Annotated in this window: 95 protein-coding genes; 31 read left to right on the forward strand and 64 right to left on the reverse strand. The window is 62.6% G+C overall.

Translation table 11 applies throughout. The features are described 5' to 3' along the window. The first annotated feature begins 36 nt into the window (after nucleotides 1-36). Nucleotides 37-1548: a PDZ domain-containing protein gene (locus tag ACILSQ_RS15375; RefSeq protein WP_395744535.1), complete on the forward strand. Its 1512-nt coding sequence runs from the start codon at nucleotides 37-39 to the stop codon at nucleotides 1546-1548. Between the two features lie 221 nt (nucleotides 1549-1769). Here ACILSQ_RS15375 and ACILSQ_RS15380 read toward each other — a convergent pair whose 3' ends face one another. Further along, nucleotides 1770-3188, reverse strand: a complete 1419-nt coding sequence (locus ACILSQ_RS15380) for a serine/threonine-protein kinase (protein WP_395744536.1) — start codon at nucleotides 3186-3188, stop codon at nucleotides 1770-1772. Nucleotides 3189-3553: 365 nt separating this feature from the next. On the opposite strand from ACILSQ_RS15380, the gene ACILSQ_RS15385 reads away from it, so the two are divergent. Both ACILSQ_RS15385 and cysC read left to right on the forward strand, forming a co-directional pair. Then, a complete protein-coding gene (locus ACILSQ_RS15385) occupies nucleotides 3554-4108 on the forward strand; it encodes a hypothetical protein (RefSeq protein ID WP_395744537.1) in 555 nt (184 codons plus the stop codon). Nucleotides 4109-4325: 217 nt separating this feature from the next. Further along, nucleotides 4326-4937 carry an adenylyl-sulfate kinase gene (cysC, locus tag ACILSQ_RS15390; RefSeq protein WP_395744538.1) on the forward strand — a complete coding sequence of 204 codons (612 nt, stop codon included), beginning with the start codon at nucleotides 4326-4328 and terminating at the stop codon, nucleotides 4935-4937. A gap of 11 nt (nucleotides 4938-4948) precedes the next feature. Here cysC and ACILSQ_RS15395 read toward each other — a convergent pair whose 3' ends face one another. The 5 genes from ACILSQ_RS15395 to ACILSQ_RS15415 all read right to left on the reverse strand — a co-directional run bounded on the left by ACILSQ_RS15395 (nucleotide 4949) and on the right by ACILSQ_RS15415 (nucleotide 7689). Further along, a complete protein-coding gene (locus tag ACILSQ_RS15395; RefSeq protein ID WP_395744539.1) occupies nucleotides 4949-5383 on the reverse strand; it encodes a hypothetical protein in 435 nt (144 codons plus the stop codon). After that, nucleotides 5380-5862: a hypothetical protein gene (locus tag ACILSQ_RS15400; RefSeq protein WP_395744540.1), complete on the reverse strand. Its 483-nt coding sequence runs from the start codon at nucleotides 5860-5862 to the stop codon at nucleotides 5380-5382. Before ACILSQ_RS15400 ends, ACILSQ_RS15395 begins: the two co-directional genes overlap by 4 nt. Next, the gene (locus ACILSQ_RS15405) at nucleotides 5859-6257 is read right to left on the reverse strand and encodes a hypothetical protein (RefSeq protein ID WP_395744541.1); all 399 of its coding nucleotides are present in this window, start codon (nucleotides 6255-6257) and stop codon (nucleotides 5859-5861) included. The genes ACILSQ_RS15400 and ACILSQ_RS15405 overlap by 4 nt, the downstream gene beginning before the upstream one ends. A 60-nt stretch (nucleotides 6258-6317) precedes the next feature. Further along, complete coding sequence (locus ACILSQ_RS15410; RefSeq protein ID WP_395744542.1) at nucleotides 6318-6845, reverse strand: hypothetical protein; 528 nt, start codon at nucleotides 6843-6845, stop codon at nucleotides 6318-6320. 112 nt (nucleotides 6846-6957) lie between these two features. After that, nucleotides 6958-7689 (reverse strand): MauE/DoxX family redox-associated membrane protein, encoded by a 732-nt coding sequence (locus ACILSQ_RS15415; protein WP_395744543.1) that lies wholly within the window; start codon nucleotides 7687-7689, stop codon nucleotides 6958-6960. Nucleotides 7690-8020: 331 nt separating this feature from the next. Here ACILSQ_RS15415 and ACILSQ_RS15420 point away from each other — a divergent pair, with 331 nt between their 5' ends. Both ACILSQ_RS15420 and ACILSQ_RS15425 read left to right on the forward strand, forming a co-directional pair. After that, on the forward strand, nucleotides 8021-9433 hold the full coding sequence (locus ACILSQ_RS15420; RefSeq protein WP_395744544.1) for a DUF1501 domain-containing protein: 1413 nt from the start codon (nucleotides 8021-8023) through the stop codon (nucleotides 9431-9433). Between the two features lie 107 nt (nucleotides 9434-9540). Next, the gene (locus tag ACILSQ_RS15425) at nucleotides 9541-9987 is read left to right on the forward strand and encodes a hypothetical protein (protein ID WP_395744545.1); all 447 of its coding nucleotides are present in this window, start codon (nucleotides 9541-9543) and stop codon (nucleotides 9985-9987) included. Nucleotides 9988-10067: 80 nt separating this feature from the next. Here the strand turns inward: ACILSQ_RS15425 and ACILSQ_RS15430 are convergent, their stop codons facing one another. The 6 genes from ACILSQ_RS15430 to ACILSQ_RS15455 form a co-directional block, all read right to left on the reverse strand. Then, nucleotides 10068-11057: a hypothetical protein gene (locus ACILSQ_RS15430; protein WP_395744546.1), complete on the reverse strand. Its 990-nt coding sequence runs from the start codon at nucleotides 11055-11057 to the stop codon at nucleotides 10068-10070. 235 nt (nucleotides 11058-11292) lie between these two features. Then, nucleotides 11293-12171: a hypothetical protein gene (locus tag ACILSQ_RS15435; RefSeq protein WP_395744547.1), complete on the reverse strand. Its 879-nt coding sequence runs from the start codon at nucleotides 12169-12171 to the stop codon at nucleotides 11293-11295. A gap of 208 nt (nucleotides 12172-12379) precedes the next feature. Then, a complete protein-coding gene (locus tag ACILSQ_RS15440) occupies nucleotides 12380-14983 on the reverse strand; it encodes a tol-pal system YbgF family protein (RefSeq protein ID WP_395744548.1) in 2604 nt (867 codons plus the stop codon). A gap of 205 nt (nucleotides 14984-15188) precedes the next feature. Beyond that, the gene (locus tag ACILSQ_RS15445) at nucleotides 15189-15608 is read right to left on the reverse strand and encodes a CBS domain-containing protein (RefSeq protein WP_395744549.1); all 420 of its coding nucleotides are present in this window, start codon (nucleotides 15606-15608) and stop codon (nucleotides 15189-15191) included. A 243-nt stretch (nucleotides 15609-15851) separates the two neighbouring features. Beyond that, nucleotides 15852-16673 carry a PP2C family protein-serine/threonine phosphatase gene (locus ACILSQ_RS15450; RefSeq protein ID WP_395744550.1) on the reverse strand — a complete coding sequence of 274 codons (822 nt, stop codon included), beginning with the start codon at nucleotides 16671-16673 and terminating at the stop codon, nucleotides 15852-15854. Beyond that, nucleotides 16670-17068: a serine/threonine protein phosphatase gene (locus ACILSQ_RS15455; RefSeq protein WP_395744551.1), complete on the reverse strand. Its 399-nt coding sequence runs from the start codon at nucleotides 17066-17068 to the stop codon at nucleotides 16670-16672. The genes ACILSQ_RS15450 and ACILSQ_RS15455 overlap by 4 nt, the downstream gene beginning before the upstream one ends. A gap of 289 nt (nucleotides 17069-17357) precedes the next feature. Here ACILSQ_RS15455 and ACILSQ_RS15460 point away from each other — a divergent pair, with 289 nt between their 5' ends. From ACILSQ_RS15460 to ACILSQ_RS15475, 4 genes are all read left to right on the forward strand, one after another. Next, the gene (locus ACILSQ_RS15460; protein ID WP_395744552.1) at nucleotides 17358-18374 is read left to right on the forward strand and encodes a glutamine synthetase beta-grasp domain-containing protein; all 1017 of its coding nucleotides are present in this window, start codon (nucleotides 17358-17360) and stop codon (nucleotides 18372-18374) included. Between the two features lie 275 nt (nucleotides 18375-18649). After that, nucleotides 18650-19687 (forward strand): P-loop NTPase, encoded by a 1038-nt coding sequence (locus tag ACILSQ_RS15465; RefSeq protein ID WP_395744553.1) that lies wholly within the window; start codon nucleotides 18650-18652, stop codon nucleotides 19685-19687. A gap of 186 nt (nucleotides 19688-19873) precedes the next feature. Continuing rightward, a complete protein-coding gene (locus ACILSQ_RS15470) occupies nucleotides 19874-20416 on the forward strand; it encodes an RNA polymerase sigma factor (protein WP_395744554.1) in 543 nt (180 codons plus the stop codon). Nucleotides 20417-20466: 50 nt separating this feature from the next. Next, a complete protein-coding gene (locus tag ACILSQ_RS15475; RefSeq protein WP_395744555.1) occupies nucleotides 20467-25065 on the forward strand; it encodes a von Willebrand factor type A domain-containing protein in 4599 nt (1532 codons plus the stop codon). A 172-nt stretch (nucleotides 25066-25237) separates the two neighbouring features. Here the strand turns inward: ACILSQ_RS15475 and ACILSQ_RS15480 are convergent, their stop codons facing one another. After that, the gene (locus tag ACILSQ_RS15480; RefSeq protein ID WP_395744556.1) at nucleotides 25238-26557 is read right to left on the reverse strand and encodes a Gfo/Idh/MocA family protein; all 1320 of its coding nucleotides are present in this window, start codon (nucleotides 26555-26557) and stop codon (nucleotides 25238-25240) included. A 70-nt stretch (nucleotides 26558-26627) separates the two neighbouring features. On the opposite strand from ACILSQ_RS15480, the gene ACILSQ_RS15485 reads away from it, so the two are divergent. Next, nucleotides 26628-27329 carry a YggS family pyridoxal phosphate-dependent enzyme gene (locus tag ACILSQ_RS15485; protein ID WP_395744557.1) on the forward strand — a complete coding sequence of 234 codons (702 nt, stop codon included), beginning with the start codon at nucleotides 26628-26630 and terminating at the stop codon, nucleotides 27327-27329. Further along, nucleotides 27326-27721, forward strand: a complete 396-nt coding sequence (locus ACILSQ_RS15490; RefSeq protein ID WP_395744558.1) for an RNA-binding S4 domain-containing protein — start codon at nucleotides 27326-27328, stop codon at nucleotides 27719-27721. The genes ACILSQ_RS15485 and ACILSQ_RS15490 overlap by 4 nt, the downstream gene beginning before the upstream one ends. 58 nt (nucleotides 27722-27779) lie before the next feature. Here ACILSQ_RS15490 and ACILSQ_RS15495 read toward each other — a convergent pair whose 3' ends face one another. Continuing rightward, the gene (locus ACILSQ_RS15495; protein WP_395744559.1) at nucleotides 27780-28349 is read right to left on the reverse strand and encodes a hypothetical protein; all 570 of its coding nucleotides are present in this window, start codon (nucleotides 28347-28349) and stop codon (nucleotides 27780-27782) included. Between the two features lie 488 nt (nucleotides 28350-28837). After that, nucleotides 28838-30469 carry a sulfatase gene (locus ACILSQ_RS15500; protein WP_395744560.1) on the reverse strand — a complete coding sequence of 544 codons (1632 nt, stop codon included), beginning with the start codon at nucleotides 30467-30469 and terminating at the stop codon, nucleotides 28838-28840. Nucleotides 30470-30495: 26 nt separating this feature from the next. Here ACILSQ_RS15500 and ACILSQ_RS15505 point away from each other — a divergent pair, with 26 nt between their 5' ends. Continuing rightward, nucleotides 30496-30630, forward strand: a complete 135-nt coding sequence (locus tag ACILSQ_RS15505; RefSeq protein WP_395744561.1) for a hypothetical protein — start codon at nucleotides 30496-30498, stop codon at nucleotides 30628-30630. Beyond that, the gene (locus ACILSQ_RS15510) at nucleotides 30627-32033 is read left to right on the forward strand and encodes an efflux transporter outer membrane subunit (protein ID WP_395744562.1); all 1407 of its coding nucleotides are present in this window, start codon (nucleotides 30627-30629) and stop codon (nucleotides 32031-32033) included. The genes ACILSQ_RS15505 and ACILSQ_RS15510 overlap by 4 nt, the downstream gene beginning before the upstream one ends. 145 nt (nucleotides 32034-32178) lie before the next feature. On the opposite strand, the gene ACILSQ_RS15515 is transcribed toward ACILSQ_RS15510, so the two are convergent. Then, nucleotides 32179-34782, reverse strand: coding sequence for a hypothetical protein (locus tag ACILSQ_RS15515; RefSeq protein ID WP_395744563.1), 2604 nt, complete (start codon nucleotides 34780-34782; stop codon nucleotides 32179-32181). An 88-nt stretch (nucleotides 34783-34870) separates the two neighbouring features. Here ACILSQ_RS15515 and ACILSQ_RS15520 point away from each other — a divergent pair, with 88 nt between their 5' ends. Genes ACILSQ_RS15520 through ACILSQ_RS15540 form a run of 5 tightly spaced genes read left to right on the forward strand, consistent with a single transcriptional unit; the run spans nucleotide 34871 to nucleotide 41181 of the window. Then, a complete protein-coding gene (locus ACILSQ_RS15520) occupies nucleotides 34871-36952 on the forward strand; it encodes an FAD-dependent oxidoreductase (RefSeq protein ID WP_395744564.1) in 2082 nt (693 codons plus the stop codon). A gap of 26 nt (nucleotides 36953-36978) precedes the next feature. Next, entirely contained in the window at nucleotides 36979-37818 is an 840-nt protein-coding gene (locus tag ACILSQ_RS15525; RefSeq protein WP_395744565.1) for a rhomboid family intramembrane serine protease, read from the forward strand. 28 nt (nucleotides 37819-37846) lie between these two features. Beyond that, nucleotides 37847-38152 carry a hypothetical protein gene (locus tag ACILSQ_RS15530; protein ID WP_395744566.1) on the forward strand — a complete coding sequence of 102 codons (306 nt, stop codon included), beginning with the start codon at nucleotides 37847-37849 and terminating at the stop codon, nucleotides 38150-38152. A gap of 30 nt (nucleotides 38153-38182) precedes the next feature. Beyond that, nucleotides 38183-38689 (forward strand): hypothetical protein, encoded by a 507-nt coding sequence (locus tag ACILSQ_RS15535; protein WP_395744567.1) that lies wholly within the window; start codon nucleotides 38183-38185, stop codon nucleotides 38687-38689. A gap of 47 nt (nucleotides 38690-38736) precedes the next feature. Continuing rightward, the gene (locus tag ACILSQ_RS15540) at nucleotides 38737-41181 is read left to right on the forward strand and encodes a PPC domain-containing protein (protein ID WP_395744568.1); all 2445 of its coding nucleotides are present in this window, start codon (nucleotides 38737-38739) and stop codon (nucleotides 41179-41181) included. A 410-nt stretch (nucleotides 41182-41591) separates the two neighbouring features. On the opposite strand, the gene ACILSQ_RS15545 is transcribed toward ACILSQ_RS15540, so the two are convergent. The 3 genes from ACILSQ_RS15545 to ACILSQ_RS15555 form a co-directional block, all read right to left on the reverse strand. After that, nucleotides 41592-42449, reverse strand: coding sequence for a hypothetical protein (locus tag ACILSQ_RS15545; RefSeq protein WP_395744569.1), 858 nt, complete (start codon nucleotides 42447-42449; stop codon nucleotides 41592-41594). Between the two features lie 35 nt (nucleotides 42450-42484). Continuing rightward, entirely contained in the window at nucleotides 42485-43276 is a 792-nt protein-coding gene (locus tag ACILSQ_RS15550; RefSeq protein ID WP_395744570.1) for a dienelactone hydrolase family protein, read from the reverse strand. A 72-nt stretch (nucleotides 43277-43348) separates the two neighbouring features. Next, on the reverse strand, nucleotides 43349-44026 hold the full coding sequence (locus tag ACILSQ_RS15555) for a DUF1080 domain-containing protein (RefSeq protein WP_395744571.1): 678 nt from the start codon (nucleotides 44024-44026) through the stop codon (nucleotides 43349-43351). A 233-nt stretch (nucleotides 44027-44259) separates the two neighbouring features. Here ACILSQ_RS15555 and ACILSQ_RS15560 point away from each other — a divergent pair, with 233 nt between their 5' ends. The 8 genes from ACILSQ_RS15560 to ACILSQ_RS15595 all read left to right on the forward strand — a co-directional run bounded on the left by ACILSQ_RS15560 (nucleotide 44260) and on the right by ACILSQ_RS15595 (nucleotide 55053). After that, nucleotides 44260-48546, forward strand: coding sequence for a PAS domain S-box protein (locus ACILSQ_RS15560; RefSeq protein WP_395744572.1), 4287 nt, complete (start codon nucleotides 44260-44262; stop codon nucleotides 48544-48546). A 130-nt stretch (nucleotides 48547-48676) separates the two neighbouring features. After that, entirely contained in the window at nucleotides 48677-50356 is a 1680-nt protein-coding gene (locus ACILSQ_RS15565; protein ID WP_395744573.1) for a ribulokinase, read from the forward strand. Nucleotides 50357-50399: 43 nt separating this feature from the next. Then, nucleotides 50400-50942, forward strand: coding sequence for a hypothetical protein (locus tag ACILSQ_RS15570; RefSeq protein WP_395744574.1), 543 nt, complete (start codon nucleotides 50400-50402; stop codon nucleotides 50940-50942). Continuing rightward, nucleotides 50939-51511, forward strand: coding sequence for a hypothetical protein (locus ACILSQ_RS15575; RefSeq protein ID WP_395744575.1), 573 nt, complete (start codon nucleotides 50939-50941; stop codon nucleotides 51509-51511). The genes ACILSQ_RS15570 and ACILSQ_RS15575 overlap by 4 nt, the downstream gene beginning before the upstream one ends. Nucleotides 51512-51526: 15 nt before the next feature. Next, nucleotides 51527-51898: a hypothetical protein gene (locus tag ACILSQ_RS15580; RefSeq protein WP_395744576.1), complete on the forward strand. Its 372-nt coding sequence runs from the start codon at nucleotides 51527-51529 to the stop codon at nucleotides 51896-51898. A 357-nt stretch (nucleotides 51899-52255) separates the two neighbouring features. Beyond that, entirely contained in the window at nucleotides 52256-53509 is a 1254-nt protein-coding gene (locus tag ACILSQ_RS15585) for a PQQ-binding-like beta-propeller repeat protein (protein ID WP_395744577.1), read from the forward strand. Nucleotides 53510-53522: 13 nt separating this feature from the next. Continuing rightward, nucleotides 53523-53984 carry a hypothetical protein gene (locus ACILSQ_RS15590; protein WP_395744578.1) on the forward strand — a complete coding sequence of 154 codons (462 nt, stop codon included), beginning with the start codon at nucleotides 53523-53525 and terminating at the stop codon, nucleotides 53982-53984. A gap of 91 nt (nucleotides 53985-54075) precedes the next feature. Continuing rightward, on the forward strand, nucleotides 54076-55053 hold the full coding sequence (locus ACILSQ_RS15595; protein WP_395744579.1) for an SMP-30/gluconolactonase/LRE family protein: 978 nt from the start codon (nucleotides 54076-54078) through the stop codon (nucleotides 55051-55053). A gap of 21 nt (nucleotides 55054-55074) precedes the next feature. On the opposite strand, the gene ACILSQ_RS15600 is transcribed toward ACILSQ_RS15595, so the two are convergent. From ACILSQ_RS15600 to ACILSQ_RS15675, 16 genes are all read right to left on the reverse strand, one after another. Then, nucleotides 55075-56295, reverse strand: coding sequence for a M20/M25/M40 family metallo-hydrolase (locus ACILSQ_RS15600; RefSeq protein WP_395744580.1), 1221 nt, complete (start codon nucleotides 56293-56295; stop codon nucleotides 55075-55077). Then, a complete protein-coding gene (locus tag ACILSQ_RS15605) occupies nucleotides 56292-57275 on the reverse strand; it encodes an enolase C-terminal domain-like protein (RefSeq protein ID WP_395744581.1) in 984 nt (327 codons plus the stop codon). Before ACILSQ_RS15605 ends, ACILSQ_RS15600 begins: the two co-directional genes overlap by 4 nt. A 78-nt stretch (nucleotides 57276-57353) precedes the next feature. Further along, a complete protein-coding gene (locus tag ACILSQ_RS15610; protein WP_395744582.1) occupies nucleotides 57354-60077 on the reverse strand; it encodes a secretin N-terminal domain-containing protein in 2724 nt (907 codons plus the stop codon). A gap of 50 nt (nucleotides 60078-60127) precedes the next feature. After that, nucleotides 60128-60913: a hypothetical protein gene (locus tag ACILSQ_RS15615; RefSeq protein WP_395744583.1), complete on the reverse strand. Its 786-nt coding sequence runs from the start codon at nucleotides 60911-60913 to the stop codon at nucleotides 60128-60130. After that, on the reverse strand, nucleotides 60910-61479 hold the full coding sequence (locus ACILSQ_RS15620) for a GspMb/PilO family protein (protein WP_395744584.1): 570 nt from the start codon (nucleotides 61477-61479) through the stop codon (nucleotides 60910-60912). Before ACILSQ_RS15620 ends, ACILSQ_RS15615 begins: the two co-directional genes overlap by 4 nt. A gap of 11 nt (nucleotides 61480-61490) precedes the next feature. Continuing rightward, complete coding sequence (locus ACILSQ_RS15625; RefSeq protein ID WP_395744585.1) at nucleotides 61491-62567, reverse strand: serine protease; 1077 nt, start codon at nucleotides 62565-62567, stop codon at nucleotides 61491-61493. 13 nt (nucleotides 62568-62580) lie between these two features. Next, complete coding sequence (locus ACILSQ_RS15630) at nucleotides 62581-63798, reverse strand: hypothetical protein (protein ID WP_395744586.1); 1218 nt, start codon at nucleotides 63796-63798, stop codon at nucleotides 62581-62583. A 98-nt stretch (nucleotides 63799-63896) separates the two neighbouring features. Next, the gene (locus ACILSQ_RS15635; RefSeq protein ID WP_395744587.1) at nucleotides 63897-64781 is read right to left on the reverse strand and encodes a hypothetical protein; all 885 of its coding nucleotides are present in this window, start codon (nucleotides 64779-64781) and stop codon (nucleotides 63897-63899) included. Nucleotides 64782-64843: 62 nt separating this feature from the next. Next, nucleotides 64844-65800 carry a type II secretion system protein J gene (locus ACILSQ_RS15640; RefSeq protein WP_395744588.1) on the reverse strand — a complete coding sequence of 319 codons (957 nt, stop codon included), beginning with the start codon at nucleotides 65798-65800 and terminating at the stop codon, nucleotides 64844-64846. Beyond that, a complete protein-coding gene (locus tag ACILSQ_RS15645) occupies nucleotides 65775-66188 on the reverse strand; it encodes a hypothetical protein (RefSeq protein WP_395744589.1) in 414 nt (137 codons plus the stop codon). Before ACILSQ_RS15645 ends, ACILSQ_RS15640 begins: the two co-directional genes overlap by 26 nt. Continuing rightward, nucleotides 66185-66913 (reverse strand): Tfp pilus assembly protein FimT/FimU, encoded by a 729-nt coding sequence (locus tag ACILSQ_RS15650; protein WP_395744590.1) that lies wholly within the window; start codon nucleotides 66911-66913, stop codon nucleotides 66185-66187. The genes ACILSQ_RS15645 and ACILSQ_RS15650 overlap by 4 nt, the downstream gene beginning before the upstream one ends. Nucleotides 66914-66916: 3 nt before the next feature. Further along, nucleotides 66917-67372, reverse strand: a complete 456-nt coding sequence (gene gspG, locus ACILSQ_RS15655) for a type II secretion system major pseudopilin GspG (protein ID WP_395744591.1) — start codon at nucleotides 67370-67372, stop codon at nucleotides 66917-66919. A 65-nt stretch (nucleotides 67373-67437) separates the two neighbouring features. Beyond that, a complete protein-coding gene (locus tag ACILSQ_RS15660; protein ID WP_395744592.1) occupies nucleotides 67438-68667 on the reverse strand; it encodes a type II secretion system F family protein in 1230 nt (409 codons plus the stop codon). Nucleotides 68668-68672: 5 nt separating this feature from the next. Beyond that, nucleotides 68673-68969: a type II toxin-antitoxin system RelE/ParE family toxin gene (locus ACILSQ_RS15665; protein WP_395744593.1), complete on the reverse strand. Its 297-nt coding sequence runs from the start codon at nucleotides 68967-68969 to the stop codon at nucleotides 68673-68675. Then, nucleotides 68966-69205 carry an addiction module protein gene (locus ACILSQ_RS15670; RefSeq protein WP_395744594.1) on the reverse strand — a complete coding sequence of 80 codons (240 nt, stop codon included), beginning with the start codon at nucleotides 69203-69205 and terminating at the stop codon, nucleotides 68966-68968. Before ACILSQ_RS15670 ends, ACILSQ_RS15665 begins: the two co-directional genes overlap by 4 nt. A gap of 37 nt (nucleotides 69206-69242) precedes the next feature. Then, entirely contained in the window at nucleotides 69243-70940 is a 1698-nt protein-coding gene (locus tag ACILSQ_RS15675; RefSeq protein WP_395744595.1) for a GspE/PulE family protein, read from the reverse strand. Nucleotides 70941-71055: 115 nt separating this feature from the next. On the opposite strand from ACILSQ_RS15675, the gene ACILSQ_RS15680 reads away from it, so the two are divergent. The 4 genes from ACILSQ_RS15680 (at nucleotide 71056) to ACILSQ_RS15695 (ending at nucleotide 74327) form a co-directional block, all read left to right on the forward strand. Beyond that, complete coding sequence (locus ACILSQ_RS15680; RefSeq protein ID WP_395744596.1) at nucleotides 71056-71682, forward strand: L,D-transpeptidase; 627 nt, start codon at nucleotides 71056-71058, stop codon at nucleotides 71680-71682. Nucleotides 71683-71708: 26 nt separating this feature from the next. Further along, on the forward strand, nucleotides 71709-72947 hold the full coding sequence (locus tag ACILSQ_RS15685) for a 4-hydroxy-3-methylbut-2-enyl diphosphate reductase (RefSeq protein WP_395744597.1): 1239 nt from the start codon (nucleotides 71709-71711) through the stop codon (nucleotides 72945-72947). Between the two features lies 1 nt (nucleotide 72948). After that, entirely contained in the window at nucleotides 72949-73374 is a 426-nt protein-coding gene (locus tag ACILSQ_RS15690) for an acyl-CoA thioesterase (protein ID WP_395744598.1), read from the forward strand. Between the two features lie 215 nt (nucleotides 73375-73589). Beyond that, nucleotides 73590-74327: a DUF998 domain-containing protein gene (locus ACILSQ_RS15695; RefSeq protein WP_395744599.1), complete on the forward strand. Its 738-nt coding sequence runs from the start codon at nucleotides 73590-73592 to the stop codon at nucleotides 74325-74327. A gap of 84 nt (nucleotides 74328-74411) precedes the next feature. Here ACILSQ_RS15695 and ACILSQ_RS15700 read toward each other — a convergent pair whose 3' ends face one another. From ACILSQ_RS15700 to ACILSQ_RS15725, 6 genes are all read right to left on the reverse strand, one after another. Next, nucleotides 74412-75017, reverse strand: coding sequence for a nitroreductase family protein (locus ACILSQ_RS15700; protein ID WP_395744600.1), 606 nt, complete (start codon nucleotides 75015-75017; stop codon nucleotides 74412-74414). Nucleotides 75018-75246: 229 nt separating this feature from the next. Further along, nucleotides 75247-77832, reverse strand: coding sequence for a DNA topoisomerase III (locus ACILSQ_RS15705; protein WP_395744601.1), 2586 nt, complete (start codon nucleotides 77830-77832; stop codon nucleotides 75247-75249). Nucleotides 77833-78051: 219 nt separating this feature from the next. Beyond that, nucleotides 78052-79530 carry a tetratricopeptide repeat protein gene (locus ACILSQ_RS15710; protein WP_395744602.1) on the reverse strand — a complete coding sequence of 493 codons (1479 nt, stop codon included), beginning with the start codon at nucleotides 79528-79530 and terminating at the stop codon, nucleotides 78052-78054. Next, complete coding sequence (xrtU, locus tag ACILSQ_RS15715; protein ID WP_395744603.1) at nucleotides 79527-81071, reverse strand: exosortase U; 1545 nt, start codon at nucleotides 81069-81071, stop codon at nucleotides 79527-79529. Before xrtU ends, ACILSQ_RS15710 begins: the two co-directional genes overlap by 4 nt. Nucleotides 81072-81139: 68 nt before the next feature. Next, nucleotides 81140-81868 carry a choice-of-anchor E domain-containing protein gene (locus ACILSQ_RS15720; protein ID WP_395744604.1) on the reverse strand — a complete coding sequence of 243 codons (729 nt, stop codon included), beginning with the start codon at nucleotides 81866-81868 and terminating at the stop codon, nucleotides 81140-81142. 818 nt (nucleotides 81869-82686) lie between these two features. Further along, nucleotides 82687-83325: a LuxR C-terminal-related transcriptional regulator gene (locus ACILSQ_RS15725; RefSeq protein WP_395744605.1), complete on the reverse strand. Its 639-nt coding sequence runs from the start codon at nucleotides 83323-83325 to the stop codon at nucleotides 82687-82689. A 527-nt stretch (nucleotides 83326-83852) separates the two neighbouring features. Between ACILSQ_RS15725 and ACILSQ_RS15730 the strand changes: the two genes are divergently transcribed. Continuing rightward, nucleotides 83853-84530, forward strand: coding sequence for a response regulator (locus ACILSQ_RS15730; protein WP_395744606.1), 678 nt, complete (start codon nucleotides 83853-83855; stop codon nucleotides 84528-84530). A 602-nt stretch (nucleotides 84531-85132) separates the two neighbouring features. Here the strand turns inward: ACILSQ_RS15730 and ACILSQ_RS15735 are convergent. The 23 genes from ACILSQ_RS15735 to ACILSQ_RS15845 form a co-directional block, all read right to left on the reverse strand. After that, entirely contained in the window at nucleotides 85133-87373 is a 2241-nt protein-coding gene (locus ACILSQ_RS15735; protein ID WP_395744607.1) for a GumC family protein, read from the reverse strand. 4 nt (nucleotides 87374-87377) lie between these two features. After that, nucleotides 87378-88046, reverse strand: coding sequence for a polysaccharide biosynthesis/export family protein (locus ACILSQ_RS15740; RefSeq protein ID WP_395744608.1), 669 nt, complete (start codon nucleotides 88044-88046; stop codon nucleotides 87378-87380). A 23-nt stretch (nucleotides 88047-88069) separates the two neighbouring features. Beyond that, complete coding sequence (locus ACILSQ_RS15745; protein WP_395744609.1) at nucleotides 88070-89353, reverse strand: hypothetical protein; 1284 nt, start codon at nucleotides 89351-89353, stop codon at nucleotides 88070-88072. Between the two features lie 9 nt (nucleotides 89354-89362). Further along, nucleotides 89363-90187 carry a hypothetical protein gene (locus ACILSQ_RS15750; RefSeq protein ID WP_395744610.1) on the reverse strand — a complete coding sequence of 275 codons (825 nt, stop codon included), beginning with the start codon at nucleotides 90185-90187 and terminating at the stop codon, nucleotides 89363-89365. 584 nt (nucleotides 90188-90771) lie between these two features. Then, entirely contained in the window at nucleotides 90772-91974 is a 1203-nt protein-coding gene (locus ACILSQ_RS15755; protein WP_395744611.1) for a glycosyltransferase family 4 protein, read from the reverse strand. Then, nucleotides 91971-93575 carry a VanZ family protein gene (locus ACILSQ_RS15760; RefSeq protein WP_395744612.1) on the reverse strand — a complete coding sequence of 535 codons (1605 nt, stop codon included), beginning with the start codon at nucleotides 93573-93575 and terminating at the stop codon, nucleotides 91971-91973. The genes ACILSQ_RS15755 and ACILSQ_RS15760 overlap by 4 nt, the downstream gene beginning before the upstream one ends. Nucleotides 93576-93580: 5 nt before the next feature. Continuing rightward, nucleotides 93581-94681 (reverse strand): glycosyltransferase family 4 protein, encoded by a 1101-nt coding sequence (locus ACILSQ_RS15765; RefSeq protein ID WP_395744613.1) that lies wholly within the window; start codon nucleotides 94679-94681, stop codon nucleotides 93581-93583. Then, the gene (locus tag ACILSQ_RS15770; protein ID WP_395744614.1) at nucleotides 94678-95136 is read right to left on the reverse strand and encodes a DapH/DapD/GlmU-related protein; all 459 of its coding nucleotides are present in this window, start codon (nucleotides 95134-95136) and stop codon (nucleotides 94678-94680) included. The genes ACILSQ_RS15765 and ACILSQ_RS15770 overlap by 4 nt, the downstream gene beginning before the upstream one ends. Next, the gene (locus ACILSQ_RS15775; RefSeq protein ID WP_395744615.1) at nucleotides 95117-96316 is read right to left on the reverse strand and encodes a glycosyltransferase family 4 protein; all 1200 of its coding nucleotides are present in this window, start codon (nucleotides 96314-96316) and stop codon (nucleotides 95117-95119) included. Before ACILSQ_RS15775 ends, ACILSQ_RS15770 begins: the two co-directional genes overlap by 20 nt. A gap of 11 nt (nucleotides 96317-96327) precedes the next feature. Then, nucleotides 96328-97482 (reverse strand): glycosyltransferase family 4 protein, encoded by a 1155-nt coding sequence (locus tag ACILSQ_RS15780; protein ID WP_395744616.1) that lies wholly within the window; start codon nucleotides 97480-97482, stop codon nucleotides 96328-96330. A 1-nt stretch (nucleotide 97483) separates the two neighbouring features. Beyond that, nucleotides 97484-98590, reverse strand: a complete 1107-nt coding sequence (locus ACILSQ_RS15785; protein ID WP_395744617.1) for an acyltransferase family protein — start codon at nucleotides 98588-98590, stop codon at nucleotides 97484-97486. A 67-nt stretch (nucleotides 98591-98657) separates the two neighbouring features. Further along, nucleotides 98658-100133, reverse strand: coding sequence for an O-antigen ligase family protein (locus ACILSQ_RS15790; RefSeq protein WP_395744618.1), 1476 nt, complete (start codon nucleotides 100131-100133; stop codon nucleotides 98658-98660). A 1-nt stretch (nucleotide 100134) separates the two neighbouring features. Beyond that, a complete protein-coding gene (locus ACILSQ_RS15795; protein ID WP_395744619.1) occupies nucleotides 100135-100797 on the reverse strand; it encodes an acyltransferase in 663 nt (220 codons plus the stop codon). A gap of 49 nt (nucleotides 100798-100846) precedes the next feature. Next, nucleotides 100847-101845, reverse strand: a complete 999-nt coding sequence (locus tag ACILSQ_RS15800; protein ID WP_395744620.1) for a glycosyltransferase family 2 protein — start codon at nucleotides 101843-101845, stop codon at nucleotides 100847-100849. Nucleotides 101846-102070: 225 nt separating this feature from the next. After that, the gene (locus ACILSQ_RS15805; protein WP_395744621.1) at nucleotides 102071-103282 is read right to left on the reverse strand and encodes a hypothetical protein; all 1212 of its coding nucleotides are present in this window, start codon (nucleotides 103280-103282) and stop codon (nucleotides 102071-102073) included. Continuing rightward, nucleotides 103279-104580 (reverse strand): glycosyltransferase family 4 protein, encoded by a 1302-nt coding sequence (locus ACILSQ_RS15810; protein WP_395744622.1) that lies wholly within the window; start codon nucleotides 104578-104580, stop codon nucleotides 103279-103281. Before ACILSQ_RS15810 ends, ACILSQ_RS15805 begins: the two co-directional genes overlap by 4 nt. After that, nucleotides 104577-105530, reverse strand: coding sequence for an ATP-grasp fold amidoligase family protein (locus tag ACILSQ_RS15815; RefSeq protein WP_395744623.1), 954 nt, complete (start codon nucleotides 105528-105530; stop codon nucleotides 104577-104579). The genes ACILSQ_RS15810 and ACILSQ_RS15815 overlap by 4 nt, the downstream gene beginning before the upstream one ends. Nucleotides 105531-105572: 42 nt before the next feature. Further along, nucleotides 105573-106490, reverse strand: a complete 918-nt coding sequence (locus tag ACILSQ_RS15820; RefSeq protein WP_395744624.1) for a hypothetical protein — start codon at nucleotides 106488-106490, stop codon at nucleotides 105573-105575. After that, a complete protein-coding gene (locus ACILSQ_RS15825) occupies nucleotides 106477-107457 on the reverse strand; it encodes a glycosyltransferase family 2 protein (RefSeq protein WP_395744625.1) in 981 nt (326 codons plus the stop codon). The genes ACILSQ_RS15820 and ACILSQ_RS15825 overlap by 14 nt, the downstream gene beginning before the upstream one ends. Nucleotides 107458-107481: 24 nt before the next feature. Next, entirely contained in the window at nucleotides 107482-108657 is a 1176-nt protein-coding gene (locus ACILSQ_RS15830; RefSeq protein ID WP_395744626.1) for an acyltransferase family protein, read from the reverse strand. 30 nt (nucleotides 108658-108687) lie between these two features. Next, nucleotides 108688-109896: a glycosyltransferase family 4 protein gene (locus tag ACILSQ_RS15835; RefSeq protein WP_395744627.1), complete on the reverse strand. Its 1209-nt coding sequence runs from the start codon at nucleotides 109894-109896 to the stop codon at nucleotides 108688-108690. A gap of 116 nt (nucleotides 109897-110012) precedes the next feature. Then, nucleotides 110013-111209 (reverse strand): glycosyltransferase family 4 protein, encoded by a 1197-nt coding sequence (locus ACILSQ_RS15840; RefSeq protein WP_395744628.1) that lies wholly within the window; start codon nucleotides 111207-111209, stop codon nucleotides 110013-110015. A gap of 564 nt (nucleotides 111210-111773) precedes the next feature. Further along, nucleotides 111774-113093, reverse strand: a complete 1320-nt coding sequence (locus tag ACILSQ_RS15845; RefSeq protein WP_395744629.1) for a lipopolysaccharide biosynthesis protein — start codon at nucleotides 113091-113093, stop codon at nucleotides 111774-111776. Nucleotides 113094-113360 lie beyond the last annotated feature (267 nt).

A 113360-nucleotide genomic window follows, 5' to 3' on the forward strand; every position in this document is an offset into this window, starting at 1 on the left:
ACACATCAACAAACAGAGACACAACACACCACTCCTATGTTCCACTCCACACTCATTCGTCCCCTCCTCCTGGCCGGGGTGCTCGCGGGCGCCTCACTTCTCCCATGCGCCGCCGCAGACACCGCCGCGGCCATGCCCACCGCGCTCCTGCAAATGGTGCGCCGCGCGGCCGAGCCCGCCTACGCCACCAGCGACTCCATGCTCGGCGACTCGCGCGATCTCGACAGCGAGGTCACCCGCATTCGTCATCTTCTGGATGCCCTGCAGCAGCCACCCTCCCAGCCCGCAGTCGCCGCCGCCTGGCGGGAGGTGCAGCCCGCTGCTGAAAAATGCGGCCACCTGCTGCAGCGCATGATGCAGATCGAGCAGTCGAAGCCCGGCAACCTCAAGACCTTCTCAGACGGCGTGGGGCTGGTGCAGGGGCTCAATCACGACTCCGAGCATTCCACCAGCGCCCAGAATCTGGACAATGCCCTCAACACCATCACCGCCGCCAAGGGACTCTGGGACCGCATCGCCGCGGAGTCAGACCTCTCCGGCCTGCGCCGTGAATACCGGGCAGCCCAGGGGCAGCTCCGCCAGGCGGCCGTGCACCTGCACACCGCCTATGATCAAAGCATGGCCGGCAGCGTCAGCCATCGCGGCTTTGTGGGCATGGTGCTGGAAAATACCACGATCAAACAGATCGTCCCCGGCTCCCCGGCGCAGGCCGCCGGCATCAGCGCGGGAGACACCATCCTCGAAGTCAACGGCCGCAGCGTCGCCGGCATGAAGACGGAGCAGGTGCGCGCCCTGCTCACCGGAGACGCCGGCACGCGTGCCCGCGTCTCCCTGGCCCGGGGCGGGCTCAAGGAGCTGGAGCGCCGCCGCAGCAAGGAATATTCCTTTCTGGGGCACAACTACCACTGCTCCATGAACGGCACCTTCTTTGGCGACCACCTCACCCTGACCAACGACACTACGACCACCCTCACCAACTGCCTCCTTCGCGTCAGCCGCCTGGATGCCGAGCGCAAGCACATCACCCGCGTGCACTACTGCGCCTCCTGGGCTCCGGGAGCCACCCTCCACTTCGGCTACCGGCCGCAGAGCGACTACCAGCCTGGCGAAAACTTTGACGACATCGAAACCATCCAGGTCTCCCTCATCAGCGAGCAGATGCGCGACGACGCCACCATCGACTACAGCGCCACCATCCGCGCCGCCGACTACGCGGCCAACCTCGGCAAGGCCACCCTTTCCCTCTCCGAGAAAGACTACGTGAAAGGCATCCTCTGGGACGATCACCGCGGCGTGCGCCTCACCCTCGGCGGAGTCAACCACATCAGCCCCAGCCGGGTCATCGTCACCCTGCACCAGAGCGGCAGCACCTACCGCCGCGAGCTCACCAAGGCCATCCGCTGGGAAGGCTCCGGCTGGAACTCAGGCGGCTCCAAAAACTTCACCGACACCGGCTTTGACCACATCATTCCCGACGGCTGGAAGGTGGAGCTGGAGTTTCCGCACACCACCTACCGCCCCACCTTCACCTGGGGCACCTGCCGCTGACCTCCGCGGAAAAGCCAGCCCTCACGCATCATGAAAAAGCGGCCTGAAAAGGCCGCTTTTTTTGCGGGTGCATGGGGTGGGCGAGCAAAGTACCCAGATCAGTCCTCTGAGCTGAACTAAGGTACACTTGTTCCTTTTGCTCGATTGAAATCAATCTGGCATTCGAACGCTATGTCTTGATTGGATCACGGAACAATACTCAGTTTCCTGAAGGGAGGAGTTTAATCCTTGGTGCGTGAGAAATAGCGCACGATCCAAACTGCAAGGCTGGCGACACCAGCGCCGATGCTTGAAAAACAAATTGGACCTGCCAATGCAGCCGAAGGCGTTTCCAAATTTTGCAGAGCGAAAACGAGTGTCACCAAAAAGCCCGTTGCGGCAGTCGCATAAATTGCACGTGTCGCGTAGCGCCAGCGCCCGCCCCATTGCTTGCAACGAGAAACGGTCATATATCCCAATGTTAAGCCTGCACTGATCCATGCGCATGTAATCAACGAAACGGCTACAACATCCGCTCCTGCTTTTGGATTTGAATTTAATGAAATGACTGCCACCGCGTTCGCACCTGTTATGAGTGCTGCAGGGAGCGGTGAGATTCTTTTGAAAAAAGACGGTGATCTCTTCGAGATCGAAGATGGGGAAGAGTTTGGGGTATTCTGATCAGGCAAGCTGATGGTTGTAGAATGGTTCAATGTACCTGCTTGGTGAGGAGCGCAGTTTGAACCCGTCCAATCCTTCATTGCTGCCAATTCTTTTCTATGGCAGGGCAATTTCTCCAAAAGTAAGGATACATAGCTGCAAACGGCGGCAGAGACTTCCTCCCCAATCCCTGCATTCAGCCCCTCCTTCGCATTCTGCCGGCGCCGTTCCATGATGGACTCCGGCACCTTGGTGCGGATCTGGTCGTCCAGCTTGCCGCGGAAAAAGGGCGGGGTGCCGGTGAGGAGTTCATAGACGGTGGCGCCCAGGCCGTACACATCGTCCGCGGCGGCGGGGGCTTCACCGTCGAGCTGCTGCGGGCTCATGTAGGGCAGGGTGCCGCTGCTCACCTGGCCTGTCAGCCGCGTGATGGTGTCCTTCGCGGAGCGGGAGATGCCGAAGTCCAGCAGCTTCGCGCGGCCGGTGGCAGTCTCCACGATGATGTTTCCTGGCTTGAGGTCCAGGTGAAAGCGCTGCTTCTCCTCATGCGCGTAGCGCAGGCCTTCCACCACATCGCGCACCCAGGATTCGATCTCCTCCGGCTCGAAAAAACCCGACTCTTTTTCCGCCAGCAGGTCGGAGAGCGTGCGCCCCTCCACGCACTCCATCACCACTGCGGCCAGCGGCTCGCCGCCTGCCTCCTCCACAAAGTCAAACACGCGCACGATGCGCGGGTGCGCCAGCTCCGTGCCCAGCCGGGCCTCATTGCGCAGGCGCTTGCGCGCGCTGGCGTCCGTGAGCAGGGCGGGGAGCACAAACTTCAGCGCCCGTGGCTGTTCCAGCGCCGTGTCATGCGCCAGCCACACCTGGCCCATGCCGCCCTGGCCCAGATGCCGCTGCAGCACAAAGCGTCCGCCAAACACCTTCTGCTCTGCTTGAAGCGCCCGGGACTGAGACTGTCCATGATCGCGGGAGTGTTCGTCAAAAAGATTGTGTGTCATGGGGATGCGGTCACTGAAAATCCTGCAAGCCCGCCGCCAGATCGGCTTCTTTGCCGCGATCGGCACAGGGGTTTATAGGGAGGGGGCGTAGCAGGGACATTGTGATCGAAAGGTCATGATGGAAGGAGATGCCCGGGAATCAAGCATGATGGGGCCTGCTCGTGGGGAGATGCTGATTAAAGAAAACGGCCACGGAATTTTCTGGAGAAATCGCGAAGTCAAAAGGCCGGTCACCGTACTGCCGTCATTCGCAAAAGAGCTGGCGCGGCTCCCGGGAGTACAGCGCGCCGGGGGGGCAGGGGGCAAATGCGTCCATTTCCTTTTCACACCGGAAAAACACGCCGGCGTCTTCTTCTCTTTGCGCCATGATTGCTTCACTACACACACTCGTCGAGCCCGCACCTGTGCGGGGTGGAATCGTTTTTCTGGGTCAAAATCTCCTTCTGCCTTCTTCGGACGGTGGCAGGCAGCGCTTCGCCGCCGTCATCTATGCCGCGCGGGGTTCAGAGAGCGGCGCTTCCGCGGTGGCGCTGCTCATCACGAGCACATTTGCCACTCCCATGATGCCTCTCCTGCGTCCTGGGCACGTCCTGTGGCCTGAGCTGGTGAAGCCGCACCTCCACCGTTTGCAAACCACGCTTCTCAAGCACGAAGTGTACGGCCAGCCGCACACCCTGGGCGCCGTCTCCACCCAGATCGCCAGCCTCGTGCGCCACCAGTCTCCGCTGCTAAAGGAAGGGGGTGCGCTGCTGCTTCCCGCTGCACCGCCCGCGCCCGCCGCGGCTCCGGCTGGCGCGCCCCGGCGGGAGCGGCTCGTGCTTGCCAGTCCGGAAGATCAGGTGGAGGAGCATGAAAGGCTGCCTCCGGCCAGAATCCTCACGTCACTTACGCACCATCTGTTTTTCAGCCGCGCCGCATGATCTCTGATCTGGGTGCAGGCCACGGGCTGTTCCACAGTCGGTTGCCCGCGGCTTCGGAGCCATGCTGGAACTCTTCGGGGAGAGCTGGGTGGTCGCGGATTCTCATCCAGTGCAGCACACCGTGCGTCCCAAGCGCTCACATAAGCGTGGCTGGCGGGTCTTGTTTTCCGGTTGCCAGGCGGTATGGATCCGCTGGTAAGCTCCCTCATCAAAGTCTATGCAAACGCAACTTCTGGCGGTTAATGGCAGGCGCAGGCGTACCGCGCAGGTATTCTGGCTTTACGGACTCTCCGGTGCAGGCAAGTCAACCATCGCCGAAGCAACTGCGAAAGCTTTGAAAGACGAAGGCCGCGCGGCTTTCGTGATCGATGGCGACGATCTTCGACGGGGGCTGTGCCGCGATCTGGGCTTTTCAGCGGCAGACAGGATCGAAAACGTTCGTCGTGCCGCGGAATTCGCAAAATGGCTTTGCGAAAGGGGGGGCGAAGATCTTGTCGTTCTCGTGGCCCTGATGACTCCCCATGACAACATGCGCCGTCTGGCGCGCGAGATCGCAGGAGGGCGCGGTTTCAAGGAGATCTACGTCCAATGCGACTTCACCACCTGCGCGTCCCGAGACCCGAAGGGATTGTATGCACGGGCTGCGTCGGGGGAGATCACACATTTTGCCGGCCGGGATCTAGCCTTTGAAGAACCCCCGGCACCTGACCTGCTGCTGAACACCACACACCGGTCCGTGGAAGATTGCATGCGGCTGGTGCTCAAAGAGATTGAACCGCATGACACGCTCTATTCCTGCGTCCCGTCGAGGATCGAGGGCGGAGAATAGGGCTTGCAGATTTATCTTTTGGATTGCATCAGCGCGGCAACGAAGGACGGGCCAAAATCAGCGTGGAGCGGCGGGTCGGCGGCGGAAATGCGGAGGGTCCAGACGGGGTGCTGGCAGAGGTGGATTTGTTTTCGCGGCAGGCGCCAGAAGGTAGGCACAAAGGGGAGGAGGGACTGACGCAGGTATATCCAGTCGGAGCCGGAGTCGATGGCGAAGGAGAGGGTGTAGCGATACCACGTCCTGGTGGAAGGGCTGTCTCCCAGAGCGGCGTAGGGGAGGCGGTGGAAGCGGATGCCGGGTGCTGCCGGCACGCGAAAGCGTGCGAGCCTGCGGAGCGGGCTGAGCCGCTGGTGAAGAAGATGAACGAAGCCGATGAAAAGAAGGGCGAGCAGTGCCAGCACGACCGCTCCTGGGCTGGAGCCGGATGCAACGAGGGGAGCGTTCACGGCTTGAACCGTGCGGTTAACGTGTCAAAGCTGAGGGCATCCGGCTTCTCCCGCAGAGCAGCGCCTCCCGATGCATCATCCAAGTGTTCGACTTTGATGAGCCTGCCGCCTTCATAATATTCCACCCGCAGCAAATCGTAGGTGGTGGAGCCTATCGATTTCTTGCCGCGATAATACCTGAGAAGCTCATCGAGACCGGTAATGTCACTTTGAGTGAGATTCAGTTTTCCGATGGCCTTTTTTTCGACCATCTTTGCCGGCACACTGTGGTCCCAGGTGATGGCATATTGGGTGAAAAAGCAGGTGTCCTCACTTTTTTTGATTTCATACCATAAGGTGATGTTGTGAAAGCAGCCCGTTGAATGAAGAGTGATTTCCACCCGGTCGCCATTTTCCATGCTGGAGAAATCGAGCTCTCCCGCAAAGGCGGAGATGGCTGAGGCGACTGTGAGGAAACACAGGATGAGGAGCGTCTTCATGGCGGGTCAGGTTCCTGGCGGAGTTCTCTTTGCTCAGGCGTCTTCCCCCGCCAGCGTCGATAGCCAAGATACAAGAAACAAAGCCATAACGGGGCAGCGAACGCCGGGCTTCTGAAGACAGCGGAGAATGAACGCTCCCATGCTTCTCTCTCCGGGCTGGGATGCGTGACAAGCCACGCGATCAATGCCGCAGCAAGGCCCAGAAGGGCCAGCGCAACGAGCAGGTGCCTGAGCGTGACAGGCTGCCTGGGGATCGGGCGCGGCATGATGACGAAGTTGGCTGCATAGATCGGAAGGATGAACAGAGGCGGAACGACCAGGAGCAACGCGAACGCGAGGGAGATCAACGCCGACCAGATCGCGAACTGTCTCGTGGTGATGGGGTGCTTTGTCATGACTGGAAGAGTTTCCCTGCTGCATCTCGCATGCGGACGTTGAGAGATGAGAGTGGCACCTCACATGCGTGGTAGACCGCGTGCTTTCTGGAGGGTGTCGTCATCAGGAGGAGTGGCAATCGGAAAGCCGTCGGGATCTCGCGGCAGGTGGGAGGTCATAGCTGCGAACTCCTCGGGAGTGATGCGGCGGAAATACTCCCGGTAGCCACGAAGAGGATCGTCAGAGGCGATCCAGTAACCGCGGTCTGAATGATCGCGGATGATGGTGGTGCGCTTCTTGCGCTGCCAGACGGCCGAATGGAAGACCGAGGTGATGAAGTCCTTCCCCCGCCTGACGACCTGGCTGCCCGTAATTTCCTCGACATAGTTTTGTGAAACCATGAAGATGCGTCCCCGAAGGGTGGCCACCATCGTGAATCCCAAAGCCTTGCTGAGAATCTCGACGGCGTAAGGAGGGAACCGTTTCTGCAAATAGGCGCATGTTGCCTCCTTGTCTGAAATGAAGCAGTCTCCCGCGGGGCCGCCCCACGGTTCGGGGTGGTCGGCAAGGCCAAGCCAGTGGAGAAGCAGGCGGATGAAGCGAGGCATGTCAGGCAGTCAGGCGGACTCTCCTGATGAAAAACAATCCCGCCGGGGGAGTCAATGCCAATCCTGGACTAAGCCGCGCTGGAGCGGGACCGCTACCGGCACTCCACCAACGCTACCTGAAAAGCATCCAGAGGGCCATGGCCATCATCATGAGGTTTTCGGTGAGGGAGATGAAGCCCAGGGGGACCTTGCTGCCACCGCCGACGCAGGCGCAGTTGAGATCGCGCTTTTCGAGGTACACGGCCTTGAAGACGGAGATGGCTCCGATGGTGCTGGCCAGCAGCACGGTGGGGGCCACGAGCCAGGTGAGCGCGTGGGCCAGCATGAAGACGCCGCCGAGGGTCTCGATGAAGGCATAGACGGAGGCATAGGGCACGTAGCGGCGGGCCAGGAGGTCATACTGCACAAAGCCGGTGGCGAAGGACTGGAGATCCCGCAGCTTCAAAATGCCGAGGACGCACATGCTGAAGGCCACGAACTGCCCTGCCACGCGCAGGGAGATGAGCGGGCTGTGGGCCGCCCAGCTCTCCGCCAGGGCCATGAGCAGGGTGATGGAAAAAACCGCGATGACCGGCTGGTAGGTCTTCCCTTCCTTGGGGTCGGGCGGGAGTCCGAGGTGCTTGCGCAGCGCATCATAGCCGCCGGTGAATTCTGACCCGATGGAGATCTGCGGCGTTTCATCCACGTGCTGCTCCTTTTTGTAGCGCTCGTTTTCGTCTTCGCTGGTGAGGTGGTGGTCTTCCACCTCGTAGCCGTTCCGCTTCAAGAGATCGAGCGCCTTCACCCCCCAGGGGCACAGGTGCTTCGGGGTGACCATGCGGTGGATGACTGCTTTGGGTTTCATAAGGTTTTGGGCAGGAGCGGCCGTGGCCCGCGCAGGGCGGCGCACGTCTTCTTCACTTCAGGCGGATGGGAATCTCATCAGGCGTGGGAAAGGACAGCGCGATGCGCGGAGGCGGTTTGGGTGAAATGCGCTCCGCGGCACAAAGTGACCGAGCGCGCGTGGCGTGAATGACGACGCTGGTGGATCGGCGGTGACAAGCCCGCCGGACGCACCGAATGCCACGCCTGAAAACACCGCCGGGGGATGCCGCTGGCGCGCGGGAGAATGACGAATGACGGATGGTGGGGAATGGGGAGACAGGATTGAGGGGATGGGTGCGTATGTGTGTGGCATGAGTCTGGTCTCCACGCGCCGTCAGGTGCTCAGCGCTTCGAGCGCGGGGTTTGGCATGCTGGCGCTGCGCGGTTTGTTTGGTGCGAATGCGCCGGGGGCGGATGCGGGCGTGGCGAATGCGCTGGTGCCAAGGGGGACGCATTTTCCGGCGCGGGCGAAGCGGGTGATCTTTCTGTTTATGCAGGGCGGGCCCTCCCAGGTGGACACGTTTGATTTCAAGCCGGCGCTGACAAAGCAGCACGGGGTGCCGACGGCGAAGGGGAGCACGACGGTGTATTACCAGTCGCCATGGGAGTTCCGGGCGCGGGGGCAGAGCGGGATGCTGATTTCGGATCTGCTGCCGAACATCGCGCGGCATGCGGATGATCTTTGCGTGATCAATTCGATGCACACGGACCACAATGCGCATCCGCAGGCGATTTTGCAGATGAACACGGGGAGCTTTGCCTTCACGCGGCCGAGCGTGGGCTCATGGTGCGTGTATGGGCTGGGGACGGAGAACCAGAACCTGCCGGGGTTTGTGACGATCAATCCGTCGTTTTCAGGCGGCGGGCCGCTGAAGCATGGCTGCGCGTTTCTGCCGGCGGTGTGCGGGGGGACGCCAATCGGCCAGGACAGCGGGAATGGCGCGAGCCCGGAGTTTCCGGCGACGCCGCTGAAGGACATTCAGCTTCCGTTTATGAAGAATGCGCGGCTGGATGTGAAGGCGCAGCGGCGGCAGCTCGATCTGGTGCAGGGGCTGAACCGGCAGAAGCTGGCGCAGGACGGGAGCAATGAGGCGCTGGAGGGGCTGATCACGTCTGCGGAGCTGGCCTTCAACATGCAGCGGGAGATGCCGGAGGTGATGAATTTGAACAAAGAAAGCCTGGCGACGCAGGAGATGTATGGGATCGGCGACGGGAAGGTGACGGACCAGATCGGCCGGGCGTGCCTGATGGCGCGGCGGTTTGCGGAGGCGGGGGTGCGCTTCATCCAGGTGAACCATGAGTTCTGGGATGATCACACGGACATTTTCAAAGGGCATGCGCAGCATGCGCGGGAGACGGACCAGCCAGTGGCGGCGCTGCTGACGGACCTGAAACAGCGCGGGCTGCTGGAGGACACACTGGTGCTGTGGGGCGGCGAGTTTGGCCGGCCGCCGATGCTGAACAAGAACAACGGCCGCGATCATGATCACCTGGGCTTCACGATGTGGATGGCGGGCGGTGGTGCGAAGCCGGGGATCCGGTATGGCAGCACGGATGAGACGGGCTTCAAGGCGGAGCAGGACAAGGTGCATCTGCATGATCTGCATGCGACGATGCTGCACCTGCTGGGGATGGATCACGAAAGGCTGACGTATCGGTATGCGGGGAGGGATTTCCGGCTGACGGATGTGTTTGGGGAGGTGAAGAGGGGGCTGATGAGTTGACGGTGGTTTACAGTTGCTTTGGGGAGCCGGAGGCGATGGGCGGTGGGTAAGTTCTTGTGCGGTGAAGGTGGTTTCTGATAGGGTGGCGGTGGAGTATGAAAAAGTTGATGCCGCTGTTTTTTGTTCTTGGTCTGGCGCTGGCTTTCGTGGCTGGTTATAAGTTTCGGGAGGGGCGGAAGATGGCGCGTCTGCCGGTGCTCTACATGGGGGATGAGGGCCTGGCCGTGGCTTCGGCGGAGGAGCAGGTGCTGGCGCTGATCTATGCCGAGCCTTCCGAGGATGCCCTGGTCTCGTTTCTGGCGAAGGATTTTAGAAAGGCGAGCAGCACGGGGATGTGGGGTCGGGACCGCGGTGCTGAGGAGGAATTTAAAGTGGTGCCGCTCGGCACTGACTATGTCCGAAATTTCGGGCAGTCGCAGGTGAACGGCCTCGTCGCGAGATATGTGGAGGCCTACAACAAGAGTTTGGCGGACCTTATAAAAGGAGCCGCCGGTGGAGTTTCGCGTGCGGCCGTGAAAGAAGGAGGCGCGGACGGACTGAAAACTGGGAACTGAAAACTGAGAACTGAAAATTGGGGAGGGCTCAGCGGGCTTTTTTCTTGGTGTCTTTGAGTGGGGGCACCAGTTCTCCCGGTTCAAGGAGCAAGGAGGGTGACGCCAAAGCGGGTGGTGGCGCGGTGGGCGAAGCAGGCGAAGGTGTTGGGGCTGGGGGAGTCAATGGGGCCGTCTCCGGCCATGTGAATGCCGTAGGCCTTGCCGAGCGGGCCGGTCCAGACGAGGCCGGAGTCGCCCACGGTGGTGAGACCCTGGCCGTCGAGGGCGCTGATCATGAGATCAAAAAAGTGGCCTTCGAAAGTGACCATGACGCCGATGATCTGGCCAAGGAGCACTCTGTTGGAGGCGGCACCCCAGCCCTGGACGGTGGTGAAGTTGAGGAGGTCAGCCAGTTCCTCTGGGGTGCGTCCGGGCGGGGGCTCATAGACGGGGAGATCGGCGCAGTTGCGGACGTGGTCGAGGAGGGCGGGTGCGGTGATGTCGGGGCTTCCGGTGAGTTCGGCGATGGCGGCGTCAAATTCGCCAAACTCGGGCTGGAGGCCGGTGCCATCGGAGATTTCGGCGTCGGCACTGATGCCCAGCGGCACGATGGCGCCGAAGCGGTCGGGGAATTCGACGCGAAGACTGGCGGGGGTGTGGATGTCGCCATCGCCACCGGGAATGCAATGGGCGCAGGTGAGGGCGAAGAGCGAGCCGTCCGCACGACGCGCGAAGGCGCCGATGGTGCCGAGCTGAGTGCCATCATCGATGGCAAAGCCGGATTCACGGCGCAGGGTGCCGATGACGCGCACATCCGTGGGCATGCGCCTGCCGAGGCGTGTGACGGTGGCGGGGATGCGGTGTGCGGGAGCCAGACCGTGATCGGGCACCTTCTGGCTGACGAGGAGCGTGTAACTGAGCCGCCCGGTGCTGACGCCGGCGGTGTGCTTGATGCCGAAGCAGGAGCCGACCACGTTGGGCAGGCGATGAAGGCGGCGGTCGGCACTTTTGCGCGCAGCCTGATGACGCCGGGCGCGTGTGACCGCCCGGCTGCGGGACTGGGCGGCGTGCCGCGGTGCAGGTTTCGTCATGCGGCGCTTTGATTTCGCCACCGGCGCCTGCCTGGTTTTTGAAGATCGTTTTGCCTTTGGCTCATGCTTTGAGGCTGGTTTTGCACGGGGGCCACGTTTTGCCGGCGGCAGGGGTTTTGACTTCGGCTTCACCCGGCGCGGTGTGGCGGCGGTACGACCTCGGCGCCCGCGCGCCCCGCTCCTGGAGGGCGGGGGTGGCGCTGGCGTGGTGCGGCGCGGAGGTCCGGATTTTTTGCTATTTGCCATTGAAGGGCGGAGGGAGAATTTTCAGCGCAGCCGCCGTGCTGACCTCACGCAGCACGGTGGTGTCATTTTCGATGATGAACTCGTAGAGTTTGAAGTCAGGCTTGGCGGGCGGCTCGGCATCCGCCTTCTTCAAGGTGTCGATCGCGCTGCCGATAAGGGCCATGGCGCGTGCCACGTCCGACTTGAGGGAGTTTGCTTTGTCGGAAGTCGCGGAGTCGGGGACCTGCGCCGCGGCGAGGGCGGCCTTGGCACCCTCCAGGGGGGCTATCTGGCCTTTGGGGTTGGAGGGGATGGCGGCGGCCACCTTGCCGAGGGTCTGGACTGTGGTGGCGGCCACGGCCTGCAGGGATGTGAAGGGCTGAATATCGGCAGAAGATTTATTGGCGATGCCCGAGAGAATGGCGTTGGCATCACGCACGGCCTGGGTCGCGGCATCGTGGGCGGCGGATTGTTTGTTCAGCGTGCCGAGGCCGGTGGCGAAGTTGCTGAAGCCGCTGCCGGCGGAGCTGAGGAGATTGCCCAGTGCGGTGAGGGTTTCAGGGCCCTTGGAGTCAGCGGTCTGGCCGTAGGTGCTGAGGGTGCCGTTGGGGTTCACGCCGACATTGAAAACGTGGCTGCCCCAGCCGGTGTGATACACGGCATAAGTGGGGTGTTTCAGATCGGGGAGATTGATGGTTTCGATCTTGATGGGGTTGTCCTTGCTGCCAGTGTAGGAGACCAGGAGGTAAGGCTTGGACGTGTAAAATTTGAGTCCCGTCTTCTTCTTGAGCGTGGAGTCCGTGTGGAAGGTGACTTTGGCGCAGGAAGAAAGAAGCAGGGCTGCCGCGGCTGCAATGAAGAGGAAAGAAGTGCGGAAGATGAGGTGCATGCGCTGAGGGAAAAGAATTAGAGGGATATAATTTTCGTTTTAGTGATTTCATGGCGAAAAGACAATCTTTTATTCGATGCGGTGCGTGTGACCGACTAATATAAAGTATTAAATATGTGCATGGATTGCCATGGACGGCCTGGTGCAAGCTGGCCCTATTCCTGCCGAAAGGTTCCGCACGCTCAATGCCGTGCCTGAAATCAGAGCCTTACTTCGCCTTCTTTTTCGTACTCTTGGGGGAGGACTTGGGCTCGGGGGTGTCGTCGAGTTTGAGGACTTTGGGCGGGGTGGGGGCGGGGCCGTCCCAGAGGAAGTGTTCGAGGCGGATCTTGGTGGCGCGGTCGCGGGCTTCGGTGGCGCGGTCGCCGGGGCGCTGGGCGATCTGCTCGGCGAGCCGGGCGGCGGCCTCCCACTGGCGGGAGGCTTCGAGGAGATCGACGCCAAAGAAGCCGGCCTTGGAAAACCAGATGTAGTCGGCGGGGCTGGCGGGCGGGGTCATGTCCGCGGCGCGGAGGACGTTGTAGCAGGCTTCGAGGGCTTCGGTGTCGCGTTTGGCGTCGTGATGGACGGAGGCGAGGGTGAAGCCGGCGCGGGCTTTCCACATGAAGGGGAGGGAGCGGTCCTTGAGGAGTTCGTCGAGGAGATCCGCGGCGGCGTCGAGGCGCGCGGGCTCGGTTTTGCCGAGGAGGAGGAGGATTTCGGCTTTGTCGCACAGGGTGCTGAGGCGCTGCTCGGGGTCGAGCGACTTCATGGCGAGGACTTTGTCGAGCACGGCGAGGGCGGCGGCGTGGTTGCCCTGGAGGCGCTCTGAGAGGGCCTGCTGGCGGCGTGCGGCGACGGCGAGGGGGCTTTTCTTTTGCGCGAGCTCCTCCCAGATTTCCACGGCGCGGGCGCGGCCTTCGGGGCTCATGACGGAGGTGGCGGACATGGCGGCGAAGTAGAGGGCGGTGTCTGCGTTCTCGGTGTCGGGGTAGTCGCGGGCGATGATCTCGAATTCGGTGCGGGCATTGGCGAAGTCCTCGGTGCGGTAGTAGGCGCTGGCGATCTTCATGTGGACATCCGGCAGGAGGGGGCTTTTGGGCCAGGTCTTGATGAAGTCCGCGCCGGTGGCGAGGAGGGACTTGAGATCGCCGGCGGCATCTGCGAGCCAGAGGCGGGTGTACTGGATGCGCTGCTGCTGCGCGGTGGTGGGAGGCCTGGCAGTGGTGGTGGCATTGTCCAGGGCGGTGCGGGCGTCCTGGATGCGGGGCGGGGTGGCGAGGAGGAACCACTCTGTGAGGGCGATGCAGGCATCTGCAAAGCGGGGGTGGGAGGGATAGGTGCGGATGAAGGCGCGGAGGGCGGCCTCTGCCTCCGGCTTGCGACCGGCGGCTAGGAAGAGGGCTTTTTCGAGCTCCAGCGTGGCGGCGGAGTCGGCGGCCTCCGGGCCGGTGGCGGCGGCATTGGTGATGAGCTCGAGCTGGCCGAGGAGGGTGTGGTAGAGGGAGAAGTCGCTGGCGGAGATGGCGGCCACGGCGGCATTGAAGAGGGCGCGGCGGCGGTCTGTGAGGGTGGTGGCGATGCTGGCGGCGTTTTGAAACATCTGCAGGGACTGCCGCGCCTCCCCACGGCGGAAGAGGATGCCGCCGACGGCGAAGTCCAGGGGGACGGAGGAGCCCTGAAACTGCTGGCGCCAGGCGTCTGCGAGAGTGAGCACGCGCTCGTCATGGTGGAGGGAGGCGTGGAGCTCCATGGCGAGCTGCATGGCATCGCTGCGGCGGGAGTGGGAAGGGTAGAGCTGAATGAGGACCTCCAGGAGGCTGACGGCCTCCTCCCCGCGCTTCTGCGCGGCGAGCCACTGGGCGGTGAGGTAGATGGCATGGCCGCGAAACTCCGCGGTGGCGGCGGCGAGGGCGGGCGGGGGATCTGGCTGCTGCTGGGCGGTATTGCCCACGGAGATCCAGCGCAGCACGCCTTCTGAGAGGGAGGCGGGGGCGGGGATTTCCTGGTGCACGCGGTTGAGGAGGTCAAAGGCCTCCGGCCAGAGGCGGCTGTCTGGAGTGGTGTCTAGAAACTGCAGGAGCTGCTCCTGCGCCTGGACGGGCTGATGACCTAGAAGCAGGGCCTCCACCTGGAGGAGCTGCGCGGCATGGTGCATGCGCTCGCCACCCTGGGGAGAGGAGAGGACGGACTGAAGCAACTGCTGAGCGGGCTGGAGCTGCCCGCTGTGGAGCAGGGCGCGGGCGCGAAGGAAGAGGGTGGCGACATCCTGGGCTGTGGTGGAGAGGCCGGTGGCGGGCTTGTGCTCATTGATGTCGATCTCGCTCTGGAGGAGGCGGGCGTGGGTTTGCAGGGTGGCATCACCCCCCTGGAGCAGGGGAGAAAGGACGCGGCGGGCCCCGGCATTTTCGCCGAGGGAGGAGAGGACCTGTGCAAGGAGGAGGCGGCAGCGCGGGTGCTCCTGCGCGGGGGGCTCGTGCTCGAGCACGCGGCGCGCGCCTGCGAGGTCTCCGGTGAGGGCGAGCGCCTGGCCCCGCCAGAAGGTTTCGTCATCGAGATCGTAAGTGTCCGCGAGGGCGAGGACGCGGGGGCCTTCGGCGGCGCGGGTCCAGGCTTCTGCGGCAAAGGTGGCGAGGGTGCGCGTCTCCACACGGGTCCAGCCCTTGCGCTTGAGCAGGCGCTCGGCCTTTACCGCGGCGACGCCGGGGATGCCGTCTGCGAGGGCCTGGCGCGCGGAGGTGTACTCAGCCGAGTCTTCCAGGCCGGCTGCGGGGAGGGCGGCGGGAAGGAGGAGAAGGGTGGCGGCGAATGAGAAACTCCGGAGCGTGGGCATGCTGCGGCGAGAGTATCGCAGCATTTGGTGGGGGGCAAAGGAGTTCTGGGGTGGCTGTTCTCAGTTCTCGGTTGGCTGTTCTCGGTTGGCGGTGGGAGAGGGCGAGGGGTGGTGTGGGGGCTGAGAGACGTGCGAGAGCGGCGCTGACGCGCCGCAGTCCGGAGACGCTGGCGCGTGAGAAGGGGGCACCGGCGCGTGTGGTCAGTTAGAATTGGGCGAGGAGGTATTTGCTGATGTCGGTGGAGGTGACCATGCCGACGAGCTTGGTGCCGGAGACGACAGGGACGGCGTGGAAGCGGCCCGTGGCGAGGAGTTCGGCGGCGTCACGGACGGTGGCGGTTTCCGGGAGGGTGACGGGATCACGCTGCATGACCTCTTCCAGGGTGAGGGTGTGGTCGAGGGTGGCGTCCACGGTGCGCTCGTCGGTGTGGAAGGCATCGCCGAAGCTGACGCGGAGGATGTCGCTCCAGGAAACGATGCCGATGAGCTGGTCGCCATTGACCACGGGGATGTGATGGACGCCGTGCTCACGCATCAGGCCGCGCACTTTGGAGATGGGGTCGCCGTGGTGGGCGGTGATGACCTGACGGGACATGAGGCGGGAGACGGGATCGTGGTGTTTCATGGTTGGATGGTGATGAAACATGGCGCTGTCTTCCACGGGATGCTGTGCGTGGGTTGGGGATGGGTGGGTGGATTTGGCGGTGGGCGGTTCTCGGTTCCCGGTTCCCGGTTCTCGGTTCTCGGTTCTCGGTTCTCGGTTCTCGGTTCTCGGTTCTCGGTTTTTGAGGGGATGGGGGTGGGAGATTATTATACCATTAGGTGGTATTAGATGGTGGTCGAAAGGAGGGTGGGGAGGGGGGCAGGATCAGGTGACTTCGACGACGACGGCGCTGGCGTTGTCGCGGCCGGATTCGGTGACGGCGTGTTCGACGATGGTCTTGGCATCGTCTTTGGCGAGCATGTCGGCGAGGCGGTGGTCCCAGATGCCGTCGATGACGCCGTCGGTGCAGAAGAGGAAGCGGTCGCCGGGCTCGCAGCCGACGGAGCCGACGTGGGGCTCCAGGAACTGGCGTCCGGCGCCGAGGACCTGCATGAGGACGCTTTTGCGCGGGTGGGTGCGGGCCTGGCGCTCATTGATCTCCCCTTTGCGCTGGAGCCAGCCGACGTAGCTGTGGTCATGGGTGAGCTGCTTCATGGAGCCGCCTTTGGGCAGGTAGTAGATGCGGCTGTCTCCGATGTGGGCAAAGTGGAGCCAGCCGGGGGTGAACCAGCCGAGGCTGAGGGTGGCGCCCATGCCGCGGCATTCGTCATAGTAGCGGCCCAGCTTGAGGAGCTCCGCGTGGATCCGGCTGAAGAGCTCCTGGAGGATGTCCTCATGACCGATGGCGATGTGCTGGGCGGACTGCTTGAAGCTTTTGGGCAGGAGCTGGGTGATTTTTTCAGCGGCGATCTTGCTGGCGAACTCGCCGGACTTCGCGCCGCCCATGCCATCGCTCACGGCAAAGACGAAGTCGCCGGCGTCGAGGGTGGCGTCTCCGAGTTTGCCCAGATAGCGGACCTCATGGGCGTTAAAGGTGAGGCAGAGGAAGGTGTCCTCGTTGTTCTGCCGCACGCGGCCGGGGTGGGTCATGCCGGACCAGCGGATGTGGGCGGGTGGCGGTGGTTGGGAGGGGTGGATGTCGCTCATGCAGCAGGCTTCGGCGGCTCGTCTAGGATGGTTGCGAGCTCGAAATCGATGAGGCAGAACCTGCCGTCGGTCGCACGGTAGGTGATGTTGCGGGCGAAGGCGTCCTCATGGCGGACGCCGTAGTCGCGCTCGAGCTCGTCGAAGAGCTCCTTGACGCGTTTTTCGCTGATGTGGGTGACGATGGAGCCGCAGTTGGTGGTGACGATCTTGAGGGCGGCGGGGTCGGACTCCAGCAGGCGGGGGACGTAGCCGCAGCCGCGCTCCTCGAGAACCTTGAGGACGTGGACCTCGTTGGCGAAGCGCTCCTGGGCGTTGTGCCCCTTGAACTGTTTGTACACCTTGCCGTCATAGCCGATGTGCACGATGGCGCGGGCGGTGTTTTTGGCTTCGTTCATGGCGGGGTTTTTGGAGGGGTGGGAAACATCCGTGGGGGAGGGCGGATGCGCAAGGGGGGAGGGGGGGAGTTTACGATGGTTTACGGTTGTGGACGGTGGTTTACGGGTTGTTTTCCGGCGGGGGGGGATGGGTTTGCGGAGGGGATGGGAGGGGTGGCCGGGCTGGGAGGGAGTAAAAAACTGAAAAAAGACCTCGCGCGTGGCATGGGACGTGCTCCTTTCGACGCGTGCTGCGGCTGGAGGAAAGGTTTCCGAAGGCTCAGGCAAGACTCAATCCACACATTCAACCATGGCCAAATACAAACTCGAATACATCTGGCTGGACGGTTATCAGCCGGTCCGCAACCTCCGCAGCAAGACCCAGCTCAAGGACTTCGCCAGCTTCCCCAAGCTGGAAGAGCTGCCCGACTGGGGCTTTGACGGTTCTTCCACGCAACAGGCCCCCGGCGGCAGCTCTGACTGCGTGCTGAAGCCTGTGGCCGTGTATCCAGACAGCAGCCGCAAGAACGGCGTGCTGGTCATGTGCGAAGTTTACAACGCTGACGGCACCCCGCATGCCTCCAACGACCGTGCGACGATCCTGGACGACTCCGACGCCTGGTTTGGCTTTGAGCAGGAGTATTTCCTCTATCAGGACGGGCGCCCGCTGGGCTTCCCCGAAAACGGCTACCCTGCGCCGCAGGGCCCCTACTACACGGGCGTGGGCTACAAGAACGTGGGCGACATCGCCCGCCAGATCGTGGAAGAGCACCTGGACCTGTGCCTTGACGCCGGCATCAACCACGAAGGCATCAACGCCGAAGTGGCGAAAGGCCAGTGGGAGTTCCAGATCTTCGGCAAGGGCTCCAAGACCTGCGCCGACCAGGTGTGGGTGGCCCGCTACATCCTGAACCGCCTGTGCGAAAAGTACTGCGTGGACGTGGAGTACCACTGCAAGCCGCTGGGCGCCACGGACTGGAACGGCTCCGGCATGCACGCCAACTTCTCCACGAAGTACATGCGTGAAACCGGCGGCGAGCCCTACTTCCTCGCCCTCATGGCCCAGTTTGACAAGAACTGCGCCGAGCACATCGCGGTGTATGGTCCGGACAATCACATGCGCCTTACCGGCCTGCACGAAACGCAGAGCATCGACAAGTTCTCCTGGGGCATCGCCGACCGTGGTGCGTCCATCCGCGTGCCGCACAGCTTCAAGAAGAACGGCTGGAAGGGCTACCTGGAAGACCGCCGTCCGAACAGCCAGGGCAATCCTTACCAGATCGCCTCCCGTATTCTGAAGACGATCTCGGAAGTGCCGAAGCCCTGATCCGGCTGCTGAGCATTGAATCCCACGGACGCCGCCTGGAGACAGGCGGCGTTCTTTTTTTTGGGGTGGGGAGTGATGGAGTTGGCGGTGGGCGGTGGGCGGTGCGGGGCTTCCGGAACGGGCTGAAGCCCGAACTACAAACGAAGAGGCGCATTCAGAGAGGAAGAGTAAGAGGAGGAGGAAGAGGAGGATAAGGAGGCGGGCGCGATTTTTGGGATGCCCGATTGTTTGCAAAGCTGGCTCATCGCGCTACGTCAGGCGTATCCCCCAACCCCATGCTTACCGAACAAGACATCCGCAACGCCCTTGGCAACGTCCGCTACCCTGGTTTCAGCCGTGACATTCTGTCGTTTGGGCTGGTGAAGGGGATTTTTATTGAGGGGAAGAATGTAACCATCGACATCTCGGTGGCCACGCGGGATCCGAACATTCCGCGGCTGATCCATGAGCAGGCGACGGAGGTGCTGAAGAAGGTGGCGGGCATCGGCGAGGTGAAGCTGAACTTTGACATCAAGGACCCGCCTGGCGCCGGGGCGACGGCGTCTGACAAGCTGGGGAAGAGCAGCATCCCCGGCGTGAAGAAAATCATCGCGGTGGCCTCTGGCAAAGGGGGCGTGGGGAAGAGCACGGTGGCCTCCAACCTGGCGGTGGCGCTGGGGCAGAGCGGCCTGCGCGTGGGCCTGTGCGACTGCGATTTGTACGGCCCCAGCATCGCGCACATGTTTGGCACGGACGAGCGGCCGTACCAGAATGATGAGCAGCAGATCGTGCCGATTGAGAAGTATGGGATTCAGCTCATCTCCATGGGCTTCCTGCTGGATGACAACTCGCCGGTGATCGTGCGCGGACCCATTGCAACACGATACACCCAGCAGTTTCTGCGGCAGGTGGCGTGGGATGATCTGGACGTGCTGGTGCTGGACCTGCCGCCGGGTACGGGGGACATCCAGCTCACGATCGTGCAGACCGTCTCGCTGGATGGCGCGGTGATCGTCACCACGCCGCAGGAGGTGGCGCTGATCGACGCGCGCAAGGCGGTGGGCATGTTTCAGAAGGTGAATGTGCCGATCCTGGGCATCATTGAAAATATGAGCTACTTCCTCTGCCCCAGCGACGGGCAGGTGTACCACATCTTTGGCAAAGGCGGCGGGGAGCATGAGGCGAAACGCCTGGGCGTGCCGCTGCTGGGGCAGATCCCCATCGAGATGCATGTGCGCGAATGCGGCGACGAGGGGCACCCGATCGCGCTGGAGGCACCGGAGAAATCCGCGTCTTCGAAGGTGTTTCGGGAGATCGCCGGGAAGGTGAGGTAGGGCCGGGGGCGGGGCCCGGATTTTGGCTTTGGGGCGGCTCGGATAGGTCTTATAATACGTTGTATAGGACCTATTGGGCCTATCTCTGGCGCTCTGCGGGGGCTTTTTACGATCATTCTCGCCATCGGTGAAAATTTCTCCCAAGATGGGGGCGGCTGAGGCGTGATGCCCGCCGAACACACCCACATGAGCGATTCGCACGATCTCTTCCTCGAAACTCTGCAGCGCTACGAGCGGCCCCTCATCCGCTACGCGCACGGTTACACGGGCGACCTGGAAGACGCGCGGGACATCGTGCAGGACGTGTTTGTGAAGCTCAGCCAGCACCTGCCCACCCTGGATCAGGAGAGGCTGGCCCCGTGGCTCTTCACCGTGTGCCGAAACCGTGCCCTGGACCATCAACGCAAACATCAACGCCTCGTCGTTATGGAAACCGAAACTCTTGATCAGGAAACCTCCGCGGACCCCGCGCCAAATGAGGCGATGGAAAAACGCGAGACCGCCACCGCGCTGCGCGAGCTGATAGAAACGCTGCCGGTGAGGCAGCGCGAGGCCGTGCGGCTGAAGTTCATCGCGGGGCTGGACTACCAGCAGATCAGCGCGGCGATGCAGACGAGCATCGGCAACGTGGGCTACCTGATCCACCACGGCGTGGCAGCCCTGAAAACGAAATGGCAGGCCCATGAGCAGCCGCCCGCGACGGTGAAACTGAAACACGCGCTGGCCTGAAACCCACCCGACCCGAACGACCCCACCCCCCCAACCCTTTTTCTGAGATCATGAAACCGGAACATATCACCGCCTGGGCTCTGGATGAAGCCAGCGCCGAAGAACGCCAGCAGATGGAGGCGGCGCTGCTGGAGAATCCCCAGGACAAACAGAAGGCGGATGAAACCAAAGCCTTCTGCGACTTTCTGCTGAGCGAGCTGCGAGATGACTCCCTGGCGCTGACGGACAAGCAGCGCGCGCGGCTGGTGGAGCATGCGGCCGGCGGGCCGGCGGCGGCAGCAGCGGCGAAGCAGCAGCAGCCTCCGGCTTCTTCGTCTCGTGCAGGCGGGACGCCTGCACCACGGGAAACGCGGTGGCGCTTTGGCGTCATCGTGCGTCTTTCCCTGGCGGCGTGCGCGGTGCTGGGCGGGTTTTGGACGTGGCACGCCTTCTCCGGGAAGAAAACGGAGACTGCCGTGGCGGCGGTGCAGGAGAAGCCGGGGATCAAGGTGCGCCTGGCTCCGAAGCCGGAGCCGAAGAAGAAGCCGGGGCAGGGGCCGGAGGCGCGGCTGATGGCGGAGGCCACCAAGAAGACGCTGGATAAAATGGAGTCCCAGGCCACCAAACCGAGGACCGGGGTGCCCGCCCCGGCACCTGCAGCCGCGCCCGCGCCCAGCCCGGCGAGCGCCCCACCCGCGCTGGCTTTGAAGAAAGGCCAGAACCCCATGACGCCTGGCGATGTGGAGAAGCTGAAGCGGATGCAGGACCAAAACACCTATGCACTGAACTCCGGCAGCAAGATGGAACAGGTGGCTGTGCCCCCGGCTGCGGCTGCGCCCGTGCCCGCTGCGGCTGCCGCGCCCGTGCCAGCGACCAAGCCTGCTGCCCCTGCCGCACCGGTGTCTGTGGCGGTGGCCACTGGTGCTCTGACTCCGGTTCCGGCTCCTGCCTCGGCACCCGTGCCGCAGGGGGTGGCTGCGGCCCCGCTTCCGACCCTGGGAACGACTGCGCCCGGCATCCTTTTTGCTGGGGGCTGGGATCGACCCAATGGCTACGTCGTCAACAACGCGGGCACCGTGGCCGCGATCTCGACACTGATGCCAGTTCCGCAACCCTGGGACCAGGACATTCCGATCAACCTGGACGATGACGCCCGCGCAGCTCGCCAACTGGCGCGGATTGATGGCTTCATCAATCCCCCGGTGCGGATCGAGATTGTGGTGGACAGGTTGAGAGCGTGGGCAACGGTGACCCATTTCAATAGCGGTCCTTCCGGCATCGTATGGGGGCTTGTTTCACCACCAGCGGCCGGAATGGCTGGCGGCGACTTTTCTGGGATGCTGGCGGTTGGGAACGGAAGCAGCTATGCCTTGCCTCCGAGGTATCCCGCGTTTTCCAATCTGACCCTCACCTCCGGAGAGATCATCAAGGAAAACGCGCTGGCGGATTATCAGCAGGGGCTGGACATCGGCGACCCGCAGCCTTTAGCGGGGAGATCGTATTCTGATGCCGGGTGGGCCGATGGTAGCGTCTCGCTGAACTTGGTTCGCAAAGTCGCTGAGAGCAGCACTGGAAGCGTCGTTCTTCAGAAAGGCGCGTCTGTGAATCTGATCTTACTGCTGCGGACGCATCTGCTATACGGTGTGTTGTTGGGTCGCGGAGGCATGGTGTTCGCTTGGGACGCCCTCTATGAGCCCGTTGGATATAGGGGGGGCATCTCACGATGCTCGCCTTTTGCAGGAGAAACCTCTCCAGGCACCCTTTCCTTCGCCACGGTGCCGAGCTTCTATTTTGTGGGTGAGTCCAAGATCGGCGGCATGTCCGCAGAGGAACTGCCGTGGGAGGGGACGCTCGTGAAAGGGGCGCTGGCGCAGGCCGGGCGGCCGGTGAACTCCACGCAAGGGCTGGCGGTGACAACGAAGTCCGGGACGAAGGCGGTGGTGCCGGTGACGCGGGAGTTTCTGCTGGGGAACGTGGCGGATGTGAAGGTGAGTTCGCCTGCGGTTCTGGCGGCGTCCAGCGTGGGGCAGACGGTCAGCCCCGGGATTTTGGGCGGCTGGGCCACTGCGGCCTCAGGCTTGTCCCCGGAGGTGACGGAGTTTGATGGCTTTCTGGTTCTGGGGGGCAAGGTAAGCGCGGGATCTGGCGCGCCCGCGTCCGCTGCGGCAGGCGGGACCTCCTCTTCGAGCTTTGATGATCTCGGAATCACGGCCTCCGTCGGCTACGACTCCAATTATGTCTGGCGGGGCGCTGGCTTACGCGAGCCTGTGCCAATGGACAGTCTGGCGGCCACGAGTTCCACGGCATCATCCTCCACAGCCACGGGCCCCACTACCACAGGCACCTTCACCAACACTTACTCGGGCGGGGTGGTCGTCAATGGCGGGCGGACCATGAATGAAGCCCGGACGTCCGTGCTGCGCTCAGATCAAACCCCCGGTCTTGTGGCAGCGGGCGGGATTCTGAGCGCCACGGTGCCGGCGGATGCGGCGCAGACGAATTTGACGGCGGACACCACGAGTTTTGGCAGTTCTTTCTACCGCAACATGGGCAGTCTTGGAGGCAAGGAGATCCAAGAAATCGAGTCTCTTCGGAAGACCAACGGCCCGTCCTCCCCCTTGGCGGGAAGTGCCGGTGCGTATATCGAGGGCACCGGGGGTTATATCGCGAGCACTACGGTCACTGCAGGTGCGGGTACGGTCGTTGTGAGCACCGCGACCCTCAACCCAGCACCTTCGACGGGGAAGCCTGCGGCATTGGTTATCGCTGGAGGGAGGGCGCTGGACGTGAGCGGTACGACCACCGCCTTCACCCCTGCCGCGCCCGCTACGACGACTTTCGCGGGGACGCTTACCACCGCAGCACCAGTGGCCCCCCCGCAGTCCTCAACGGGATTAACCTTTGGCACCACAGCGTCCGCGATCAAAACGGAGGCCGCCGCGACGACGCCCCCCCGTGGCTCGGTGACTGCAAACACGATCGCCGCCGTGCCAGCGGCACCCGCCACGCCGCCGGTGATGAATCCCGTGCCGGCTGCTGCTGCGGCACCGGCGGGCACGCCTGCGGAGTTCAACAGCTACGACTCTACCCTTATAGTGAAGGACGGGAAGGCAGATGCCTATTACTTTGGAGATGCTTCGAACGGCGTGCGGGGTTACATGGGAGCCTCAAGGGCTGTGGTTGTGGATGAGAGCAAGGACGTTCGCAAAGCCGCTGCGGTGGGCGGGGAGTCCTACACGCGCATCATTGAAAACGAGATGAAGGAGGTGATGCGGGAGCCGCTGTCCACGCTGTCGATCGATGTGGACACGGCCTCGTATGCGAATGTGCGGCGCTTTTTGAACCAGAACATGATCCCGCCGCCGGATGCGGTGCGAATTGAGGAGCTGATCAATTACTTCCCCACGGCGGAGGAAGGACCGGCGCATGAGGCGAAGGAGCCGTTTGCGGTGCGGATCGAAATGGCGCCGTGCCCGTGGCAGCCGGTGCACCGCCTGGCGCGCATCGCGATCAAAGGACGTGAGATGGACAAGAACCGCAAGGCGAGCAACCTCGTCTTCCTGGTGGATGTGTCCGGCTCGATGAATGAACCGGCAAAGCTGCCGCTGGTGCAGCAGTCCCTGCGCATGCTCACGGAGCAGCTCGGGGAAGGGGACCATGTGACGATGGTGGTGTACGCCGGAAGCAGCGGCGTGGTGCTGCCGCCCACCAGCGGCGAGAAGAAGGGGGAGATTCTGGCGGCGATCAACCGGCTGCAGGCGGGCGGCAGCACGCACGGCAGCGCGGGGATCAAGCTGGCCTATGAGCAGGCGGTGGCGGGCTTCATCAAAGGCGGCGTGAACCGCGTGATCCTGTGCACGGACGGCGACTTCAATGTGGGCGTGAGCTCGCCGGAGGAGCTGGAAAAGCTGATCAAGCACAAGGCGAAGACGGGCGTGTTTCTCAGCGTGCTGGGCTTTGGCAGCGGGAACCTGAAGGACCGCACGATGGAAACCCTGGCGGACAAGGGGAACGGAAACTACGCCTACATCGACAGCCTGAGCGAGGCGCGCAAGGTGCTGGTGGAGCAGATGAGCGGCACGCTGGACACCATCGCCAAAGACGTGAAGATCCAGGTGGAGTTCAATCCTGCTGCGGTGCGCAGCTACCGGCTGATCGGCTATGAAAACCGCCTGCTGGCGAAGGAGGACTTCAATGATGACACGAAGGATGCCGGGGAGATCGGCGCGGGGCACAGCGTGGTGGCGCTGTATGAGATCGTGCCCGCCAGCCTGCCCCCGGGCAGCGAGCCGCGCCCGGCGGTGGATCAGTTGAAGTACCAGGCCCCGGCCATCACGCCCGCGCAGCTCGCGGAGGCGGCGAAGAGCGGGGAGACGATGACCGTGAAGCTGCGCTACAAGGAGCCGGACAGCGACCTGAGCAAGCTCATCGCCGTGCCGATCAAGGACGAAGGCAAGACGCTGACCGCGAGCAGCGACGAATTCAAATTCAGCGCCGCCGTGGCGGGCTTCGGCCTGCTGCTGCGTGACTCCGCCTACAAAGGCACGCTGGGCTGGGAAACCGTGCGCCGACTGGCCATCGATGGAAAAGGAACCGACAAGCTGGGCTATCGCGGCGAGTTCCTGCAGCTCATCGACAAGGCGCGCGGGCTGAAGGAGACGCAGCCCTGAAGCTGCCCAGTTGCGCCGCGCCGCGAACTTTTTGATGCTTCATGGTCGTCTTCGCCAAACCGCCCGACATTGAGCGCATTTGTACGCCATTGCGCCTGGCACACGCTCGTGGGCGGGCGGGCTGTCGCCACACCCGCCCTGCCATGTGAGGGCTGCAACGTAGCGCGGTGCTTTAGACGAGCTCCCAGCCTTTGCGGTAGTCGCGCCGCACCATTTTGTCGGCTTCCGCGTTGTTCGGGATCTTCAGCCCGGGGGCGTCCCAGGTGAGGTTCTCATTGGGGAAGGCGCTGGCGAGGCAGCCGAGGAGAACGGCTTCCGTGAGCGGGCCGGCGTAGTCGAAGTTGGCGGAGGGCTTTTTATCTCCCTTGAGGCAGCAGTCGATGAAGTCGGCCCAGTGGTCGCGGGGTTCGAGCTTGGGGTAGGCGCCGAATTTGGCAAACTTCTCGCGGGGATACAGCAGCGGCGTGGAGCCGTGCGGGGAGAGAAGGACGCCTTCAGTGCCGAGATAGATGGTGCCCTGGCCGGGGAATTTGGCGACGTCTCCGGCGAGCGCCATGACCTCCGCTGGCGGGCGGGCATCGCCATCGGTCCAGGTGACTTTGATGGTGTCTCCAGCGGTGTACTGGGTGCCCTTGAAGGTGTACTCGACCACGGCATTGATGGCCCAGTTGTCCTTGTTTGGCACGGGGCCGCTGGACTTCACGGAGATGGGCGCGGCGAGATCGAGGGAACGGAACCAGCCGCTGAACATGTGGCAGCCCATGTCTCCGAGAGTGCCGGTGCCGAAGTCGCGGCGTCTGCGCCAGTTGCCGGGATGATCGTAGCCCTGGATGTAGCTGCGCTCGGAGGCCACGCCGAGCCATTTGTCCCAGTTGAAGCCTTCAGGGATGGGGTCGCTTTTGGCAGGGCGGGGTTCCAGATCCCCCCACTTCTTGTTGGAGAAGGTGTGGGCTTCTTTCACTTTGCCGATGGCGCCCATCTGGATGAGGGCCACGGCATGGCGCTCGGTGAAGGCGGAGGAAATCTGGATGCCCATCTGCGACATCACGCCCTTGGCGCGGGCGCGCTCCACCATCTGGCGGCATTCCCAGAGATTGTGGGCGAGGGGCTTCTGGCCGTAGATGTGCTTGCCCTTGGCGATGGCGGCGAGGCCGATGCTGCCGTGCATGTGGTCGGGGGTGGAGACGTTGACGCTGTCGATGTTGTCAGCCTCTTTTTCGAGAAGATCGCGCCAGTCCTGATAGACCTTGATGTTGGGCCACTTGGCCTGGGCCCTGGGGAAATTGCGGGTGTCCACATCGCACACGGCGACGAGCTCCCACATGGGGTGGTTGGACATGGCGCTCATGTCCGCCATGCTCATGCCGGAGGCGCCAAAGGCGGCGTGGCGCAGCTTGCCGTTCGGAGACGCGGCGCGGATGCCGGTGGTGACCCAGGGGGCGGCGAAGAGCGTGGCGGCGGACTGGCGGATGAAGTGGCGGCGGGATTGCATGGAGATTGGATGGTGGAGCGCGAAAATACGTTGCGCGCGCAGCGCATCTTCCGTTTCTCTTTGCCAAGACATGAACCGCCTCTCCGACCGCCTGCAAGCCATCCGCGACCGCATTGCCGCCGCAGCCCAGCGCTGTGGTCGTGATCCCGCCTCGGTGGAGCTGCTGGCGGTGTCCAAGACGTTTCCGGTGGAGGCGATCCGTGAGGCGATGGATGCGGGGCAGCTGCTTTTTGGTGAGAACAAGGTGCAGGAGATTTTGCTGAAGGCTCCGCAGCTACCGGCGGAGGTGCAGTGGCATCTCATCGGGCATCTGCAGTCCAACAAGGTGCGCAAGGTGCTGCCGCATGTGCGGGCGATCCACAGCGTGGACTCGCTGGATCTGGCGCGGGATGTGGACCGCATCGCGGGGGAGCTGGGGCTGATGGCGAAGGTGTATCTGGAGGTGAACCTGGCGGAGGAGGGCAGCAAGCACGGCTTTGGTGTGGAGGAGGTGCGCGCGAATCTGGAGGCGCTGCGTGCGCTGAAGCGGCTGGAGATTCAGGGGCTGATGTGCATTCCGCCGTTTGATGAGGAGGCGGAGAAGAGCCGGCCGTATTTTGTGCAACTGCGTGAGCTGCGCGAAGAACTGGAGCAGCGCGGCGGTGCGCCGCTGCCGCTGCTGAGCATGGGCATGAGCCACGACTTTGAGATCGCCGTTGAAGAAGGCGCGACGATGGTGCGCGTGGGGAGTGCGATCTTTGGCGAGCGCACTTACAGCAAGCCTGCCGCATGAGCCAGCGTGCTGACAAATGGCTGCATCATGTGCGGGTGTTCAAGACGCGGTCGCTGGCGACGCAGGCCTGCGCGAAGGGGAATGTGACGATCGACGGGCAGCCGGTGAAGGCGTCGCGAGATCTGAAGGCGGGGGACACGCTGGAGGTGGTGCGCGGGGACCTGCGGCTGCGCGTGCGTGTGACCGGCTTTTCTGCGCAACGGCTGGGGCCGCCGAAGGTGGCGGAGTTTTGTGAGAATCTGACGCCGCTGGAGTGGATTCAGAAGGCGAGTGAACTGCGGCGGGAGCGGGAGCTGATCCAGCCGCGGGAGCACGAGATGGTGGCGAAGCCGGACAAGAAGCAGCTAAGGGAGCTGAGGAGGTTTTGGGAGGAGCAGCAGGAAGGGGAATAATGCAGGCATGAGTGCCTGGATCACTTATTCGGCTTGGATGGTTGTTGCCGCGCCTGAGTCATGCCGTGGGTTTTGTTCTTTGATCGTTCTTGGCGGCCAGCTTGCGACGACGGTTGAAATCTGCCAACTCGTTTCTGTAACGTTTCAATGAGGCCTTGGGCTGGCTGTAACGATAAGGGATCCGCTCCAGCTCATGCTGAGTCATGTGAGGCAGCTTGAGGACGTGAGCCATCTGCTCAGGACTCGGCAGTGGGGCCAGCCACTCGGTCAGAAATTCACGCGTCGTTTCATCGCCGTAAGCCCACAAGCAGACTGGGAATAAGGAGCTGTACTCGGCGATTTCCACCAGCTCAGTCACGATGGTCTGAATTTTTTCGGCACGTGAATGATCGTCTCCTGCCAGCTTCTCAAAGTCTCGGTAGAGTACCGCAGCCAGGTTGTAGAGATGCGTTTGCAGTGCCGCAGATGTCTCGCTGCACACGCAGTCCCTTCCGAAGAAGCGATAATGAAGAAAATACCATGAGTCCTCAAAGATGAGCGATTTACAGAACTCAGCGTCCTCGAGCATGTCACTCACAGCCCAGCAATGGCCGCTGAACTCCCGATCCATGAAATAGAGCTTCGTCACGATGTTTTGTAATTAACCTGGCAAGGAACTGGCGCACTGCTGGCCTTTGGCAGGACTTGCAAGCGTATCTCCAACAGTGGTTGGGGCCGGTGTCTTGTGAGACTTGCGGGTCATTTGATCCAAGGAGAATCTGCGTTTTGCCGTCTGAGGATCAAGCATGACGTGCGCAAATCAAGGTAATTGCGGCCGATGCAGGGATGCTTCCTGACCAACGTCACCCTCATCCTTGAAACGCACAAGCGTGCCGTCTTTCGCTGGGTATCGCGTGGACTCCGTCGTCAGTCCGCCGTCCGGCCGGCGGAGGGCTGTCGAGCAGCCGTGTGTTTTGCATGGCCAGCGGGCCTGCCAAAGCGGTGTGGCGACGCTTCCCACCGAACTCCAAGACGCTCCGCGTTCGCGTAAGCATGTCAGTTTCCACCTTCGTTTCCATTCCGAGAGCGCATGGGAGGGGAAACTGGAAGCGAAGAAGAAAGAGCTGTCGCACTCCCTCACTTCGCCTTGCCTTTGCCCTTCTTGCCTTTGCCTTGCTGGCCGGATTTGGTGTCCTGGGTGAAGGGTGGGTTTTCGAAGGGGACGGGGTCGGCGGTGACGCGGGGGTCGCCTACGGCTTTGAGTTTTTCCATGAGCTCGGCGGCCATTTTGTTTTTGATTTCGGCGTAGGCGGGTTCGCTGGCGACGTTGATCGTGGAGTTGGGGTCTTTGGTGATGTCGTAGAGTTCTTCTTCGGGACGCTTGGCGAAGGCGTAGTCGAAGTACCATTTGTACTGGGAGTCATTGCGGTGCTGGATGAGCCAGGCTTTGGCGGGGGAGGCGTCCATGTCCGGGAAGGCGACGTAGGTTTCATTTTCCATGTCGCTCTCCGAGGGCGTGAAGGTGTCGGTGAGGGTTTTGTAGTCGCCCATGGGCATGCGGTCGGGCTTGAAGTTGCGGATGTAGAGGAAGCCCTCCTTGCGCAGGGCGCGCTGGGGGTAGGGCAGATTGCCTTCGCGGGCGATGGAGACGTGGCGCTCGCGACCGGTGATGACGTAGTCGCGGTCTTTTTCGATGCGGCCGGACTTGCCGGACTTCAGGAGGCTGACGAGGCTTTTGCCGTTCACGCCTTCTGGGATTTTGGCTCCGCCGATTTCCATGAAGGTGGGGGCGAGGTCCATGAGATTGACGAAGTCCTCGATGTAGCGCTCGCCGGGCTGTCCGGGCCAGCGGATGGCGAGGGTGACGTTCACGCCGAAGTCGTAGAGATTGCACTTGCCGCCGGGGAAGCCGGGGGCACCGTGGTCACCGCTGATGACGATGACGGTGTTGTCGTACTCGCCCTCTTCCTCGAGGCGTTTGATGATGACGCCGACCTGGGCATCGAAGGCCTGGATCTCGCCGAGGTAGCTGGCGAAGTCCTCGTGAAATTCAGGCACGTCCGGCAGGTGCTTGGGCAGTTTGCCTTGGAGGTCCTCCGGGTTGATGCCCCAGAGGGCCTGGCCGCTGCCTTTGATCCATTTGCGGTGTACATTCGTGGGGCCATGCCAGAAGGCGAAGGGTTTTCCTTTCGGGCGTGCGGCGAGGAAGCTGTCAAAATTGCCGCGGACCTCATCGTAGATCTGCTGCTTCGCAGCTTCGAGCGGCACGCCATTGGCGACCATCTTGGTGACTTCCTCGGAGAACTGATTGCAGCGCCCGCCGCTTTTCTGGTACGCGAACTGCTGACCGCCATAGGGAGCGTCTGCCGGCTCCCCCGGGCCCCAGACCTTGAAAGATTTTCCGAGCTGGTAGCCCTGGTCTTTGAGCAGGAGGGGATAGCTGGGGATGGCCGGATCCCACACCGCGCCATTGAGGATGGCGGCGCGTCCGCAGTTAAAAAAGTAGCGCCCGGAGAGCAGCGCGCTGCGGCAGGGCGTGCAGCTCGGCGCATTCACATACGCGCGGCTGAAGAGCGCGCCTTCGCGGGCGATGCGGTCGATGTTCGGCGTTTTGACGACCTGGTTTGGCGAGGGGAATTTCTCGTGCTCCGCATAGATGCTGGCATAGCGGCCCCAGTCGTCGGCAAAGAGAAAGAGGATGTTCAGCGGCTTGTCAGCGGCGGAGGCGAGGGAGGTCAGGGCGAGGCAGCAGAGCAGGAGGAGGCGCATGGTGCGCACTTCAACGTCGGCGCGGCGTGGAAACCTTCGCCAAAAAGGCGGCGGCACGGCACGCACAAAAACCACCCGGCGGGGTGGTGACGAACATTACGCGGGAGGGCGTGTTGTTGGTTGCACAACAATGGTTCCGCCGCATGAATGCGCGCGCATGAACGACTTCAGACTTCTCTGCCTCACGACCACACTGATGTGTGCCTCCTGCAGCGTCGGGCCCAACTTCAAACTGCCGGAGGTGCTGATGCCCTCCAAGTGGAAGAACGGCGGCAGCGCGAGCACGGCGGACATTCCTGTGCCGGGCGAATGGTGGAAGCTGTTTGGCTCCGCGGAGCTGAACCGCCTGGAGGAGCGGGCGATGGCGAACAACCAGGAGCTGCGCGGCGCTCTGGCGCGCGTGGAGACGGCGCGCGCGCTGGTGGGGGTGCAGCAGGCGGACTGGTTCCCGCAGCTCGACATGCGGGATGCGATGCAGTATGAGCGCCTTTCTCAGAGCGCCTTCGGTGCAAACCTGCCTGCCGGTGTCACGCTGCCGAAACTGCAGCGCCGGCGCTACCAGAACCTGCTGGAGCTGGGCTGGGAGATCGACTTCTGGGGACGGGTGAGGCGCAATGTGGAGGCGTCCAAGGCCTCGCAGTTTGCCACGATGGAAACGCTCTCCGCGCGGCGGCTGACGCTGGCGGCGGAAGTGGCGCGGCTGTATTTCCTGACCCATTCGCTGGACCGGCAGATGGACGTGGTGATGAGCACGCAGACGTGGCGTGAGGAGGCGCTGAAGCTGCAGGAGTCCCGGTTCAAAGGCGGCCTGGCCAATGAGATGGATGTGGCGCGCGCAAAGACGGAGCTGGAGCTGGCACGCAATGACCTGGCCGCCCTGGAGCGCCAGCGCGGCAATGCTGAAAATGCGCTGGCGGTGATCTGCGGAGAGATCCCCTCCAATTTCCACGTTGCCAAATCTTCCGCGCTGCCGCGGCCGCCGAAAGTGCCGGGCGGCATGCCGTCCACACTGCTGCAGCGCAGGCCTGACATCCGCGCGGCGGAGCAGAAGATGCGCGAGGCCAATGCGAAGATCGGAGCTTCTCAGGCATCGTTTTATCCGGCGTTTGCCATCAACGGGACCGGGGGGCTGGAGAGCATTGGGACCATGCATTTTTATGATCAACGCAGCCGGGTGATGACCATCGGGCCGAGCATGACGCTGCCCTTTTTCCAGGGCGGAAGGCTGAAGGCCAACCTGAAGGCGGCGAGGGCGAGCTACGATGACACGCTGGCCAGCTACAGGCAGGCAATTCTGGTGGCGCTGCAGGAAGTGGAGGACAGCATGATCGATGCGAAGGCCTATGCAAAGCAGGCGGCGTCACTGGATGCGGCGATCTCCGCGGCGCAGGAAACCCAGCGGCTGGCGGAACTGCGCTACCAAAAGGGCCTGGCGAGCTATTTTGAAGTGGTGGATGCCAACCGCACAGTGCTCAATGCAAAGCTTCTGGCCGCGCAGGTGGAAGGGCAGAGGCTGTTTACCACCGTGGCGATGCTGAAGGCGCTGGGCGGTGGGTGGCAGTAGCCGGTGGCCAGTAGCCAGTGGGCTGGGACTTCGACACACCACAATCGATGATTCATCGATCGTCAATCATTGATGCCCACGGTGCTGCTGGCCCGGAGGATTGAAGAGCCATCGATTGTTAAGTTTAGAGGTGCCGATCCGGTGGCTACTTCACCTGCACCCACACGGGGGAGGACCAGGCCATGTTGCCGTCGTTTTGCTCAACGCGGAGGTAGTAGCGGTTTTCGCCGGAGAGCGGGGCGTCGTCGGTGTAGGTCTGCTCGAAGGTTTTGGCTTCGACCTCCCACTGCTGGTAGTTCTTCTCATTGCGAACGAGAGTGACGCGGGTGATCTGGGCGGTGCCATTGACGCTGAACTTGAGGACGGGCTTGCCGCTCAGGGCGATCTCGGTGCCGAGGAGGTGGTCGTTGCAGGAGAACTCCACAAAGATTTTATCCGTGGCAGCGATGGTACGGCGGGCCTGGATGCCTTCGATGATGCCTTCGCGGGTGAAGTCCTTCACATAGACGCCGCCGTAGCTAGTGTGGGTGGAGATGTGGTCGCTGTCCGCCCAGACGCCCAGCTTGTGGCCCAGCTCCAAAGCGTGCTGATACAGGCCGTTGTTTTTCTCGGTGAAGCTGCGGATGGGCTCGCCGACGACGGGGGTGCCAACCACGGTCGAAGCGTGATTGTAGGGCTGGCCTTTGCGCATGCCAACGGTGGGCTGGGGAGCATTGAGGCCTTCGTAGCTGACGCGCGCGCCCTGATAAATCTCGATGACGTTTTCGATGCGGTGGTCCACGGGCGGCATCTGGTCCCAGTCGGTGCCCATGCTGGTGGCGCCGGTGTGGCTGATGGCGGTGACGGGCTTGCCGTAGCGCACGAGGACGTCCCACAGCTCGGTGGGGTGCAGCTCGGCGGGGCCTTCGGTTTTCACGGGGAAGGTCTTCTGCCAGGGGGAGGCGAGGTAGTTCTTGCGCTCGATGTACACGATGGGGCCGCCGCGCTGGGCGAAGATGACATTGCGGTGGCCCAGCGGCCACTTCTGCTCGCGCTCGTAGGCGTACATGCTCATGAAGAACCCGGGGGAGTAGAAGATCTCGGTCATCTTCTGGTTCAGCCACCACTCATAGGGATGATAAATCTTGGCGATGTCCGTGTGGTCGCTGAGGCCCAGGGTGTCGAGCTTGCCCATGTCCCAGGCGTAGCGGTACTGCTCCAGCACGCAGCCGTCGTTGGCGGTGACGCAGTTGGAGATGTCGGTGTGCCGGTGGTAATCGCCCCAGAAGAGCTTGTAGGTGACGCCGTTGTGCGTCCAGGTGTGGCGTTCGTTGCGGTCGCGCTCGGGCGTGGGAGCATTGATGTACTCGGCAAAGGGCTCGCGCGGTTTCACCACGGGTGCGGTGACGAGCGGCAGCTCTGCGGTGGTGTCGATTTTCGCGAGGTGTACGCCGGTGGTCAGTTGCAGCTTGGTGGTGCGCAGGTCGGTGGACCAGGCGAGCCAGAGGCTGCCGTCTTTGCCGAGCGCGTGCGTGCTCTGGCGGTCCTGGGTATAGACACTGTCGGGGACGAGGAAGGGCCGGGTCCACTGCTTCGTGGCGGCGTCATAGCGTGTGAGCGCGATCTGCCAGCAGAAGTTTTTGAAGTAGCGCACGGTGAGCCAGGGGCGGCCCGCGGCATCCAGCATGAGGTGGGGCAGATTCACCGCGCCGATTTCATTCGGGGCGGGCTTGCCCTTGGCCTTTGCCTGCGCGGCCTGGGCCTTGGCGCGTTGTTCGGCCTTGGCCCTGGCTTTGGGGTTGTTGGCGCGCGGGGCATTGGCTGCGGCAGCACCTTTGGGGGCGGGGAGCTCCTTCAGCAGGGCATCGGGGCCGGGAAGTTCCTCCACTTTGCCAGAAGCGAGGTCCCAGTAGGCGATGACGAGATCGCGGCGGCCATTCAGCCCCACCTGGCCGCCGTGGGCGCGCATGTCCAGGCCCCACTGCTCATTGCCACGCTCGCAGGCGAGCCAGACGCCCTTGCCATCCTGCGCCGTGACGGCGTTCACGCGGCCCTCATAGCGGCTGGTGGCGATGAGCTGCTTGGTTTCCCCCACCTTGAGGTCTGCATCCAGGTGCGTGGCGTAGATGTTGAATTCATTGCCGCGTGAGGAGTCGTGGCAGATCCAGGCGCCGCCTTTGGGATCGAATGCGATGCAGGGTTCCCACTCGCCGCTGGGTTCTTGGGTGACCTGGATTTCATCGGACCACGCGCCTTTTTTGGCATCGAACACACGGCAGAAGATGTCTCCCAAGGTGCCGCGCATGCTTTGCCAGACGAGCCACACATTGCCCGCGGAATCCGTGGCGGATTTGGCGAAGGCATTGCCGCCGTTGGTTGAAGTGGCAAGGGTGGCGATGTCTCCCTGTACTTTGCCATCGCGCAGGCGTGCGCCGCGAAGCTCCATGACGTCCTTGTCATTCACCTGCGACCACACCACGTGGAGGGTGCCGGTGCCATCTGCCGCGAGGGCGGGCTGGTGGATGATGCCGGGCTGGCCGATGGTGAGAACATCGCTCAGGGCGCCGTCATTGAGCTTCGCGACGTGCAGGGTGTCCTGTGCCGCATCCCACTGAATGTACGCCACATGCGGTGTCCCGCCGGCATCCACACACATGGAAGGAAAGTCTGACTGGCGGCCCTCCTGTCGGAGGGCGTAGGTCTGCGGCAGCAGGTTTTGCGCAAAAGCCGAAACCGAAAAAAGGAGGGCGAGAGAGGTGGGTCGGAGCATGGCGTTTAAACATTCCGTTTGCCGATTCCTTTCATGCAGCGATGGAAGCGCCCCGGCTCAACCAGCTCCCTCCCCAAAGAATCCAGCCATGAAACTGCGCGCTCTCATTGCCACCCTCCTTGTGTCCAGCCCGGCCCTTCGCGCGGCGGACCACGATGTCGTCGTTTATGGCGGCACCTGCTCCGCTGTCATCGCCGCCGTGCAGGCGAAGAAGATGGGCAAGTCCGTCATCGTTGTCTCGCCCGACAAGCACCTCGGCGGCCTGAGCAGCGGCGGGCTGGGTTTCACGGACACGGGCAACAAGGCGGTGATCGGCGGGCTGTCCCGTGATTTTTACCATCGTGTGTGGCAGCACTACGAGAAGGAGTCTGCGTGGGTGCAGCAGAAGAAGTCTGAATACGGCGGCAAGGGGCAGGGCACGCCCGCGGTGGATGGCGAGAACCGCACGATGTGGATCTTTGAGCCGCATGTGGCGGAGCAGGTGTTTGAAGATTATGTGAAGGAGTTCGGCCTGGAAGTGGTGCGCGATGAGTGGCTGGACCGCGCCAAGGGCGTGAAGAAGAGCGGCGACAAGATCACCTCCATCACCACGCTGAGCGGCAAGACGTATGCGGGGAAGATGTTCATCGACGCCACCTATGAGGGCGATCTGATGGCGGCGGCGGGCGTGGACTACCACGTGGGCCGCGAGGCGCAGAGCGTTTATGACGAAAAGTGGAACGGTGTCCAGGTGGGCGTGCTGCATCACCGCCATCACTTTGGCGCGGTGAAGGAAAAGATCAGCCCCTACAAAGTGCCGGGAGATCCGAAGAGCGGCGTGCTGCCGCGCGTGAGCACGGAGTCTCCGGGCGAGTACGGCGCTGGAGACAAGCGGGTGCAGGCCTACTGCTTCCGCTCCTGCTACACGAACGACCCGAGCAACCGCATTCCGTTTCCAAAGCCGGAGGGGTATGACGCGAACCAGTATGAAATTTTGCTGCGCGTGCTGAACACGGGCTGGGGCGAGTTCTTTGAAAAGTTTGACCCGATCCCGAACCACAAGACGGACACGAACAACCACGGACCGTTCAGCTTTGACAACATCGGCTACAATTACGACTACCCCGAGGCCAGCTATGAGAAGCGGAAGGAGATCATCGCCGAGCACCGCCTGTACCAGCAGGGGCTGATGTGGTTCGTGGCAAATGATCCGCGCGTGCCGAAGAAGGTGCAGGAGGAACTGCAGACCTGGGGCCTGCCGAAGGATGAATTCACCGACAACGGCAACTGGAGCCACCAGCTCTACATCCGCGAGGCGCGCCGCATGATCGGGAGCTATGTGATGACCGAAAACGAGCTGCTGAAAAAGCGCGCCACGCCGGACAGCGTGGGCATGGGGAGCTACGGCATCGACTCGCACAACGTGCAGCGGTACATCACGCCCGAAGGGTATGTGCAGAATGAAGGGGACATCGGCGTGAGCACGAAGGGGCCGTATGAGATCGCCTACGGCTCTCTGATTCCCAAGAAAGGGCAGGGGAGCAACCTGCTGGTGCCGGTGGCGATGTCCGCCAGCCATATTGCGTATGGAAGCATCCGCATGGAGCCGGTGTTCATGATCCTGGGGCAGAGCGCGGCGACGGCCGCGGTGCTGGCGATTGATGCCGGCATTCCGGTGCAGAGCGTGCCGTATGAGAAGCTGAAGGAGCAGATCCTCAAAGACGGCCAGATCCTGCACTATGACGGACCGACGACGATGCGCGGCGTGGACCCGAAAACCATCAAGGGCATCGTAATGGATGACATGGACGCGAAGGTGACGGGCGACTGGCATGAAAGCAGTTCGGCGAAGGCCTTCATCGGCGACGGCTACCGCCACGACAGCAACACGAAGAACGGCAAGTGCAGCCTGCGCTTTGAGCCCAAGCTCACGAAGCCGGGCAAATACCGCGTCATGCTGGCCTCCCCGCCGAACAACAACCGCGCCAGCAACGCGCCGGTGGAGGTGCAGTACGCCGGCGGGGTGAAGAAGCTGAAGGTGAACCTGAAAGCACCCAAGGCCGGCGAAGGCGTGTTTTGGATCGATCTCGGCGAATACGAATGCGACAACGACACCGCCATCACCATCTCCAACGAAGGCGCGGATGGCTACGTGGTGGTGGATGGCGCGCGCTGGCTGCCAGTGGAGTAATCTGCACCCTCACCCAGGTCTGAGACATGGAGGCCATTGAACAACCAGGAAGCCAGGAAACGGTTGTTCAGGCGAAGGTGTTTCCGTCGATCACCCTGGCCTTGCTGGTGCTCAGCGTGGCCTGCACGTGGCTGTGGAAAGCCTTTCCCGGGGAGGTCAGCCGCTGGTTGTATGCGACAGATTTCGAATTCTGGCATGGCGAGAAGCTCTGGAGCCTGTTCACCTCGTTGTTTCTGCATGTGGATTTCCTGCATCTGGCGTTCAACTGCTACTGGGTGTGGCGCCTGGGGCGGGTGCTGGAACAGGAGGTGTCCCGGCCCCAATATGCCGCTCTGATTCTTGTGACGACGTTGTTCGGCAGCCTTGCTGAATTTGCTGTCTCGGCGCAGACAGGAGCCGGGATGTCCGGCATGCTTTATGGTTTGTTTGGCTACATGCTGGTGGAGCGCGGCCGCCGTCCTGTTTTTCGCCGTGTCCTCGACTCAAACACGATCGCGCTTTTGCTGGGATGGCTGGTGCTGTGTTTTTGGCTGACGCACAGGCGCAGCATGCCCGTGGCCAACTTCGCGCATGTGGGCGGTTTGGTGGCAGGAATGCTGTGCGGTTTCGCCGCGAGCGGACGGAAATTTAGGAAGGTGGCGCTGGCAGGGCTGTGCGGAATGCTTCTTGGCTGCGTGGCGCCCTTGTTTTGGGCGCCCTGGCATGACAACTGGCATTATGTGCAGGCCTTGGATGCGCTGAAGATGCACATAAAACGATCATTCCAGGGCCCAGGCTTCTCTGGAGTATTATCACCAGCGCCAGCCGCGGCACGCATGGACGGCCCTGGCGGCGGCGGGTCTCAGAATCCAGCAGAAGGATTATGAGACGGCCACGCAGATTCTGACAACCAACATGAAATGGACGGATGATGCCGCGGTGGCCAACAGCCTGGCCTGGCTGCTGGCGACCTGTCCGGAAGACCGGGTGCGCAATGGAGTTCGGGCGGTGGAGATCGCAACCCAGGCCTGTGAATTTACCAACTGGGAGGATGCGGCGATCATTGACACCCTGGCGGCGGCTTACGCGGAAAAAGGTGACTTTGACGCCGCCCTGAAATGGTCGGCCAAAGCCGTGGAGCTGAGCGGTGACAACGGCCGTGAATCATTGCGAAAGCACCACGAGGCCTTTGCGAAAAAACAGCCCCTGCGTGAGCCCTAAACGAGCAGGCCGAAGAAGCACCCACCCCACATGAGCTCCCTCCAACGCCGCTACCGTCTTGTCCTGGGTTTTTTCATCATCTGCCTGATCCTGAGCGGGCTCACGGCGTTTCCGCTGCTGCATGAGCTGCGGCTGATGGCGGCGTGGTTTGGGATCGAGGACCATGCGGCCTACGCGCAGCAGGCCGGGCTGAAGTACTGGCTGGGCTATGTGTGGCATGGGCTGGAGGTGACGCAGGCGCAGTTTCCCTTTGTGGCCTATGGCACGGACTGGCTGGCGTTTGGGCATCTCACCATCGCGGTGTTTTTCATTGCGGGACCGTGGCGGGAGCCGGTGGGAAACGCCTGGGTGCTGAAGGTGGGGCTGCTGGCCTGCGCGGCGATTTTTCCCCTGGCGCTGATCTGCGGGGAGGTGCGCGGCATCCCGCTGTACTGGCGGCTGATCGACTGCTCGTTCGGGCTTTTCGGGGCGCTGCCGCTGCTGTACTGCCTGAGGCTGGCGAGGCGGATGGAGCCAGGAACTTCACAGAGTTCGTAATTTTTTGACTTTCTGGGGCGTATGCCTACCGACCCCTAAACATTGTCATGTCCTACCTCCGTCATTTGCTCCTCATTACCGCGGCGTGTGCCACCCATGCGTTTGCAGCGTACCCCACCTTTACCACGACCGTGCCAAACGGCGCCCAGCGTGGGACCGAGGTGAAGCTCACCGTCACGGGGACACAGCTTGCCGACTTTGAAAGCCTCATCTTCTTCTCCCCCGGCTTCACGCAGAAGAGCGTGGACAAGGTGGAGCCAAACAAGGTGCAGCTCACCATCGGCATCGCTCCGGATGTGCCACCGGGGAACCACCTGATGCGCATCCGTACGAAGACCGGTGTCTCCCACGCCCGGCAGTTCTTTGTGGGCATCTTCCCGAATGTGGAGGAGAAGGAGCCGAACAGCGACTTCGAGACCCCGCAGGTCATCCAGCTCAATCAAACCATCGAAGGCGTGGTGCAAAATGAGGACGTGGACTACTACCGCGTCAGCCTGAAAAAAGGCCAGCGCCTGTCTGTGGAAGTGGACGGCCTGCGTCTGGGCTACACCGTGTTTGACCCCTTCCTGGCGATCATCGACAAGGACCGCTTTGAAAAGGTGATCTCAGACGACACCATCCTGCACCGTCAGGACGGCTACTGCTCCTACGTGGCGGAAGAAGACGGCGACTACACGGTCATGATCCGCGAATCCTCCTACCGCGGCGGTGGGAATTCCTATTACCGCCTGCACGTGGGCAGCTTCCGCCGTCCGGACGTGGTGTTCCCCGCCGGTGGCAAGATCGGCTCCAAGACCAAGGTGCGTCTGATCGAACGTGACGGCTCCTTTGAAGAAGAGGTGCAGCTCCCCGCGGAAATCGACCCCGACTTCATGCTCTTCTCGAAGTCCCAGGAGCCCGCGCCCTCCGGCAATCCTTTCCGCCTGGTGAATTATGACAATGCACTGGAAGTGGAGCCCAATGAAGACCAGGCCACGGCCACCGCGGCCGCTGGCGCGCCGATCGCGCTGAACGGCATCATCGAAAAACCCGGAGACGTGGACTACTTCAAGGTGCCGCTGAAAAAGGGCATGACGCTGGAGGTGCAGGGCTTTGCGCAGAGCATCGGCTCGCCGCTGGACAGCGTGGTGAACATCTACAATGCCAAGGGCGGCGGCATGGGCGGCAACGATGACGGCGGCGGCCGCCGTCGTCTCGACAGCAAGTTCAAGGTCAACATTCCCGCCGACGGCGACTACTTCGTGCGTGTGGCGGACCACCTGGAACGCGGCGGCCCGAACTTTGTGTATCGTCTGGAACTCATCGCCGCGGAGCCGGATCTCTACTTTGCCTCGCCGCAGTACACGGTGAACGACAACAACTACCGCCAGTTCATTGCCGTGCCGAAAGGCGGGCGTTACGCCACGCTGGTGAACATCTCCCGCAACAACGTCTCCGGCGATTTCAAATTTGCGGTGCAGAACATGCCGCAGGGAGTGAAGCTGCTCACCGAGCTGGCGCCGAAGGACCTCGGCAGCGTGCCGCTGTTGTTTGAAGCCGCCCCGAATGCGCCTCTGGGCCACCAGGTGGTGCCGATCAATCTCGAGTCGGTGGATGCCAGCATCAAGACCCGCGGCAAGCTGCGCCAGGAATTCGACATCGTGCGCAACGGCAACGTGGTCTATTACACCCAGATCGAAGACCGCCTGCCGGTGGCCGTCGTGGAGGAGGCGCCCTACTCGCTGGAGATCGTCAAGCCCGCCGTGCCGCTGGTGAACAACGGCATTCTGGAGCTGAAGGTGGTCTCGAAGCGCAAGGAGGGCTTCAAGGCTCCGATCCGCGTGTTCATGATCTGGAAGCCGAACGGTGTCAGCTCCCTCGGTGAGCAGACCATTCCTGAAGGCCAGAACGAGTGCGTCTTCCAACTGGATGCCAACGCGGGCACGCCTGCCGGCTCCTGGAACTTCACGGTCATGGGCGAGGCCGATGCCGGCGGCGGCCGCATCTACAATGCTTCTCCCTTCACGGCGGTGGTCACGGCCCCCGCCTACATCACTGCGCCGGCCATTCCCCTGGTGGCGGTGGAGCAGGGGAAGGAAGCTGTGATGGTGGCCAAGCTGGAGCAGTTGCAGCCGTTTGAAGGCGAGGCCACTGCGCAGGTGCTTGGCGTGCCTGACACCATTCCGATCGAGCCGGCCAAGATCACCAAGGACACGAAGGAAGTGGCCTTCAAGGTGAAGACGAATGACAAGTCGCCCATCGGCAAGCAGGCGAATCTGTTTGTGCGCGTGGATGTGCCTGTGAAGGGCACGAATGCCACCACGATCCACCGCGTCGCCCTGGGTTCCATCCTGCGCATCGACGCACCGCGCAAGGTGGTGACGCCGCCGACGACTCCGGTGGTGGCCGCCAACAAGCCGAAGGAGGCGCCGAAGCCGGCCGCCGCGCCTGCGCCGAAGGTTCTCTCCCGTCTGGAGCAGCTCCGTCAGGAAGCGGCTGGCGCGAAGAAGTAAGGCCTGCCACGCGCCATCTAATACGGATCTGGATGTCAGGTGACAAAAGCTATCAAGCTATCGCGGAGCGATGCCAGCATGTAGCGAGGGGTTGAGCGAAGCGACACCCCTCGAGATACGAACCCACGTCTAAGCCAGCGAGGGGCGCATCACGGAGTGATGCCAGCACGCCTGCGACACGGCTCCGCAGAGGCTGTCATCGCTCCGCGATGCGACCTCGGTATCCGCAGCGCGAGCGCGAGTTGGAGGGCAAGGGAAAGTCGTCCTCTCGCTTCGCGGGAAAGATGGGCTTGCGCAGCCTGAAGAGGTTTGAGGACTGCGGGAGGGGGTGCGTACTGGCGGGGGCGCTGGGCTCATCTCGGCGGAGCGAGATGAGTACTTTGGAGGCGGCTTCGCCGCTGCGCTTGGCATTACTTCTTCGGATGCGGAAGGTCCCAGGCTTTCAGCCATTCCACTTTCGTGCGCTTGAAGCCTTTTTTGAGAAGGCGGGACTCCATGTCTCCGAGGTGGGCGGCGCCGTAGAAGATGGCCAGGTGCTTTTTGCCGGCGGCGATCTCTTTGTCCATCACCTGCAGCGCGACTTTGTTGCGCTCGCCCACGAGGACGGTGCCGTCGCCGGATTCCATGCCGGCCATGATGTCCTCCACGGCGTCGAACTCCTGGGCGATCATGCGCTTGAGCTCCGTGCTGTTGTCCTTCATGGTCAGAATCTTGAGCAGCATGACGAGGCCGGCGGCATCGGAATTGACGCCGTTCTTTTCATTGGCCTCCTTCTGCGCCTGGGCGGCCTTCAGGTAGAGGGTGAGAAAGCTCTCCTGCTTCTTCGTCTGAGTCTGGGTGAACTGCGACATGTCCATGTCCGCATGCACGAAGTTCTTTGCCTTGTAGTCGATGCCTTCGAGCTGGCCGTGCAGCTTGAGCGTGTCACGCATCATGGTCTGGAGCTGGCCCACCCACTGCAGCTTCTCCGCCTCCTTCTTGACCTCGGGCTTGTCCCGATCCTCAAAGGAAGGGCCGACGAGCTCATAGAGCACGGCGTCATAGCCTTTGAAGCGCAGGTTCAGGGCGTCAAAATACGCCTTGTCGGCGATGTGGATGGCGCCCACGAGGTCCACTTTGACCTTCTGCGGAGATTCGTAGCTGACCACGGCGGTCTGGAGGCTGTCGCCATCATCCTCCTCCACAAAGCGGATGAAATTGGTGGGCTCCTCCGCTGCCGAAAGCACGGCGAAGGCCAGTGTGGCTTGCAGCAGCAGAAATCGCTTCATGGGGAGGTGTTCGGGGATGGAGGCGCGCGCGCTGCTCAGCCCTCCGTTTTGAAAATGCGGTTGAAGAACGCCTTCATCTCCTCCCAGGAGGCCTTGTCAGCGGCTTCGTTGTAGGCGGCGCCCTTGCTGTTGTCATTGCCCGCGGCCTTCTGGGTGAAGCTGTGCACCGCGCCGGGGTAGCTCACCAGCTTGTAGTCCACCTTGGCGTCCTTCATTTCCTGCTCAAAGGCGGCGATGTCCTTGGCCGGAACGAAGGGGTCGTCAGCACCGTGGAGAATGAGGATCTTGCCCTTGATGTTTTTGCCGTCGGCGGGGGTGGGAGAGTCCAGGCCGCCATGGAAGCTGACCACGCCCTTGATCAGCGCGCCGCTGCGGGCCAGCTCGATGACGCCGGTGCCGCCAAAGCAGTAGCCGATGGCGGCCACCTTGGAGACATCTGTGTGCGGGTCCTTGTTCAGCACCTCAAGCGCGGAGAGCAGGCGCTCGCGGTACAGCTTGCGGTTCGCCTTGTATTTGCCGGCCTCCTTGCCTGCCTCGGGAGGCTGCGGGCGGATGCCTTTGCCGTAGATGTCGGCGGCGAAGACGTTGTAGCCGAGCTCCGCGAGCATGTGCGCGCGCATCTTCTCGTTGTCGCTGAGGCCGGTCCACTGGTGGACGATCAGGATGGACGGGAGCCTGCCGGTTTTGGCGGTATCGACGACATGGAGTCCTTCGCAGACCACGCCGCCGGACTTGTATTCGACAGGGGTTTCCTTGATCTCGGCCCGCAGCAGGCTTGTGGAAAGGAGAAGGGAGGAGATGAAAAGCAGAGTAGGGTTGGTTTTCATGAAGATGGGGTCAGTGTGGCGGAGGGAAGCGAATTTTCCAACTCGTTTCCCAGACGAACTCGAAAGATGATTCTACTTGAGTTCCTGGATGCGGATGTTTCTCCACATCACCTCTTTGCCCACGGCCTCCTTCTTTTTGCCGATGCCGTGCACCTGCAGGGCGATGACTCCCTCCGCGGTCATGTCATCCGTGAAGTCCGCGGCCGGGACGCCATTGAGGAAGGTCTTGATGCTGCTGCCGCGGCACTCGATGCGGGCCGTGTTCCACTCGCCCTGCTTGAAGGCTTTGCGGGCGGCCTCGTTGTTCTTCAGGTCAAAGAGCCAGCCGCGGCGGCCTTCGTCATAGACGCCGCCGCTGAAGGCGCGGGCGCTGGGGTCGATCTCGAACTGGTAGCCGAAGACGCGGTCAGCGGGGAATTTCCTCTTCTTTCCAGCGATCTCCACCTCGGTCTCCGCGGTGTAGTAGTTGCTGCGGAACTGGATGCCGGAGTTCATGGAAGGATCGACCTTGAACTCCACCTCCAGGATGAAATTGGAGTATTTTTTGGCCGTGCAGAGGAAGGAGTTGCCGGTGTCTGGCACCGTCTTGCCGATGATCGCTCCATTTTCCACGCGGTACTCGGCCTTGCCGCTGTGCTGCTCCCAGCCGGCGAGGGTTTTGCCGTCAAAGAGGGGGACGAAGGCGTCCTCTGCATGGAGGGCGGCGGTGAGAGAAACGAAAGTGACGAGGGAAAGCAGGCGGTTGGTCATAAGTGGGGTGGTAAACGAGGGGTGGGGCGGGGTCTTTCCGCCCATGTGCAATACCACGTGCCGTTCTTTCCGAAGAACAGGCAGAGGATTAACGGAGAACAATTTAAGCTCGCATTTATTTGATGATGGAGTGGGGACGGCCGGATATTTATAGGAACTAATCATATATACCAACCCATGGTGGACGGTGGCGGTGAGATGCAGCTCAGGCCATCAGCTGCCACCGCACACTGATGAAACGCCCCCCCAGGAACCGACCCCTCAACGCCTCCCTGCAGATACGGCTGGCGAGCATCGCGATCCTGGGGCTTCTGGCGGGTCTGTCAGCGATGGCCTACTTCAGCGGCCGGCAGGTGGAGAACGACAGCAACCTCATCTCCCAGGATGCGGTGCCCGGCACCATCCACGCGCATGCCATGCGGATGGCCATCTCCCGCAGCATGAGACAGGTGCTGGTGGCGGCCTCGGCGCAGACAGGCGAGGCCCGCGAAAGAAACCTGAAAAATGTGAATGAGGCGGACCTCGCCTTTGCGGAAGAACTCAAGAACTATCAAGCCACCATCAAGCTGAATCCAAATGAAGACCGGGCGCTGGTGGAGCAGGTGAGAGTGCGGGCCGAGTTTTTTTTCGCGAAGCGGCAAGCTTATGAGAAGCTGATTTCAGCCGGCGACCGGGCGGGGAGCGCCGCTTTTCTCGGGAGCGAGCTGCTTCCGGCCTTTCTGCCGGCGGTGGAGGCGGCCGAGGACCTGATCAAATACAACCACGCCAACAGCATCCGTTTCTCTAATTCAATCCGCCGCAGCATCAGCCATTTGTACTGGACTGTGGCAGTGGTGATGGTCCTGGCGGTTTCGTTTGCGACGATGCTGGGCGTCAACATGTCCGTCCGGCGTCGGGAGCTGAAGCAAATGCAGGAGAATGCGGAGAAGTTTTCCAAGGCATTCAAATCCAATCCGAGCGGAGTCGCCATCACGGAACTCGAGACGGGGCGGTTCATTGAAGTCAATGACAGCTACTGCCGGATCATCGGCTTCCCCCCGCAGGAGGTGATTGGTCATAGCTCGCTTGAGCTGGGCATCTGGGAGAACCCGGCTGAACGCAGCCAGAAGTTCAGGCCGCTGTATGCCGGCGGCTCCCTGCGTGACATGGAGATGAATGCCATCATGCGGGATGGCAGCCGCAAGGCGGTGAATGTGAACGCGGAACCCATCGAGCTAGAGGGGAAGAAATGCGTGATCTCATCGGTGGTGGATGTGACTGAGCGCAAGGAGCTGCAGCGCAAGCAGGCGGAGCTGGCGGCCATTGTGGAATGCTCCGAGGACGCGATCATTGGCAAGACGCTGGATGGAATGATCACGAGCTGGAACCATGGCGCAGAGCAGATTTTTGGCTACACGGCGGAGGAGGCGATCGGGCAGACGCTGCTGATCCTTTTCCCGCCTGAGCTGCGGCAGGAAGAGGAGGAGATTCTGACCAGGATCTTGGGTGGTGAGACGGTGAAGCATTTTGAAACTGTGCGCGTCTGCAAAGACGGACGGAGGATTTTTATCTCGGCGACGATTTCGCCGCTGAGGGATGGCGAGGGGAAGGTGACGGGGGCGTCAAAGATCGCGCGGGACATCACGGCGCAGAAGCAGGCGGACGAGGCGCTGCGGGAGAGTGAGACGCGCATCCGCAGCCTGGGAGACAACCTGCCGGGAGGCATGATGTACCAGCTGGACATGGGGAGAGAGGGGCAGGAGAGGCGCTTTACCTACGTCAGCGCCGGGGTGGAAAAGCTGCATGAAGTGAAGGCCGGGGAGGTGCTGAAGGATGCGCAGCTGGTTTACCAGCAGGTGGCCGGGGAGGACCGGGCGCTGGTGGTGGCGCGGGAGGCCGCCGCGCTGGCCGGCATGCAGCCTTTCATGGCGGAGGTGCGGATGCGCCTGCCCTCCGGGGCGGTGCGCTGGAGGCTCTTCAGCTCCGCCCCACGCCGCGCGGCCAACGGGCATGTGCTGTGGGACGGGATCGAGCTGGACATCACGGCCCAGAAGGAGGCGGAGGAGATCCTGCGGCACAAGCAGGTGCAGCTGATGCAGGCGATGGAGGTGGCGAAGCTGGCGCACTGGGAGTTTGACGTGGTGAAAAACATCGTGACCGCGGAGGAATATCTCTTCCAGATGATGGGAACGTCTTCCGAGAAGGAGGGCAGCCGCTCCCTGCCGCCGGAGGAGTACATCCGCCGGTTTGTGCATCCTGAGGATGCCGGGATCGTCGCGGGCGAGGTGGCGGGCGGAGTCGCGGCCACCGACCCGGATTTTGCACGGCAGTTTGAGCACCGGATCATCCGCCCGGACGGCGTGGAGCGTGCCATGCTGGTGCGCTGCCGGATCCTCATGGACGAAGGCGGGAGGACTGGTAAAATCCTCGGGACGACGCAGGACATCACCGAGCAGAAGCAGGCGGAGCTGAGGATCCGGCAGTTGAACCGGATCTACGCAGTGCTGAGCGCGATCAACAAAGCCATCGTGCATGAGAAGGACCCGCAGGTGATGCTGACCAAGGCCTGCCAGATCGCGGTGGAGACGGGGGGCTTCCGCATGGCGTGGGTGGGCCTGCACGACAGCGCCGCGAACACGGTGAAACCTGTGGCCGCGGCCGGCGCCGTGGATGGGTGTCTGGACCGGATCAACATCGACCTGAGTGACCAGGAACGAAGCAGCGGGCCCACGGGGAGGTGTTTCACCTCCGGGGAGCATTCGGTCTGCAATGACATCGACCGGGATGCCTGCGTGGGGCCGTGGCGTGACGAGATGCTGAAGCGCGGCTACCGCTCGTCTGCCAGCTTTCCGCTGAAGACCGGCGGGAAGGTGCAGGGAGTCTTCACGCTCTGCTCAGATGTGGCCGCGTTTTTCAACGAGGAAGAAATGCTGCTGCTGGACGAGCTGGCCATGGACATCAGTTTTGCCCTCGAGGTGGGGGAGAGCGAGGTCCGGCGACGGCAGGCGGAGCAGGAGCTGCGCTGGCGCACGGCCTTCTTTGAGGCGCAGGTGCATTCCGCCATCGACGGCATTCTGGTGCTGGACAGCACGGGCAGAAAGCTGCTGCAGAACCGGCGGATGAACGAGCTGTGGAAAATTCCGCCGTACATCGCCGATGATCCTGATGACGCGCCGCAGTTTCAATATGTGCTGGGGCGGGTGAAGGAGCCGGAGTACTTTGTGCAGAAAACGGCGCACCTGAACGCCAACCCTGACGAGTCCAGCAGCGATGTGATCGAACTGGTGGACGGCACCATCCTGGAGCGGTACTCAGCGCCGGTGCGGGGGCGGGACGGCACGTACTACGGACGTGTGTGGACATTTCATGACATCACCGCACGCAAGAAGCTGGAGAAACAGTTCCTCCGGGCGCAGCGCATGGAGAGCATCGGCACTCTCGCCAGCGGCGTGGCGCATGATCTGAACAACATCCTCACCCCCATCATGATGTCCGTGGCGGTCCTGCGCATGGGGCTGCCTGAAGACAAGCGTGCGAGCCTGTGCGACACCATTGAAATGAGCGCGCAGCGCGGCGCGCAGATCATCAAGCAGGTGCTCACCTTTGGGCGTGGATACGAAGGGGAAAAGCAGCCGCTGATGGTGGGGCAGCTGATCCACGAGATCGAACAGATGATCCGCAGCACCTTTCCCAAAAACATCCGGGTCGAAACCGAGATGGAGCCCACCCTGCGGCTGGTGCTGGGAGACGCGACTCAAATGCACCAGGTGCTGCTGAATCTGTGCGTGAATGCACGCGACGCCATGCCGAATGGTGGCAGGCTGATGCTGAGCGCGGCCAATCTCGACATCGACGTCAGCTACGCGAGCATGGTGCCGGAGGTCTCCCCCGGAGCCTATGTCCTGATCAAGGTGGCCGATACCGGCACCGGCATTCCCCCGGAAATTCTGGAGCGGATCTTTGACCCGTTTTTCACCACCAAAGGAGTGGGCAAGGGGACAGGCCTTGGCCTCTCGACCGTGCACGGCATCGTCAAAAGCCACGGCGGCATTCTGAAGGTGGAGAGCAAGCCCGGAGCGGGGACAACCTTCCACGTCTATCTCCCGGCTGCCGTGGAGCAGGAGGGGGGCGCGGATGCAGAAGGTGCCGCGGCGCCGCCAGCCGGCCAGGGAGAGCTGGTGCTGGTGGTGGATGATGAGCCCGCGATCACGAGTGCGGCACGCTCGGTGCTGGAGGCCAACGGCTACCACGTGCTGCTGGCCGGCGATGGAATCGAGGCGATCGAGATCTTCTCCAACAACATGAAGGAAATCGCGGTGGTGCTCACGGATGTGATGATGCCGGTGATGGATGGCGTGCTGTTTGTGAGAACACTGCGGAAGCTGAGCACGAAGGTGCTGGTGATCGGATCGACCGGCGTGGCGGAGAAGGAGCATCTGGAGCAGTTGAGCGCGCTGGGCGTGGAGCATGTGCTGCTCAAGCCGTACAATGCCGCGACGCTGCTGCGCACGATTCACGGAGTGCTGCACCCGGCTGCGTAGGAGACGAAGGGGGGGCTCGGCGGGATCAAGAAAAGGCACGTGGCGGTCACAAAGCTTGTCCGGTTTTGGCTCGCACTGCGGGATGAACCCGCTACAAGATCGGCAACCAGCCCCCTATTTTCCCCAACCCATGAAGCGCTACTCCCTCGGAATCGACTACGGCACGAACTCCTGCCGCTCTTTGCTCATCGACCTCGACAACGGTGCGGAGGTGGGCTCCATGGTTTTCAATTATCCGAGCGGGGAAATGGGCATCCTGCTGGATGCGAAGAACCCGCATGTGGCGCGGCAGAATCCGCAGGACTATCTGGACGGGCTGGAGACGGTGACGCGGGGTGCTTTGCAGCAGGCGCGGGAGAAGGTGGCGGGCTTTGATGCGGCGCAGGTGGTGGGCATCGGCATCGACACGACGGGGAGCACGCCGATCCCGGTGAACAAGGAAGGCACGCCACTGGGGCTGCTGCCGGAGTTTAAGAACAACCTGAACGCGATGGTGTGGCTGTGGAAGGACCACACGGGCTACGCGGAGGCGGCAGAGATTACCAAGCTGGCGCATGAGATGCGGCCCAACATCATTGCCAAATGCGGGGGCATCTACTCCAGCGAGTGGTGGTGGAGCAAGATCCTGCGCCTGCGCCGTGCGGACCCGGCGGTGTTTGCGGCGGCGTACAGTTTTGTGGAGCACTGCGACTGGATCCCTGCGGTGCTGACGGGGAACACGGACCCGCTGACGCTGAAGCGCGGGGTGTGCAGCGCGGGGCACAAGGCGATGTACAGCGCCGAGTGGGGCGGGCTGCCGGACAAGGAATTTCTGGCGAAGCTGGACCCGGCGCTGGCGGACCTGCGCGACCGGCTGTACTCCACGGCGCACTCGGCGGATGTAAAGGCGGGAGATCTGTGTGCGGAGTGGGCCAAGAGGCTGGGGCTGAAGGAAGGCATCGCCGTGAGTGTGGGCGCTTTTGACGCGCACATGGGTGCGGTGGGCGCGGGGATCAAGGAGGGGACGCTGGTGAAGATTCTCGGCACGAGTACGTGCGACCTCATGATCGCGCCGACGAGCAAGCCGCTGGCGGATGTGCCCGGCGTGTGCGGCATTGTGAATGGATCGGTGCTGCCGGGCTATTACGGGATCGAGGCGGGGCAGAGCGCGGTGGGGGACATCTTCCTGTGGTTTGTGAATCACCTGGTGCCAGACAGCTATGGCGCGACGGTGGGAGAAAAGTTTGTGAACATGGAGAAGGCCATGGCGGGCAGGAAGCCCGGGGCTACGGGCCTGCTGGCGCTGGACTGGAACAACGGCAACCGCACGATCCTGGTGGATGTGCGTCTGACGGGCCTGCTGCTGGGCCAGACGCTGCACACGGAGGCGCATGAGATCTACCGCGCGTACATTGAGGCGACGGCCTTTGGCGCGCTGACGATCATCAAGCGCGTGGAGGAATACGGCGTGAAGGTGGAGGAGGTGATCAACACGGGCGGCCTGTCCATCAAGAACGCGACGCTGATGCAGTGCTACGCGGACATCATCGGGAAGCCGATGAAGGTGAGCCAGAGCGAGCAGACCTGCGCGCTGGGCGCGGCGATCTTCGGCGCCGCCGCCGCTGGCGTGGACGAAGTGGGCGCGCTGCAGGCGAAGGTGACGGCCACGCGTGAGAAGGTGTATTACCCCATCCCGGAAAACCAGGCGGTGTATGCCGAGCTGTATGCGCTGTACCGCACGCTGCACGATGCCTTTGGCACGGCGGAGTGGAGCGGGAAGCTGGGGCATGTGATGAAGGAGCTGCTGGATATCCGGGCGAGGCAGAGCTGAAGGGGGGGCTTGTTTTTGAACCGGACCAGGCTACTCTTCCTCTGTGGAAACGGAAACCCTGGCCCGCAAACTCGGCACCACGACACACCTTTCCCCGCTGCTGATGAAGGCGCGGAGGCTGGGGCTGCGTGTGCCGGAGGATCTGCGCACGCTGGCTGTGCAGAGGGGGTGCCGTCATTACTGGCAGGGAAATGAGCCTGCAGGTGAGCTCATTCCGCTTGAGGCATTTTCAAATGAAGAGCTTGCTGTGGCGTTGCTTTCGGTCGCGCAAGTTTATGACCCTTATTCAATTCGCTGCGGAGCTGCCATGCTCGGAGCGGATGGTAATGATCCGAAGGTGCTGGCGCGGCTTGCCGTTTGGGAACGCAGCGAGATGGTCGTCGCCTATGTGGCTGCATGCGGACAGAAATACGAGCCGGACAATTCATTCTGGACTGAGCTGCTGGCGCTGCTGCCGGCGACGCCCGAGCCAAAAGATGGCGTGATGCCTCATCCTACCCGCTTCGTGGCGATGAATGGCTATGAGCGGCATGTGGGGCGGAAAACCACTTTCGAATGGCAGAGGCCACGGCGTTTTGCTGCATGACCAATGCCGAGATCATCGCCTCCACGCTGGATGGTTTGCTCGACCATGAGGTTTCCTTGGTTGCTTATGGACGTGCTTCCATTGCGCTTGGTTTCGAAGGTGTGCCAGAAGCCATAGGGCATTCATTGGATATGGATGTGATTCTACGCTTTTCCAAGTCCGCTGAGCTTGATGCAGATGACCAGTTTTGGGAGGCCCAAGCTCAGGTGAATGCCATTCTGGAAAAGCAGGGTCTTTACATGACACACCTCTTTCAAGAGGATCAGGTCTTTCTCCGGCCGGACTGGGAGAGTTTTATTGTTCCGGTGCTGAGGCCAGCGACGCGATTCTTGAAGCTGTTTCGTCCGCACACCATCGATCTGATTCTGACCAAGATGATGCGGGGCAATGATCCGCAGGACATGCAGGATGTGGAGTTTCTGATCCGTCACGATGACATCACGCGAGAGCAGATGGAGCCTGCTTTTCGTGATGTGAGGATGCCGGATATTCAGGAGCTGCGTGATGCCTTTGAGCGTGCGCTGCCGGTGGTGAGGAAACTGCTGGATATCCGGGCGAGGCAGAGCTGAGGAATGATGTGACGCATGAATGGGCTGATCGCCAAAACACCTTTGCCCGTGCCGCTCAGTGCTTTGCTGGGTGCGGGGGTGCTGGTGTATGGAGGGTGGGTTTTGTACTCGGTTTTCACCCAGTGGGAAAGGTTTCGGAGACGGCACCCGTCGCTGTCGCGCTGGGGCAGGGGCTCTTTTGGTTTTCCTGCCAGTCGAGTCGGTGTCTTGTATGGTACGCTGACGTGCATGCTTTTGGGGTTGATGCTGATTTCACGCGTGGTGGAATGGAGCATCCCGGCGGAATGGCGCAGGTATCTGGCCATTGGGATTCTCTGCTGGATCGCGCTTATTCCGTTTGTCGCTCTTCGTGATTATTTTCTGCATCGTGCCAGCAGGCGGAAGTGAACAGGTGGTGTGGAAGTGGTTTTGGTGAGGATGGGAGGGCGGGGAAGGCTAACGTGAATGTTTGTTTTACAGGTGGGGGCATTGGGGGGCGCCGGAGGGGCGGTGGTGTTTGTGAGCCATGGTGCTTTCGGAAGGCGGTAGCTGCGATGCAGGCCTGCGCCTTGCATCAGCGCGACCGCACTCCAAATGGGCGGCTGAGCGTGTGGGGGGCGATGGACGTTCGATTTGCAGGCAGGAGTGCCTGCATCACTTCATGGGGCATTGGCGCAAGCTCGGCTCGATTGGTGGCGTTTGGGTCTGCGTATGATTTCCCTCCGCGCGCTTGCTGCTTTTTCCCTGGTTATTGCTCCCTCTCTCATGCTGGCTGAAGACTGGCCGCAGTGGCGTGGGCCGAGGCTGGACGGGACTTCGAAGGACACGGGGTTTCCGATTTCCGCGGACGGCAGCGTGACGTGGAAGGTGGAACTGCCGGGGAGCGGACATGCGTCCCCTATCGTATGGCAGGACCGGGTGTTTGTGGTGGCGGCGCTGCCGGAGAATGAGGCGCGGGTGCTGCTGTGCCTGGACCGAAATTCTGGGAAGCAGCTCTGGCAGTCCACGGTGCTGAAGGCGCCGACGGAGGGGACGCACAAGCTGAACTCGCTGGCTTCCAGCACACCGGCGACGGATGGCGAGCGGGTGTTTACGGCTTTCCTCGACAACACGGAGACGGAGGCCACGCGTGCGGCGAATGCAGGGCGTGAGATCCCCAAGGGCGAGGTGCCGAAGGGGACGGTGGTGGTGTCCGCGCATGATTTCAGCGGCAAGCAGGTGTGGCAGGTGCGGCCGGGGCTTTTTTCCAGCAAGCATGGGTTCTGCTCCAGCCCAATTTTGTTTGAGGACAAGGTGATCGTGAACTGTGACCACGATGGTGACGGATACATCGTGGCGCTGGCGCGGACGGATGGCAGGGAGCTGTGGCGGATCGCACGCCCCAACAACACCCGCAGCTACTGCGTGCCGCTGATCCGAGACATCGGCGGACGCACGCAGATGGTGCTCTCCGGTACGATGTGTGTGGCCAGCTATGACCCGCGCACGGGCAAGCAGCTCTGGATCATGGACGGGCCGACAGAGCAGTTTGTGGCGTCGATTGTGTACAGCGAGCAGAGCGGCCTGCTGTACATGACGGGCGGGTTTCCTGAGCACCACCTGCTGGCGATCAAGCCGGACGGCAGCGGCAACGTGACGAACACGCACATTGTGTGGCGCACGAACAAGGGGGTGTCTTATGTGCCGTCCCCGATCATCGAGGGCAGCCATCTGCTGAATGTGTCGGACTCGGGCGTGGCGCACTGCTTTGATGCGAAGTCCGGCGAGATCGAATGGGAGGAGCGCATGCGCGAGCACCATGCCTCCCTGAGCAGCGCGGAGGGGCGTGTGTATTTCATCAACGACTTCGGGGTCGTCCGCGTGGTGCAGCCGGAGAAGAGCTACAAGCTGCTGGCTGAGAGCGAGCTGAAGGAAAAGGTCTTCGCCACGCCTGCGCTCAGCGAAGGGCAGATCTTCATCCGCGGTAACAAAAGCCTCATCTGCCTCGGCAAGCGCAGCGCGAAGACGGCGGCAAGGTAACTTTGCTTGCGGCATGAAATTTTTCATCGTGCTTTTCCTCGCAGCGCTTGCACACAGCGCGTGGGCTGCGGAGCCTCTGCCGGGGAAGCAGGTGATTGAGAGAGTGGATCGTCTGATGAGGTCGCTGCCGAGGCTCAGCGGTGAGGCTAGGAAACAAGCCATCTCCGACCTTTATGACATAGAGAAGTCAAAGGAACCGGGGGAGGCGGATGCCGTTTTGTATTTCGGTTACGATGTGACCCAGAATGTTGACGGCACGAGGACCTTGACACCGAAGCCGGATCGCAATGAGGTTCTCAGCAAAGCGATTCCTGCTCTGATTTCAGCCATCGATGATGCCGAGGGAGTCAATAACAAGGCCTGGTGGATTTTGATCTTTTTACAGACCGACTGCCCGCCACCCCAGCGGGCGGTCTGGGAAGCGTGGTGGAAAAAAGCAGGCCCCACGCTGTTTGCCACGAAGCCTGATCGGTGAAGGTGCTTCCTTTCTTCGCCGTGGTGGATGAAAGTCAGAAATGTTTCCGGGGTGCAACTTCGTTTAGATGACACTTCATCCCCACCCAGCCATGATTCATCGCTCCCTTTTTCTTCTGCTCGCCACGTCCTTTGCTGCGTCTGCCGCCGAGCCCGTTCCTGAATTCCACGGCTCCATTGAGCGGCTCGATCCGGCGCTGGACGCCTTGATTGCGCCGGATGCCAAAATTGAAAAGCTTGCGTCGGGTTTCAACTGGTCCGAGGGGCCGGTGTGGAAGGATGGGGGGATCGTGTTTTCCGATGTGCCGGAGAACACGGTGTTTGGCTGGAAGGAAGGAGACACCGCCGCGAAGGTGGTGCTCAAACCCAGCGGCAGCCTCAGCGGCGACGGCCAGGGTTCCAACGGCCTGCAGGTGGATGCGAAGGGGAATCTGATCCTGTGCCAGCATGGGGAGCGCCGCATCGCGCGGCTGGAGAAGGACGGCAGCTTCACTTCGCTGGCGGACAAGTATGAAGGCAAGCGCTTCAACAGCCCGAACGATCTGGTGATCGCAAAGAGCGGCACGATCTTCTTCACGGATCCACCTTATGGACTGAAGAAAGGTGAGACGCCGGAACTGCCGCAGCACGGGGTGTATTCGGTGGCGCCTGATGGCAAGGTCTCGCTGGTGATTGCAGACCTGCGTTTTCCGAATGGCATTGCTTTGAGCCCGGACCAAAAGACGCTCTACATCGCGGTGTCAGATCCGAAGGACACCCGCGTGATGGCCTATGACTTGCAGGACGACGGCACCGCCAAAAACGGCCGTGTCTTCTTCAATGCCCAGCCTCTGAAGAGCGCCGAGCGCAAAGGCGGATGCGATGGGATGAAGGTGGACTCGCAGGGGAACGTGTGGACCACCGGCCCGGGGGGCGTGCTGATCCTCAGCAAGGAGGGCAAGCATCTGGGCAGCATCCTCACGGGGCAGGCGACGGCGAACTGCGCGTTTGGCGGGGCCGACCGCAGCACTTTGTACATCACCGCGGACATGTTTTTGCTGCGGGTGAAGACGCTGGTGAAGGGGCAGTGACCTCCCGTTCTTGAGACGGGGTCAGGAGCCCCCGTCGCCTTGGGCCAGCTTTACTAACGCGAGGGCGTTCATGACGGCTTTTGGGACGAACGAGGCCGGCTCCACGTATTCGGGGAGCTTGCTGCCGTCAGCGGTGCGTTCGGAGCAGTGGGCGTTGTTGCCGTAGGGGCCGAGGCCGTCCAGCGTGGGGGCGAGACGCCAGAGGTGGTTGGCATCGCTCAGACCACCGCGTGGCACGGAGAGGGCGGTGAGATTCATCATGGCGGCGGCTTCGCGCCAGAGGTGGAAGAGGGAGGCAGAATTCGCCCCACCGGGCCAGGCATCGGTGTGGCCGGTGCATTCAGCCCTGAGCTTCGCGCCGTTGGCGGCGGTGCCGCTGAGCGAGGCAAAGAAGTCATCGGCCTGCTGCAGCGGAGCGGGATCGCTGGCGCGGCATTCCCACTCGGCCAGCGCTTCATGGGGGACGCGATTGACGACGGTGCCGCCTTGAACGAGGCCGATGTTGACGGTGCGGTCCAGAGCAGCGTTGGTGAGTGCGGCGATGTCTGGCAGCACGCGGGCGAGGGCATCGATGGCATTGATGCCTTCATGATGCTTGCTTCCGGCGTGCGCGGCCCTGCCCTCAGCGCTGAGGCGCCAGGTGCTGCGGCCTTTGCGTGAGGTGACGATGTGCCAGCCCTGGGCATCGACGGGGCCGCCTTCAAAGACGAGCACGGCGCGCGCTTTGCCACCGCAGCGGCTGGAGGTCACGCGGCCGAAGTCGTCGCCGGTGATTTCCTCGGCGGCGTTGGCGGCCACGATCCAGTGTGTGCGTTCGAAGACGTCAGGCGCCACATCGCGCAGCATGTGCAGGATGAGCCAGATCAAGGCGGTGCCGCCTTTGTTGTCCACCGTGCCGGGGCCATAGATGCGACCTTCCTCGGGGCGTTCGTCCCACTTGAAGTTGTTCTGCTTCTCCTCCTCGGGGGGAAACACGGTGTCTGAATGCGTGACGAGCACGATGGGATCGCCACCCTGGCCTCGACGCGTGAGAAAGAGGTGATGGCCTGTGCCGGGCGTGACGCAGGGAACCAGCTCCGCTTCAAAGCCCAGGGGCTCGAATGCGGCCGCGGTGACTCGTGCGACTTCATCCACGCCGGCGGCGTTGGCGGTGAAGCTGTTGATGGCGACGAGGCGGCGCAGAAGGCCGAGTGCGGCCGGGAGGTGCTGCTCCGCGGCAGATTGGAAAAGAGAAGCATTCATCGGGGTATGGCACCGATGCCAGGGCGGTCTGGCATCGTGAGCTGGCCGGCCTCATCATACGCGATGCCGGTGAAGTCGTCATTGGCGACGTAGAAGTGCCCGTCGAGGTCGATCCAGTCCACCCAGGGGGCGAGATGCGCCGCCGCCGTGGTGCCGAGGCTGGTTTCGATCATGCAGCCGAGCAGGGTTTGCAGCCTGTTTTCGCGTGCGGCTGTGATCATGGCCACGGCAGCATCCAGACTGCCGCACTTGAGCAGCTTGATGTTCACTCCATCGACGAAATCGGCGAGTGCGGCGACATCCTCCGGCGTGTGGACGCTTTCATCGGCGAAGATGGGCGGGGCGTTCCCAGGCAGCAGGGCCCGCAGTTCCTCCCAGCCTTCGACTCCGAGGCGATGGTGGATGGGCTGCTCGATGAGGGCGGGGCTGTACTCAGCGACTTTTTCGATCATGAGCGGCGCTTCCGCCATGTCCCAGCCGCCGTTCACATCCAGCAGGAGCTGTGCGTCCGGCGCGGCCATGCGTGCGACGGAAACGGTGGCAATGTCCAGCCCCAGGTCCCCGGAGCCGAGCTTCAGCTTGAGGACGGAAAACTGCCGGGAGATTTCGCGCACCTTGTCCGCGAAGACATCGAGGTCGGTGGGAATGCTGAAGGAGCGGCAGCCGGCAGGAGTGGCATCCGCGGGCGGCCCCAGGCGGGAGCGTGCGAAGGCGGACAGCGGCCTGCCCGTCTGGTGGCCAATGATGTCATGGCGCAGGAGGTTCAGCGCGAGGGCGGCGGTGCGCGGGAGCTGCTGCGGCAGAACGGCTTGATTCACCACAGCGAGCGTCTGCGCCGGATCTTCGCCGTAATAGGGGACAAAGGGCGCCTCCGTCATCAGCTCCGTGTTGGACACACGCAGCACCTGACGCGTGGCGGAGGTGCCATGGGCAATGCGGAAGGGCTCCACCAGATGGAGGGTTTTGATCTCGAAGTGCAATGCGCACAGTCAACGGTCAAGACCGCCTGTGGTCAAGGCTGGGTGCTTCGCCGCCCGCCTGATTTGTCGAGCGCCTGCCTACTGCTGCTTCGGCTCGCGGCTGAACATGCGCTGGAAGAAGTTTTTCTTCTTCGGCGGCACTTCGACGGGCTCTGGCAGCGGAGGCGGCGGCACCTGGGGGAAACGCTGCGCGGCCTGCGCGCCGGAGGTGGTGCGGATGTCTTCGCTGAAGGAGGTGGCGCGGACGCTCTCGGTGTCCGTCACGACCTGGGGCTGAATGAAGACGATGAGCTCCTTGCGGGTGACGCTGTTGTTGTCCGTGCGGAAGAGCTTGCCGAGGCCGGGAATCTTGCCCAGCAGGGGAATGCCGTTCTGCGACAGATTTTTTTCCTCGGAGATGAGACCGCCGAGCACGATGGTGTTGCGGTCGGGAATGGTGACGGAGGTCACGAGCTGCTCCGTGCCGATGATGGGCACCAGGTTCGGCGTGATGAGCTGGGTGCCGATCAGCGTGTCGTTGATCTGGGAAATGGTGAGCGTGACCTCGCCGTCGGTGTTGATGAGGGGAACGACTTCAAGCTTGAGCACCACATCCAGATAGCTGGTGGTGGAGGTGACGGTGCCGTTGAGGTTGGCGGCATTCGTCACGGTGCTGGCAGGGTAGGGCACCTTGCGGCCGGAGGAGATGACCGCCTTCTTGTTGTTCAGCGCGAAGATGGAGGGCCGGGAGAGCACTTTGAAATTGGTGTTGGTCTGGAGCGCATTGAGGAAGACGCCCAGCCCGCTGCCCGCGGCGCCGTACAAGTTCAGGCCGGAGGCGGGGCCGAAGGGGGCGGTGATGGCATTGGTGCGCAGGTCATTGATGGCGCGGCCCGCGCCGCCTGTTCCGCCGAGGATGTCGGTGCGGTTGGTGATGCTGCTGGCGGTGAAGTTCTTGTTGGTCAGGGAGGAGATGTAATCGACGCCCGTGAGCATCGTGTCCGTGAGGGTGAGCTCGCCAATGACGGTGGCCAGGTAAACCTGGGAGGGCTTGCGGTCGAGCTTGTCGAGAAGGGCATCCACCTTTTCGATCTCCTCCTGGCGGCCCATCACGATGATGGTGTTGGCCATGGGATCCGCGACGATGCGTGATTTGCCGACGAGCACGGAGACCGGTGCGTTGTTTTCCGTGGGGCCGGAGACGACGTCTGCACGCGAGCCGCCGGTGGCGCTGGTCGCGGTAGTGGTGGTGCCAGTGGTGCCGGTGGCCGCGCTGGCGGTATCCGAGCCCGAGGCGGTGGCGCCGGTGTTGCCAATGACCCCGCCACGGGTGCCCTGGGTGGTCCGGCCGCCGAGGAGCTGGGTGCTGTTGGTGGCCAACACCTGCTGGCGCTGCTGCTGGAGGGAGCCACCGCCGGGGAGCTGGGTGGTGCCGGCATTCACCTCCTGCAGGCGGTCCACCAGCGCGCTGAGGACGTCCAGCGCGGCGGCATACCTGAGCTTGCGCTCGTAGGGCTCGGTGCTTTCCAGAGGCTTGTCGAATTCAGCAATGAGGCTGGCGACATAGGTGTAATCCAGGGGTGAGGCGACGACGAGAATCTGGTTCAGGCGTGTGTCCGCGACGACCTGGGTGCTGGGCTGGGGCGCGCTGGCCTGCCCTCCCTGGTTCTGCTGGGCGGAGGAGGGCTTGGGCGGCTCCTTGTCATTGCCGCCCTTGTCGCGGCCGTCGCTGGCGGCGGTGCCGCGGATGGTCTTCACCCCCTTGGTTTCCTTTTCCTGGGCCTGCGCATTCAGCGTGGCCTGGATGATCTGGGCGATGACGGCGGCGTCCGCGTATTTGATGGGAATGAACTTGGTGACGAGGGAGGAGCCGGTGTCCCCGAGATCCACCGCCTCGCGAATGCTGATGAGCTGTTTGACGACGGTGGCGCTTTCCGTGATGAGCAGGCCGGGAGGGGCGGAGACCGGGGTGATGCGGCCATAGGCACCCAGACCCACATGGCCGGAGAACATGGTGGCTGCATCCTCGGGGTCCAGGAAGTCCAGCTTCATGAAGTAGGAGACGATGCTCTCATTGGCCGGGATGTCCTTGGCGCTGGTGTAAAACTGCACGCCGTGGGAAAACTGCACCGCATTGGCGCTTTGATTGCGCGAGGGGAGGATCTTGGCGCTCTGACCGCCCGGTTCGGTCACGATGGCGTAGCCGTTGGCGAGCAGGGAGGCTTCGATGAGCTTGATGGCTTCGGCCTTGGGCACCTGTTTCGGGGTGACGAGGCTGATCGTGGCGCCTTCAAAGATGTTGGTGTCCTTGACCAGTGTGTAGCCGGTCAGTTTTTCATAGATGGCGAGCAGGTCGGCCACGGGATTGTTGGCAAACTGCATCATCACGTTGTCACCCGTGATCAGGAAGGACTCCTCCCCGGTCGCCCCGGCTCCGTCGCCGCCCATGCCTCCGGGCCCGAAACCGCCAGGGCCGCCGAAGCCGCGGCGGCCAAAGCCGCCCCGGCTGCCACCCGGGAAACCACCGCCGGGCGGGCGGGCGCCATCCGGCGCCGCCGCGGCGGGAGCTGCGCCCGGAGCCGGTGTGGTGGGTGGAGTAGTGGTCGGAGCCGTGGTGGTGGTGGTCGTGGTGGTCGCTGCCGGAGCCGTGACGGCTCTGTCAGGCACCGTGGCTGCTGCGGGAGTCGTGGCATCCGGGGCTGCCGGCGCCGCAGGGGCGGGAGCCGGGGTGGGGGGAGGGGCGGGCGGGACAATGCTCTGACCGCAGACCAAGGCGGAGGTGGCAAAGAAGAGCGTGGTGAGGACAGGAAGACAACGATGCATGCGAAATGGGGAGGGCGTGAATGGACGGGGATGAGACTGGGTGCGGCAGGTCATTTGCCGCCCTTGTCATCTTTCTGAATTTTATCAAACATGGCGCGGATGGCATTGCGCCGCTCTTCTTCAGGAGCGCTGCGGAATTTCTCGTCGCTGAACTTCTCACGCATGGCGTCGCGGAATTTTTCCTTGGCCTTGTCCGACAGGCTTTCGTATTTTTTCCGGTCCTCTTCGCTCGGGCCGCGGTTGCTGCGGTTGAAGCGATCTCCGTTGGAGTCAGGCCGCGGCCCGCGGTCCCCCTTGTCGCTTTTGCCTTTGGTCAGGTCGTTCTTGTCCAGGGTGCTGTGGCGGATGCTGAAGGTCTCCCCTCCGATGGCGATTTTGGCCTGGGCGCGGTCGATGTTGGTGGTGGGCAGGGCCTCCATGAGCTTCCACCCCTTCAGATTGGGTTCTTCAGTGACGACGAGGGACTGCTTTTCGTTTCTGTCGAAGATGGTCACGACGGGCTTGCCATTGACGTAGGCCATGCCGGTGAGCACCAGGGAGTCCGAGATGCTGACGATGCGGGTAAAGGGGGAGTTTTGAATGATGGGGCTCAGGGACGCTGCGTCAAAGGGCTGGGGCAGGTCGGGGTCCACCGGTCCGGTGGGGGCCGCGGGAGCGGCGGGCGCCGCCGCAGGCGCGGGGGCGGGCGCCAGCGTGGGGTCGAGCTCATCCCCCGGCAGAGGCAGGAGATCGGAGGTGGTGAGCGGCGGTTCTGCCGGGGCCGCAGGCACGATGGACTGGGCGGGCAGCCAAAGAGCGGAGCTTAGCAGCAGCAGGGCGGTGAGGGAGGTTTTCATGGCTGGAATCCGTTTTCAGGTTTGAACCAGCGCGCCAGTACGAGGTTGCACAAAGCCTGCGGGGTCTTTTCCTTGGCCTTGGGGTCGATCTCGAGCTCAAGCTGCTTGATGGCTTGAAACTTTTCCGGGGACTGCAGCGTGGCCAGCCAGCCGAGGAGGGTGGTCTGATCTCCGCGCAGCCGCACCTCCACGGCCACCTCGCGGTAAACGGCGGCGTTTGCCTTGGCATCGGCGGAGTCCGGCAGGAGCTGCTGCTTCTGCACCTGGAGCTGGTAGTCGAGGGCGACGTTTTGGATCTCTTCGAGCAGCCTGGCCTGGGCGGTGCCCAGGCTCTCGGTGGTGGGCATGTTCTGCTCCATCCAGGCGGCGCGCTTGTCCCAGAAGACGCGGTCCTCCATCCAGTGCTTGTTCTCCTCTTTTTCGTTTTGCAGGGAGGTGATGCGGGCCAGCACGGCGGTGCGGCGGTCCAGGAACTGCTTGAGCAGGACAAACGTGGACATCAGCAGCAGGGCGCCGATGCAGGCGCCGAGCAGTTTCTTTTCACGTTGAGTCAGGGCGAGGGCCATGGGGCGGTTGGTCAGCGGATTTTGTCGGCATCAATGAATTCGCGCAAAGCCCTGGCGTAGTCTCCCAGATCCTGGTAGCGCAGGCTGATGTAGCCGTAGCAGGTCCGTTTGCTGTCCAGGGCGTCCATTTCGACCTTTTTCAGGGCGTTGCGGAAATTGAGCACGATGGTCTCCACCTTGGCGGTGATCTCCGCCGGGGAGACGCGGGGTTTGTTGATCAGCTCGCCCAGGCCGGTCATGGCGGCATTGGTGGACGGGTGTTTTTTCCATTTGCTGGCGTCACGGTTGAGCACCGCGTGAATGGCGGTCACCAGCGCGTCGGCATCTTCCAGCCTTTTGGACTGCTGGGCAAAGCGTGCCCATTCGATGGCCTCCCACTGAGCCACGTTGTCCAGGCGGTAGCCGAACAGCCGCACTGTGGACTTGATCTGGGACCCGGATTTGCGCGCTGAAGCGGAGTCCGACTTGTCTGAGAGGCTGACGGTGATGCTTTCGGTGTCCACGCCCAGAACCTTCCAGCTCCGGGTGCTCAGGATGGGGCTGCCGCTGTTGCCATGAAAGGTGGGGGCGTCATGCTCGATTTTGGCGGGTCCGACACCGACGATTTTTCCTTCAGTCTGCAGGATGGTGCCCCCGCCGAGGCTGTTGCCGGGGATCAGGATGACGTCGCCGGTTTTGTGGGCGGTGTTCACGCTTTCCTCGGTTTCGAAATAGGACGTGGGCGTCGTGGTCAGCTTCAGCAGGGCGATGTCTGCATCATGCGCGCCAAAAATTCCCGCGATCTGGACGTCGGTACCATCCATGGCCCTGGCCTTGATGGAGGTCTGCCCGCTGATGACGTGCATGTTGGTGACCAGGAACACATTGTCCTTGAGCTTGGCAAAGAAGCCCGTGCCGCTGCCCTTGTCTCCGGTGATGACGACCATGGCGCTCTTTTTCTCAGCGGGCAGCTTGTCCACATAGTCACTGCTGGTGGCCTGCCGGTTGCCGCCGAGCACCTGGCCCGACGCGCAGCCGCAGGCAAAGACCAGGGCAGACAGCACTGTTTTGAGCAGCGGGGCGAATGAGCTGGGGATTCGGGTGTTCATGAGTGAGGAAAAGTTATGGCAGCTTGCCCTGGGCGCGGAAGGAGGCCGTGGTGCCCTTGACCTCCGGCCGCGGATTCGTCCACTCGTAGCGGCTGAGGACGCGGTTCTTCTTGAAATCTTCGATGAACTGGAAGGCGAGCTGGGCGTCCCGTGCTTCACCACGGATGTCGATCTCCTTGCCCTTCACTTCAAACTTGCGGATGACGATGCCGCTGGCGGGCATGATGCGGTTGATCTCGCCGAGCAGGAACAGCGGGTAGCGCTGCGGCTCGATGGCAGGTGTGAGAACCTTCCAGCGCTCGTTGACCTTGCGGACGGCCGCCGCAGGCTCGCTGGTGAGCTCCACTTCCGCGGCCAGTTCCTGGGCCCGCCGCTCCTGCATGTGCAGGTAGGCGAAAGCGAGGAAGGCCAGGGAGGCGTAGAGCAGGCCGCCCATGACCAGGGCGCGGATGATTTTGGAGCGCCGCCTGCTGGCGCTGATGGCAGTGCGGACGCCTTCAGGCAGCAGATGCGTCCAGGTGCGGGTGTCGAGCGCTCCATTGGGAGGCAGGTCGGCGAGGACGCGCACGGGCAGGTCGAGAATGGAGCTGAGACGGGTGACGAGGCCGCGGTCAAAGTTGGCGCCGACGAGGGCCACCCCTTCAATGGTGTCGCTGCCGAGCTCGGATTCCAGAGTCAGGCGTGCCAGGGTAATTTCCAGCGTGAGGGCTTCTTCGGAGGCGGGCGCCTTGGCAAAGATATGGCTGTGGTAGAGCCTGCCCTGATGACTGGCGGCGAGAACGAGGTCTCCCTGCTCCTCGGTGATGACGAGGTGGCCGGCGGGGAGCTGGGCCAGCCGGAGGGCGGCCGTGTAGTCGCTGGCATGGGAGGCCGCGAGGGCCTCGGGAAACGGCTCTGCCAGGATGTCCACGCTGATGATGGCCAGGCCGCCATTCTGGCCCAGGAGGTGCCAGCGGTAGTTTCTGCCCACGGCGTCCTGCTCCAGCTTGAAGCCGCGGCGCTCGAGCTGGGTGACGATGATCTGCTCCAGCAGCTCGGTGTCCGTTTGTGGCAGGATGAGGCCGATGGTGCGGCAGGCGGAGGCGGGCAGGCCGATGAGCAGGGGCTTGCTCACATGCCGGGCTTCCGCCGGGCTCTCAACCGTCTCAGCACTGGAGGTGGCCCGGGGTTTCCACACGCGCCAGGAGGCATCAGGGGCGGGAAGAAGCAGGGTGGTGGCGGCGAGGGACATGCGTGAAGGGCCTGTTAGAACGTGCGAAGGCGGGGGAAGTTGCGGCAGTGAATGAGGAATGTGGAATGCGGGCTGACGGGGCGGTTGTCGAGGCGTTTTTACTCTTCAATCCGCCCGAGGTAGGTCACCGCTCCGGTGGTCAGATCGCGCCGGGTGATCAGGATGATTTTGGAGCGCTTGGTGCCGACCCAGCCGATGCTGGTGATGCGGCGCAGCGTGGTGTCGCTGTCATTGACGATGCCGCTGACGGCATTGAGGCGGTCGCCGGTGAGGCCCAGGATCTGGTAGGCCTCGTTGGCGCGGATGCGGCGGTCGTCCTCCGTGCCCGGAATGCCATCGCCGCCGTCGCGTTCACTGATGAAGCGCTGCACGTCGTTTTCCGAGGCGCCGGTGATGGCCAGGAGCACGTCCTTGAACACGGTGCGGAGGTCGATCTGGCCCTCTCCGTAAATGCTGAAGTAGTTGCGCCAGTCCGGCTTTTTGCGGTCCACGGCGTCCATGCCGCGGACGAGGATCATTTCCTCCACGCGGATGAATCCCTGGTTGCGCGGGGCGTCGAAGATTCCCAGGCTCTTGTAGTACTCGGCCTCGGCGCCATTGGCGCGCTGGGTGCTGTCATTGTCCACCCAGTCTGCCAGGGAGTCCGCGGCGATGCCTGCATCCTCCGCATTGAGCTGCCAGTAGATGAAGAGATTGTAGATGGCCTCGCGCAGGCGCTCGTCCGTGATGTAGTTGATCGGGATGCGGGCGCCCTCGTAATTCATGACGACGTCAAAGCCGCTGTCCGGCCCGACCTTCTGCTTCATGACAATGTCTCCCCGCCGGGTGCTGGGATGCAGGCCGACGGCGATGCCGCTCTCCGCGAGATGCAGGGCGCGGAATTCATAGGCGGACTGTTTGGACTCCTCCGCACTGTAGGTGATGTACTCGACCACCCCCATGACCGTGATGGACATGAGGAGGATGGCCCAGATCATGAGCATGAGGGCGGAGCCCCGGGACGAGGGCCCCGGGACGCTCCGTAAAGCGGCTGGAACGCAGATTTTCATGGGCCAGGTTGGCCTCCTCCTCCGCCACCCCCGCCACCACCGGGTGCTCCACCGCCTGGGCCTCCGGGGCCGCCCGGACCTCCAGGACCGCCGCCTCCTGGCCCTCCACCGGGGCCACCAGGACCGCCGCGACCACCGCCGCCGGGGCCACCCGGGCCGCCGCGCCCGCCGCCACCCTGACCGTTGTTGTTCGCGCCGACGGCCTGATTGTTGTTGTTGTTATTGTTGCTGTTGTTTCCGTTGTTCGCCGGGGCCCGCCCTGCGACGATGGTGAGCACGGGCAGGCTGAAGACCATGCGCACCGGGCGGGTGCGGTTTTTCATGATGAGCTGCGCTTCGATGAGGTCCGGCCACTTGGACTTGCTCCATTCCTCGTACCAGGTCTCCTCCTTCTCGACGTAGAAGCGCCATTTGAAGGAGATGACATCCGGCAGCAGGGGCATCCAGTGGCGGCCTTCGCTGTCCGGGGCATAGATGCCGGTGGTGGACTGCTGAATGCCGGACTTCATGTCGTTGGTCTGCGGGATGAGATCCTCCCGCGAGAGGCTGATGTAGTTCAGCGCCTTCTGGTTGTCATCGACGACCAGGTCCGGGTAGGGGCGCAGGCTCAGGATGGTGTCCTTCAGCGTGATGGGATTGGCGCCGAAAGGGAAGCAGTCCGGGGAGCCGGAGATGGTCAGCTCCTGAATCACCGGCTCGGTGCCCTGCACGATCTTCAGGGAAAGGGTGGCGGTGCTGGGCAGGGTGGCGAAGGTGCGGCGGCAGAGCTCGATGAAACGGTTCATCGAGTCGCTCTCCCGCTGGGTGTGTTCGATCTCCGCCGCGCCGCGCACCGAGCCGCGGATGATGGCGAAGAGGGCGGCGGTGATCATCGAGAGGATCGTGATGCCAATGACCACCTCGATCAGCGTGAAGGCGCTGCGCCGTCTATGGCTGGGCGGGCTTGTAAACATAGACGTCGAGGGTGTCATCCTGCTCCACGCCGTCGAACGACGAGGTGGCGTGGATGGAGAGTTTGTACATGTCGCTCAGCACGCTGCCGCTGGTGGTTTTCAGCGACAGGGCCTCCGTGGTGCTGGTGTAGGTGATGCCGTAGGTGGGGTCCGTGTAGGTGGTGCTCATCTTCGCGAGCGGCTTGTTGCGGAGCTCTTCGAAAAAATTGCGCATGCCGATGCGGATGATCTGGTCCCGTCTGAACAGATTGGCCGTCTCCAGCGCCTGATTGAGAGCCTTTGCCAGGCCGAGCACGGCGATGGCGAAAATCGTCAGCGCGAGCACGAGTTCAAAAAGAATGTAGCCGCGCGTCCTTGGCCGTTTGAGAGAATGGACGGCGGGTCTCATCGCAGATCGACGCTTTCTTTGACGATGTCCGCGGTGAGAGCTCCGAACTCGACATCAAAGGTGGAGGAGGGGCCCTCGACATGAATTTTCAGCGGCTGGCAGACGCCGCTGGGCTGGAAGACCCAGAGTTTCACCACCTCTCCCTCGATGGTGGTGGGCTCGGCGTCATACCAATGCTGAATCTGGTACTTCACCTCTTTGGGCAGGTCGTATTTCTCGGACCAGTGCTCGTCGAACTTCGGCGCGGGCGGGGCCAGGGGCAGCTCGGTGGTCTTGTTGGAACCGGCGCCGTTGTCCAGGTCCGTTTTTTCCCCCTCCTCAAGAGTGCTCTCCACGGCGGGCTGCTCCTCCGCTGACTGCAGGAATTCATTCAGCTCCGCGAGCTGCAGGTAGGGATTGAAATAGCGGGAGGCGGTGAAGCCGGTGGCGTGGAAGGCCACCTGGTAGGGGCGCTTCTCCTGCATGGCGCGCATGCGGGCCTCCCGCGCCAGCTTGAGCAGGGCGGTCACGGGCTCCCGGGCGATGCGCTCCTCCTGAAAACCTTTGAGCATGGGCATCGTCGCCGCCGCGAGCACGGCGACGATGGTCAACGCGATCACGATTTCGACCAGCGTGAAAGCCCGGGCGGCGGCAGGGGGGCAATGCCGAATGAAGAAGGCATGACGAGGAGGGAGGGGGCCACTCTCGTCACGGCAGGTCTTCGTGCTCCGGCATGCGCATCTCATGGGTTACTTGGCGGCGGCAGCCTTTTTCCAATTGCCGATGTCGTCATCCGTGCCGTCAGCGCCATCCGGACCGACCGTCCAGAGGTCATAGGACTTCTTGGATTTCTGCGCGGGGAAACGGTACTTGTATGGCTGGCCCCAGGGGTCTTTGGGCAGCTCCTCCATGAAGGGGCGGTAGTTGTCGGGGATCGGCTCGAGCGTGGGCTTTTCCACCAGAGCCTCCAGCCCCTGCTCCGTGGTGGGCACGCGAAGGGCCCGGCCTTCATAGGACTGGAGGGCGAGGGCGATCTTGTCCATGTCCGCGCTCACCCGTGAATCCTTGGCGGTGTCGATCAGGCTGGAGTACATCATCATCGAGCCACCGGCGAGAATGGCGATGATGGTGAGCGTGATGACGATTTCGATGAGGGTGAACGCGGCGGCGGAGCGCGATGGGGAGGACTGAGTAGGGAGCTTCATAGCGTGGATGATTGAACAGGATGTATGAGGATTTGAACAGGAAGAAATACGGTTGGTTGCGCGGTCTAGGCACTGCTGCGGATGCCGGTGACGCTCTGGGCGATGGCGGCGACGATGGAGTAGGCCACGGTGCCGACCATGACGGCCATGACGACGAGGATGATCGGGGTGATCATCGCCGTCATGCGTTTGATACGCTTGTCGAGCTCCTTGTCATAACGAAGAGCGCATTTTTCCATGGATTTGCCGAGCTGGCCTGTCTGCTCCCCCACGGCGATCATGTCCGCCAGCAGGAGGGGGAAGCTGCCGACCTTGCGCAGGGCGTTGGATAGGGAGGCCCCCTCGGAGACGAGGGTGGTGACCCTGGCCAGGAGCTCCTGGATGAAGACATTGGCCGAGATTTTGGAGACGAGACGGATGCTGTTGAGCAGCGGCACGCCGTTGGTGATGAGATTTCCCAGCGAATGCGCAAACTGGGCGTAGAAGCGCATGCTCATGATGGGGCCGAAGAGCGGGAGATTGAGCTTGGTGCCGTCCCACCACAGGCGGCCTGCCGGGCTGGAGATGTAGCCCCGGAATGTCAGCACGATGGCGGTGAGGATGATGCCGATGACCCACCACCACTGGCCCATGAAATGATTGAAACTGATGAGGAGTTGGGTGGCGGCGGGAAGCTTCTGGCCGTTTTTGCCCATCAAGTCCATGATCTGCGGCACCATGAAGGTCATGAACACAACCATGAGCACCACACAGGCGCCGATGAGGAAGGCCGGATAAATCATCGCCTGCGTCACCTTCGCCTGCAGGTCTGCCATGACGGCGAGATTGCTGGCCAGCCGGCGCAGAATGCTGGGCAGGGAGCCGCTGACCTCGCCCGCGGCGGCGAGATTGCAGTAAAGATCATCAAAGCTGGGGGAGGCCTTGCGGAGTGCCTTCGCCACGGAGGAGCCCTCCCGCAGTTCATTGCGCATGGTGGTGGCGATCTGGCGCAAAGCGCCGGCCTCCTGCCGCTCCTGCATCACACGGAACGCCTGGTCGATCTGCAGGCCGCCATCCAGCAGGTCTGCGAGTTCTTCGGTGAAGAGAATGAGCTGGGCCCGCTTCAGCTTCACCGGGCCTTCATTGACCACCGTCTTGGCCTTGGCCGCGCCGGCTTTCTCATCCTGTGTGACCTTGACGGGGGTGAGGGACTGCGCCTCGATTTTCCGAAAGGCCTCCGCGCGTGAACTGACCGAGACAGAGCCGGTGACGGTCTGCCCGGTGGCGGTGAGGGCGGTGTAGGTGAAGGCGGGCATGGGTATCAGCGCTGACGAAGAATTTTGCGGATCAATTTGGGATCGCGGCGGCTGTCGATGATGGCGACTATTTGGACTGTATCGTTCTTGGTCCGATAATAGACCCCATGGGGAAAATGTTTGGAAGCGTAGAAGTGGAAGCCGAAGCGCTGACGATGAACGCCACCAAAGCCGCCGAGTGTTTGCAGCTCTTCCTGGATCTTATCGAGGAAATACCTGCCTGCCCCAGGCTCGTCGGCCTCGTAAAAGTGAAAGCTGTCGCGCAGGTCTTGTTTGGCATCATCTTCAAGAACGACGTTCATGCCAGCTCTTTCCGGAGGTCATCGAAAGCTTGATCCAGATCATGCCAGACTGCTTTGCCGCTGTTGATTTTTTCGAGACGTTCACGGAGGATTTTCTCATGCCACGCCGGGGGTTCGATCTCCTCCTGATGATCTTCGACAACTTCTTTCCAAAGAAACTGGAAGGCTTGCCATTTCTGATCAGCCGTGAGCTGCTGGAGAATCGATTCAATAGGCGGATTGTCGTCAAGAATCATGGTGTGAGAATACTGAATCAATCGTGGGTTCGCAACACTACTCCGTCGCCGCTGTCACCGTCATCACTTCCTCGATGGTGGTCACGCCTTCGGCGGCCTTGCGGAAGCCGTACTGGCGCATGGGCACCATGCCGTCCTTGATGGCCTGGGCCTTGAGCTCGATGGTGTTGGCGCGGACATTGATCTTCTCCTGCAGCGCCTCCGTCATCAGACAGATTTCCATGATGGCCAGCCGTCCGGTGAAGCCGGTGTTGCGGCAGGCGCGGCAGCCGGCGGGCTTGAAGAGCTTGCTCTTCCACTCCAGCGGGAAGCCGATGGTGCGCAGGTGGCTGTCTTCGTAATGCGCAGGCTGCTTGCACAGGCCGCAGAGCGTACGCACGAGGCGCTGGGCCTGGAAGGCACGCACGGAGGAGGAAATCATGAAGGGCTCGATGCCCATGTCGATCAAGCGGGAGATGCCGCTCACGGCGTCATTGGTATGCAGCGTGGAGAAGACCAGGTGGCCCGTGAGCGCACCGCGGATGGCGATTTCCACCGTCTCCTGGTCGCGCATTTCCCCCACCATGATCACGTTGGGGTCGCCGCGCAGAATGCTGCGCAGGCCGGCGGCAAAGGTGAGGTCGATCTCCGGCTTCACCGCGATCTGGATGATGCCATCCAGCTTGTTTTCCACCGGGTCTTCGATGGTCACAATGCGGCGCTCCTTGGTGTTCAGCTCCTTGAGGAAGGTGTACAGCGTGGAGGATTTGCCGGAGCCGGTGGGGCCGGTGACGAGGATGATGCCGTTCGGCGCGGCGAGCAGCTTGCGGATGGTGGCCTCGGTGGCCGGGTCCAGCCCGATGGCCTGGAGGTCGAATTTCTTGCGGGTGAGAAGGCGGAGCGCCACGGACTCGCCATTCACGCTCGGAATGGTGGCCACGCGCACGTCGATGGGCTCGCCATCCAGCTCCAGATTGATGCGGCCGTCCTGCGGCAGGCGGCGCTCGGCGATGTCCAGATGCGCCATGATCTTGAGGCGGGAGATGAGCGAAGCCTGAAGCAGACGCATGTTGGGCGGCACGGGGACTTCGAGCAGCTTGCCGTCCACGCGGTAGCGGATGCGCAGGTCGCGCTCCAGTGGCTCCACGTGGATGTCCGTGGCGCGCTCCTTGAGGGCTTCGCGGAAGATCTGGTTCACGAAGTTGAGCACGGTGGCTTCTTCGTCCGCTTCATCAAGGACGGTGGTCTCCTGCTTGAGGTCGTCGTGTTCGTCACCGTTTTCGCGGCCTTCCAGCAGCTCCTCGAAATTCTCCGCGCCGACGCCGTAGCCCTGGTGCAGGGCTTCGAGGATGCGGTGGCGCGGGGCGATCTGCCAGTGCACGCGCTTGCGCAGCTCCTGGCCCACGGCCTGGCGGGCGCTGAGATCGAAGGGGTTGTAGGTCAGGATGGTGGCCTCTCCGCCGGCCACATGCAGGGGGCAGATGCGGTGGCGCAGCGCGAGTTTGGCCGGGAAATTAGTGCGCAGTCCCTCCGCCCCATCGCCGGCGCCTTCCTCGGCATAGGGCATGCCCAGGCCGGTGGCGAGCTGGGCAAAGAAACGGTCCTCATCCACCATGCTGCTGTCCACCACGGCATCCATCAGGGGCTGGCGGTTGTCAGACGCGAGTTCGAGGGTGTGGCGCAGACGCGTGGGCTCCTCGCAGCCGGCGCTGGCCGCGGTGCGTACGAGGACGTCGATCAGGGAAGGGGAGGGCATGTGGGCGATAGAACGCCGCCACGAGGGCAAAGTTTCTCACCGTCTGCAAGCGGAGAGCAGGCGGTGAAGAAAAAGGCTGGAGGAGGCTAAATCGTGTGCTAAATGCCCAGCCTCTATGAATTCGCCATTCTCCATCCTCCGCGGTTCCCTCAAGGCCCTTGCCTTTGCCGGGCTCGCCCTCGCTCTCAGCAACTGCACCGCCGTGAAAACGGGCGGCCATTCCTCCCTGAGCTATGATCCGGCCACCAAGCCGGTGAAGAACCCTTCCAACGTGCGGGTGAAACTCAGCACCGGAGCCCAGCGGGTGTATGTGATGGAAGGCAACGAGGTGCTCCTCGCGACCCCATGTTCCGTCGGCACCGCCAGCAGCCCCACACCGAAGGGCAACTTCACCATTTACAGCAAGGTGGCCAACCGCCGCCGTGCCAGCAGTCCCGGGGCTGGTTACCCGATGACTTACTGGATGGAGTTCCAGTCCGCCTACGGCATGCACTGGGGCTGGGTGAAGCCCTATCCCTGCACCCACGGCTGTGTGCGCCTGCCCATCAAGTCCGCCCAGAAGATCTTCAGCATGGTGCGCACCGGCACCCCGCTCAACATCGCCGTCTCCCAGCCTGAAGACGCCACCGTCGGAAAAACTCTCCCGGTTCTCGATGACAGCAAGCTCGCCGACCCGCCTGATTCGTATATGATGAGCAACAAGGTCTTTGAAGACGCCGCCAAAGGCAAAATGTACTACTGAGACTGAGCCTCCCCCATTTTCTTATCATGTCTGCATCCGCTCCAGCCGCCCGTCGGGTGAATGTTCGCACCCCTGAGGTCATGGAGCGTGTGCAGGCCGAGGTGGAGACGCACTACCGCAGTCACATCGTCGAGCAGCTCCGTGCCAAAGGCAGCGTGATCCAGATCGGCAACACCACGGTGCGGCTGGCCCGCGATTTTGGCTTTTGCTACGGCGTGGAACGCGCCATCGATCTCGCCTATGCCGCACGGAAGGTCTTTGCCGACCGCCGTGTCTTCCTGCTGGGCGAGATCATTCACAATCAGGAGGTGAACCGCCAGCTCACCGAAATGGGCGTGGTGAGCATCCCGACCAGCGAGCACGAGGCGACCGTGGCCACGCTGACTCCGGAGGATGTGGTGATCGTGCCGGCTTTCGGCGCGGAGACGCGCCTCATGAAGCTGATCGCCGAGCGCGGCTGCATGGTGGTGGACACCACCTGCGGCGACGTGATGAGCGTCTGGAAACGCGTGCGGCAGTATGCCAAGACGGGCTTCACCTCCATCATTCACGGCAAGGCCAGCCACGAGGAAACCCGCGCCACCTCCTCCCGTGCCATGGGGGATGACGGCATGGGCAACTACCTGGTGGTGCTCACCCTGGCCGATGTCGATTACGTCTGCGACTACGTCCGCCACGGCGGAGACAAGGAGGCCTTCCTGAAGCGCTTTCCGCCGGGTTCGCATTCCGAAGGATTTGACCCGGATCTGCACCTCACTCGAATCGGCGTGGCAAACCAGACGACGATGCTCAAATCCGAGACGGAGGAAGTGCAGCGCCGGCTTCGACAGGCGGTGCTGGACCGGGATGGCGCGGAGAGCGGCGCCAAGAACTTCCAGGTTTTCGACACCATCTGCGGCGCCACCCAGGAGCGGCAGGATTCGCTTTTTGGTCTCCTGCGGCAGCCCCTGGACATCCTGCTGGTGGTCGGCGGCTACAACAGCTCCAACACGACGCACTTGGTGGAAATCGGCGAGCAGCAGCTTCCCACCTTCTTCATCCGCACGGCGGACTGTCTCAAGTCGCTGGAGCAGATCGTGCATTTTGATCTCCACCTCAAAGCGGAGAAGGAGAGCTACTCCACCAAGCTGGCCAGTGACGACCCGGTGACCGTCGGCATCACCGCCGGCGCTTCCTGCCCGAACAACCTCATTGAAGACACGGTGCTGCGTGTGTTTGGACTGCGTGGGATTGATGAGCCTGCCGTGCGCGCCGCTTTGAACTGACATGCAGCTCACCCCGACCATCGAAACCCGCGAAGAGGTCATGTTCTTCGACACGGACTGCGGCGGCGTCGTGCATAACATCGCCTACCTGCGCATGATCGAAACGGCGCGCACACGGCTCGCGGGCCTCATGGGCATGAAGCTGCGCGAAATGGCCCACACCCATCTTTTCCCCGTGGTGGTGCGCACTGAGATCGATTACAAAAAACCGGCCAAGCTCGGCGATGAACTCGTCATCCACGGCCGGCTCGAAACCGTGGAACGCGTGCGCTTCTGGTGCGCCTTTGAAATGCGCCGCGCCGAGGACAACGCACTTCTCATCACCTGCCGCCAGTCGCTGGCGCTGGTGCAGATGCCCGAAGGCCGGCCCGTGCGGCTGCCCGACGACTGGAAGGTGAAGTACGCGCACCTGGCGAAGGAAAAGTAGTCCGGTTGTTGCGCCGCAACTGGAACTTCCTCCAAGCGATCCAGGCATTCCTGCCTGCAAATTGAGCCCCCGGCATTTTCCCCACCCACGAAGCCCCTGGCGCCAGCCCCAGCGCGAAAAGATTTCGGAAGCTGGTCACGGCAGCCTGAACAACATGCTGACATGCTGCGTTGTCTGCGGACGAAGCTATCATATTATCCTGTTATCCGCGCCTCATGCATGACCGCCCTTTGCTTTCACGACTTATCGATGCGGGCATCATCATCTCCCTGTTCGTCACGCTTGGAGCTTTGGTTTATGGTCATGCCGGTGGTGAGGCGGGCGGCTTGAGCCTGACGGACAGCTATGTCAGCGAGTACATGAGGAAGGCGCCGCACTGGCCCTGGCTCATCGTCGCGAGCTTTGCCTTCGCCTCGCTGCTGTTCCTGCTTGCGCTCGCCTTTCTGCGCCAGAGCGAAGGAAACGTCCTGATTCTTGTCGGCAGTCTTCTTCTCGCCACCACTGCAATGGCCAACTTCTTCGTGGCTTATGGGCCGATGCGGCGGGTCGAGCAGCCGCCACCGCCGGCGCATGAATGGTGGACGCCGACATGGTGGTTCACCTCCCACACGTCTCACACGCCCTATGAGCATGGCCTGGCGGACGCCTATTCAGATGTCCACTACCGCGCCATCCGGCTCGTCGTCAGCCTCGGCCTGACAGGCATCCTCTGCATTGCCGCCGGCATGGCTGCATCCCTGCGGTGGCGTCTTTTCGGCTGGGGAAGCATCGGGGCAGTGCTGGTGATGGCCGTGTGCTTCTGGACCGGGGATCATGTCGCGCGACATCATGGACTCTGGCAGCGAATCGGTTTCGCGGTGATGTATGCCTGGCTTTGGTCCGCCCGGCAGGCGCTGGCATGCGCGAAAGACCATGCGCGGGATCATTCCAGTCAGGCGGGACCTCGTTCGTAACGAAGAGCGCCGATGAGACCGAAGCGCGAGCCTTTCCCATGCCGGGAGAAGCCGCAGACGATGCCGAGAGCGGCGAACTTTGCCTCATCTCCAAGTGAGGATTTCCGGCGGCTTGCGCGGAACTGGCGGTGCATCACCAGCAGGTACTCCCACGATCATGGGAGCGATCGCGGTCCAGCCATCGGGAATGCTCAGTTCTGCCTTCCACTCTGGAAGGTTCAATGTCTCGACCGCGAACCCGATGACGCAGGTGCCCAGCCCTCTGGCACAGGCGGCCAGCATCAGGTTCTGCGCCGCCAGCCAGCAATCCGCGACGGTGAACGGCCCTTCAGCTTTGCCGTAGATGACAATCAGCGCCGGTGCATCGTAGAAGACATGAAAATCGGGTTTGTTCACCAGCTCCAGCACCTGGGTTGCGTGGGGTGATCCGGCACGCAGGGCCTCATGGCGCACCATTTCCTTCGTGCTCTGAGACAGGCGGTTCAGGAGCGCCCTGTCCTCAATCACCGCAAACCCCCACGGCTCCTGATGCATGGCGGTGGGAGCGTGGACGGCCGCATCGAGCAACATGCAAATCGCATCCCGGCCCACTGTTGCCCCACTGAAGTGACGAATGGAGCGGCGCCCGTAAATGGCGTCCTTCGCGCTCATCGGCGCATGGGTCCCGGCGTGTGCTTGGGGGATGGTCATGGGGTTTGGAAGACAAGAGGGTTGAAAGCACCCTCTGCCGTTATCCCGCCAGCAGAGGCGGTGAAAAGGCAGACGGCGCTGCCTTTCACCAACGGTCTCCAGCCTCCGGGTGCCAATTGGCAACAAGCCTTGAGCAAGCTCAGTCTTTTGCTGACAGGTGCTGCGCCGCAAGCGCATCAGCGCTGGCAGAGCCACAGGCCCGCCGTCGCCGGAGTGACAAGACTCACCCTCACCGCCCGCTCACACCCGCAGGCTTCTTGGGTTTTTTCTCGGCCTTCGGCTTCGGCTCTCGGGGCGGGAACTCCCAGCTCATGATGCGTTTTTCGCCGGGGGTGCAGACGAGGAAGGTGCTGAAGGGGCGGCCGCGTTTGGAGATCATCCCGGTGATGAGTGAGGTCTTGCCGTTCTCAAAGAACTCGCGCGCGTTCTCCGGCGTGATGTCCTTCTGGCACAGCTTCTTCGGCAGGCGCGCGTTGCACTTGGAGGTCTCGGTGGCGTTGATCTTGCACTGGTAGGCGTCCGCGGTCTCGTAGATCTTTTCTCCCTTGCGGCCTTTCTTGGCGCACACCGGGCAGTCGGCGATCACCGGGCATTCATCCCAGTTGATGCTGTCGGGATCGCTGCCATCGCCGAACACAAAGGCCACCTTCATGTCGTCCTTGATCTGCAGCGCGGCGCTGAATTCCTTGCCCTTCTTGCTGCGGAAGCCGTCGAGCGGGCCGACGAAGCGTTTTTCGATCAGTGTGCGGATATCTTCGTCACTGAGGGCACGGCTGGCCACGGTCTTGAAGACGCGCACCTTGCACTTCGGGTTTTTGCAGCCGTAAAACTCTTCTGTCTGCTTGTAGCCTTCCGTGCTGCCGCACACGCCGCAGGTGGCGGGGAAGTCGGGAAAGACCTTTTCCTTCGCGGCCTTGGAGTAGGCCTTGGTCTTTTCCACCACCTGCTTGGTGAGGTGCCGGATGTCCCGCATGAAGCTCTCACGGTCCAGCTCACGGTGCTCCATCTGGCGCAGCTTGTACTCCCACTGGCCGGTCATTTCCGGAGAACTCAGCGCATCGATGCCGATGGCGCCGATCTGCTCAATGAGCGCCAGTCCCTTGGCCGTGACATGGAAATCACGCTGCACGCGTTCGATGTAGCGGTCCATGATGAGACCTTCGATGATCGCGGCGCGCGTGGCAGGCGTGCCGAGGCCGCGCTCGCTCATCGCTTCGGCCAGCTCTTCGTCCTCCACCAGTTTGCCGGCACCTTCCATCATGGAAAGAATAGTGGCTTCCGTATAGCGGGGCGGGGGCTTGGTCTGGTGCTCGTTCACTTCGACGTCCAGCGTGTTCGCTTTGCCGCCAGTTTCGGCAGCCACCAGGATCTTGCCGGAATCGCCTTCGGCATCATCCTCCACCGCTTTTTTGCCATACACACCACGCCAGCCTGGCACCTTGAGCACCTTGCCGTTGCTTTGAAAGGCATCCTGCCCCACACGCGTGATACGGGTGGTCACCTCCCACTCCGCCGCCGGGAAAAACACGGCCACGAAACGACGTGCCACCATGTCGAAGAGCTTTTGCTCCGCCTCGGGCAGCTCCTTCGGGGGAATCTGGCCGGTGGGGATGATGGCGAAGTGGTCGCTGACCTTGCTGCTGTCAAAAATGCGCTTGTTCGGCCGCACCCACTTGTTGTCCAGCGCCGTGGCGGCATGCGTGCCCAGCTCATGCGGCAGCGCGTCCTGCTTGCGGCTGTCATGGCTGGCAAAGGTCTTCAGAGTGTCCGTCACCGTGCCGAGGTAGTCTTCCGGCAGATGGCGGGAATCGGTACGGGGATAGGTCAGCACCTTGAACTTTTCATACAGCGCCTGGGCGATCTGCAGAGTGCGCCGTGCCGAGAAGCCGAAGCGGTTGCTGGCTTCACGCTGCAGACTGGTCAGGTCGTAGAGCAGGGGAGGAGCCTCACGCGTGGGCTTGATGAACTGCTCGATGACGCCCGGCTTGCCCTTGCAGCGGTCCGCGATGGCTTGGGCGGTGCCCTGGTCCCAGAGACGCTCCGCCTTCTTGTGCTCGTCGTTTTCGTCCTTTTTAAAGTTCTCGTCGATCCAGCGGCCGGCATACTGGCCGGCGGGTACTTCAAACAACGCGATGGCCTCAAAATACGTGCGCGGCACAAAGGCGGCGATGTCACGCTCACGCTGCGCCAGCACGGAAAGGGTGGGCGTCTGCACACGGCCCACAGGGGTGAGGCGGAAGCCGCCATGGCGTGAATTCAGCGCGGTCAGGGCGCGGGTGCCGTTGATGCCCACCAGCCAGTCGCTCTCGCTGCGGCATTTGGCGGCGTCTGCCAGAGGCAGCATCTGCTCATTGCTGCGCAGGTGCTTGTAGGCATCCAGAATGGCTCCCTGGGTCATGGACTGCATCCACAGGCGCTGCACGGGCTTCTTGCAGCCGCTGGCATCCATGATGTAGCGGAAAATCAGCTCCCCCTCACGCCCGGCGTCACAGGCATTGATCACGGTGTCGATGTCTTTGCGCTTGAGCAGCTTCGTCAGCAGCTTGTACCGGTCCGCGCTGCTTTCGATGGGGTTGAGCTCAAACTGGTCCGGCATGATCGGCAGGCTGGTGAAGCCCCAGCCGATTTTCTTGCCGTTCACCATCGGCATGCCGAGTTCCAGCAGGTGGCCCACGGCGGAGGAGATCACGTGCGTTTCATTTTCGTACCAGTCCTTTTCTTTGGCGAAGGGCTTCATGCCGGGAGCTTTCGCAAGGGCGCGGGCAAGATCGGCTGCGACGCTGGGCTTTTCGGCAATGATCAGGGCTTTGGGCATGTGCGTGTGAACAGGTTGGGGCGGGAAAAAGGGCCTACTTAGGGCATGCTTTCACCCCGGATGTCAAGATGTGCGCATTTTAGACCGCAAATGGGTTACGCCGTTCAGTGCCTCCCAGACTGCCGCTGGCTGGCAAAAAACCAGGCTGCCCGACCGCCTCCACACCGCCTTACTTTCGCGGCCCGGCCCCGCCGTCCGGGAGCTCGCAGGCGGGCTTGCTCACCGCACCACCGGATTCGCCCCACCGGCCGAAGCCATGTGCGCGAGAGAGGCCGAACGATGCTCGGAGGCGAGATCCGTCATCCCCAGCCGCTCATAGAGGTCGGCGAGTTTGACATGGGACGAGTTTTTGTCACGGGCATGCGGCAGAGACCGCTCAAAGTCACTCACGGCTTCTTTAAACTGCCCCATTTTGGCAAGCACATGGCCGCGGGTGTCGAGGAAGAACGGGTTTTCCGGCTCCTGCTGGATCAGTTCATTGATGATCGCCAGGGCTTTTTCCAGGTCCGCACGGTCCGAAGAAACAGAAGCGATCGCCATGGCCAGATTGTTTCCGATCGCCTTGAATCCTGGGTTGAGCGAGCTGGCGAGTTCAAAGTGCGACTTCGCGGCATCCCGGTTGCCCTTCTTCCACTCCTGCACGCCCATGTGGTAATGGAGAAAGGACGTGGCGATGCCGCCATTGCCCAGGATTCGCTCCATGTAGCGCTGGCGGTCGGCCGGCGTGCTGGTGAGCTCTTCACAGTCACCCAGGAAGGCCATGATGAGATCCTGGCTCTCCGGGCTGACCTGGATGCCCTGCTCCAGCAGATGCAGCACCTCCATCCGGTCTGCGGCCGGCTGCTCTTTAAGATACCTGCTCCAGGAGAGATAGATGCCGCCGATGATCTGGCGCTCCTCCTTGGTGGGCTTGCCGCTGACGCCGCTGAGGATCCATTGCACGGCCTCCTCAAATTTGCGCTGGAGACTGAGGCTGGCGGCGATGGAAAAGCGCACCTCGTTGCCATGTGAGGGGACTGACTTCTGCAGCAGACGCAGGGCCTCTTCCGCCTGCGCGGCAAATTTCACCGCGTCATTCTCCTGACCGGTGAACTGCAGGGCGGTGGCCTTCATCAGCATCAGGTCCGCCCGCTTGTTCAGGCTCATTTGATTCAGATGGGAGAGGGCGGTTTTCCAGTCGCGCCGTCCGGCGGCAAAACGTGCGGCAAGCTCCGTCGCATCCTGATTGGATGGATCGCTGAGGAGCGCGTTGTTGATGTGCTGCGAAGCCGCCTGCACGTCTCCATTTTTTTGCGCCAGAAGAATCGTGGCCTGGATCACGTGCGCGGGCGCATGGCCAGGGCGGTCAACCGGCGCCATGCGCGAAAGCAGCCGCAGCGCATCGTTTTCCCGGCCCATGCCGCACAGGGCCTTGGCTTCGATGAGAAGGGCCTTTGAATTCTGCATGCCTTCCTGCATCAGCCGCATGGCCGCGATGCGGGCCTCCACAAAATGACCTTTGTCGAGGTGGCCCTGCGCCTCCCGCTCCAGTTCCCCCAGCGACTCGCTGCTGATGTCCGTGCGTGAGCTGATGACCATGAAAGCCAGCACCACCAGCGTAAAGAAAGCCGGCAGTCCCAGCAGTCCGTCCAGGGGTTTGCGCCTGTCCAGCATCGAGGCGATGCGGAAACGTGTTTCATGGATGAAGTCTTCGATCATTCACTTTCCTTTCCTGCTAGTGGGCTGTGGTTTGAAATGGCTGCGGCCACGCAGTTGCGCGCTCCGGTGAGCAGTTCCGTCAGCGCACTCTGCGCACGCGCGTCATTCTCCGGCTCCAAGGTCATGATCTGGAGGACATACGTCGTCGTCGTCACCGGCTCAGGCCTGGTCCAGCGCGAGAGCAGGCGTTCAGTCATGCGCTCCCGGGGCTTGTCCGAGAACGCCTGGGCGGAGCCGTGCTCATCCAGCACCACCAGCCAGAGATTGGCACGGGTCATCTCCGTGGGCTGGTTCATCTCCAGAAAGCGCACGGTTTTCGCCTTCTCTCCGGGAAGCGCGGCGTCCACCTGCTGTTGAAATTTCCAGCCCTGGCCGGTGTAGCAGAGGCGTGTGTCGTGAAAGCCCTGGAAGGGGAAGTTGACCGCCACATAGGCCTGCAGGCCTCCTTTGCGGTAGAGCCACACCTGATTGCGCACGCCCACATTGCCCACCATCGAATCTTCCACGGGCTTGTCGCTTTCACGCACCCAGCCAGACAGCGCCGCGGGCATCTGAAATTCTTCCAGCGGAGGGTTCTCCGTCCTGGCGGCCTGGGCGGCGGGGCGGGCCAGTGAAATCACCTCAGGGCCGGCGAGGATGGTGACGCCGATGACCGCCACACAAACGCTCAGGCGGCCAAACAGACGGGAGCCGGTCGCCGTGGCGGGCGGCGTGGACCAGGAGTCAGAAGAGATTCCGCTGTCATACGAACTGTTGAGAAGGAAATGCAGGCCGTGGTCAGCGCTCCAGATCAGCAGCAGATCCAGCACAAAGAAAACGATGCCCACCGCATCATGAGCCCAGCCATGATCAAGCTCCCATCCCCAGAAATGCGCGCTGCCGATCACCACACAGATGCGCAGCACGTTGGACGCCACCGAGAGCAGGCCGGCGGAGACAAGGAGCACGGCCGCATGGACCAGGGATCTTTTGTTGAGGCTGCTCACGATCAAAGCCACGCACACAGCCACCAGCAGGGTGTTGGTGCCGCTGCAGGCGTCATCCACGAAAAAGCGTTTGCCCGGCGTCGCGACGATCGTCCCCTGCACCACATGCAGGACTTGCATGGCATCCAGCCAGCCTTGGCTCAGCCGCGCGGCCAGTCCCGCAAGCACCTGGTGAATCTGCTGGTCCATCATCAGCGGCGGCGGGATGAAAAACAAGGAAAGCACCGGGAGCGACCACGCAGGGGCTTCATTCTCCGCGGGGCTCCCCTTGGCCACCGCCAGCGCCACGGACATCACGAAAAACGACAGTCCCGCCATGAAGGGGGAGATCAACAGAAACGAAGCGAGCGCCAGCAGCAGATGGCCCGTGACAAGCCATTTGAATGCAGACGCGTTCTTCGGCGCCCAGACCACCCGGGCCATGCCATCCCGTCCCGCCAGCCACACCCAGGTGAGCAGAGGAAGCGGAAAGAAATGGCAGGCCGGATGTCGAACCCAGATCTCTTGAAGTGCAAAACAGAGGCAGACAATGGATGAAGCTGAGAGCCACAGCACTGAGCTGGTTTTTGCTGAAGTCCGGGTGTTCAAGGGCGCAAACGGTGAGCGGTTGTTGAAGAATCAGGTCAGGCTGCTTCCGCGGCTGCAGGGGCCTTCGGGCGGCGTTTGAAGGCAAAGGCCGCCATGCCGAGAATGCCGCCGAAGCCGAGAATGACCGAAGGAGGTTCCGGCACGGGCGAGACCGGCGGGGGCGCTGCGTCATAGGTGTAGGTGACCACGAGATTTCCCGTCGTGCTGCCCGTGATGCTGGTCAGCCATGACGTCGTGCTTCCGGATCCGGACGCGGTCGGTGTGGCGCCAAACGTATTGGCCAGATAGAGCGGCACGCTGCCGGTTCCCTGGAACGAGCTGAAGTTGGCGTCTGCCGAAGTGTAGTTGTCAGTCTGGGTGAAACCACTGAATGACACGCTTCCGTAGTTATAGGTCTGGCCGTTGCTCAGAGTTACTGTTCCACCGGCTGGAGTGATGGATTTGGATTTCGCCACTTCGGCAACCAGATCACCGCTGTCGCCGATGGAAGGCACATAGCCTTCGACCGTGTTGGTGAAGGTGATCCGGCTGATGGTGACGCTGCCAGTGTTCTCGTTGGTGATTGAGGCCGAGGAGATGCTGGAGTTGACCGTCCAGTCCAGTTCCACCCCGGTCAGTGTACCGAGGGCGGTGTTGAACTGGTTGAAGTAAAACTGGCTGCCGCCAGTAATGGTTCCGAAATTAACGGTTTGGGTGATGATGTCGGCGTGGCTGCTAAGAGCGCTGGCTGAGAGGAATGTGACTAGAGCAAAGATTTTTTTCATAACAGCCATACAATCGACAAAAAAGGAAAAGAAACAAATCACGAAAAGTAAGTGATGCTTTATGGAATGAAATGTTTCCACAGCATCATTTCATGCCATGCCAGGACACTTGTTCCGAGGGCTTAAAAACACCCCTTTTCCCTGGTGAAATGGTTTTTCGGGCTGGCTGCGCCTCCCGCTGGAATCAAATGCATGTTACCATGCTGGCGGCGCGATAAATCGCGGCCTGCGATTCCATTTTTCACCTTCATTCAAAACAAAGACTCCGGCATGAATGGCACTCGGTTAAGGCGGCCCCTTCGTGCCTTTCGCCCCGCACAGCGCAAAGCGGCCAGGAGCGCGGACTTCCAGTCCGCAGCACGCCGCAAACACCCGGAGCTCCGCTTTTGCCTGCACACTCTGGGAGAATGCGGCGTACTCGATGCGCCGCGTGCTTGCTACGCGCACTATGCGCAAACACCCGTCATGCGCGGACTGGAAGTCCGCGCTCCTGGGGGTGCTTTCTTCCGCAAGAGCACCATCCAGGACTCTCGCTTGACACATCAGAAAGAGCGATGACTGCCCTTAACCGAGTGCCATTCGACTCTGGCATTTATTGGTTTCGGAGTTTTGCCAGAAAAGCTTTCTCTCCACATTAAAAACCATTTCCGCTGCCCTAAGTTTTGCCAACCCCAGCAGCGGACGTCCGTGTGGCCAGGAAAGGTTCCTGGAGGACTCCCTGCCGGGGCGCGGGTGCATGCGCCCCTGGCAGGTGTGTTTGAAATGAAGCCCCGCGGAGTGTCTTCCAGAGTTTTCTGGATGCAGGGAACGTCTTTGTTTCAGATCCAGATCCGCACCGCTTCCAGAATGCTCGACACGCCGAGTTTGCCCAGCGCGTTGCGTTTGTGGCTGGAGATCGTTTTCATGCTCAGACCCAGGCGGCTGGCCACCTGGCTGGGACGCAGCCCTGAAACCAGCAGATCAAGAACCTCCTCCTCCCTGAGAGAGAGGGCATACTGCGAGGCGTCATCTTCGTCATCAAGACCGCCGGAGGGAGTCACAGATCTGGCGAGGACAGAGGCGAGCTCGCTCGACATGTAGGGCACGCCTTCCAGCGCCGCGTGCAGCGCCCGCTTCAATTCTTCCACGGATTCATTGCAGCCCAGGCACACGGTGGCGCCTGCCTGCATGGCGGTCCGCGTCGTTACCGGAGCGGGCGGGCCGCAGATGAGCATCAGGTGCTTGCCACCGGTGAGCGCAATGACGGACTTCAAGGCCTCGAGTCCATGATTCGTGTCGCGGGGGTGGAATTCCATCATCAAGAGGCTGACCAGTCCAAGATTGGCCGCTTCTCTGACTTCTTCGACGGTGGCGGCCTCAGTCGTTTTGCATTCGGGCAGGATCTTCTTGAGCAATAACTTCCAGCTCGAGCGGGTGAACTCGCTTGGATGAAATAGAACACAGTTGGGAATGTTCATAAAATCGTGGGGCGTTCGTGGGAGGGTGAAAGAGACATGGCGGGAAGCGAGGGATGAAAGTCTTGGGAGGCGGGGATGGGAGGCTGGCAGGTCACAGTTGAGGGTCTGCGTCAGCCCCGTCAGGGAAACTGAGCTGGCAGATCAACCGGATAGTATCAGCGTCGTCGGTGACTAGTCATTAAACCGAGCTCTTGGAATGGCCTAAACAGAGGCTTAAGACACAGCCAGCCAGGGAGTTACATGCCGCCGCTCTATGGAAATTGATGGAGTTGGAATATTTTGGCTGGCTTGAGTATCCAGGCTTTTCCAGCGGCTTTTTTGTCCCTTCAGGAGCGGTTTCTCAGGCAAAGAGACCCAGGGGGTGAATTTCCACTTAGAACTGCTTGCGCAGAGCACTAAATAAATAAAACTTAATTTAGCGGCATTATAAGATTTTCCATATAAATATATATTGTCATAGCAGCCAGACAGGTTGCTCTTTCTCCAGAAATCAAAGTGCCTTCACCGTTCTCACCCACTCCAAAATCATGACTCCTTCTTCTAAAAAAATCATGCTCGTTGATGATCATGCCATGTTCGCAGAGACACTGGGGCAATATCTGCGGCTGATGTTTAAAGATTTTGAAATTATGGTGGTTACGAGCGCCGAAAAGGCCCGCGAGCAGGCCTCCAAACACGCCATTGACGTCGTTCTCATCGACCTGGAAATGGCCGACTGCTCCGGTCTGACCCTCCTGGCCGACTTCGCGGCGGCCATGCCTTCTCCAGCCTGCATCGTGGTCAGCATGCATATTCAGGCCCTGTGGATCGAACGCGCCCTGAAAGCCGGCGCCTGCGGCTACGTGGCCAAGGATTCTCCTCCGGCCGAAATCGTCACCGCCATCAACTATGCTCTCCGTGGGAAGAAATACCTCTCCCGCAGTGTGGCGCAGTCCTTTGCCGAGAATGCCGTGCGTCTCCCCGCCGGCGGCAAGGAACTGCACAAGGTGCTGAGCAGCCGCGAATTTGAAATCTTCCTCCAGCTCGCCCATGGGAAAAGCCTGAAAGCCATCTCCCTGGACCTGAGCCTCTCCGCCAAGACCGTGTCCGTGCACAAGCACAACATCTGGAAGAAGACCGGCATTGATTCCGGCGCCAAGATTGCCCGCTACTGCGTGGAGCACGGACTGCTGGCAGGCGGCAATCAGGCCTTCCAGGCAGCCTGATTCGGGGTGGCAAAACTCCGGCAGGGCCCTCAAAAGCTCCAAAAAACCCAGGCGCGCAAAGCCTGGGTTTTTTTGTACCCGATGCTGAGCACGGCCTCTTTTTTATCGAGCGGGAAGGGGAGAACGGCCAGCGCTGCCCTGGAGCGTTTAAAAGCACCACGTGTCCGGTATAGCGGTTCGCAAAACTCATTTCCGTTGAGCGGGCTGTTTCTTGGTCGCGGATCATGGGCTTCGACGGCGGCTGGCTGAGGACAGCCAGCCCTGCCTGCGCCGGGCACCCGCATGCCTGCAGCGAGGTAGGGAGGCTGGTCCTCCAGCCTCCGCCGAACGTCCCCAAGCGCCGCTGACCGGAAATCCGTTTTGGAAGACGCTATAGAAAACCAAGGCGGCAAATGCCGCTCCCGCTTCGCGAGCATGGGGGGATGCCCCCTCCCGCTCCAGCCTTTGATTTCGTCGAGCTCTGTCGCGCCGCGGTTCTCCCACGAATGTCTTGGGCGCGCGACACCCGCACATCCTTCCCAGTGCGTGTGTTCAAGGCACAAAAAAGCCGTGTGCTCATTGGGATGCGCACACGGCTGCAATGTTTGCCCTGGGGGGGCTTCTCAACTCATCCCGTGAGGTGGGTTGAGGGTGCGGGAAGCGGGACGGAGGGGGGCGGACTCCTCGTTCTCACCCGCCTTGTAGTAGGAGCGGTGGTAGTAGTAGTCGTAGCTGCGCGTGCGCTGGGCCAGACGGTTCAGGACCAGGCCGGTCAGCGGGATGTTGGTCTGCTGCAGCTTGCGGATCGCCTCCTGGATGATGTCGGCGGGAGTACGATTGCAGCGGACCACCAGGAAGGTGCTGTCTGCCAGGCCGCCGAGTTCCAGGGTGTCGTTCACCGGGATCAGCGGAGCGGTGTCGATCACGATGCGGTCAAAGCCAGCGGCAAACGCCATCTCCTTGAGACGTTCAACACCGCAGGTGGAAAGCAGTTCGGCGGGATTGGCCACGCGTTTTCCAGCGGGCATGATGGCCAGATGGGCGATGCCGCCGCTGAGGCACACTTCGGCGAAGGAGGCTTCCTCCAGGAGAAGATCGATCACGCCTTTGCGGCTGCTGGGAATGCCGAAGACCTGGGCAAGCTGGGAGCGCCGCAGATCCATGTCGATGAGCAGCGTGCGGTAGCCCTGGCTGGCCAGGCTGACGGCCAGATGGGTGGAAACAAAGGTCTTCCCCTCGTCAGGAATGGCGCTGACCACCATGTGGCAGGTCTGCGGGCTTTTGGCCATCCGCGCGATGATGGCGCGAAACTCACGGAAGCTTTCCGCCACGGCCTTGTGCGCGATGAGCGCCGGAGTCAGACCCTGGGAATAGTCATGACCGCCACGGGGACGCTGGTCCTTGGTGTCAGGATGGTGCGGAAGATTGGCGATCATGCCAAGCACCGGCACGCGCAGCTTCTGGCGCGCATCGTCCACGGACCGGATGGAGCGGTCCTGCATGACGATGAGACCGATGATGGCAAGGCCGAGCATGAAGCCGCCGGCCGTGGAGCTGCCCACCACTTTCTTGGCGTTCGGCGACACAGGCTCCCCGGGAACCATGGCGAGCTGATGCACCCAGATGGGAGGGGTCTCCATGCCCTTGGACACGTCCACCTGCTTGATGCGGGTGAGCACCGACTCATAGACGGCCTGGTCTGACTCCATTTCGCGCTTGAGCACATTGTACTGCACCGCGAGCTGCTCCAGATCGAGCGCTTCGGACTCCTGCTTTTTGAGCTGCTCCTGCAGCTTGCGCTCCAGTTCGCGGGCGTGGTCGCAGCTTGACTCCAGCAGATGCACGGCGTCTGCAAGGATGGTGGTGAGCTGCTGCTCCTGGTTGGTGATGACCGCCTGCACGGCCTCGTATTTCGGATGCTTGGGCTTGTAGCGCTCCGCCAGGAGGGCCAGCGTGGACTTCTGATTGCTGATCTGGGAGAGAATGCCCGAGACCTTGGGATGGCTGGCGATCGTGGGCAGGCTCAGCAGTTCATCCCGCGGCAGCTTTTCCTCCTTGCAGGCCTGCAGCTGGGTTTCGAGCGTCAGGCGTTCTTTGGACTGCTGGTTCAGCTCAGAGCCGAGCTCCTTCAGCTTCGCGAGCACGAGGTCCTTGCGCTCGTCGAGCGAGATGGCCTGGTTGTTGCGCTTGTAGTCATGCATGGCGATCTCCGACTTCTTCAGCTTTTCCTGCAGGCGCTGTCCTTCCGCCACCAGGGCCTGGATGGCTCCCTGCAAGGTCTTGCTTTTCTGGCTTTCCAGTTCAGCCACCAGGCTGAGCACCGCCTGGTTGGACACCGAGGCCACCTGCTCCGGATTGGCTCCGGTCACGGTGAAGTCGATCAGACGCGTGTCTTTGCGCAGGCTGATGCGGACCATGGAGCTCACGGTGGAGATCGCATTTTCGCGGGCTTCCTTGGAATTGGCGGGATGCCCCCCTGAAAAGCCGGCGAGCTGGGTCAGGTTCAGTTCGGAGACGACACGCCCGACCACTTCACGGCTCTTGGCGGCCTGGATGAGGGTGTTGACGGATTTTTCGTCCCCAAGGCCGGGGGTGCTCACGCTGTTGAGTCCCAGCAGGGAGTTCTGCTCAGAACCAAACTGAGCCACGCTGACGGCTTCATACACCGGCTTCTGGCGCTTGAAATAGGCGTAGCCCAGGATCAGCCCAAAGAGAGCGAGTGTGATGGGAATCCAGCTATGGCGGCGCACGCCGTCCACCAGCTGTGCCGGACTCAGGAGTGATGAAGATGATCCCGCGTCCGCTTCCAGACGGTGCGGCCCCTCATGCGGTGATTGAATCAGGGAAAGTGAGGCGGTTTGCATGGTATTAAAAGAAGCTTTCAGGGACGGTGATGACGTCATCTTCACGGACGTAGAACATCATGGTTTGGTTTCCGGACGCCATGCTGTTGACGTCCACTCGGAAGATTTTTTCGCGGCCCTCCACGATGCGCTTCACCAGCACCTTTTTGAGGTTGGCGATGCGGGTCGGGCCGCCGGCCAGCCCCAGGACCTGCAAAATCGTGAGGTCTTTTTCCGCCGGGAGCTCGTGCGCGCCGGGACGCTGCACCTGGCCGAGGATGGTGATGCGCTGCACGGAGAACTGGGACACGAAGAGATTGACCTCAGGGTGCACCAGGTAGTCCTTGCGGTAGGCCTCTTCGATGGCTCTGGCCGCCGCGGTCTGGCTGAGCCCTTGAATTTTGATGGAGCCGATCAGCGGGCATTGGATGGTGCCGTCTTTCCGCACCCGGCCGCCTGCCGCCAGCTCGGGCTCGTCGAAGACAGAGACTTGAACCATGTCTCCTTCGCGGATCTGGTAGTCGGCCGGCATCGTGCCCTTTTGGGAAGCCTGGGGGGAGGACGAACCGGCGGGGAAAGCCGCCGGCTGCTGGGCCTGCAGCGTCGAATTCAATCCGGCGCAGCACAGCGCCACAAAGACGCCGCGCAGGCAGCCTCTGCCGGGGATGAAGGTGAGATGTTTGTGGATGTTCATAAATTCAGAAGGTGGGCGGTCTCCTACCAGGAGCCGGTGATGCCAGCCCCGACGAGGTCACGCGCAAAGGGCTGCGCGCCGGTGCCGGTGGAGTCGTTCGTGGTGTGCTGGTAGAAAATCTCCAGCGAGAGGTGGCGCTGCAGCGCATACTTCACCCAGGGGCGCATGAAGCGGACGTGATCTCGGCGCGTGCCGGAAACGCCGGCGAGATAGGAATGATAGGCGGAGAAGTCATAGCCGAAGTCCGCGCCGACAGTGAGCTTGCTGCCGAGCTGCTGCTGGGCGCCGATGAGCACGCCCTGAGACTGATAATACTGGCCGCCGAGGGAGGGGGAGTTCTGCGCCCGTGCGTACATGTTTGCATACAGGGTGGTCTTCGGCCCGGGTGCGTACTTGAAGCCGAGGGTGCCCAGAGGCAGCGTGGCGTCTCCGGCGGAAGCGGTGTGGAGGATGTGAATCCCCGCGGAGCCGTTGAGAGAGAGTTTTTTGGACGCCTCATACTCCAGCCGCACCAGGTAGTCCTGGCCGCTCTGACCGCCGCTTCGATCCACTTCCTGAATCATTTCGTTGAACTGAAGCCCGAGGCGGAAGCGGGGGGAAAAGGAGTAGTCCGCGAACAGGCCGAACCGGTAGATGGTGGAGGAGATCAGCGCGTCATAGTGGGTGCGCTGAAGCTGCCCGCTGAGGCCCACGCGTACTTTTTCAGACAGCTCATACATGATCTGGAGCTGCGGGGAGAACTGAACGCGCGAGGCCTGCCCGCCCACATCCAGGTCACCACCGGTCACCTGATGGAAGAGCCCTGAAAACTTGAACGAAGTTTTCTGCATCCGGTAGTTCAGCGACGTGCGCAGGAAGTGGTTGAGCGAGTTCTGCTGGCTGAACTTGTCGTAGAAGTTGAACTGAGCGTTGTAGTCCGCGAGCACCTGCAGCTTCGCCTGGTCGTCTCCGTAGGAGTATTGAAACCCCGGGCTCACGCTCCACATGGTGTCGCTCTGCACATTGGAGTTGCGCAGGAACACGTTGGAGTCGTAGCGCCAGGTGCCGGAGGTGAAGACGCGCAGCTTCCAGTTCTTCAGAAGCTTCATCTGGTAGTTCATGAACTCGTCGAGGAAGACATCCTCGGTGTCGTTCTTGTCCAGCGTGTCGAGCACCTTCTCACCTGCGGGGGAGGCAAGGGACGCCTGGGTGCCGGCAGCGGCGTCACGCAGCGTCTCCTGGCCTTCCGCCACGGCTGCGTGCAGCATCATGCAGCACACGAACAGTGCGGCGGGAAGTCGGAACTGTGGGTTTTTTTTGAAGTTCATCGGGCTGAGTTAGGGGGTGTCAGATGAAACAACTGGGAGGGGTTTCTGCGGGGTGGACAGATCGGGATTCGACGAAGTGTTGGTAGGCAGGGTGGCCGGCGTCGTGGTGGGCGTGCCAAGCGTGGAAGTCGTGCCGCTGGACGAAGGAGTGACGAGCTGCTGCTTTGACTGCGTCACAAGGTCGGTGCTGCTGGTGCCTGACGAGCCGCCGGTGAGATTGGTCACCTTGCCGGTGTTGGTATCCACCAGTTCGGCCCCAATCTTGCCGCCGCGGTTGAACAGCCAGATGACGGAGCCCTGCGGCACCTTGACCTGGCCGCCCACATCGCCACCGCCTGCGGCGGCTCCCTTGCCAATGCTGACGTGGCTCAGACCTTCGCCCACGGCCACCACGGTTCTGCCTTCATCATGCTGCACCGTCCAGGTCGCGGTGGTGATGTGCGTGGTGGTTTTGTCTCCAGGCTTCGTGCTGTCCTCCGCCTGCGGCGGGCCGCCCATTTTGTTGACGATCGTTCCTTCGTCAGTGACGACGGTGACTTTCACGGCGGGCTGGGTTTCTTTGGTTGCCGAGGTTCCTTGCGGACCCTGGGGCGCCTGGTCGAGATGGAAAAGCGCCTTGCCAGAAAGGATGGTGCACATCACGCTGCCACCGCCATCGGAGTTAGCATCTGCGCCATCGAAGCGTATTTTCGTGTCGGGATAGACGATCACATGAAGTGTCGCCAGCGGTTTCAGCGAGGCACCGGATTCAGCTCCGCAGGTGATCACGGTTCCCGAGCGGACGGTGTCGCCTTTATGTACACGTTTTTCACCGAGGCCACTGGTGGAAACCATCACGATGCCTTTGATTGCGGCAAACCGGGCTGAGACGTTGTTGCCTTGCTGCGCATGGAGAGGAGTTCCAGCCAGAAGTGCCACAAGCGCGCACAGAGAAAGAGAAGGAAAGCGCAAGAAAGAAGGGCGCGGGGCCTTGTCCTTGTCATTTGCCATGAAAACTCGATTGTTTAGAATCATCATGAACTATAAGGCACAGTATTCTCCATAGAGACGCTTACGTGGCTTAAATCTGGTTAAGGCAAGCCTTATTGACAGCGACTCCTGGAGGAAAATCCTTATTGGCAATAATTCCAATAACAAATCACGTTTTCCCTGCGATACGGGCATAGCTCCGCCATCAGTTGGGCTGCCCAAACAGGGGCTGCCATGCACTGGCAACCTGTGGGGGCAGGGTGGGGACGCTCTCCTATTCCGTTTAGGAAAACAGCATTCGCTGCCTCCTCATTCCTCTGAGCGCTTTATCTTGCCTCTGTTTGCGACATGGCTCCGCCATCAGTCGCGCTGTTTTTTCAGACGCTGTCTCAGAGTGGACAGCGCTGCGAAACCGGTGGGCAGCTCCGGTTTGCTCCCCTTCGTTCCGTTCAGGCTTCTTGCAGCACGGGCTGCAGCCTCTTTCCACGGGGTGCTTCTTCCTGCAGCCAGTTGCACTCGTCTGCGACGGGGGCGGGGGCTGTAAAACGCTGCCATTCGGACTCCACAAACTGCTGGAAGCGGTCGCGGAAGAGGGCGGCGCTGAAGCGTTCGGCGTTGGCGCGGCAGACGTTTGAATTCCACACTTGTGTGTCGAATTCGGCAATGGCGGCCTGCAAAGAGGGCACGCTTTGCTCGCCGAAAAAGAGGCCGGTTTTGTTTTCGACGACGGTTTCGAGAGCACCGCCGCGGCCATAGGCGATGACGGGAGTACCGCAGGCCTGGGCTTCGAGAAGGATGATGCCGAAATCTTCCTCGCCGCCGAAGACGAAGGCGCGGGCTTTTTCGAGGTGCTGCTTCAGCACGGCCTGGGGCTGCCAGCCGAGAACTTCCACATTCGGGCCGGCCATGCGGCGGAGCTTGGGGAGTTCGGGGCCGTCGCCGATGACGACGAGACGGCGGCTGGGCATGCCGTTGAAGGCTTCGATGATGAGGTCCATGCGCTTGTAGGGAACAAGACGGGAGGCGGTGACGAAGTAGTCTTCTTTTTCGGAGCAGACATCGAAGCGCTCGACGTTGACCGGGGGATAGACGACGGTGGCGTCGCGGCGGTAAACTTTTTCGATGCGGCGGGCGATGAAGCGGGAGTTGGCCATGAAGGCGTCCACGCCGGCGGAGGTGCGGGTGTCCCACATGCGGATGAAGTGGAGCATGGTGCGCACGAACCAGCCCTTGATGCCGCGATCGAGTTTGGATTCCTTGAGGTACTGATTTTGCAGATCCCAGGCGTAGCGGATGGGGGAGTGGCAGTAGCAGAGGTGGAGCTGGCGGGGGCCGGTGATGATGCCCTTGGCAAAGGCGTAGCTGCTGGTGATGACGAGGTCATAGCCGCTGAAGTCAAACTGCTCGATGGCGAGCGGCATGAGGGGGAAGCAATGACGGTAGTATTTTTTGCCGCCGGGAAGTTTTTGGACGAAGGAGGTTTTGACGGGCCGGCCCTTGAGGAACTTGCGGTTCTCCTCGCTGAGGGCGTCGATGAGGCTGAAGACGTCGGCTTCGGGATAGACCATGAGCATCTGCTCAAGCACGCGCTCGGCGCCTCCATAAACAGGAAGCCAGTCGTGGACAATGGCGATACGGCGTTTGGATTTCATGCTGCACATGGGGATGGGATGATTGAAGAAGTTGATTCGGGCTGGTGCCGGCCGGAGACCTGGCGGATGACGGACTCGATTTTTTCCTGCACCGCGCTGATGGCGTAAACGTCCTGGGCGGTCTGCTGCGCCTGATGAGCGATGGAGGAAGCGAAAGCGGAATTGTTTTGGAGGCGGAGGAGGGCGTCCGCGAGCTCCGTGGCATTGCCAGGAGATACCAGGAGTCCGGTATGTTCGTGCTGGATGATTTCTGCAGCGCCGCCGGCGCGGGAGGCGATGACGGGTTTGCCGGCGAGCATGCCTTCAACGATGACGCGGCCGAAGGGCTCGGGATACACAGAGGCATGAACGACGGCGTCGGCCATGTCGAAATACGGCATGGTTTCCTTTTGGAATCCGGCGAAGTGGACGCGGCCGCCCAGTTCTTCTGCCTGGGCGTGAAGCTGGCGTGCGTACTGGCGGTCTTCGTCGGTGAAGAGGGCGTCTCCGAGAAGGACGGCATGCGCGGCGGGCACGGATTTGAGAGCTTCGAGAAGGACGTGCTGGCCTTTCCAGTGGGCGAGGCGTCCGGCCATCAGCACGGTCCAGGCAGCGGATGGAATGCCGAGGCTGGCGCGCAGAGACTTCATCGTTTCCGCGGAGGTGCGTTGCGCGGGGATGTGGAAGCCATTGGGGACGACGGTGCAGAGCTCGGCGCGGCCACCGCAGGCAATGAAGGCTTCCTTGGTGGCTTCGGAATTGGCGATGACGCTGCTGGCGCAGAAGTTGGCGCAGAGAACGAGGGCCTGCTGATTGAGGGTGCTGAAATGGCCGTCTGCGATGATGTCGTGGAGATGGAACACCAGGGGACGACCGGCGAGACGCGCGGCGGGGCCGCCGATGACGAGGGACTTGGCGGTGTTGGCGTACACCAGATCGAAGGAACGGGCGGCCTGAACGATTTGGAGCATCAGCTCCAGGATGGAGGGGATGGAGCGGAGGATGCGTTTGAGGCCGGCCTGCTTGTCCACGACGGAGGCTTCCTCTCCCAGGGTGCAGACACGGGTTTTGACACCCACGTTTTCCAGAGCGGTGCGGAACTCGCCGTCCTGGAAGAGAAGGACCTCGCTGTCAGCCGCGCGTGCGGCGGCGATGTCGAGCAGCATCAGCTCCGCACCGCCGAGGCGGCCGGTTTGATCGAGGAAGAGCACCTGTGGCGCAGTGACGTCTGCTTTTTTACGGATGCTCCACAATTGGAGCGCCATGCTGCTGAAGATGCCGAGGACGCACCCGAGCAGACCCGCCCAGACATCGGCGATGTCCACGGCGCGGCCGGGAATGGAGGACTGCGCCAGTTCGAGAATGACGTTCAGCAGGGTGATGAAGCCGGTCATCAGAAGGATGAGGCGGAAGGCTTTTGCGAAGCTGCCAAAGGCGAGCCAGGCGGTGGCGCCGAGAATGCCGAAAGCGCCGAAGTTGAGCCAGAAGTCCATGAGGTCGATGTATTCGGACCAGCGGAAGGGGAGGAAGGTGAAGCGATGTTTGCCCAGGGTCGGCTTGAGGGCGAGCCAGAGGCCGCCGACGAGGAGGACAAGCAGGAGGATGCGTGCGAATCGTTTCATGGTCATCATGAGCGCCATCCGGCCTGGCGATAGACTTCGCAGACCTGGGTGGCGATGTGGTCCCAGGTGAAGCTGCGCATGACATGTTCACGGCAGGCTTCGCGGGAGGGGAGGCGGAGCGTGCCATCGAGCCAGCGGTGCAGGCCATCCGCGATGTGATCCACGCTGGTTCCGTTCAAAACGAGGTCTTCGCCGAGTCCTTCGACGGTGTCTGGCAGGCCACCCACGGGGGTGACGAGAACGGGAGTGCCGCAGGCGAGGGATTCGAGGGAGATGAGGCCGAAGCCTTCCAAGGCGGAGCTGGGGACGATGGAGAGATCCGCCGCGGCATAAACCGTGGGCAGGGTGGCATCGGGGATGAAGCCGAGAAACTCGATGTTCTTTGACAGGCCTGCGCGGAGAACCTGCTGCTCAAGCTCCGCACGGAGAGGACCCTGGCCGCCGATCATGAGCTTTGCATCGGGATGCTGAAGCGTGACCTGGCCGAAGGCCTCGATGAGTGTCTCCAATCCCATGCGACGGGCGAGCCTGCGCACGCAGACGATGATCTTTTGCTTCTGCGGCCAGACGAGGCGCTGGCGTGCCTCGACGACATCCATGGGACGGAAGGTGTCTGTTTCCACGCCGCCGGGAATGACGTGCACGCGGTCCGCAGGCGCGCCGTAGCCCTGGCAGAGCTGGTCGCGGAAGGCCTTGGAGAGAACGATGAAGCGATCCGCACGGTGATACACGGCGCGCTCCAGCATGCGCTTGCACATGACCGAGTGCATTTTGGCGCCTTCGCGCTGGGATTCGCTGGCCCAGGGGCCGTGGAAGTGGACGACATGGCCGTCCCAGCGGCGACCGAGCAGTGCGGGCAGGGCGTAGAGGGCGAAGTGAGAGGCGAGGAGGCGGCCGCGGCGGGGAACGACGGCCTCACGCACGGCCTTCCAGCGCTGCATGAGGGGCTTGTTCGCGGGGCCGAGGCAGGCGGCCTTTTCGGAGTCGCCAAAGCCGTAGGCAGTGACGCGCACGCCCTGGCGCAGGAGGGCGTTGTGCAGGCCGCTGAAGTAACGGTCCACGCCGCCGGCGGAGGCTTTCAGATTCATGCCGAGTTGTGCAATCATGAGGACTGGGGGACGTCGCTGATTTTGCGTGCCGGATTGCCGGCCCAGATTTCAAAGGGAGGAATGCTTTTGGTGAGGACGGAGCCCGCGCCGAGCACCGACTTCTGACCGATGGTGAGAGGCGTGTTCGGACGGGCGACGACGATGCTGTGAGCACCGATGGTGACGTCATCCTCGAGAGTGATGAAGTGGGGGGAGCCGATCCATGTCTCCGCGGCGAGCGTGACATGGTGGTAGATGCGGCAGCGCCTGCCGATGCGCACCTGCGGGTGCATGACGATGCCCAGGGCGTAGTGCTCCAGAATGACGCCCTCGCCCACCTGCGCCTCGGCGGGCAGGAGGCATTTGTGCAGCGTGAAGTTGAGGGTCTTCACGATGCGTGCCGGAAGCTTCCAGCCACGATGCAGGAGATCGCGGCTCCACTTCCAAAGCAGCTCAGGACTGTGCAAGCGCATGGGTGGAGGAGAATGGCTGACGATTTTCCGCACGGCCGGCCTGCTGGTTTTTGGCGGCGGCGGTGAAGGCGTCGATCATCTTGAGGGCGACGGCAGGAATGGAGATGTCACGCTCGACCCAATGGCGGCCGTTTTCGGCGAGCTGGCGGCGGAGCTTGGGACCGCTGATGAGCTGGCGGAGGGCGACGGCGAGCTCGTCCGAGCTGCGCTGGGTGAAGACGAGGCCGCCTTCACTCTGACGAATGAGGTGGGGGATCTCGCCGGAGCTGGAGCCGATGACGGCGGCGCCGCAGGCCATGGCCTCGGGAATGACGCGGCCGAACTGCTCCTCCCAGTTGGGCTGGGTTTCGGAAGGGAGGACGAGCATGTCCATGGAGGCGAGCCAGCGCGGCGTTTCGGTGTGCGGAACGTAGCCGGCGAAGAAGATGCGATCGCGCACGCCCTGGGCGGTGAGGAGCTGCTCGAACTCGGCCTGAAACTCGCCGGTGCCGACGAGGACCATGCGCCAGTCGAGATCACGCACTTTGCCGAGGGAGGTGGCGAGAGTACGGAGGCCTTTGGGCTCGATGAGACGACCGACATAACCGATGACGGGAACATTGGTCTGAGGGAAGCGCTCCGGCGGCGTGGCCTTGAGACGCGGGTGATAGCGCTCGGGATCGAGGGGAAGTGCGCAGACGGTCTGGCGGCCACGGAAGCCTTTGGCGGTGAGGACGTCCGCCACACGGTCCGTGATGGGCAGGGCGAAGCTGGAGGAGCGATAGACCATGGACTCCAGCCAGGAGAAGGGGGCGGGGTACTTCTTGTTGATGTTCTGGCAGGAGTAGAAGCCGAAGGGGACGCGGATGGAGCGGTTGTTGGCGTGGCAGACCTGCGCGGTGGCCAGAGCGTAGGGCTCGTGGTTCATGTAGATGACGTCCGGCTTGAGCTCGCGGAGGAAGCGCTGCCAGCGCATGCGATAGACGTGGAAGATGATGCTGCCGTTTTTCCACACGGCGCAGCGGATCACGGAATCCTCCAGGCCTTTGCAGGGCTCCTGACGGAGGGCATTGCCAAACTCGTCCTTCCAGCGGTCTGGCACCACGAGGGTGATCTTCCAGCCCGTCTCACGCTGGACACGGGCATAGACCTCCTGATTCAGGGCGGTGGCGGAGGAATGGCTGACGATGAGAATGTGCATGGCGGGAGAGATCAGTTGGAGCTGTTGAGGTGGGCGAGGTAGGCGTCTTCCGTCATCTGCGCGATGCGGTCCCAGGTGTAGTTCATCTCGACGTTTTTGCGGGCATTGACGCCCATGGTCTTGAGGTGCTGAGGATCTGCGCAGAGACGGCGGAGGACGGAGGCGACCTGGACGGGATCGTGCTCGATGAAGTCACCGTTTTCGCCGGGGGTGATGAAGTCCTCGGTGCCATTGATGCGGGTGGCGACGACGGGCAGGCCGCAGGCGGCGGCCTCGATGGTGGCGAGGCTGAAGGCCTCATACCAGCTCGGGAAGAGGAAGAGATCCGCAGCGCCGAGGGCTTCGGGGATGTCCTTGCGGAAGCCGCCGAAGACGATGTGGTCTGCAGCGCCGGCCTCGCGCGCCATCTGGGTGAAGCGGGCGCGATCGGGATCATCCCCCGCGACGAAGAGGGTGAGCGGCACATCTTTGAGATGACCCATGGCCTTGATGGCGAAGTCGAGACCTTTGCGGGCCCACTCGCCACCGGCAAAGATGGCCATGATGCGGTCCTGCGGCACGTTGTGCGTGGCACGCCAGGCATTGCGGGCCTCGGCGCTGAGAGGCTTGAAGCGCACGGTGTCAGCGGCGTTTGGAATGATGCGCACCTTCGCCTGGCCGATGTCGTAGTGACGGGTCAGCTCCGCGGCGACACCGCGTGAGACAGGGAGGAACATGGGGGCCTTGTGCCCGGGGCGGTGCTGATAGAGGCGCTTCTCCGCAGCGCAGGTGGCGTTCAGATACATCCAGCGGGTGAGGCGGCGCGCGGGGGAGACTTTTTCCGAGCGGCCGAGGCGGTCGAGAATGATCTTCTTGGCGGGCTGGATGTTTTGAATGGTGACCACATTGCCGCGCTGGGTGTTGCAGCCGATGGTGTGGACGATTTCAAACTGGCCGGGGCGGACGCGGCGGTTCACCTCGAGGTAGTAGCTGCCGAAGTCGATGACCTCCGCCCAGTTGACACCGGGGACGCGATGCCAGGCGATGTTGGAAAGGTCGAGGTCCTCCGCCTTGCGTGCGTAGAGGTGGACCTCGTGCTTTTTGGCGAGGCGTTCGGCGACTTCATTGACCGCGCGCGCGCTGCCGTCGCGGCGGTTGCAGTTGATCATGGCGTAAGCGATTTTCATGTTATGACGATGGGTGAGGGATGAGGAGAGGCTGGGAAAGATCCGGCTGAGCGGGAAGGAGGCGGGAATGGACCCAGCGGCTGCGCCAGCGGTCGAGGGGCTGGTCGATCCATTTCCAAATGAGCCAGCTTCCAGAGAGAGCGGCGGCGAAATTGGCGAGCAGCAGGAAGGCATTCTGCCAGGCGAAGGAGGACCAGTTCACCACGGAGTAATAGGCATCCCGCGGGATCCAGTGGAAGAGGTAGAGAGGGTAGGCCCAGTTCCCCAGCATGCGGTCGCGCGCGTCTGACTTCTGCAGGACGTTCCAGGCGATGAAGGGGGCGAAGACCAGGGCGCCGAGGGCCCACCAGAGGTGAACGAGGAGGCGTGGATCCCAGGCGGCGGCGTGGGCCTGTGCAGCCCCGGCAGCACCACGAAACCAGATGGCGCCGCGGGTGGCGGGCCAGAGGAGGAAGCCCGCGGTGACGGCGATGAAGAGGGACGCCGAAACCAGGGCGGTGCGGCGGGAGGGAGCCCAGCGGAGATGGTAAAACGCCATGCCGATGGCGAAGAGCCAGAAGTAGAGAGGCAGGGAAGAAGTGTTTTCCACCACGCGGACGCCGGCCTCCAGCAGAAGGAACGCAAAGGATGCGACCGCGAGAACAGCCACGAGCCAGTTCACGACGCGAGGCCGGAGGAAACCGCCGATGAACATGAGCAGCGCGAAGGCGAGGTAGAACTGCATCTCCACATCGAGCGACCAGGCGGGAGGAAGGATGCTGCCGGCGGACTTTGAGCCGAGGATGGGGAGCTGCCGCAGAGCCCACTCCAAGAGATTTTGCGGCAATGGAGGCGCGCCGGGAACCACGGAAGAGGAGACGAATGCCAGGGCGAGAGAGACGAAGAAGACGGGCGCCAGACGGCACCAGCGGCTGCAGATGAAGGTAAGGCAGGCGGAGCGGGTCTGGACGTATTTTTCCGCCCACATGCGGGCGATCCAGTAGCCGCTGAGGATGAAGAAAGCGTACACGGCCCAGCTTCCCATGCGCAGAGGGAAGGAGTGATGAACCACCACGATGAGAGCCAGCGCGAAGCGCAGGAGACCGGGGCCTGGAAGGAATTTGTTCATGCGATGAGAAGCGGAAGCGAGGGAGGGCGGGCAGGCCGGACCCGCGGGCCCGCCGGGGAGCGGATTTTCAGGAGACGGTGAAGCGCGGGGGCTGCGAGTGAAGATCCGCGCCGGGGCCGGAGGCGGTGAGCGCCTGAAAGGGGGCGGCGAAAGGAGGAGGCGAAGGAGGCGCGGGCTGTGAAATGGGATCGAAGGAAGGGGGCTGGTATGGCGCGGTGAAGGCCTGTGGAAGCGCCGAGGGGAAGGGCAGGGTGACGCGGTTGAGAGAGATGCCGAGGAAGACCCAGAAGAGGGAGAAGCTGCCGAAGATGTTTCCGACGGCGAGGAAGACCATGCAGCCGAGCAGCACCACGCGGCCGGTGGTCAAGAATGGATTGGTGCCGCCGAGGCGGATGCGGCGGGTGAGCTCCGCCCAGATCTGAGCCATGGCGGCAAAGAAGGCGAGACCGCCGATCCAGCCGAACTGGCTGAAGACTTCGACATAGCCGCTGTCACAGAAGCCTTCCTGGGGGCTGCTGTCTCCGGAACCGCCGGAGGAGGCGAGGCGGCTGCCACCAAAGCCGGAGCTGCCGAGGCCCATGCCGATGGGATGCTGCAGGATCCAGGGAAGGCCGGTGGTGAGAATGCCCATGCGGCCTTTGAAGGAGCCGTCATTCTGCATGTCCTTCATGGTGTCGTAGCGCTTGGTGATGCGCTCGGAGCCGGGCATGTACTGGAGACCGATGCTGGCGCCGAGACCGAGCACCACGGCGAGAACAATGACACGGCCGACGCCTTTTCCTTTGGAGAGAGCGGGCTGGAGCATGGCGACGAGGGCCACGATGATGAACATGCTGCGGGTGAGGGTGAGGACGACCACGGAGAGCAGCAGCACGATGGTGAGCCAGCTTCCGAGGATGCGCCAGCGGGGGTTCAGAATCATGGGAATGGCGGCCCAGGCCAGGAAGCTGGCGCAGGGACCGCGCTCATGCAGGGTGGAGAAGACGGTCATCTCGGTGGGCCTGAGCTGGCCGAGGTAGCCGACAAACTTCACGGCGGTGACCCAGAAGGCATCCCATTCCGGGATGGTGTAGTATTGATACCAGCCGTAAACGGCCACGATGAGGGCTGCGTAACCGCAGGAGCGCAGCCAGCGGTCCGCCGTCTGAGTGGAGACGGGAGCGGTGGCCGCATAGAGGAAGGCGCCGAAGCCGGCCATCCACTCGCCGAGCGAATAAAAAGCACCGAAGCCCACGCTGACAAAACCGATGACCAGACCGTGGGCCAGGGCGACCATGATGAGGGTGGCCACATTGCGGGAGCGGGGCGTGAGCTGGCCGAAGCGGGACAAGGCGGGCAGCAGCAGGACGGCGCTGACGATCAGAGGGGTGAGGCTGATGGTGGAGAGGGGATTGAAAGCGCCATTGATGTAGTAGTCCACCACGCGCCGGATGCCGCGGTTCAACGCGAACACGAAGAACACGTAATCCATCAGCCAGGTGGAACGCTGCGCGGCCAGCAGGAAGGCTGGAAGCACGATCAAAAGCGTGATGAAGTATTCCATGCTACTGGAGCAGAGGTTCCGCGACGGGGCATGCGGGGCCGGCGGCGGGTTTTGCAGGCGTGGAGGACTTCACCGGATTGCGACCGGTCCAGGCCATGACGGGACCGAACCAGGAGGAGGGCAGATACTCGAAGCGCTCGATGCCGCGGGTGCCGATCTCTTTGGCGGGATTTCCGCCGACGACGGCGAAGGGGCGCACATCTTTGACGACGACGGCGCCGGCGGCCACGACGGCGCCGCGGCCGATGGTGACGCCTTTGAGCACCATGGCGTCCGTGGCGATCCAGGCGTAGTCTTCGATGACGATGGGGGCGAAGACGTGCTCGTAGGTGGGCGAGGTGATGTCGTGCGAACCGGTGATGAGGCGGACGCCGTCATTGATGACGACGCAGGCGCCGATTTTGACCTGCGCGTGGGTCTGCATGGTGGTGATGCCGAGGCAGCAGCCGGGGCCGATGCTGAGGTGGGAGGCGTCTCCCTGCACGGTGAGCCTGGAGATGACGGCGGAGGGGGCGATGCGGGCGCCCTTCATGCGCCAGCGCAGGGACTGCCAGCAGTAGCCGAGGAGGCTGGGGAGAGTCCACAGGCGCTTCAGCCAGTGCTTCACCCAGGCGGGGGAGAAGAGCGGGGCCTTGAGCCGGTTTTGAAAAAGGTAGGCGATCATGGGGATGTGAGAAAGGGCGGGCTTTGCCAGACATCCTGAACGGCCCGGTCTAAGGGGCTGGAGCGGCTGCCTGCCCAGACAATAAGCTTTCATTTGTCTGAGTGCGGCTAAGGCATGCCTTAAAGGCGGCTAGGCGTCCGGTAAGGGTGGCGGCGAAACGCTGGTGTGGCATGGACCGCGGGCGGAGGATGAAATCCACCGCGCGGGCGAGGCCGGGGCAGACAGCGCTGCCTACCAGGACCTGCCAGAGGGTGATGGTCCAGCGCACGAGGCCGGAGCCATGCCTCAAGGCGACGAAGGTTTCATTGTAGGCGATGTCACTGGTGCCTTCAAAGCTGAAGGCGCCGCGGTGGACGGTGTCGCCATCATGACGGGGGGCGACATTGTGAATGATCCGGACGGCGGGATCGAAGATCATTTTCAAATTTTGCGCCCGGGCCTGGAGGCCGAGGGCGAGCTCCCAGTTTACCTGGGCGCCGCGGCCGCGCAGGCCGCTCTCAAAGCCGCAGGCGCGGAGGAAGCCGCCGCGGAAAAAGCAGTTGGACCCGCGGAGGACCTGCACGAGGCGGGCGGAGCCGCCGCCGCGATGGTGACCGCCGGTGACGCGGCCAAACCAGTGAACATTGCCGACATCTTCCACGAGGGGTTCGGTCCTGCGCATCTCGGGGTAGTCCATGAGGATGTCGCGGCCACCTGCGGCCACGACGTCAGCGCGGGACTTTACGTGAGCGAGCATGGCGCCGAGCCAGTGCGCGGGGATCTCCACATCATCGTCCAGCAGAACGATCCACTGCGAGAGGCATTCCTTGAGGCAGGAATTCATGGAGCCGACGACACCGACGCCGCGGGCCTCCACGGCACGCACGGGCAGGAGGGCCGCGTATTCGCGGATGACGGCGGGGGTCAGATCATCATCCGCGCGCACGCCTACCAGGATCTGGTCTGCCTGAGTTTGCTGCAGCTTCAGGGAATCAAGGCATTTGCGGAGGTGAGCGGGGCGCTTCAGCGTGGGGATGATGATGCCGATGGAATCTGACTGAGTCTTCATGTATGGGCTGGCGGCTGGAGTGCGGACGGACCCACAGCGGCCCTTTCTTCAGTGATGGCACGAAGGGCGGGCCTGCCCAGGCCGGGGCGGCCGTGGGATGAAACCCGGAGGGTGTTCAAGGCCTGGCGACGGTAGAAGGGCACGTGCAACTGTTTTACCTGATGGTAACCGCGTGGTGTGTTTTGGAACATTGGATCTGCTGCCATGATAACAATTTAAAGCGTTCTAAGCGCGCCCCGGCGCGAGGCCGAAGGTGCTGCCGTGAGAATGAGCATGAGCGGGCGCGGAACCGGACTGGGAGGCGCCGGTGAGATGACGGGTGAGATTTTCGGCGAGGGTGCTCCAGGCGAAGTGACTCTGGTAGAAGGCGGCGGCGCGCTGGCCGGTGTCTCTCGCGCGGAGGAGATCCGGCAGATGGGCGGCGGTCATGGCGGCGAAGGTGGCGGCATCATTGCAGTCCAAGGCGAGGAGGCCATCGACAGCCGCTGTGAGAAGCAGGCTGTCCGTCCAGGGGCTGGCATTGGTGATGACGGGGATGCCGTGCTGGAGGCCGGCCATGACGGAGCCGCGGCGGGTGGAGACGCCGTCTGAGAAAGGAGCGAGGATGACATCCATGGCGCGGAGATGCAGGCCCACCTGGCCCGCGGGCTGCTCGCCAAAACTGCGGACCTGGACGCCGGGCATGGCCTGGGAGATTTTGGCCGAATCCGGACCGACGTGGGCGACGATGACGTCGCGGCCGGTTGTGCCGACCTGCCTGGCGGCGGCGGCGATCCAGTCGAGCTGACGGCTGATGTGAGCGGAGCCGAAGACGCCGAGGACGAGGGCGTTTTCCGGAAGGCCGATCTTCTGGCGTGCGAGGCCGCGCGGTGTCTCATCGAGCGGGACGTTTGAGCCGACGGGGAGATGAAGGCAGGGGAGATCCGGGCGCACGCGGGCGACCTGCTGCTGATAACGGGTGGAGGAGACGAAGGCCTTTTCCGAGACATGGCAGACCTGGCGGAAGAAATGAGACTGCCAGAGATGCATGACGGCAAACTTCCAGGGCCAGGCGGGCACCATGGTCTCATGGAACATGGTAGCGATGCGCACGTGGGGATAATGACGGCGGATCTTGCGCAGGGTTTGCGGCACCCAGGGGCACCAGCCGCGCCTGCCGAAGCCGAAGGGATTGTACTGGAGCAGGAGCCAGTGGGGGCCGCGGGCGGGCTGCTGCCAGTGAGCGATGGCGTCCTCAAGGGCCTCGAAGGAGGAGGGGACGGAGGGCTCGAGGAACTGAGTGACCTTCACCTCTTTATCTTCCGCAATGGGACGGCCACCGCGGGTGAGGACCTCCACAGAGGCCTGGCCGGCGAGGCTGCGGGCGAGCCACCAGGTGTGGTCGCCAATGCCATCGAGGTCTGGCGGATAGGCTGCGCTGACGAGGGCGATGTTCATGGTTTGGAGGGAGTGGCCGCGGCGGTGTGAGGGAAGGCGGGAGCAACGGGCGCGGTGCTGGTGACGGCACCGCGATGTGAGGCGGAGAATTTTTCCACGGCGAGGCGGAGGATTTCGCCGAGGCGGGTGGTGACGCGATCGAGATCGAAGGATTCCTCCGCGATGGCGCGGGAGGGGGAGACATCCGGCGTGGTATTTGATACCATGCGGGCGAGGGCGGCGGCGAGAGTCTCGGCGCGATCGTCGGCGAGGTGGATGTCGCGCGGGCAGAGGTAGTCGGCGTTGCCATTGGTGTGGCCGACGATGACGGGAAGGCCGCAGGCCTGGGCCTCGGAGACGGAGGAGCCGAAGTTTTCCTCTTCGCTGGGCTGGATGAGGACATCGTGCCCGTGCAGGAGCGCGGGGACCTGCTGGCGGGGCATGCCTTTGATCCAGCGGAGGCGATCCGGGAAGGGGAAGGCATCGATGAGTTTTTCGTAGCCGGGCACGAAGCCGACACCGCCGACGATGGTGGCCTTGACGCGAAGGCCCTGGCGGATGGCGAGCTCGATGCCGGAGAGGAAGAGATCGAGGCGCTTACGGGGGATGATGCGGCCGAGCCAGAGGACGCGGAGCTCGCCCTGGGCGGCCGGAGTTTCAGCGGCGGGCTGGAACATCTGGAGATCGATGGGATAGGGAAGCGCGGAGACGCGGGAGGACGGGACGCCGTAGAGATCCTGCAGCGTCTGCTTTGACTGCCTGCTGCCGACGATGATGTGGTCTGAGTGACGCAGGGGAGGAAGGCCGAGGCGGGAGAGGCGGAGCTGTGCGAGGAGGAGCCACTGGGCGGCCCTGCGCAGGCCGGCGAGGCGGCTGATTTCAGCGAAGCGAGAAACGATGGAGCGCGCATCGGTGCCGGGCGGGCCCTGTGCGAAGCTGATCATGGGGAGATTCCGCACACGGCCGGGAGCGTAGTCGCCGAGCCAGAGGCAGAGATCGTAGCGGCGGGAGGAGTGCTCCTGGCGCATCTTTTTTATGAGCAGGCGCTCGTAGGTGGCGCAGTCCACGCGGGAGGCGAGGAAGCCGAGGAGGGGGATTTTTTGCACGCGTGCACGGAAGCGGTCGGGGCCGACATTGTCCGTGCTGATGAAGCGAAAGCGGTGGTGCTCGCCGACGGCGGGGCGGGGATCGACGAAGGAGGGCTTCGAAAAGAAGTCCACCTCGTGACCGTCTGCGAGCAAGGAGCGCAGGAGGAGGGCATTGGCCGAAGCGACGCTGCCCTCCTGAGCTGAGACGTAACCGCTGACTGCGAGTTTCATGTGAGGGGGCTGGTGCTGAGGGTGAGGGCGACGAGGTTCTGATCTGCGGCGGGCTTCTGGAGCCAGCGCTGGCAGATTTCCTCGTCGAAGCTCATGGGCTCGAAGAGTTCGAGGCCGCTGCCGGGGAAGAAGGTCATCTCGCCGAAGTAAACGCCCTTGTCGGTCTGGTAGAAATCGACGCGGACGAAGTTCTGCTCCTTGGAGAGGCGCTCGGCGGCGGCGATCATGGTGGCGAGGCCCTGGGGTGCGGGAACCTGCTGGGGGTACTGATCGTGCTGGAAGCTGACGGGCAGGCGCTCCCAGGTGGTGGAATAGAGGCAGCGCTGATGATCGATGTAACGGCCGGTGTCGTGCTGGATGAAGGCGACCTTGCCGCGGAAGCAGAAGAACTTGAAGTCCTCGGGGACGAGATCATTGCAGGGGAGGAACTCCTCGGCGATGACGCCGGGGACGAGGTGGCGGTAGCTGGGCTCGCGGGAGCCCCAGAAGTACTCCGTGGCGAGCCACTGGCGGATGGAGGCCTTTTCCTCCGCGGTGAGGCGGCGTGGTTCTTTGACGAGGATGGTCATGCCGGAGCCGTGGGTGCCTTTGATGACGCAGCGGGGGATGACTTTGTCGAAGAAGGGATCATCGGCGGAGGTGGTGTAGTGGATGGTCTCGGCCTGGTGGCACTGAATGTCAGAGCCGTGGAGGGCCTGCTGCACGGATTCCTTGGCGAGGTGCTTGTCCACCCAGGGGGCGAAGGAGATGGACTTGGGGAGGGAGACCTTGCGTGCGAAGAGCCATTCGTGGAAGGTGCGGGGGTTGTTGAGGCGCGGGCGGAAGCCGTAGGTGCGTTTGAAAACGCGGGAGGAGAGGATGTAAGTGGCCCAGGGAGTGTCGGGGAGGATTTTGGCGAGAGTTTTGCCGATGCCGCCTTGGCGCAGAAACGTGAGCAGTGGGATGTTCATGGTTGGTTGGTTGGTGGTTGGATGAGGTCGTTTAACCGGCTGTCATGTGGGGGAGTGGGCGGCGGGCTTGGTTTTCCAGTACACGTTGTCGTTCTGTGCCGGGCGGAAGCGCTGCATGATGCGGTACCAGAGGCCGAGCCAGAGGCTGCCGTAGCGGAGGAGGACGCGGGTGCGCTCGGCGGTGCTTTCGGTGTATTGATGGAGGATGGAGACGGGTTTTTCGTCCACCTTCAGGGCGATGCCGCGGAGCATGGAGAAGGTGGGCTCACCGAGGGTGGACTGGCCCATCTTGTGGCGCAGCCAGGTGGCGCGGGCGTGGAAGATGCGGCCGTCCTGGACGGTGAGAAAGCGGGTCTGGCCGAAGAACTCAGGCTCGCGCAGGGCGATGTTCATGGCGACCTGGTCGCCGTTGAAGCTGGGGGCGGTTTTGGAGATGTCCCAGATGCGCTCGGAGAGCTGCTTCAGTGCGCCGGCGGTGCCGACGATGACGCCGGAGCAGTAGACTTCCTCGTAGAGCATGCGGGCTTCGTGGTCGGGGAAGACCTTGCGCAGGGTGGCGAGGTTCCATTCGGAGTCGTGGTAGCGCCAGCCTTCGGAGCTGACGACGAGCTCCTTGTTCTTGGAGACATCGAGGAGGGAGGCGAGGACGGAGGGGTTCTCCTGGAAGACGACATCGCGCACGTCGGTGGCGACGACGCAGGTTTCGGGGGAGAAGGATGCGAGGATGGCGGCGAAGTCCTTGAAGCGGCCGCGGTTCACGGAGATCTCCATCCTGGCCTCGATGATCTCGACGCCGTGATGGCGCATGCGGGCCTTCACGTCCTCCGCGACGTCCTCATAGGTGACGAGGATGACGCGGCCGGTGAAGGAGGTTTTGCGCAGGGATTTGATCCAGGGCGCAACGACGGGCCATTCATGGTGGTTGATGGCTCCGATGACGACGGTTTCAGCAGTGGGCATATTCAGCGATGGGTGTGGTGTTGTAAGAGGGGGCCTCAGGAGCAGGCGCGTTGACTTGAAAGGGCGGGAAGTGCTTTTTGAGCTGCTGCCAGCGGCGGATGGTGCGCAGCTTGAGCGGACGGCGGGCCTTCCAGAGGGCGGGCAGGTCGCGGCAGAGGTCTGAGAGGGCTTCCCGGAGGAGGGGCTGCCAGTCGCCATCGGTCCAGTCATTGGCCTGGCGGAGGTAGCGCGCGCCCTGAAGGAGGCGCGGGCCGAAGGTGAGGGCAAGCAGCCAGAGGGGCTCGTGCAGGACGGCCTGGTACCAGATGTTGCGGGCGTTGAGCTTGGCGCGCTGGCGGCTGTTGCGGGCGGTGGGGCTGGGATTGTGGCAGATGCAGCGCTCCGGGAGGTAGAGGACGGAGAAGCCGGCATCCCACTGACGTTTGCAGAATTCGTTTTCCTCGTGGGCCATCTGAATGAGCTCCTGGAAGCCGCCGATCTGGTGATACACATCCGAGCGGACGAGCGCGGCGCAGGTCATGAAGCCGCAGGTGAAGCAGGGGTGCTCCACGGGGGCGGGCTGCATGTAGGGCGCCAGTTTGCCGTCTTCGGCGGACTGCGGGTAGGCGATGGAGCCGATGGTCGAATTGCTCTTCAGAATGTGCAGGCCCTGCTCGATGCCAGCGCGTTCGAGGACGAGGGAGTCGTCATCGAGGAAGAGGTACATGGAGCCGGTGGCCTGGGCGGCGAGGAGATTGCGGCCGGTGGTGGGAAAGAGCTGCCTGTCCGAGGAGATGATGCGCAGGCGGGTGCGGACGGAGGAGGGGACGGAGTCGAAGCAGTTGTCCCGCCAGAAGATCTTCGGGGCGTTTTTGAGCAGGAGGACCTCGTGCAGGAGATCGCCGAGCTTGGCGAGGCTTTGAAGGCAGCGGGTGACTTCGTCGAGGCGGTCGCCGCAGATGATGAGGGCGGATATTTCACGTGCCATGGTCGGAGCGGGTTGAGTGTTGAATCAGCGAAAGCGGTGGCGGAGCTGGAGCAGGGGGCGTTCGAGTCCGTAGTAGGAGAGGCAGGCCGCGGCGATGACAGGGAGGAGCCAGAAGGTGTGGCTCATCCACCAGACGTGCTGGAGGCCGAAGGCGTCCGGATGCGTGCAGAAAAGCTGCTGCCAGATATAGAGGGAGTAGGAGAGGACGCCGATCTGGGCGAGGGGGCGGAAGTTGAGGAGCTTGTAGAAGCCGGTGTTGGAGAGCAGCACGCTCTGGAGCATCAGCAGCGCGAAGCCGGCGGACTGGATGCTGCGTCCGCAGCAGACTTCAACGAACCATGAGGCGGACTGCAGAGCACCCGGGAGCGGCAGGTAGTGGAGGGCGATGGGGAGCGCGATGAGACCGGCGCCGGTGAGCATGACGGGCGCCACGGCGTTTTGCAGGGTGGCGATGAAGCGCCGCGGCCCGCGGGCGAGAAGGATGGCGGAGAGGCAGCCGAGGGCGAGCGAGTCGGCGTTGTTGAAGAAGGACCACTGATGAAACACGCGCTGCAGCAGACGGGAGGAGTCGGGGGTGTGTGCGAGAATGAAGCGGCCGGAGATCGCGGCGATGAGCATCACCGCGACGATGGTGAAGCATTTTTTGAGGTTGAGCTGCGGCTTGAAGAAGACGAACGCGACGGGCCACAGGAGGTAGAACTGCTCCTCCACGGCGAGGGACCAGAGGTGGTCGCTGGCATGGGTGGTGTGGAGGTAGTTCGTGGTGAAGGTGAGATTGCCAAGCCAGCCCGCGAGGCTCTGATGAAAAGGAGTGAAGAACTGGAGGGCGGCGAGCACGGCCAGGAACACCAGATACACCGGCAGGATGCGCACGGCGCGGCGGAGGTAGAAGCGTTTCAAACTGACCGATCCATCCTTCTTCTCCTCCATCAGCATGAGCCAAGTGATGAGAAAGCCGGAGATGACGAAGAAGAAGCGGACGCCGAGATGACCATCGAAGGCATGCTGGAAGAAGGTCATGTTCTCCATCGGAAAGCCGGCGACATCCTTGGTATGAGAGCCGAGAACGGCGAGGATGCTGATGGCGCGCCAGCCATCCAGGGAGGGCAGACGCGAGGTGAGCGCCGCTTTAACCGGGACATCGACTGTGTCCGGCGTGCAGGTTTCAGCAGCGGTCGGGAAGGTGGCGATGGAACTCATGATGGAGGAAGTGCAGGGTGAAACGAAGGCTCAGGCGGCAGCCAGTGGGACGGGTGCCAGCATGCGTGGCTTGGCGGCCTTGCTGGGCTGCATCTGGGAGTAGAAGGCCAGCCACTGGTCGAAGACATGGGAGGGAGCGCAGATCTCCTCGGCGAGCTTTCTGGCGGCCTGGATCATGCGTGTTTTCGCCTGCGGGTTTTCCAGAAGGAACTGCACGCCGGCGACGAGCTCCGCATTGGTGTGGGCAACGATGCAGTGCTCGCGATGAACGGCGGGAATGCCGTCGATGCCGTGCTGATTGGTGACGACCGGGACGCCAAGGGCGAAGGCTTCGAGGATTTTGACCTTGATGCCGGAGGCGTGCTCAGGTGCATAGACCATGCAGTCGAGGTCGTGGAAATAAGGGATGATGTCGGGGACGTTCTCCACCACGCGCGCGGCGGGGTCGGCGGCCCGGGCCTCGTCTCCGAGGATGCGGTTGGCACCACGACCGACGAGATAGAGCCGGGCGTTTTTCACGCTCTGCTTCATGAGGGGCCAGAGGTGGAAGAGATGGCGCGCGGCGGCACGGGTGGGAGCCCAGCCGTAGCTGCCGATCATGCCGACGTTCGGAGCGCGATCCGGTGTGGCCGCCAGTTCTGAATAAGGATAGCCCGCGAGATCGAGGCCGAACTGCACCGGGCGGATGGTGGCGGCGGGATTGATCAGGGACACATCCTCCGCCAGGGCCGGGGTGACGGCGGCCATGTATTTGAAAGTCTTGAGCATCTGGCGCTCGCGATAGAGATTCCACTTCACGCGCAGGCCGTGGGACTTCTCCGAACGCATGTCAGCATTGAGGAGGTAGTGGAGATTGATGACGGTGCGGTCCAGGTAGCGGAGACCAGGCCAGCAGGCGGAGTGAGTTTCCAGATGGAGCACGGCCTCGGGATCCCGCATGGATTCCTCCAGCGCGGCGACGAAGGCGCCGTCGTAGAGGAAGGCACCCTGCCAGAGCATGCTGCGGGTGGTGCGGATGAAGTTCTTGGGGACTGCTTTGGCGCAGAAGAGGCGCAGCCTGCAGTTGGGCGCGTTGAACATCTCGCGCAGGGCGGCGGCGTCTTTTTCGTCGAAGTATTCGATGAAGGCCTCGACATCGACGCCACGGCGGACGGCTTCGGAAAGAAGGAGGTGGGAGAGGCGCGCGGCTGCGCCAAGGAAGGGCAAGGGAGGCTCTGGGAAGACGTAAATGAGCTTCATGGGGCTGGGGACTCGATGCTGGATGCTAGATCCTGGATGCTGGATGCTGGATGCTGGATGCTGGATTCCGGCTTCCTCCTTCGCTCTTCGAGCTTCGGAGGACACGAAAGCCGGTACTACAAAACAGCGTTGGGCAGCTCGGTGGCGTTCGTGTTTGAGAGGGCATTGCGGCCTTCCTGAGCAAGCTTTGGGACCTCGGGGCGGGAGAGGACTTTGGAATAGACGCGGGCGGTGAGGCGGGCGGTTTCGTCCCAACTGAAGGCGGTGGAGCGCTGCACGGCACGCTGCTTGAGCTGCTCATGACAGGCGGGGTCAGCAGCGATGCGGGTGAGGAGGGCGGCGAGCTGGGCAGGGGAATCGAGAGAGAACAATTCGCCGCCGGAGCCGAGCACTTCGGGGAGGCTGGTGGCGTCCGCGGCGAGCACCGGGCAGCCCATGGCAAAGGCCTCACAAATCTGCAGACCGAAGCCCTCATAGAGGCTGGGGTAAACGAAGGACAGAGCGCCCGCGTAGAGGGCGGGGAGCCAGGAGTCATCCACACGGCCGAGCAGCAGGCAGCGTGATTCGATGCCAAGCTCCTTGATCAAGGCCTTGAGGGCGGGAGCGTTGGAGGCGGCGCCGCCAGCCATGACGAGGCGGGCGTTGTGCAGCTTTGCTTGAGCGAAGGCCCGGAGGAGGAAGGGCACGTTTTTGCGCGGCTCAAAACCGCCGATATAGAAGAAGTAGGGCGCGGCATCGAGCTGCTCCTGGACCTGAAGCGGAAGCGGAGAGAAGGAGGGGCTGAAAAGAGGATCGGCCGCATTGGGAATGACCTGCACGCGGCCGCGAAGATGGGGGCGCTGCTCCACGATGCGGTCGTGGCTGTACTGGCTGACGGTGATGACCTGACGGGCCAGGCGTTCGGTGAGCCAGTGGTCCAATTTGTTGGGCAGCTCCCTGGGCCGGCGCAGGTCGGAGAGGCGCATTTTGCGGTCCTGCATTTCGATGGCGTCATGGATGGTGACGACGGTGGGGCAGGGGGAGCGCGGAGGGAGGCCGAAGTGATGCGGCGTGTGAAAGAGCTCGATGCGCTCCGTCTTCAACAGCTTCGGCAGATCGATGGAGAGCCAGCGCCAGTAGCGGGGCGTCTGGGTGTGGATGACCTTCACGCCGGGAGAAAGGCGGGAAGTGAGCTCGCGGCTGACCGCGTAAGGCGTGAAGAGCGTGATGTCGTGGCCGCCGCGATCGAGAGCGTTGATGAGGTTGAGGCCGTAGCGGGTCCAGCCACGGATTTCGGGGGAGCCGAAGAGAGAAGCGTTGAAGCCAATGCGCATGAGTGAAGCGGGGATGAAATTTTCGGTGGCGGGCGGTCAGAGCTTTTTAGAGCATCCTGAAAATTTATGGGCTTGCCGGGGCAGCAGCATGGTTGGTGGAAGCGGAGCTGAGGGTGGTTGCGGAGCGCCGCACAGGGGACTGTGCGGACCACTTTGCTGGCGCATGTGCGGAGCGTTTGAGGTTTTCCGCATTTTGACAGGCTATGTTATTTTCAACCACGGATGACACGACCAGCACGGAGGAGGGGAGACTGGCGGGGGGAAAGGCGGTCTGCTTTAGAGCATTTTATATTATTTTATCGCCTTAATGTTTTGTGATGCCGCGAGGACGCGAAACGGTTTCTTCTCTCCTGCCCATGATAAGATCAAATGTTCGAGAACATTCCGCGGGGTGAGGCCGCCCGTCTTGCGAAGGCTGTTCGTGGCCCCCTCACCCCGACCCTCTCCCCGAAGGCAATGAATGCCTTCTTATGGGTGTCAGGGGCGGGGAGAGGGAGAACGACGCCTTGCTGCGCTGGACTGGTCGGACACGACATTGTCTAAAATGCTCTAATCAGTGCTTCGTCAGATGCCGGCGCGACCGCGCCAGCCGTTGAAGAGGAGAAAGGAGTCCAGGAGCAAGTTGCCCACGGAGCCGGCCCACATGAGGCCGATGGCGCCGCTGACGGTGGAGAGGTCCAGCACACAGGCGGCCAGAGCCTGGGAGCCAAACACGGCGAAGGGACGCAGCCAGGAATGGCGGACCCAGCCCTTGGCCTGAATGGGGATGGTGGCCACAGTGGCGAAGAAGGAGAAGGCCTGCAGACCGAGATAGAGCACGAGTTCGTACTCAAGGCCTGCATAGGCGGGGCCGAGGAGGAAGAGGAGCTGATGGCGGAGGAGCCAGCCGCAGGCCACGATGCCCGCGCCGATCAGGACGGAGAGAGCGGTGCTGCCCGTCCACATGCGCCAGAGACGCTGCAGGTTCTGCTCCGTGGCCATGCGCGGCAGCATGATGCCGGAAGCGATGGCGAGGGGGATCTGCAGGATCAAGGCGACACGGCAGATGGCGCCGAGGTCAGCCACCTTGTCGATGTTGCCAAGCCAGCCGACGATGAACAAGGCGACCTGGGCTTCGAAGAGATGCGTGATGTTGGCGGGAAGACCAATGAGGAAGTATTTTTTGAGGCTCTGAGTGGCGGCAGGGTCGGCCTGCTGCCCGAAGGCGGCGTGTTCACGCGCCTTGGGCAGCATCCAGCCACACACGGTGGGCAGCGGAGCCAGCACGGTGACGATCATCACCGTGACGGCGTCTGCAAAACCCGAGAAAACGAGAGTGACGATGCAGAGCATCCGCAGGAGGGAGCTGAGGATGTTCTCCCACTGAGGGATGTTGTAGCGGCGTGCCAGGCTCAGCGGCGTGGCGATCATCTGGGTGCTGATGCTCACCATGAGGGAGACGACGGCGGCGCCAACGAGCAGGACGATGCTGAGGGCGGGGCAGCCGCTGCGCAGGAGGAGGTGAATGAACAAGGGCAGGCCGACGAGGGAGCCGAAGAAGAGAAGGCCGGTGCGGAAGCGGCTGGCGGAGGCCAGCACGGCGCCCAGCTTGTCGCGGTCCCGGGCCACTTCACCGGCGAGCGGCATGAGGCCGGTGCTGACGCCGGTGACGGTGAAGATGACCAGGGCGCCGACGAGGTTGTTTGCCAGGGAGTACCAGGCGTACTCGGTCTTGCCGAGGGAGCGCACGACGAGGAAGGCGGTGAGCATCTGCACCACACGGCCCAGAATGCTGAGCGAGGCGTAGGAGGCGATGGTGCCGACGATGCGGCGGACCTGCTGCATGCACAGGCCTTTGAGGAAAGGCAGGCGCGGGGCGGCGGGTATTTCAGGGGAGGCTTCCATGACTCAAGCGGTAAAATTATTTTGTGCCGCTGTTTTTGCGATGAGCTGCGGGCATGGAACTGCGCGCTGTGCTGACGGCTCTTTTGCGTTCCGCAGCGGGTGTGTTTGCGGCATGCCAGGCAAGGTGAGAACGGGGGTGTGTTTGCGACCTGCTGCGGGCTCGGAGGCCCGCGCTCCGGGGTGCTGTGAGGCGTGGAGGTGATGGGGGTTTTCAGACATGAGTGGAAGCCGGGAGGGGCATCCCCCAGCTTTTGTGATGAGCTGCGG

The organism is Prosthecobacter sp., assembly GCF_044227185.1.
GTDB lineage: Bacteria > Verrucomicrobiota > Verrucomicrobiia > Verrucomicrobiales > Verrucomicrobiaceae > Prosthecobacter.

What these genes read in the sequence shown, in the direction of transcription:
- ACILSQ_RS15375 (WP_395744535.1), top strand. Translation starts at nt 37, where the DNA reads ATGTTCCACTCCACACTCATTCGTCCCCTCCTCCTGGCCGGGGTGCTC.
- ACILSQ_RS15380 (WP_395744536.1), bottom strand. Translation starts at nt 3,188, where the DNA reads ATGACACACAATCTTTTTGACGAACACTCCCGCGATCATGGACAGTCT.
- ACILSQ_RS15385 (WP_395744537.1), top strand. Translation starts at nt 3,554, where the DNA reads ATGATTGCTTCACTACACACACTCGTCGAGCCCGCACCTGTGCGGGGT.
- cysC (WP_395744538.1), top strand. Translation starts at nt 4,326, where the DNA reads ATGCAAACGCAACTTCTGGCGGTTAATGGCAGGCGCAGGCGTACCGCG.
- ACILSQ_RS15400 (WP_395744540.1), bottom strand. Translation starts at nt 5,862, where the DNA reads ATGAAGACGCTCCTCATCCTGTGTTTCCTCACAGTCGCCTCAGCCATC.
- ACILSQ_RS15405 (WP_395744541.1), bottom strand. Translation starts at nt 6,257, where the DNA reads ATGACAAAGCACCCCATCACCACGAGACAGTTCGCGATCTGGTCGGCG.
- ACILSQ_RS15410 (WP_395744542.1), bottom strand. Translation starts at nt 6,845, where the DNA reads ATGCCTCGCTTCATCCGCCTGCTTCTCCACTGGCTTGGCCTTGCCGAC.
- ACILSQ_RS15415 (WP_395744543.1), bottom strand. Translation starts at nt 7,689, where the DNA reads ATGAAACCCAAAGCAGTCATCCACCGCATGGTCACCCCGAAGCACCTG.
- ACILSQ_RS15420 (WP_395744544.1), top strand. Translation starts at nt 8,021, where the DNA reads ATGAGTCTGGTCTCCACGCGCCGTCAGGTGCTCAGCGCTTCGAGCGCG.
- ACILSQ_RS15425 (WP_395744545.1), top strand. Translation starts at nt 9,541, where the DNA reads ATGCCGCTGTTTTTTGTTCTTGGTCTGGCGCTGGCTTTCGTGGCTGGT.
- ACILSQ_RS15430 (WP_395744546.1), bottom strand. Translation starts at nt 11,057, where the DNA reads ATGACGAAACCTGCACCGCGGCACGCCGCCCAGTCCCGCAGCCGGGCG.
- ACILSQ_RS15435 (WP_395744547.1), bottom strand. Translation starts at nt 12,171, where the DNA reads ATGCACCTCATCTTCCGCACTTCTTTCCTCTTCATTGCAGCCGCGGCA.
- ACILSQ_RS15440 (WP_395744548.1), bottom strand. Translation starts at nt 14,983, where the DNA reads ATGCCCACGCTCCGGAGTTTCTCATTCGCCGCCACCCTTCTCCTCCTT.
- ACILSQ_RS15445 (WP_395744549.1), bottom strand. Translation starts at nt 15,608, where the DNA reads ATGAAACACCACGATCCCGTCTCCCGCCTCATGTCCCGTCAGGTCATC.
- ACILSQ_RS15450 (WP_395744550.1), bottom strand. Translation starts at nt 16,673, where the DNA reads ATGAGCGACATCCACCCCTCCCAACCACCGCCACCCGCCCACATCCGC.
- ACILSQ_RS15455 (WP_395744551.1), bottom strand. Translation starts at nt 17,068, where the DNA reads ATGAACGAAGCCAAAAACACCGCCCGCGCCATCGTGCACATCGGCTAT.
- ACILSQ_RS15460 (WP_395744552.1), top strand. Translation starts at nt 17,358, where the DNA reads ATGGCCAAATACAAACTCGAATACATCTGGCTGGACGGTTATCAGCCG.
- ACILSQ_RS15465 (WP_395744553.1), top strand. Translation starts at nt 18,650, where the DNA reads ATGCTTACCGAACAAGACATCCGCAACGCCCTTGGCAACGTCCGCTAC.
- ACILSQ_RS15470 (WP_395744554.1), top strand. Translation starts at nt 19,874, where the DNA reads ATGAGCGATTCGCACGATCTCTTCCTCGAAACTCTGCAGCGCTACGAG.
- ACILSQ_RS15475 (WP_395744555.1), top strand. Translation starts at nt 20,467, where the DNA reads ATGAAACCGGAACATATCACCGCCTGGGCTCTGGATGAAGCCAGCGCC.
- ACILSQ_RS15480 (WP_395744556.1), bottom strand. Translation starts at nt 26,557, where the DNA reads ATGCAATCCCGCCGCCACTTCATCCGCCAGTCCGCCGCCACGCTCTTC.
- ACILSQ_RS15485 (WP_395744557.1), top strand. Translation starts at nt 26,628, where the DNA reads ATGAACCGCCTCTCCGACCGCCTGCAAGCCATCCGCGACCGCATTGCC.
- ACILSQ_RS15490 (WP_395744558.1), top strand. Translation starts at nt 27,326, where the DNA reads ATGAGCCAGCGTGCTGACAAATGGCTGCATCATGTGCGGGTGTTCAAG.
- ACILSQ_RS15500 (WP_395744560.1), bottom strand. Translation starts at nt 30,469, where the DNA reads ATGCGCCTCCTCCTGCTCTGCTGCCTCGCCCTGACCTCCCTCGCCTCC.
- ACILSQ_RS15510 (WP_395744562.1), top strand. Translation starts at nt 30,627, where the DNA reads ATGAACGACTTCAGACTTCTCTGCCTCACGACCACACTGATGTGTGCC.
- ACILSQ_RS15515 (WP_395744563.1), bottom strand. Translation starts at nt 34,782, where the DNA reads ATGCTCCGACCCACCTCTCTCGCCCTCCTTTTTTCGGTTTCGGCTTTT.
- ACILSQ_RS15520 (WP_395744564.1), top strand. Translation starts at nt 34,871, where the DNA reads ATGAAACTGCGCGCTCTCATTGCCACCCTCCTTGTGTCCAGCCCGGCC.
- ACILSQ_RS15525 (WP_395744565.1), top strand. Translation starts at nt 36,979, where the DNA reads ATGGAGGCCATTGAACAACCAGGAAGCCAGGAAACGGTTGTTCAGGCG.
- ACILSQ_RS15530 (WP_395744566.1), top strand. Translation starts at nt 37,847, where the DNA reads ATGAAATGGACGGATGATGCCGCGGTGGCCAACAGCCTGGCCTGGCTG.
- ACILSQ_RS15535 (WP_395744567.1), top strand. Translation starts at nt 38,183, where the DNA reads ATGAGCTCCCTCCAACGCCGCTACCGTCTTGTCCTGGGTTTTTTCATC.
- ACILSQ_RS15540 (WP_395744568.1), top strand. Translation starts at nt 38,737, where the DNA reads ATGTCCTACCTCCGTCATTTGCTCCTCATTACCGCGGCGTGTGCCACC.
- ACILSQ_RS15545 (WP_395744569.1), bottom strand. Translation starts at nt 42,449, where the DNA reads ATGAAGCGATTTCTGCTGCTGCAAGCCACACTGGCCTTCGCCGTGCTT.
- ACILSQ_RS15550 (WP_395744570.1), bottom strand. Translation starts at nt 43,276, where the DNA reads ATGAAAACCAACCCTACTCTGCTTTTCATCTCCTCCCTTCTCCTTTCC.
- ACILSQ_RS15555 (WP_395744571.1), bottom strand. Translation starts at nt 44,026, where the DNA reads ATGACCAACCGCCTGCTTTCCCTCGTCACTTTCGTTTCTCTCACCGCC.
- ACILSQ_RS15560 (WP_395744572.1), top strand. Translation starts at nt 44,260, where the DNA reads ATGAAACGCCCCCCCAGGAACCGACCCCTCAACGCCTCCCTGCAGATA.
- ACILSQ_RS15565 (WP_395744573.1), top strand. Translation starts at nt 48,677, where the DNA reads ATGAAGCGCTACTCCCTCGGAATCGACTACGGCACGAACTCCTGCCGC.
- ACILSQ_RS15575 (WP_395744575.1), top strand. Translation starts at nt 50,939, where the DNA reads ATGACCAATGCCGAGATCATCGCCTCCACGCTGGATGGTTTGCTCGAC.
- ACILSQ_RS15580 (WP_395744576.1), top strand. Translation starts at nt 51,527, where the DNA reads ATGAATGGGCTGATCGCCAAAACACCTTTGCCCGTGCCGCTCAGTGCT.
- ACILSQ_RS15585 (WP_395744577.1), top strand. Translation starts at nt 52,256, where the DNA reads ATGCTGGCTGAAGACTGGCCGCAGTGGCGTGGGCCGAGGCTGGACGGG.
- ACILSQ_RS15590 (WP_395744578.1), top strand. Translation starts at nt 53,523, where the DNA reads ATGAAATTTTTCATCGTGCTTTTCCTCGCAGCGCTTGCACACAGCGCG.
- ACILSQ_RS15595 (WP_395744579.1), top strand. Translation starts at nt 54,076, where the DNA reads ATGATTCATCGCTCCCTTTTTCTTCTGCTCGCCACGTCCTTTGCTGCG.
- ACILSQ_RS15600 (WP_395744580.1), bottom strand. Translation starts at nt 56,295, where the DNA reads ATGAATGCTTCTCTTTTCCAATCTGCCGCGGAGCAGCACCTCCCGGCC.
- ACILSQ_RS15610 (WP_395744582.1), bottom strand. Translation starts at nt 60,077, where the DNA reads ATGCATCGTTGTCTTCCTGTCCTCACCACGCTCTTCTTTGCCACCTCC.
- ACILSQ_RS15615 (WP_395744583.1), bottom strand. Translation starts at nt 60,913, where the DNA reads ATGAAAACCTCCCTCACCGCCCTGCTGCTGCTAAGCTCCGCTCTTTGG.
- ACILSQ_RS15620 (WP_395744584.1), bottom strand. Translation starts at nt 61,479, where the DNA reads ATGGCCCTCGCCCTGACTCAACGTGAAAAGAAACTGCTCGGCGCCTGC.
- ACILSQ_RS15625 (WP_395744585.1), bottom strand. Translation starts at nt 62,567, where the DNA reads ATGAACACCCGAATCCCCAGCTCATTCGCCCCGCTGCTCAAAACAGTG.
- ACILSQ_RS15630 (WP_395744586.1), bottom strand. Translation starts at nt 63,798, where the DNA reads ATGTCCCTCGCCGCCACCACCCTGCTTCTTCCCGCCCCTGATGCCTCC.
- ACILSQ_RS15635 (WP_395744587.1), bottom strand. Translation starts at nt 64,781, where the DNA reads ATGCTCATGATCTGGGCCATCCTCCTCATGTCCATCACGGTCATGGGG.
- ACILSQ_RS15640 (WP_395744588.1), bottom strand. Translation starts at nt 65,800, where the DNA reads ATGTTTACAAGCCCGCCCAGCCATAGACGGCGCAGCGCCTTCACGCTG.
- ACILSQ_RS15645 (WP_395744589.1), bottom strand. Translation starts at nt 66,188, where the DNA reads ATGAGACCCGCCGTCCATTCTCTCAAACGGCCAAGGACGCGCGGCTAC.
- ACILSQ_RS15650 (WP_395744590.1), bottom strand. Translation starts at nt 66,913, where the DNA reads ATGAGATGCGCATGCCGGAGCACGAAGACCTGCCGTGACGAGAGTGGC.
- gspG (WP_395744591.1), bottom strand. Translation starts at nt 67,372, where the DNA reads ATGAAGCTCCCTACTCAGTCCTCCCCATCGCGCTCCGCCGCCGCGTTC.
- ACILSQ_RS15660 (WP_395744592.1), bottom strand. Translation starts at nt 68,667, where the DNA reads ATGCCCGCCTTCACCTACACCGCCCTCACCGCCACCGGGCAGACCGTC.
- ACILSQ_RS15665 (WP_395744593.1), bottom strand. Translation starts at nt 68,969, where the DNA reads ATGAACGTCGTTCTTGAAGATGATGCCAAACAAGACCTGCGCGACAGC.
- ACILSQ_RS15670 (WP_395744594.1), bottom strand. Translation starts at nt 69,205, where the DNA reads ATGATTCTTGACGACAATCCGCCTATTGAATCGATTCTCCAGCAGCTC.
- ACILSQ_RS15675 (WP_395744595.1), bottom strand. Translation starts at nt 70,940, where the DNA reads ATGCCCTCCCCTTCCCTGATCGACGTCCTCGTACGCACCGCGGCCAGC.
- ACILSQ_RS15680 (WP_395744596.1), top strand. Translation starts at nt 71,056, where the DNA reads ATGAATTCGCCATTCTCCATCCTCCGCGGTTCCCTCAAGGCCCTTGCC.
- ACILSQ_RS15685 (WP_395744597.1), top strand. Translation starts at nt 71,709, where the DNA reads ATGTCTGCATCCGCTCCAGCCGCCCGTCGGGTGAATGTTCGCACCCCT.
- ACILSQ_RS15690 (WP_395744598.1), top strand. Translation starts at nt 72,949, where the DNA reads ATGCAGCTCACCCCGACCATCGAAACCCGCGAAGAGGTCATGTTCTTC.
- ACILSQ_RS15695 (WP_395744599.1), top strand. Translation starts at nt 73,590, where the DNA reads ATGCATGACCGCCCTTTGCTTTCACGACTTATCGATGCGGGCATCATC.
- ACILSQ_RS15700 (WP_395744600.1), bottom strand. Translation starts at nt 75,017, where the DNA reads ATGACCATCCCCCAAGCACACGCCGGGACCCATGCGCCGATGAGCGCG.
- ACILSQ_RS15705 (WP_395744601.1), bottom strand. Translation starts at nt 77,832, where the DNA reads ATGCCCAAAGCCCTGATCATTGCCGAAAAGCCCAGCGTCGCAGCCGAT.
- ACILSQ_RS15710 (WP_395744602.1), bottom strand. Translation starts at nt 79,530, where the DNA reads ATGATCGAAGACTTCATCCATGAAACACGTTTCCGCATCGCCTCGATG.
- ACILSQ_RS15720 (WP_395744604.1), bottom strand. Translation starts at nt 81,868, where the DNA reads ATGAAAAAAATCTTTGCTCTAGTCACATTCCTCTCAGCCAGCGCTCTT.
- ACILSQ_RS15725 (WP_395744605.1), bottom strand. Translation starts at nt 83,325, where the DNA reads ATGAACATTCCCAACTGTGTTCTATTTCATCCAAGCGAGTTCACCCGC.
- ACILSQ_RS15730 (WP_395744606.1), top strand. Translation starts at nt 83,853, where the DNA reads ATGACTCCTTCTTCTAAAAAAATCATGCTCGTTGATGATCATGCCATG.
- ACILSQ_RS15735 (WP_395744607.1), bottom strand. Translation starts at nt 87,373, where the DNA reads ATGCAAACCGCCTCACTTTCCCTGATTCAATCACCGCATGAGGGGCCG.
- ACILSQ_RS15740 (WP_395744608.1), bottom strand. Translation starts at nt 88,046, where the DNA reads ATGAACATCCACAAACATCTCACCTTCATCCCCGGCAGAGGCTGCCTG.
- ACILSQ_RS15745 (WP_395744609.1), bottom strand. Translation starts at nt 89,353, where the DNA reads ATGAACTTCAAAAAAAACCCACAGTTCCGACTTCCCGCCGCACTGTTC.
- ACILSQ_RS15750 (WP_395744610.1), bottom strand. Translation starts at nt 90,187, where the DNA reads ATGGTTTCCACCAGTGGCCTCGGTGAAAAACGTGTACATAAAGGCGAC.
- ACILSQ_RS15755 (WP_395744611.1), bottom strand. Translation starts at nt 91,974, where the DNA reads ATGAAATCCAAACGCCGTATCGCCATTGTCCACGACTGGCTTCCTGTT.
- ACILSQ_RS15760 (WP_395744612.1), bottom strand. Translation starts at nt 93,575, where the DNA reads ATGAAACGATTCGCACGCATCCTCCTGCTTGTCCTCCTCGTCGGCGGC.
- ACILSQ_RS15765 (WP_395744613.1), bottom strand. Translation starts at nt 94,681, where the DNA reads ATGATTGCACAACTCGGCATGAATCTGAAAGCCTCCGCCGGCGGCGTG.
- ACILSQ_RS15770 (WP_395744614.1), bottom strand. Translation starts at nt 95,136, where the DNA reads ATGCGCTTGCACAGTCCTGAGCTGCTTTGGAAGTGGAGCCGCGATCTC.
- ACILSQ_RS15775 (WP_395744615.1), bottom strand. Translation starts at nt 96,316, where the DNA reads ATGCACATTCTCATCGTCAGCCATTCCTCCGCCACCGCCCTGAATCAG.
- ACILSQ_RS15780 (WP_395744616.1), bottom strand. Translation starts at nt 97,482, where the DNA reads ATGAAAATCGCTTACGCCATGATCAACTGCAACCGCCGCGACGGCAGC.
- ACILSQ_RS15785 (WP_395744617.1), bottom strand. Translation starts at nt 98,590, where the DNA reads ATGAACAAATTCCTTCCAGGCCCCGGTCTCCTGCGCTTCGCGCTGGCT.
- ACILSQ_RS15790 (WP_395744618.1), bottom strand. Translation starts at nt 100,133, where the DNA reads ATGGAATACTTCATCACGCTTTTGATCGTGCTTCCAGCCTTCCTGCTG.
- ACILSQ_RS15795 (WP_395744619.1), bottom strand. Translation starts at nt 100,797, where the DNA reads ATGATCGCCTACCTTTTTCAAAACCGGCTCAAGGCCCCGCTCTTCTCC.
- ACILSQ_RS15800 (WP_395744620.1), bottom strand. Translation starts at nt 101,845, where the DNA reads ATGAAGACTCAGTCAGATTCCATCGGCATCATCATCCCCACGCTGAAG.
- ACILSQ_RS15805 (WP_395744621.1), bottom strand. Translation starts at nt 103,282, where the DNA reads ATGAACATCGCCCTCGTCAGCGCAGCCTATCCGCCAGACCTCGATGGC.
- ACILSQ_RS15810 (WP_395744622.1), bottom strand. Translation starts at nt 104,580, where the DNA reads ATGAAACTCGCAGTCAGCGGTTACGTCTCAGCTCAGGAGGGCAGCGTC.
- ACILSQ_RS15815 (WP_395744623.1), bottom strand. Translation starts at nt 105,530, where the DNA reads ATGAACATCCCACTGCTCACGTTTCTGCGCCAAGGCGGCATCGGCAAA.
- ACILSQ_RS15820 (WP_395744624.1), bottom strand. Translation starts at nt 106,490, where the DNA reads ATGCCCACTGCTGAAACCGTCGTCATCGGAGCCATCAACCACCATGAA.
- ACILSQ_RS15825 (WP_395744625.1), bottom strand. Translation starts at nt 107,457, where the DNA reads ATGGCACGTGAAATATCCGCCCTCATCATCTGCGGCGACCGCCTCGAC.
- ACILSQ_RS15830 (WP_395744626.1), bottom strand. Translation starts at nt 108,657, where the DNA reads ATGAGTTCCATCGCCACCTTCCCGACCGCTGCTGAAACCTGCACGCCG.
- ACILSQ_RS15835 (WP_395744627.1), bottom strand. Translation starts at nt 109,896, where the DNA reads ATGAAGCTCATTTACGTCTTCCCAGAGCCTCCCTTGCCCTTCCTTGGC.
- ACILSQ_RS15840 (WP_395744628.1), bottom strand. Translation starts at nt 111,209, where the DNA reads ATGCGCATTGGCTTCAACGCTTCTCTCTTCGGCTCCCCCGAAATCCGT.
- ACILSQ_RS15845 (WP_395744629.1), bottom strand. Translation starts at nt 113,093, where the DNA reads ATGGAAGCCTCCCCTGAAATACCCGCCGCCCCGCGCCTGCCTTTCCTC.